The organism is Synechococcus sp. Cu2B8-bc1011 (genome assembly GCF_047302735.1).
GTDB lineage: Bacteria > Cyanobacteriota > Cyanobacteriia > PCC-6307 > Cyanobiaceae > Synechococcus_C.
Window position 1 is genome coordinate 734024 of record NZ_CP138915.1, and the last position, 112061, is coordinate 846084.

The following is a 112061-nucleotide window of genomic DNA, read 5'->3' on the forward strand; positions in this document are numbered from 1 at the left end:
AGTTGATGAGGGTTTTGATCTTCACCTCCAGCGGTGGTACGGCTCATGATGCAGCGGCGTATGCGATCGAGGCCTGGCTAAAACGCTGGGATCCAGATGGGGAGGTTCTGGTTGAGCACGTACTCGAGAACGCGAGCGTCTTCACCCGCGCAGGAGTCGCTCTGTACAACTGGATCCAGCGCCATGGCCCCTTGATGCACCAGATCTATTGGCGTGTTGTGGAGTTTGAGGATGTAACCAAGCCCGGGACTCTGCTCGCCGAGGAATCGTCTCGTATTTGAGGCGTGCGAGCTCTTGGGACGCTTGATCTACCGCCCTTGGTAGCTGCTATGGCTTGTCGCTAAATTGATGAAAGATGTGTGATGCTTGATGCGTACAACCCTGCAGCTCGATGACGATGTGCTCGCCGCAGCGCGTGTATTGGCTCGTCAGCGTCGCCGTTCTGTGGGCGATGTCATTAGCGACCTAGCCCGGCAGGCCCTATCCAGGTCAGCAGATGGAGGGTCGCAGGTCGTTTTGGAGCAACGCTCTGGATTGCCGCAATTGCCCGTGAAAGCTTCTGGTGGCGTCGTTGATCTGGAGCGTGTGAATCAGTTGCGCGATGAAGAGGCTTGATGGCCGAACGGATTGCTTTGCTGGATGTGAATGTGCTGATCGCTTTGATCGATCCCAGGCACGTGCACCACGAGCCATCCCACCGCTGGTTTGAGGCCCATGGCGGCCATGGCTGGGCGACATGCCCCCTCACCCAAAACGCGCTGTTGCGGATTCTCGGTAACCCGCGTTATCCCAACAGCCCTGGCGGGCCTCTGGTTGTGATGCCCTTACTCCAAGAACTGCTTGCCCATCCAACTCATGTTTTTTGGCCTGATGTGTTGTCTTGGGAGGCCGCTGGAGTATTTGAAGCAGAAGCACTGCTTCACCACGGGCAAATCACGGATACCTATCTTCTTGGGTTGGCAGTGCATCACCAAGGAAAGCTTGTCAGCTTTGACAAGCGTCTGAGCCCTCGTGCTGTACGCGGAGGAGAAGAAGCGCTGCATTTGATTGATCCAGGCTGATGACCTTTGGAAGGGCATTGATTCCGTTATCAAGCCTCCCTGCGCTGCTCGCCTCAGCCAGCAGCGCAATGTCCGATGCTGAAGACGTCTTTGTCTTGCCGATCCAAGTGAGGCCGTCTTGAGCGCCCTGGTCACGTTGCTGCTGTTGGCGTTGGCGATCGCCTGTTTCATCGGCGGTTGGCTCGCGCCTGAGCTTGTGGCCTTATTGGCTGCAGGCCTGCTTATGGCCACAGGGGTGCTCACACCCAATGAGGCCTTGGCTGGCTTTGGCAGCCCTGCCCTGATCACCCTGGTGGGCTTGTTTGTGCTCTCCAATGGCTTGCTGCACAGCGGCGCCTTGGATCGCTTGCGTGAATTGCTGGCCTCGCCGCGGATCCGCAACCCCAGCCAGTTGATGGTGGTGTTTGGCTTTGTGGTGGCGCCGATTTCCGGTTTCATCCCCAACACCCCGATCGTGGCGATCTTGTTGCCGGTGGTGCAGGGCTGGTGTCAGCGCCGAGGGATCAGCCCGTCGCGGGTGTTGATGCCGCTGTCGTTTGCCACCCTGATCGGTGGCACGATCACCCTGATTGGCACCTCCACCAGCTTGCTCGCCAGTGATGTGGTGTCCCGGTTGGGTTATGGCTCCTTTGAGCTGTTTTCCTTCACGGCCATCGGCATTCCCGTATGGCTCATTGGTGCCTGCTATCTGGTTCTTGCTGGCCGTTGTTTGCCCGATCGCGGTGATCAAAGCGACGACAACCTTCAGGCCTTGAGCCGTGATGGCTACCTCACGGAGGTGGTGATTCCGCAGCGCTCTCCGCTCTGTGAGGTCACCTTGCATGAGAGCCGCTTGCAGCGCCGCTTTGATGTGGATGTGCTCGATGTGCACCGCGACGGTCAACGTTTGCAGCCCCCCCTCGCCCAGTTGCGTTTGCAGGCTTCCGATCGCTTGCTGTTGCGCTGCAGCCGCCAGGAGCTGTTGCGCTTGCAGCAAGACCGGATGGTGGATCTAGCCGGCACCCTGCTCGCCGAAGAGTTGCCCCACATCCGCCATGCCGAAGTGTTGGTGCCGGCCGGCTCTTTGCTGGCCGGTGCCACGCTGCGCGAGCTGCGCTTTCGCCAGCGTTTTAATGCCACGGTGCTCGCGGTGAACAGGGCCAACAGCACCCTGCGCGATCGCCTGGGACGGGTGGTGCTTCGAGAGGGAGACATGCTGCTGCTGCAAGCTCCGCTTGATGCTCTGCGCGGTCTTCAGCAATCCAGCGATCTGGTGGTGCTCGATCAGCTCGACGACGATCTGCCCTCCACCCACCGCAAGGGTTTGGCGGTCAGCGTGATGCTCGCCGTGTTGCTGCTTGCCGGCTTCAAGGTGATGCCCCTCGTCGCCGCTGTGCTCGTGGGTGTGGGGGTGTTGGTGCTCGGCAATTGCCTCGATGCAGGAACGGCCTTGCGTTCGATTCGCTGGGATCTCTATCTGCTGCTAGGTGGCCTGTACAGCTTCAGTGTGGCCCTGCAGAAAACGGGGCTGGCCGATCAGGTGGCCTCCAGCCTGCTCACGTTGCTGCAACACAGCTCCGCCTATGGGGCCTTGCTGGTGATGTATGCAATCACCCTGGTGGCCACCGAACTGCTCAGCAATGCGGCTGCCGTGGCCCTGGTCTTACCGATTGCCGCTGCCGTGGCTACAGGCTTGGGGCAGCCGCCGATGTTGTTTGCCACCGCCGTGGTGTTTGCGGCTAGCCAGAGTTTTCTCTCTCCGATTGGCTACCAAACCAACCTGATGGTGTATGCCCCTGGCCGCTATCGCTTCCTGGATTTTTTCCGCTTTGGTTGGCCGCTGTCTCTGGCCTACACCCTGATGGTGCCGCTGCTGCTGCTTTGGCTGGCTTAAAGCTCCAACAACCCCGGTGGTGGGGTGAGCAGCAACCAGCCCTCCTCCAGCTGCACCTCCGGCACGATCGCCTCAACAAATGGCACTAACACCGTTTTGCCGCTGTGGAGCTGAATCTCCAGCAGATCATTGCCGCCGCTGATCAGGTTGTTCACCGTGCCAATCGCTTCATCACTGCCGGCCAAACGCGCTTCTAATCCCACCAGATCAAGCAGGTGAAACTCACCCTCGGCGAGTTCAGGGCGGTCTGCGGCAGGAACCAGCACCGTGTTGCCGACGAGCGCTTCGGCGTTGGCGCGGTTGGTTACGCCTTTGAAACGCACCACATAGAGGCTTTTGCCTGGCAGTTGCCGGCCCTCGAGCAGCTCCACCTCTGTCAAAGGTGATCTCTTGGCCTTGGCTTGCAGCCAGCGTGGTCCAGGGTCGGTAAAGCGTTCGGGAAAATCACTGGCCGGGTTGAGGCGTAGTTCGCCCCGTAACCCCTGCGCACCAACGAGCGTTCCCACCGGTAGCCAATCGTCGGTGTTGGTCGGATCAGCTGGACTGGGTGACGGAGTGGAAGTCATCATTCGATAATGGCCTTACGACTGCCCGTTCTTTGATGGCTTCCGCTGCCCCGATCCTGCCCGGTGCCACGGTCACCGTGGTGGATACCCGTTCGATCTATGCCGGCTACACGGGATTTGTGCAGCGCATCAGCGGCGATCGCGCAGCCGTGTTGTTTGAAGGCGGCAATTGGGACAAGCTCGTGACGATGCGTCTCAGCGATCTCAGCGCCGCTTAAGGCGATGACGCTGCGTCTGCGCTTGCGGCGGATTGTTCTTGAGGCAGACACCCGGGCTGGCCGCATCTACAACCTGATCGTTTTTGGCACGATTCTCGCCAGTGTGGCTGGGCTGTTAGTTGAGCCCACGCCCACCTGGATCTCTGCTTCTGACCAAGCACCCGATTGGACGAATGCTCTTGAGCAGATTTGTCTAGGGATTTTCATCGCTGATTTTCTCTTGCATCTGTGGGTGACCCCCAAACCGTCCAATTATTTGTTCAGTTTTTACGGCTTAATTGATTTCTCAGCCGTTCTGTTTTTCTTTATTCCACAAATTAGCAGCGGCCTCATCCTCTGGATTTTCAAATTTGGACGCGTTCTGCGTGTGTTCAAACTGCTGCGCTTTCTCGATGAAGCCCAGTTGCTCGGCAATGCCTTAAAAGCCAGTGCCCGCCGCATCGGCGTGTTTTTGTTTTTTGTGGTGATGGCCCAAGTGGTGCTCGGTTACTTGATGGTGTTGGTGGAAAGCGGCCATCCCGAAACCCAGTTCCGAACCGTTGGGCAAGGGGTGTACTGGGCGATCGTCACGATGACCACGGTGGGCTATGGCGACATCGTTCCCCAAACGGTGCTCGGGCAATTGCTGGCTGCCGTGGTGATGCTGCTGGGCTTTGGGATCATCGCCATTCCCACGGGGATTATCACCGTGGAAACGATGGAGCAGGTGCGTCGTGGAGGCAGGGTGTGTGCGAGTTGTGGGGCGCAGACCCACCGTGCGAAAGCCCGGCACTGCGATCAGTGCGGCGCAACGCTTCCGCCAGTTGCCGTTTGAGGCTCACGCAGGGCGGCTTTGGCCGCTTCCTGTTCCGCTTGCCGGCGCGAACCACCCCAGGCCTCTGCCGCTTGCTTGTCATGGATGAACACCTTGCAATGGAAGCGGCGGGGGTCGCCATGGCGCTTGTTCACTTCATCGCATTCGTAGGTTGGTAGCCCCAGCCCCTGCGCTTGGGTCCATTCCTGCAATGCCGATTTGCTATTGCCGCGATGGGGATCCGCGAGCACCTCAAGCGTGGTTCGCTGCCAATAGGGCGTGAGCCAAGCTTGGACGGGCCTGATCTCGCCGGTGATGCGATAGATCGCACCGATCAGAGCTTCGCAATGCTCGGCTCGCAGGGTTCTGCGTGCCGCCTGATCACCGCTGGCTTTGGAGCCAACCTGGAGCAGCATTTCAATGCCGATGGTCGTGCCGAGCTCCGCTAACCAGCGGTCGCTGACCAGCTGAGCGCGTAGGGCAGAGCGTTCCCCAACAGGCATCTGGGGGTGTTCGGATTCGATGAAATCCGATGCCGCTAGCCGCAACACAGCATCACCGAGAAACTCCAGTTGTTCGTGATGGCGGGCGAGCCCTGTGGAGGTGTGGGTGAGGGCTTCGTTCAGGTGCTCCAGCTGCTCCCGGTTCAAGTCTTTGTGGTTGCCAGTGTTCGAATCGGGAACCAGCTGGCGCCAGAGCTCTTGCAGTTGCTGTTCACGGTGGGGAGTAATCACAGCAACTCGGCCTGACGGAACATCAACAAAGAGGGTTGAAAGCAGGACATAAGCCGGGTTCTGTTCACCCTTCCAAGGAAGGGGGGTGATCATCTATCTGGGATCGCCGTTACCGACGACCTCGAGCGGCGCACAAAGGCGGAACGGGGAAGATGGCCACCCGTCGTTCCTAGGCCTTGCTCCCAGCCGGGGTTTACCGAGCCAGCACCTCTCGATGCTGCTGGTGCGCTCTTACCGCACCTTTGCACCCTTGCCTGTGCCAGCGAGCCGGCCATCGGCGGTGTGTTTCTGTGGCACTCTCCTCACGGTCACCCGCACTGGGCGTTACCCAGCAAGCCTGGCCATCGGGGAGCCCGGACTTTCCTCAACGAATAACAGCCGCTCTAGAGCGACAGTCATCAATTGCGATCACCTCGCCTGCTTTCAAATAATATTATAGATCAGACAAAGCTAGTTAGTTGGTTTTTTAGTTATTCAGTCAATTAATGGAGCAAAATATTCTTTGGATATGCTTTTAACTTAACTCACGCCTTGGTTTTGATTAAAAATTTCACAAATTCTAAAGCATTGGATTTTTGTTGGCAAGTGGCTTGTGCAATGAGAATCTTGACTTGATGCGTGTTAGCAAGTTTAAGTAATAAAAAGTATTATTCAAGCTATTTGTTGCCGTTCAAGTAGGTAAATGAACGCCTTGCTGCCATAGTTTAAGATTTAGATATCATTCATTTGATCGGTAGTTAGAATTGACTTTTTGCCAAATGTTGTATGTTCCCCCTTTAGAAATTATATGATATTTGGTTTTATCAGAAAGACCTTCGACAACCTTTTCAATTTTTTTGGAGATTATAAATGAATTGTATTGATTTGTTGATTGGAGCGCATCATGATCAATAAGGTTAGGGCCATGGGCGTAAAATTTCCCACCCCAAATATTCAAATATTTAATATCCGAGAAGGCTTTTCCGGTTGCAATTTGAGGGTTGTAGGACAAAGCAAACGCAATTGAGCACCTCTTGCTGGCAACTCTATAAGTACAGTAATTCTGAGTATCTTCTAGAAGCTGCTGGTCATTCACATAGGCATAAGTAGACTTTTGGCGCTCAGAATAAACATATTTTGGCAATGTAGAAAGGCTGATGCATATTAGGATTGAGGCAAAAATAAGGTTTATGAGCATAGCAGGGCGAGGTGATTCTAAGATGAATTTAGTGCAATAATTATTCGTCTGAACTGATAGAGTTTCCCTGGAGTAATGCGATTGATACTCTGCCAAGCCAACTAGCATTGATATTAAGTAACTAATGATGATAGCGGTTGGAATAAAGTAGTGTAGGTGCGGGCTTTTAAAGAGTAGAAAGAGCCCAATTAAAATTGAAGATATTAAAAGCGTCCAGCTTACCCCTGGACATCTGACTCTTTTGTTAGGTGTGTGATCTAAATTTTTCGAGTGGCCTGAACGGATGGAAGTAACTAGTTCACCACTAGTTGTTTTCCTCGACAGATACTTGTCATTAAGCCTGGCTGAGCTCTCGTAATGCAATAGATATAGAAGTGAAATAGCAGCAACTAGTAATTGCAATAGGATATAGGAATTATCAAGGGATAAAGCTTTCAGGAAAGCCGCCATATTGCCGGTATCGATAATGCCAATATCACCTGTTCCATATTTATCTTTATAGATTGCATTCCTAACTAGCCATTTTATTAAATGTATGATTCGAGGATGAATTATCGCTAAAAATAGTGAGCAACAGCATGCAAAATATATCAAAGAGCTTTTTAGTTTTGTCCATTTTATAGTTAATAAAAGTGGTAAAAAGGGTGCAAATGTTATCTTTGTGAATATCCCCAAGGAAGCAATAATACCTAAGGCTCGGGAGCTATATTTTGCCTCTTTGCATGTACTTACGGATAAGCCATACAGAGATTCAATATAGAATGGGCTCAAGTAAAACAGGCCTAATAAAACAAGTATGATTAGTAATGCTTCAGGGCTAGGATATAAGGATCTCATTGCTATCAAGCCTGACCGACTAGAGCTGGAGCCCCACATAAATAGAAACATTTGCGAAATGATGGCTGCGGCCAAGCTCCCTGTCAGTTTCCAGATTCTGTTTGCCAATAAATAAGTACAAATTGCGACCAGACAGGACATTATGACTCCTGTGGCGAGCATCAATGCTTCAGAATTTTCAACTACAAACGAGTCAATCTGGCTGATACTGATCCAATCTGTTCCAGGCCTGGTAAAGGTCGCGACCTTTGAAGCCAAGAACCCCAAAATGATTAAACCTGCAAAGAATATTTGGAATGTTGTCCCAGGATGATCTACATGTATAGGAATTTCCCGATGCAATAAAGTAAGCCCAGAATATAGATATACATAGGCAGGGTCCTGATCATAAAAAAAGTTATTTGTGGCTATAGGATAAAAACCAGATCGGATAACTAATCCACAGAGCAGCAGGAAAGATGTAGGTATAATCATTAGCAATAGATTGCTTAATGATGGTTTTATCCCTTTTTGGTGATGCCAAATTTTGCGCATACTCATTGCTTAGAATTGTCCTTAATATTTGAACAAGGTGGGTGGCCAAGTATGCTTTTCCATTAATGTGCCTTAAGATTTAATTTAATCTTACAAGATTCTCTGGGTCACAAGACATTGTTTTGCATAAGTGAAGCTTATGGAATTTGAGGGGCTTGATGATTTGATTGCGCTTTAGGCGTGTATGGCTTAAGATGATTCAATTATTTTTTGGTGCTTTGAAGTAATTTTTATGGAAGAATATTTTATATCAAAAGCCACCTTAAATTCTTCGAATATTGACCTTGCAATTCAATCCGCTCTATCCAAGTCATCAGGCGCTAACGGAGTATTTACTTTTCAAATAACAGGAAATATATGGGAGCCATTGTGTAGATGGCTTCGAATGGATTCTAGAGCTTTAAGTACAACTACTATTTCTAACAGGCTATCAACATGGGATATTGAGTCTTTGGCAGAAATTCATTCTCTAGTTCCTGTCAAATGGGTGGCATCAAAACTCACACCCTTTCATACTTCTTGGGTTCCGCAAAAAATTAAGAATGCTCTACGGAGAATTCCTGGTATCCGTGATTTTGCTTACTCTATAGAATATACATTCAGACAAACAGGTCAACCAAATATTGATCCTGTTGCTTCTATTGCTGACACATATTCGATTGTTCTCCCTGCTAGGAATGAATCAGGTAATGAACAATTAATACGAGACGCACTCGATCACATTATTTGTCATTTGCCCAATTCTGAAGTAATCTTTGTTGAAGGAAATAGCTCTGATAATACTTGGATTATGCTGAATTCTGTAGTCTCAGATTATCAGGAGAAGCTGAGAATTCTTTTGATCAAGCAGGAGGGTAGAGGCAAGAAAAATGCAGTTATATCTGGTTTTTCGAAAGCTACTGGTAGCACGTTGGCCATTATCGATACTGATTTTACTGTTGACATTTTAGACAGTATTAGGGCTATTGAATATTCTTCACGCCTTAATGGTTGCTTTATCAACTGTACAAGAACTGTTTACCCGATGGAAGAGGGAGCTATGCGTTGGGCCAACTATATAGGAAATAGAGTTTTTGCCACATTAGTATCTTGTCTTCTCTGTCAGAATGTGTCTGACTCTTTATGCGGAACGAAGATATTTACAAAGCATTTATATGCCTCTATGCTTGCTGATGGATCTTGGCTATCTAAAACTGATCCCTTTGGGGACTTCACAGTTTTATTCGGAGCCTCTAAATATAAATATAAAATAATTAATTATCCAGTTAAGTATAAATCTAGATTCAGTGGTTCGCCGAACATTTCTAGGTGGACTGATGGTCTTAAGCTCATTCGAGTTTGTTGGCATTATTTTTTATCTGCATGAATTCTGCTGAATTAACTTCTCAAAGAGCTAATATGCTCAAGAGGCGTCCAGCCTTGTCTTTTCTCTACAGTGAATGGTACAGTCTGATCAAGCAATCTCTCGCGCCAATTGATGGAAAGATATTAGAGTTAGGTTCAGGGGGTGGCTTTCTGAAAAAAGAATTGCCTCAAGTAATTACTAGCGATATACTTTCGGGCCTTGATGTTGATTTAGTGCTTGATGCAAAAAGCATTGGTGATATTTTCCCCAATGAGTTGTCTAACCTTATTCTTCTAAATGTTTTTCATCATATAAATGACAGTTTTGTCTTTTTAGAATCTGCTATGAGATGTCTAAAGCCAGGTGGAAGAATATTGATGATCGAGCCGGCTAATAATATATGGAGTGTTTTTATATACTCTGTTTTTCGTCATGAGCCGTTTTGTCCTGATCAAAACAGTTGGAATTTTTCATCGCATGATCCTCTTAGAGATAGTAATCAAGCGCAGAGCTGGATTGTATTTAAGCGGGATGCCTTTAAGTTTCAAAAGTTATATCCAGATTTGTACGTAACTGCATGGCACTCTTTAATGCCGTTTAGTTACATGATGACTGGTGGATTTTCTTTTAGTTTTAATGTGCCTAGGAGCATTGTTCGCTTCGTTCGGCGCATCGAGAGGAAATATTTTGATAAAAAATTTGGACTTTTTACATTTATAGTGATTGAGCGAAAATGATGCCGCCTATTAAGCGTAACGTATTTTTCTATGTATTACTTTATTTCTTTCTTGCTTATGTATTTGGGCTGATTTTGAGGAGTTTCAGTCCTGTATCTATTCTTCTGAGCAAGCTTTCCCCGCCTTTTCTTTTGCTTGCAAACATTATCTCGCTAATTTTGGGATTGCCGTTTTCGCTTTTTTTTGACTTTTCGCTTTTTTACTTATATGGTTTGCAATACTTAATTTTTTGGCCATGTCTTGTCTCTTTAATCTCTACTTTCCAGGTTTTTTTGTTTAGGGCTGTTGGAGAAGGTAGGTTCTTTAAAGGAATATGGTTAAAAGATAATTTGATGCTACGCGGAAAAATATCCAAGATTCCTTGGATTAATGCCCAACATGTTAATTCTTCTCTTGTCATTTTGTTCGTTCGCTCAGTTCCGATTTTGCCCTTTGCTGTCGCTAGTTTGTTCATAGCCGGATTGCCCAACAGGCTTGGGGGTGTTTTTTGCTTGTCATTCATTGGTAGTTTGGTGTACTACATTTTTATTTTCTGGGGTTTTAAGTTGGGCTTTCAGTAAAAACCATTTCTTTCGCTCTGAACATGACCTTTCTGGGTTTTGTTGAATTTATTTGCTGAATGAAAGTTGGCTTCATTTTTGGTATGTGAGGAAGTAAATCAGTTGCATTGCATGCCTTGCTTAATACGAAAGTCTATTTAAGTATTGATTAAAAATTTATCTGATTGACGGCTAGTATTTGCGTCGTTATTAAATGGTAAATTTGGCCTTTTCTTGCTGTAGCGCTCGCTTTCGTTTGGCCACCTTTTAGTCATTAATCTTTTCAATTTTAATTATTAAAATAAGCACTCTGCATTGTTCATTTTGTTCCTCAGCCGCTTTAGTTCTTTGTTCGTCTTAGTGCAGGCACTGTTGTCGGGATCGCTCAATGGCCACCAGTAGTTCGTAGTTCCTAGGCCTTGCTCCCAGCCGGGGTTTACCGAGCCAGCACCTCTCGATGCTGCTGGTGCGCTCTTACCGCACCTTTGCACCCTTGCCTGTGCCAGCGGAACCGGCCATCGGCGGTGTGTTTCTGTGGCACTCTCCTCACGGTCACCCGCACTGGGCGTTACCCAGCAAGCCTGGCCATCGGGGAGCCCGGACTTTCCTCAACCGATGGCTGCAGCCCGAAGGCAACAACCATCCATTGCGATCACCTCGCCTACTTTCAACCCCCATAATGGCCTCTGAGGGGCTGTAGCTCAGCCGGATAGAGCGACGGTTTCCTAAACCGTAGGTCGTGGGTTCGAGTCCCGCCAGCCCCGTGTACTACTGCTATCGCCTTCAGCCTGGCTTCCTCAGAAACCCTTGCGCTCTAGTGCGTCTGTGAGGCGAGTTATGGCAGAAGCCAGTTGAGCTTGGGGATCAGGTTTGGTTTCGGCAATGACCTCTTGCTTGCGTTTGGAGGCCTCGATGGACTTCACAATCAAGAAGCACACAAAGGCGATCACGAGGAAGTTGATGATCGCCACAATCACGGTTCCTGCTGGCCAGGAATTGATGGAATCAACATTGGCTGCCTTCAATGCCGGCTCAAGGGCATTGGTCATCACCAAGGTCACAACTGAGGCAACGACCTTGCCGAAGGCACCTGCAATCACAACGGCAATGGCGAGATCAACAACGTTGCCTTTGTTGATGAAAGCTTGGAAGTCTGCAAATAAACCAGGCTTACGAGTCATTGAGTGAGTGAACTGTCTCCTATTGGATAGTCATTCAGGGTGAGCTTTTCCAGCTCATGGATACAAACTGATGGATTGTCTTGGATTGATGGGGTAGCCAGATGCCTCACCCCCGCTATTTTTGAGAGTGTGAACCGGTTCCATGACCCAGCTTCACGAGCTTCGGCTACGGCTTTTGGTTCAGCAAGAAAGCGAGCGCATCGCTGCGAGCCATCCAACCGACCTTGATTTGTCTGTGGTGCAAGCGCGATGCCTGTGCTGGCTCGCCCTTTTGGCGGAAGCCCATGAAGATCAAGCCAGTGACGCTGAGAGTCGTGGAGATACCGAACAAGCGATGGGTTGGTTTGCCGATTCCATGCGTTTGCGCGATGCCCTCAATGTGGTGAGCTCGATCGAGATTCCCCTGCCAGGTGTTGTGGAGAGGAATGGAGATCAGTTCGGCGAACAGTTTGGTGATGGCTCTGGGGTCGATCAGGAACCGCCCTTGGCCGCCTGATCAGGTGCCATGATGGTTGGCAACTGAGGGTCTGCTGCTTTGCCTGAAGAGCCCTGTCAATGTCCAGACTGTCAACGCTTCTACCGTGAGCATGACCGTCTGATCAGAGAGTCACCAACATTGCGTCAGCAGCAAGAGCTGAGTTGGGCGGCCCTTCAAGCGTTTAGAACCCTGTCTGGCAGGGTCTTGGAGGATCTGCAAAAAGAACACGGCACTCCCGCTGCTGATGTCCAAACCCATGCCACCCCAATCGGTGGTGGGGAGGAGCCTGCTGATGCCATCCATCAAGCGATGGCTGATCTGGAAAACATCAACGCCCATCTCTTTTCTATTGAAGCGTTGATGGAGCGCATCTTTGATGTGCGTGTGCCCGACGATATTGAACAGAAATTTAGGGAGTTGGCCGGGGAGCTTGCCCCAGACCCCCTCAACGCTGATCGCTTGCGTTTAAATCGCTTGTTGCATCAAACCCCTGATCTTCCCGATCGCGGCTGAACCCTAGAAAAGCCCTCGAAATGATCTCGAGGGCTTTGTTGTGTCAACGCACAATGTCAGGCACATCGCAGGTGATCTCAACGGGCATGGCCTCCACCTTCCAGATGTCGCGGCAGTAGTCACGGATCGAACGATCGGATGAGAAGAAGCCGCTTCTGGCGCTGTTCAACACCGACATTCGGTTCCAGTGATGGCGATCGGTCCAAGCCAGACTCACGGCATCTTGAGCGCGCAAGTAGTCGGCGAAATCAGCCATCACGAAGAAGGGATCATTCCCCGTGAGGTTGTCGATCAGAGGACGGAAGAGCTCCCCATCGCCATTGCTGAAGTGACCCATTTCCACCAGGCGGATGGCTTCAGCGAGTTCAGGAACCGATTCAACAACCTCCCAAGGCCTGTAACCGCGTTGCTTGAGGTCGGCAATTTCTTCCACGGTCTTGCCGAATAAGAAGAAGTTGTCCGCACCCACGTGCTCACGAATTTCAACGTTGGCGCCATCGAGGGTGCCAATCGTGAGCGCACCATTCATGGCGAACTTCATGTTGCCGGTGCCAGAAGCCTCCTTGCCGGCCGTCGAGATCTGTTCGGAAAGATCCGAGGCTGGATACACCTGTTCGCCCAGCTTCACGTTGTAGTCAGCGAGGAACACCACCCGCAGCCGTCCATCCATGTCGGGATCCGCGTTGATCGTTTCGGCGATGCCGTTGATGAAGCGGATGATCAACTTGGCCATGTAATAGCCAGGTGCTGCCTTGCCACCAAAGATCACCGTGCGAGGTGCCATGCCGTCGGCTTGGCCGTTTTTGATCCTGAGGTACTGGGTGATCACCTGCAAAGCGTTGAGGTGCTGGCGTTTGTACTCGTGGATTCGCTTCACCTGCACATCAAACAGGCTGGATGGATCCACCAATACGCCCGTATTGCGGTGGATGTAGGTCGACAACTTGCGCTTCACGGAGAGCTTGGTGTCTTCCCAGTGAGTCAGGAAGCCCGTGTCGTTCTGTCGATCCTCAAGCTTGCGCAGGATCTCCATATTGGTGACCCAGTCGGGTCCCACATGCTCATCGAGGAGGGTGGAGAGTTCGGGATTGGAGAGAGCAACCCAACGTCTTGGGGTGACGCCATTGGTCACATTGGTGAATTTTTCGGGCCAGAGCTCGGCGAATTCAGGCATGAGCTGCTCACGCACCAAGTCGGAGTGGAGCGCTGCCACACCATTCACGTGATGGGCGCCAATGGTGGCGAGGTGGGCCATGCGGATCGACTTACCGCCATCCTCATCAATGATCGAGAGTTTGCGTTGAATCGCCTCGTTGCCCGGGTAGCGCAAGCGCACCTGCTGCAAGAAGCGGCGGTTGATTTCGTAAATCAGCTCGAGGTGTCTCGGCAACAGGCTTCCAAAGAGGTTGAGATCCCATTTCTCGAGTGCCTCGGGAAGCAAGGTGTGGTTGGTGTAGGCCACGGAACGACGGGTGATGTCCCAAGCCTTGTCCCATTCCATGTGGCGATCATCGATGAGCAGACGCATCAGTTCTGCGACTGCGATGGCGGGATGGGTGTCGTTGAGCTGAACGGTCCAGTACTCAGGGAAGTCGTCAATGGACAGCCCACGGTTGTCGAGGCTGCGCAACATGTCCTGGAGTGAGCAGCTCACAAAGAAATGCTGCTGTTTCAGGCGAAGGCGGCGTCCCTCATCGGTGCCGTCGTTCGGATACAGCACTTTGGAGAGGGTTTCACTGCCCACTTTCTCTTCCACAGCGCCGTAGTAGTCGCCGATGTTGAAGGCATAGAAATCGAAGCTTTCCGTGGCATCGGCGCGCCAGAGGCGCAGGCGATCGCAGGTGTTCACGCGGTAGCCGAGCACGGGCACATCGTGGGGGACGCCAATGGCGTGATCCGATGGGATCCAGCGAGAGCGGTAGTTGCCCTTGTCATCGAGATAGCTCTCCGTTCGGCCACCAAAGCCCACAAAGCAGGCCTGATCGGGTTGCGGCAGTTCCCATGGCCAGCCGCCCTTGAGCCACTTGTCGGTGACCTCAACCTGCCAACCGTCGCGGATCAGCTGGTTGAAAATTCCGAATTCGTAGCGAATGCCGTAGCCGGTGGCAGGAATTTGCAAACTGGCGAGCGATTCCATGTAGCAAGCGGCTAATCGCCCCAGGCCGCCATTGCCAAGGCCGGGCTCTTCTTCCACTTCGATGATCTGCTGCAGGGATTCAATCCCGAAGCGTTTCACGGCTTCTTCCGCTTCATTCTGGATTCCCAAATTCAGCAGGTTGTTGGCCAGCTGCGGGCCAATCAGGAACTCCGCAGATAGATAAGCCACCGTTTTTTGCGGTCGGGCCCGAATCGCCTCCAAGCTGGCCAAGTAGCGGGTCATCAGCCGATCGCGCACGGCATAGCTCAGGGCCATGTAAAGGTCGTGGCGACTGGCGGATGGCGCAAGCTTGCCCAGCGTGAAGAACAGATGTTCTGTCATGCCGTCGAACACGGCATCACCATCCAATCCGGCCCGTTCTGGGTCGGCGTAACAACCAGGAGTTGGAAGGCGAAGATCGAGGGGTTCGGAGCTGCTCATGGAGGGGGGAATATGCCGATTGCTTTTTGTATTGCGTTAAGTGTGCTGGTATTGGACCGAGAAAGCTTGAAACGGTGGCCGAACTGTGACCGAGGCTTCTGGTTCAACCGTCGGCCAAAAGCTTGCTTGTGCGGCCTCTCCTTTTGTGGCCATCAGCTAGCAGGTCGTCGCAATGCACGGTCAGGGATCCCGTTTGCCTTTATGGTCCCGCTGAGAAAACATGCCGATTCCGATGCTCGCCGCTGCGATGCCGCCCCTTCTCACGCCGCTTTTGGCTGAACTGTCTGCGCACGATTTCGAGATGGCGGAAACCCTCATTGGGGTTGGCCGATTCATGCTGATCTTTGTGGCGGCGAGGGCGCTGGCCGAAGTTCTGGTTCGCCTTCAGCTCCCCACGATTTTGGGAGAGCTGCTGGCCGGTGTGTTGATTGGAGCGTCTGGTCTCCACCTCTTGGTGCCGCCCGAAACCCAGGTGGAGTTGAGCAATGGCTTGATCACCCTTCTCAGTTCCTTAGGCAATGTGCCTCCTGAATCGGTGACGGATCTCTACAACGAGAGTTTCCCGGCCCTGGAGGCAGTAGCCCAACTGGGATTGTTTGCTCTCCTGTTCCTCACCGGTTTGGAGAGTGAGCTCGATGAGTTGATCGCCGTGGGCACCCAGGCCTTCACCGTGGCTGTTGCGGGTGTGGTGTTGCCATTTGCCCTGGGGACCTGGGGCCTGATGGCCATTTTCCACGTGGACGCCATTCCAGCGATTTTTGCCGGTGCGTCGATGACCGCCACCAGCATTGGCATTACCGCCAGTGTGTTCGGAGAACTCGGATATTTGAAAACGCGCGAGGGACAGATCGTGATTGGTGCGGCCGTTCTTGATGACATCCTCGGCATTGTGATCTTGGCTGTTGTGGTGGCCTTGGCGTCCGGCGGCAGCCTGGAAATTGGTCCGATCGTCAAGCTGGTGGCTGCCGCCGCTGTGTTTGTTGTGGCGGCGATTGGTTTGAGCCGCACGGCAGCGCCTGCCTTCGATTGGTTGATCGACAAGCTCAAGGCACCGGGTGAGGTGCTGGTGGCGTCCTTCGTCATCCTTGCGCTGAGCTGCTTTACCGCCACCGCGATTGGCTTGGAGGCTGCCCTTGGCGCCTTCGCGGCTGGTCTGATCCTGAGCGGCTCAAAGCACAATCACGCCATGCAACAGGCGGTTCTGCCGATCGTGACCTTGTTCGCCACGATCTTCTTTGTGCTCGTGGGCGCCGGCATGGATCTGTCCGTGATCAATCCTTCGGATCCTGGGAGCCGCACCGCTCTGATCATCGCCGCCTTCCTGTTTGTGGTTGCCGTGATCGGCAAGATTGCCGCTGGTTGGGCTTTTGTGAGCAAGCAACCCACCCGTCGCCTTGTGGTTGGGCTTGGAATGATGCCCCGCGGAGAAGTGGGTTTGATTTTCTTGGGCCTTGGCACCAGCGCGAAGCTTCTGTCGCCTTCGCTCGAGGCGGCCATTCTCTTAATGGTCATCGGCACCACCTTCCTGGCACCGGTGCTGCTCAGATTGGTGATTGGTGGCGACAAGCCTGATGACGATGACAAGGTCGATAGCGAGGTTGCGGCTGATCCGGTTGGTTTGATCTAGTCCCCTTGCCCGCGGGCAACCACCAGAAACAAACTCCAGCCAATGGTGATGAAGGCCAGGCTGGAGGCCCAGCCTGGTCCGAGGGCCCAGGCCAGGATGAGTTGGGTGATCACACCCACCACAAGGGCGAGTAACAGACTGCTGATCACCAAAGCGGCCTGACGCCAGGCCCCACTCAGGGGACCGTCTTCCAAACTGGCCTCCAGCCGTTGAAGGGGACCACTGAGCGGCAGGTAGAGGGCGAGCGCCCAGAACAGGCCTCCGCTCAGGGTGCTTCTTTGCAGCAGGGGCCCCATCTCGTATGTGTCCATCGTTGGCAAGTGCCCGGCGCTGCGGAGGAATGAACTGGATGCCTAGCATCGCTGCCCGATGGAACAAGCGTGGTGAGTGAGCCCTGGTGGCAGTTTGAGAACCATGCGGTGCATGGTCTTTGTCAGAGGCCTGAACAGCCTGAGGCCGCGGCCCAGGCCCAAGCGCGGCCCGCTGTGTTGCTGGTCCATGGCTTTGGGGCTTCTACCGACCACTGGCGCTACAACATTCCAGTGCTGGCAAGCCAGTACGAAGTGCACGCCCTGGATCTTCTGGGCTTCGGCCGTAGTGCCAAACCAGCGGGGCTCACCTACGGCGGTGCCCTGTGGCGCGACCAATTGGTGGCCTATGTCCAGCAGCGGATCGGTCGCCCCACCGTGATCGCTGGAAATTCGCTCGGGGGGTTTGCTGCCCTAGCGGCTGGTGCTGCTTTAAAGGACCAGTCAGCGGGTGTGGTGCTCCTGAATGCGGCAGGGCCTTTCAGTGATGAACAGCGCTCAACGCCGAGTGGCTGGGGCGCCATCGCCCGTCGCACGATTGCTTCGGCTTTGCTCAAAAGCCCAGTGCTGCAAAGGGTGTTGTTTGAGAATTTGCGCCGGCCGGCCACGATTCGACGCACCCTCAATCAGGTGTATATCGATCGCACCAACGTGGACGACGCCCTGGTGGAATCGATTCGCCTTCCGTCGCTGGATCCGGGTGCCTTTGGTGTGTTTCGCACCGTGTTCGACATTCCCAGCGGCCAACCCCTGGATGAATTGTTTGATCAGTTGCAATCCCCCCTGTTCCTGCTCTGGGGGATTCGCGATCCCTGGATCAACGCCGCTGGACGTCGCGCCAGTTTTCAACGTCATGCCCCGGAGAACACCCACGAAGTGGTGTTAGAAGCCGGGCATTGCCCCCATGACGAGGTTCCCGATCAGGTGAACAAGGCCCTGCTCGATTGGCTTGGTTCCCTTGCAATCGATGGCTGCGCGGATGGCTGAGCTGTGGTCACACTGAAGAAGCTCCGGGTTTGATGGCCATGACCCTTCGTCAACTGTCGACGCCGTATGCCCACTGGGAATACGTGCATCCCCAAAGTGGTGATCGCCTACGGGTGGTGCCTGAACGCGGCGGCATTGTCACGGAATGGCGTTGCAATGGGCGGGAGATTCTTTATTTCGATCAGTCGCGTTACGCCGACCCAACGCAAAGCATCCGCGGTGGGATTCCTGTGCTGTTCCCCATTTGCGGCAACCTTCCCGGTGACCGGCTTCCCTTGAAAAGCGGTGAGGCCACCCTGAAGCAGCATGGCTTTGCGCGCGGCTTGCCCTGGCAGCTGGAGCTCCTCGACGACCAAAGCGGCGTGCGCTTGTGGTTGACGGACACGGATGAGACCCTTGCGCACTATCCGTTCCGCTTTCGCCTGGAGATGGCGGTGCGTCCTGTGAATGATGCGTTGGAGATCACCACCACGATTGCGAATGCCAATGAGGGCGGCGAGTTGATGCCGTTCAGTTTTGGTCTCCATCCCTATTTCAATGTGACGGACCTCAGTCGCACGAGCCTTGAAGGCTTGGCACCCCAATGCCTCAACCACCTCGTGATGGCAGAGGCTGAAACCGGGGATCAGTTGAGCCGATTGCCAGAGGGCGTGGACTTTCTCACCCGCCCTTCTGGACCGGTCACCCTGGTGGATGAGGCTGCGGGCACACGTTTACAGCTTCAGCATCAAGCGCCCATGGATCTCACAGTGGTGTGGACCGAACCTCCTCGCCCGATGGTGTGTCTCGAGCCCTGGACAGGACCGCGCCAGTCCCTGATTACTGGAGACGGCAAGCTGGAGCTCGCCGCTGGAGAGAGCCTTCAGCTCAGTTGCCGCTATGCGCTGAGTTGAGAGGTGCTGCCACTCCAGGCAGGCGTCCTCTGCAGAGCTGTTGTTTCGGATCAAACTGATGCTTCACGGATTCAATCAGGGGGCGGGATGGGGCATCCAGCCAGGCCGGTAGTGCTCCTGGCTGGGCACCTGGTTGTATCAGCACGCTGAGCTGCCCCCCTAATGCGATCACCCGTCGCCTCAGTGCTTCGACTCGATATTCCGGTGTGGGAGAACCGCTGGCTTGCCAGGCCTCTCCACTGCCGGCTCCAGCGGCGAGCCGCCAATGCCACCCAGAAAGCCCAGTGCATTCGCGCGAGCTGAACAAGTGCTGGAGCTCTGCGGGGGGGAGACAAACGCGCAGCAGCCAGAGTGGATCTTCGCTAGTGGCAGAGCCTTCAGGGATCGGGCTCTCCCACGGCATGCGTTCGCTGCTGACCCCCTGCTCGGCCGCGAGCGTCTCGAGCCTGTTGAGCTGGTCGACGACCGCACCATCACTGATGCTGGCCACGCCCATCAGGATCCTTGGTCCCTGGTCCGGGCGGAGCTCCCAATCGATCCACTCGGGTGTGAAGCTGCTGCCCACCACCTCGGCTCGGAAGGCTTCGAGCTGGTTGAGCTCACCCTCCAGAACAAGCTGTCCGCGCGGTTCACGAATCGGTTGCACGCGCAAGGTGAGCCCGGTAATCAGAGCGAGGCTGCCCCAGCTGCCGCAGAGCAGGCGCATCAGGTCATAGCCCGCCACGTTTTTCACCACCCGGCCACCGGCACGGGCGCTCACTCCATCGCTGCGCATCAAGCTGATGCCAATGATCTGGTCGCGCACGCCTAAGTGACGTTGGCGGAGCCCACCCGATAGACCCCGTGCCACGAGCCCGCCGATTGAACCCGCTGATTGAGGCGAGGCCATGTTGCTACCCCACGGCCAGTTGAGCGGTAGCCATTGCTGATGCTGTGCAAGGGCCGTCTGCAGGTCGGCCAGGGGCATGCCCGCATCCACGGTGATCGTGAGGTCATCCACCGCATGGTCCTCGATCCGAGACAGGTGGCGCATGCTCACCACCGGCCCCGAATCAGCTGCCAGAGGAGGGCCCCAGTGCAAACGGCTGCCCATGCCGGCAGGCACGCAGGGCTTCCCGTCCGCATGCAGGTCGGCAATGAGTTGGCCAAGCTCCTCAACAGAATTGGGTGCTAGTACCGCTGTGGAGGACAACCCTTGTTCAGGCACGTGAGTGAACAGGCCAGATCAATACACCAACCGATCGTGCCATGAAGATTGTCGTAATCGACGATGACCCCACCGGTTCTCAGACGGTGCACAGCTGCCCACTGCTGCTGCGTTGGGATGAAGCGGCCTTACGTCGGGGGTTGAGGCACCCTTCCCCCTTGGTGTTTGTGTTGGCCAACACGCGGGCGCTCACGCCTGAGGCCGCGGCATCCCGCAATCGCGAGATTGTGGAGGCCCTGGTGCTGGCCATGGCGGCTGAAGGCCTTCAGGAGCATGAACTGTTGCTCGTCAGCCGCGGTGATTCCACCCTGCGCGGGCACGGCGTGCTCGAACCCCAGGTGCTGGCGCACGCCTGGGAGGGGCACTTCGGTGCGGTGGATGCCACCTTGCATGTGCCTGCATTCTTTGAGGGGGGGCGCACCACCGTGAATGGTGTGCATCGTCTTCACGGAGAGCCGGTGCACACCACGGCGTTTGCCCGTGATCGCCTCTTTGGTTACGGCACCAGTGATTTGGCGGAGTGGCTTGAGGAGAAGAGCGCTGGCCAGATCGCTGCCAACTCAGTGCTGCGGATCCCGCTGGAGTTGCTGGAGTCAGAGCGATCTGCAGACCTCTTGACTTGCCTTGAGACCTTAGAAGCCAATCGATCGGTTGTCGTCGATGCGACCCGTCCCGAGCAGCTGCGGGCCTTGGGAGTCGCGATCCGGAGGCTTCAGGGGCGAAAGCGTTTCCTATTCCGTTCAGCCGCAAGCCTTCTGAATGGCCTGGTGGATTCAGGATCATCTCCCTTGGGACCTCAGCCCCTTGATGCCCATGGCCTGGTGAGTTTGCGCCGCCGTGATCTTCACGGACAGCCGCTGCCTGGTTTGGTGGTGGTGGGATCCCATGTTTCTTTGGCGGATCAACAGTTGAAATCTCTGCTAGCCAACGAGCGATGCCGCGGGATTGAGCTGCCGGTGGCTCGCATCGCCCGGGTGCTGGAGGGGGGATCTCCGGATCTGCTTCTGCCGGACCTGGAGGCTGAATGGCGATCGCAGCTGGAGCAGGCGCTGGAGGAAGGGCTCACGCCTGTGCTGTTTTCCAGTCGTGGTGAGTTGCTGTTCGGAGTTGGTGCGGCGGCATTGGTGCGGCGGTTGCGCTTTGGGATGGAGTTGGCATCCCTGATGGCCCGTTTGCTGGCCGGCTTGGCTCCGCGGCTTGGCTATTTGATCAGCAAAGGAGGCATCACCACGGGAACCCTATTGGCGGAGGGGCTTGGCCTCGAGGCTGTTCAACTGGAGGGGCAACTCTCGCCAGGGTTGTCGCTGGTGCGTGCGATCGAAACAGCAACTGATATGACGGAGCCAATGCGTGCGTTGCCTGTGATTACATTTCCTGGAAATCTAGGAACGGAACACAGCTTGAAAGAGACGTGGCAGATGTTTGCTGGAGAGGCTTAATCGGCCATGGTTTTGCTAAATCGCTCTCGCCATTCCTGCCAGCTTTCAGATTCGGGGAACTGGTGAACGAGAGCATCTGTTTCCGCCATTAATGTTTGGAATGGTTGTTCCATGTCCATCGGAATCGTGGCAATCGGTGGTGCATAAGTTTGGGTATAGGCGAAAAATTCAATGGGATTGCTTTCTGGATCGGAGAAATAAACTGACCAGCTTCCACCATGGTTCATGGCTACAACTTCGCCTGGAGCGATGTCCTGAATGGCTGAGAAGTTCTCATGCAAATCTTGCAGGCTGGAGACTTCGAACGAGATTTGATTGAACTGACTCGGCGTTTCCATTTGCCGCCCTGTGGCCAAAACAATTTGATGATGTTCCTTGGGATCTTTGCTTAAAAAAAGCATTCTTGATCCTTGGAACTCCCAGGAGTCTGTGATGCAAAATCCCAGCTTTTTGACGTAGAAATCTTCCATGAGCTCTAGATCATGCACGTAGAGCCCGAAATGGGAAGGGCGCGACGAGGCCAGAAAGGAATTCATGGATGGTGCTGCGAGGGGGGGACGGAGCTGTCTTGGCCGCCAGTCGTTGGAGCGGGCGCCGGGCTGAGCCTGGCAGAGCGGGCGAGTAGCTCCATGGGATGGCAGACGTCCGGACCTTCTGAGTGGAGATGGCTCCTCAGTTGAAGGCTGCAACCGATGTTCGCGCTAGCGATGACCTCTGCCCCAGTGCTTGTGAGGTCGTTCGCTTTCAGTTGGCCGAGTGCGGCGGCTTCGTCCGGTTGCACCAGGTTGTAGATGCCGGCACTCCCGCAACACACGCCGGCTTCTGTGGCTTCTTTCAGCTGAAGTTCGGGAATGGCACGCAGCAAGTCCCTGGGCTGGGCCGCAATCCCCTGGCCATGGATCATGTGGCAGGCATCGTGATAGGCCACCGTGCAGGGCAGCGGTGTGAGAGCTTGCCGAAACGATTCGGACAGCCCCCGGTTCGCCAGGAATTCGTGCACGTCCAGCACCGGCGCACTGAAGTTGTCCTCGCCATCGAGAAGCTCCCCATAGGCCTTCATGGTGTGCCCGCAACCGGAGGCGGCCACCAGCACGGCATCCAGGGTTTCATCGCGGAAACTCCGCACCAACGCGCTTGCAAGCTCCTGGGTTTGTTGGAGTTGGCCTTGGTGATGGCTCACCGCTCCGCAGCAGCCTTGATCAGCTGGAATCACCACTTCAAAGCCATTCGCTTGCAGGACGGCCACGGTGGCGTCGTTGACCCCTGGATCAAAGCAACGTTGCACGCAACCCAGCACCAAGCCCACCCGGCCGCGTTGTTCGCCTTGTGCCGGATTCACCCGCGGTAAGCGATCAGAAAACCCCTCGGGCGGGAGGGGAGGCAAGAGCGCTTCCATCGCTTCCAGCTGTGGGCCCAGCAGCTGTAACAGCCCCGTTCTCCGTATGAATCTCTGTAATCCAGTGCCGGCATAGGTGCGTAAGGGCTGCAGCAGAGCGCGCAGGCGTTTGGGGTAGGGCAGTACCAGAAGCAACAGCTGCCGGAAACTGGTTTGCCAGCTGCTGCGGAACTCAGGTTGGTTGAGTTTTGGGCGGGTCGCTTCAATCAGCTGGTCGTAGCGCACGCCCGATGGACAGGCGCTCACGCAAGCGAAGCAGCCCAGGCAGCTATCGAAATGGCTGGCCACCGTGGCATCCAGCTCCAGCTCTCCAGCTTCGATCGCTTTGAGGGTGTGGATGCGCCCGCGGGGGGAATCCATCTCCGTGCCCAGCACTCGATAACTGGCGCAGGTGGGTAAACAAAATCCGCAGTGAACGCAGGGATCTGTGATTTCTGTCGATAGGCGGGCAAGCTCGTTTTGAGAAGTCATTGCCTGATTTTGATCGACATTGCTCTATCAATAGCTATAGCCGAATTTATCGATTTCGAAGCGGTAAACCTGCGCAATCCTTTCGGCTTGCAAGTCGGTTAAGACATCTCGATAGTGCCGACGGTCAATGCGGGTACCGGTTTTGCTTTTGGGCAGGGAAGGGTTGCCAGGGAGGTTCAGATCTTGGAAGAGCCGATGAACTTCATCCTGAAGGTGTTCGTAGCGACAGAAGCGACTGACAGCAATATGGCCATCAAGCATGTATAAATTTCTTTCCATCCGAGCCGCTTTTTCCAGTTTGGGGTGGAACAAGTAATCGTTGAGATTGTGTTCCGAACTGCTCCGTTTTCGGTTGATCCAGTAAAAGCGTGAGAGGCACAGATCCCAAGGATTACGAACAAAGCAAAAGCTAAAATAACTGCTAATTTTGTTTGCATCTAAATAATGTTTGTCTCGTGCTTCCTGCAGGCTGATGTGAGTGTGGAGTCCGATTTTCTTCAGTTCAGAGCTATAGCTCTGTTGAAGAAGATTGAGCTTTCTTTTCGTGCGTACAATGCCATATTTTCCTAGGTTCCACCATGGGATAAAAAAACGTGGGCCAGGATAATTAAGGCCTTTTCGAATTGTTTCGTCGCTGCCAAGAGGTGTGATCACGTCTGTGAGAGAGCATGCGCTTGATAGAGCAATGCCTACAGACGTTGAAGCTGTCTTTCTGCTGGCAATAAAGATAAATCTGTTGCTATGACTGATAATCAAGGGACGTGATTAGAAGCGCTCAATGATGGCGTCTGCAAAGCCACTGCAGCTCACTGGATCCACTTTGGGTTCCATCAATCGGGCGAGGTCATAGGTGACCTGCTTGTCTTTGATGGCGGCGCTGAGCCCCTTGGTGATGAGGTCGGCTGCCTCCTGCCATCCAAGGAATTCCAGCATCATGACGCCACTCAAGATGACGGAGCCGGGATTGATTCGATCCAATCCAGCGTGCTTGGGGGCGGTGCCGTGGGTGGCCTCGAAGATGGCGGCCGTTTCACCGATGTTGGCTCCAGGAGCCATACCAAGACCGCCCACCATCGCCGCAGCAGCATCGGAGATGTAGTCGCCGTTGAGGTTGAGGGTGGCCAGGATCGAATATTCCTGAGGCCGGGTCTGGATTTGCTGGAAGATGCTGTCGGCGATGCGGTCATCAACCAGCACCATGCTTTTCCATTTGCCGTAGCCGTGGCTTTCGCCAATCGCTGCGAGAACCTCCCTTACTTCTGAATCGATCGCCTCTTTTTTCTCTGGTGTCAGGCTGTCGTAGCCAGGTTCAATCATGCGCGCATTGTCCTGGGCGCTGAGGGAGTGATCTCGATCGAGATTGTCAAGAATCCAACTTTCTCGTTCCGTGATGCAAACATCGCGGAATTCAGTCGTGGCTAGCTCATAGCCCCAGTCGCGGAAAGCGCCTTCCGTGAATTTCATGATGTTGCCTTTGTGCACCAGCGTGACGTGACGCTTGTTCCCTTCGAGGCGTAAGGCGTGTTGGATGGCTTTGCGAATGTGGCGTTGGCTGCCGTGTTTGCTCACCGGCTTGATGCCAATGCCGGATCCTTCTGGAATCTGCCGCGTGCCGAGTTTGCCATTGGCCGGAATGACCACCTCATTGAGATGCTTTCGCAGCTCTTGGCCGATTGGATCGTCAGCCTCCCACTCAATACCCATGTAAATGTCTTCCGTGTTTTCCCGGTAGACGATCACGTCAAGGTCTTGGGGGCGCTTGTGAGGGCTGGGGGTGCCTTCGTAATAGCGGCAGGGCCGAACACAGCAGTAGAGATCAAAAATTTGTCGCAGGGCGACGTTGAGGGAACGGATGCCGCCACCGATCGGTGTGGTGAGCGGACCTTTAATCGCTACACCGAAGCTGCGGATGGCTTCGAGGGTGTCTTCAGGAAGGTATTGGTAAGTGCCATAGAGGTCGCAAGCTTCATCACCGGCATAAATCTTGAACCACTTGATGGTTTTTTCGCCTTTGTAGGCCTGAGCCACAGCAGCATCGAGCACCTTCTGGGTGGCGGGCCAAATATCAACTCCGGTGCCGTCGCCGCGAATGAAAGGGATGATCGGATCGTTGGCCACCACGGGTTGGCCGTTTTCGAAGCGGATTGGCGTGCCCTCGGTGGGGGCGGTGAGCTTCTCAAACTGAGCCATGGAGGGGGCGCCGTCAGGCGGCATTTTGATTTGGCGAGCTTATGACTTGGTGGTGTTTCTTTGAGTTCGTTTCGATGATCCCTGGCGCATTCCCTAGCGAAGCGAAAGGATCGCTAGCTGCTGATGGGTTGAAGAGGTTCTGAATGATGAGTCAGCGTCTTAACGGCGCTCTTTCTCCGCAGAGACCACGAAAGCCAGAGGCAGGAGCCTGTCAGCGAGCTTGAAAGTGATCGTATGGATGGGTGTTTCGCTGGGGTTTTTCTTCTTGAATAAACCGTAACGGCTGCTGGCGCATGCCCTTATGAAGCTTCACCCTTAGTTCAGCAGCGATAAACCCTGTGAATGCGGCGGCAGCTGTCCACAGCGTGGCCTTAGCTCAGGCCTTGGCCTCAAGCATCACGCTGGTGCGCAGGCAATTCCCTGCTGCTCAGCCGAATTTGAGCCCATGGCGCGATGACCCTCACACGCGCCATTGGGACGAGGCCGCCACGTTGGATTTGGCCTTTCATTTTCCAGGCTGGAGCCCTCGGCTGCAATGTCGCAGTTTGTTGCTGCAATTGAGGTTCATGTCGGAGGTGTGCGACATGGACTTGTCTTGCCCAACCCTCCTTGGAATTGTCATGCGTGGCATGACGTTTGATGGTGAACGCTGGCGATTGGCAACATTGGGTGACTGGTTGCCGGCTGGTCCCCACTTACCCCAACGCGATCAGGTGGAGCAGCTGCAATTGATCTGTCGCGAGATGTTTGAAGTGTTCGAACATGGTGTGCCCAATCACACCGGTTCTTAACCCTTCGCAACCGATCTGGGATATCTGCGGAAACTGAATTTAAGGTCTTTCAATCGCTTCGTATTGCATTCTTATGTCAGTCGCTCTGGCTACCCAGCTCCGGGAAGGAACGAAAAAGTCACACACCATGGCCGAGAACACCGGCTTCGTGAGCTGCTTCCTGAAGGGTGTGGTGGACAAGCTGAGCTATCGCAAGTTGGTGGCAGACCTCTTCTTTGTTTATGAAGCCATGGAAGAGGAGATGCATCGACTCAAGGAGCACCCCGTGTTGGCCCCGATTGCCTTTGAGCAGCTCGATCGCGTCACCGCCCTCGAGGAAGACCTGGCTTTCTATTTCGGCCCTGAATGGCGGCAACAGATCGAAGCCTCTCCTGCAGCGACGGAGTACGTCGCTCGGATTCGCGAAGTGGCTCAGACAGCTCCTGAGTTGTTGGTGGGTCATCACTACACTCGCTACTTAGGTGATCTTTCAGGTGGGCAGATCCTGAAGAACATTGCTCAGAAGGCGATGAACAACCCCACCGATGATGGCTTGCACTTTTATGTGTTCCCAGAAATCGCGGACGAAAAAGCTTTCAAGACCACCTATCGCTCTGCGATGGATACCTTGCCGATCGACCAGCCCACAGCCGATCGCATCGTCGAAGAGGCCAATCAGGCGTTTCACCTGAACATGAAAATGTTCCAGGAGCTTGAGGGCAATCTTGTTGCTGCCATCGGCAAGGTTCTGTTTGGTTTCCTCACGCGCCGTCAGCGCACGGGTAGCACTGAGACCGCTGCGGCCTAGGTGTTCAGCGAGGAAGGCATTCAACACTCCTCAAGATCGTTCACATCGATACGGGTTCTGGTGCCAGGCACCGGGCCCCGTTTTCGTTGTGGCGGATTAAGCGTTGCGCTGCAGACGGCCCGTTTGCTGTCGCAGTTGCGTCCCACGGAGGTCGTGACCTATCGGGCTCGGGAGCAATCGCATCCCTTTCTTGACGACCTTCTTGATCAAGAGGATGCACCAGGGGAGGTCATGTGGCTCGTGAGCTGGGGGTTTGATGTTCCCGGCCTCTTGAAGCGTTTGCGTGGTCGACTTGCGGTGTATCAGGCCCATAGCAGTGGGTATGGATTTGATTTGCCGCCTGGTGTCCCGGTGATAGCAGTCAGCCGTAACACCCTTGGTTATTGGGGTGATCGAGCTCCGCGGAATCCGCTGGCATGGGTGCCGAATGCCCTCGAACCTCAGTGGATTGATCGCGGCGCCAGACAGAAGACCCAGATCAGGGGATCGGACCCACGACCGATTCAAGTGCTGGTGCAGAAGAGGAAGAGCAGTCCTTATGTCCTCAAGCAGCTCGTTCCAGAGCTCAGAGCTCGAGGGTTGCGCGTTGAAGTGCAAGACGGCTGGGTGGACGATCTTGTGGCGCTGTTTAACAGCGCCACCGTTTACCTCTACGACTCCGCTGAGTATTGGCGTGGCCGGGGAGTGAGTGAGGGCTTCGGGCTTCCGCCTTTGGAAGCACTGGCCTGTGGCTGCATTGTGTTCAGTAGCTTCAACCACGCCTTGGCTGATTTACTCACTCCCGGTGACACCGCCTATCAGATTGGTCAGGGGACGTTGAACAACGATCTCAATCGCATCCAGGCAGCTGTTCAGGATCCGTTGGCCTGGCTTCCTCCTCCAGATCAATTAGAGGCTCTTCTTGAGCAGGTCTCCGAAGTCCATTGGCTAGAGCGATGGGAGAAAACATTGTTCTGGATCGACTCGATTGGTCTGGCTGCTGGCCTAACTCCTGGCTTGGCTAAGACCTCTGACCTAGTTCTTCGCTCTCCCTCAACGCGCCGTTTGAGATGGCACCAGAGGATCCAGACACTGCAAACGAAGGTGGTCAATCGGTTGCCCGGCTGGCTGCAGCAAAGCCGATCGAAGCAGTGAACAGTCTTTAATCAATTAAATTCATGTTGGGCATTCGCCTAAACGGCAGCCGTTTGCAGCGTTGTTCATGCACCTGAAAAGTCAGACTTGGAATGAACTGAAGCTGCTGCTCCAAGAACTTCCTTCGAAGCGTCTTCGTTATCTCATTCTTGTTCTGCTGGCATCTCTGGTTCAGGGGCTAATTGATATTTTGCTGATTGGATTGCTTGCACGCTTAGTAGGTTTGCTTGCAGGTGCAAAGCTCGGTGATCAAATACCTGGTATTCGTTTTTTCGGTGGAGGCCTGCTCGATCAGTCGGGCTGGATTGTTGCTCTTCTCATCGCTGCATATTGGTTGGCTTCAGGTATGCGCTTTGGAGTGGCCTTATTGGAATCATTGCTGACTGCAGAGATTTGGTCAGATCTTGTTAATAAGGTCTACAAAAATCTGATGTTGCAGCAATATGAGTTTTTCATGAATAAGCGCACAGCGGTTTTGTCTGAACGCTTTAATCGTATTCTTTCGCGGGTCACAGGTACTGTTATTACTCCAATCATTACGATTTCAGGCAATCTTGTTTCAGTATTGGCCTTATTGATTGGAGTATTCTTTGTTTTAGGGGCCTCCTCCCTTCTTGTCTTTGCTCTGTTGTTAGCCTCCTATGCGTTGTCTTCACGCATAATCACTCCTTACTTAAGGCTTGCATTGCGACAAAAAAATCGATACACAAGAAGGTTGAAAATTATTTTTTCAGAGTCGATTCGGTCAATTAGAGATGTTCAGCTTTATTCTTCCCACAATTACTTTGTTGATCGTTTCGCTCAAGAAGGAGCTCTGGCTAAGCGTAATGAGCGAATTTCAAGTCTGCTCCCAAACGTCCCGCGATTCGTCATTGAACCTGCTGGGATCACGATTATTTTTGTTGTAGGCCTAGCTCCTGCTATAGCGTCGGGCGATGGCAGTAGTTTGCGTGATGCGTTGCCAGATTTGGCCACGGTGTTGGTTGTTCTGCTCCGAATTACAGGACCTTTGCAGACTGTTTTTCGTAGCGTTAACAAGTTGAGGGGTGGACTTCCTGACGTCAAAGATGCTCTGGAGTTGCTAAAGATGCGACCGGGAAGGCTGTCGCTCGGTGATGCGGGCGTTCCATCGCCGTATGGGGTGATGCCTAGTCGTTTAATTGAGTTAAACAACGTTAGCTTTTCCTATCGAGGGAGTGATCATTTAGTCCTCGAAAAAATTAATTTATCAATACCTGTTGGTTCGCGTATTGCGCTTGTTGGTAGTACGGGAAGTGGGAAAACAACAATAGCTCATCTTCTTTTGGGATTGTATAATCCTAGCGATGGATGCCTTCTCCTGGATGGTATAAGCGTATCCAAGAGAGATATGCCTGCATGGCAAGCAAACTGTGCTTTTGTTCCGCAAAATATTCGTTTGCTTGATGCAAGTGTCAGGGAGAATGTGGCTTTCTGCGAAGATCCTGAAAGTATCAATGACGATAAAGTTTGGTCGGCGTTGGATGCAGCTCAATTCACTGAGTTTGTTGCGCAAATGCCCTATGGCCTTTACACCATGTGTGGAGAAGACGGCATAAAGCTATCTGGCGGTCAGCGTCAGCGTTTGTCTTTGGCAAGGGCTTTTTATCGCCAAGCTGAATTATTAGTTTTAGATGAAGCGACGAGTGCATTGGATAACAAAACCGAACATGACGTGATGCAGGCTTTGGATTTGGTTGGACGTAGATGTACGATTGTCGTTATTGCACATCGCCTTTCTACGGTTAAAAAATGCGATCGAATTTATGAAATCGAGAAAGGTCGTATAATCGCTTCTGGTGATTTCGAAACGCTCCGTAATTTGTCTCCTAGTTTTAGGGAGATGACAATGCTTGACGTTGTTTGACAATTAATGGCAGATTTTATCTTACTTTCTACGGCCGATTGGGATCATCCTCTTTGGACAAATAAGCAGCATGTGGCTTGTTGCTTGTCGGATTTAGGCCATCGTGTCCTTTACGTTGATTCTCTTGGGGTTCGTGCTCCTCGGGGAGATCGTTCAGATTTTGGTCGCATTCTCCGTCGCTTAAGGCGCGGATTCCGTCTTCCAAGGCAGGTGCGTCCTGGTCTTTGGGTGGTGTCTCCACTGGTGATGCCTGGTCAAACTCGTGGGATTACGGGTCGCCTCAATCGGATGAGCCTGGATTTCAGCCTGTTTGTGGCTGATCTGGTGCTGGATCTACGCCGTCCACTGCTGTGGACCTTTAATCCCCAGGCCCGTGCTCATCTCCGGCTGAGCAGGTTTCACGCTGTTGTTTATTTGTGCGTGGATCGCATCCAAGCGCAGCCGGGCATGCCTGTGCAGGTTTTGCAAGCTGCTGAAAAGGATCTGTGCACGGTCGCGAATGCATTGTTCACCACCTCGCCCCGGCTTCATGCGGAGCTAGGGCCACTGAATGCAGGCAGCCATGTTTTCGGCAATGTGGCTGATGCTGACCATTTCGGTCGCGCCCTCAACAAAGACCAAGACCGCCCCTCCGACTGGCCTCACTGTGACGGTCCTGTGCTGATCTTCATCGGTGCAATCGATGCCTACAAGCTCGATCTCAACATGTTGGAGTCGTTGATGGAGCGAACACCGCAGTGGACGTATCTCTTCATCGGCCCTGTGGGTGAAGCCGATCCGAGCACGGATGTCAGCGATTGGGGTCGCTTCCCCAACGTTCATCTCCTTGGCCCAAGGCCCTACAGCGCCCTCCCGGCCTATTTGGCCCATGCCGATGTCGCGTTGTTGCCCTTGCAACTCAACGATTACACGCGCCGCATGTATCCGATGAAATTCTTTGAGTATCTAGCCGCTGGTTGTCCTGTCGTCGCGACAGCCATTCCAGCCCTGGAGGATCAACGTGATGTCGCGATTCTCTGTTCTCCTGAGCAGTCGACCTTTGAAGCGGCCATTGGCCAAGCCCTGGCTGGAGAGGGACCCACTCTTCAGCAGCGCCTCGATCGCGCGCGACAGCACACGTACTTCACCCGTACGACGGCGATGCTGAATCGCTTGGCTCATCACGGTTTGATGCCGGATGAACCTCTGGCTCCGCAGTCCCCTCCGTACCACCAAGTTCGCAAACAGTGGAGTCGTCCTCAGCTGTCAGCACGGCTGAGGACGACAGGTCTGCGCCTTCTGGATTCTTTGGGGCATCCATCGATGGCAGAGGGGATTTTGCGGCATTGGTTGGAGCGGGAGCCCACCAACATCACCCTCCTCAGTGAACTGGCTCGTCGACGCCTGTCAGTTGGAGACAACAGTGGTGCCTGCAGATTGATCGAGCGGATCTGGCAAGAAGATGGAGTCGCAGACATCTTGCATCAGCTGCTCTTCCGTCGTAGTTCCCGTCCTGGCAGCCGTCTCGATCAACTGGAACTGTTCGATGTGTTGGCGTCGAGTACCTCTTTGCCCTTGCATTACGCGGGATATTGCAGGGTTGTGAGGACGTATCGCGCGATCGACTCTAAGGATGTGGCTGCACTCCGCCGGGGCGTGATTGGCTTGGAAGAGATCATCGCTGCATTGGAAGGCGATCCCGACACCTATCGCTGCTTGAAGCCCAACCGTGAGAACCGAGCCAAGCTACTGATTTCTGCACAACTCACCCTGTTGCGGGCTTTGATGGCTCTCAAGGACAGTTCAGGGCTAGATAGAGCCTCGATTGAGCTGTTGGCGAGTGCATGCCGTTATGACCCGTTCGCCATTGACCGCACCACTGCAACGCGAATGACGCGCAACATCATGCGCAGTCTCACGATCGCTGCAGTGATGGCTTGGCATGCTGATGATGCCTCGCGTTTTGATGCTGTCGTCACTGAGATGGAGCGGCTCCGCCAGGCATGTCACGCCAAGCGATTCGACTTGATTGCCAGCAAAACCCATGAAGATCACCGAGCTTTCTCGGATGCTGTTGTGGCCATGCTTCAGGAGTGTCGCTGGTCGTCTGCAGACCCTGGGACTCGCCCGGCCCAGGAGCGTTTAGTCGATCCGGTTCTTCTGGTCTATTTCCCGAATCTTCGCCGTGACCGCGCTGAAAAAGCCCTGAAGTTTCTTCAATCTCTAAACACCCCGTAATGGCAGTGATACGGGTTGCTTTCACGATCGACTCTCTCAAGCTTGGTGGAGCCGAACGCGTGCTTTTGCAGTGGGCCCGCTGGTGCAGAGACGAGGGCTGGCAGGTGCTTGTGATCACCCGCCAGGGATCCGAGAAGGATGCTTATCAAGTCCCGGAGGGCGTGAAGCGCCTGGTTGAGCCAACGTTGGTACCTCCTTTGGAGCGGTTGGGCTGGTTTGCTTTTCCCTTTCGCGTGATGGCGTTGCGTCATCTGTTGCGATGCCACCGCAGTGATCTGTGTGTGGGTGTGACCACCTTGCCAGCGGTGAAGTTGTTGTTGGCCACTGCCGGCATGTCACTTCGAACCGTGGTGTCTGAGCGGAACTATCCACCGGCTAAGCCACCATCTCTGCTGTGGCGCTGGTTACGTCGGTTCACTTATCCATGGGCTGATCTGCATCTGGTGCAGACCCGGCAAATTGGGACTTGGCTGCGTCTGCACTGTGGTGTGAGCAGGCAGCAGCTGTTGCCCAATTCCGTCACCTGGCCACTGCCGGACAGGGAACCCTTGCTTGACCCCGATGACTGGCTTCCTCCTCAATCCCCTCTTCTCCTCGCAGCGGGTACCAAGGCGAATCAGAAAGGTTTCGACCTGTTGATGCCGGTGTTCGCCGAGCTGGGCCGACGTGATTCCAGTCTCCATCTGGCGCTGTTAGGTCTTACGCCGGGGCGCTATCGGGGCCTCGATCAGCAGGCCTGGTTGCGGCAGCTCCTTGGCAATGAACCCGACCTGCAGGAGCGATTGTTGCTCCCAGGCGTCTCGGGCAGCATGGCAAGTTGGTACAAGCGTGCCAATATTTTTCTCCTTCCGTCGCGGTACGAAGGCTTTCCCAATGTGCTTCTTGAAGCAATGGCTGCAGGGTGTGCCTGCATTGCCAGCGACTGTTTGACGGGTCCGGCGGATCTGATCCGTCACGGTGAAAACGGCCTGTTGTTGTCGCCGCAGGCGACAACAACAGATTGGGTTGAGGCGATTGCTGGCCTGCTGGCGGATCCGAAGCGATGCCTTCAGTTTGGAGAGAAGGCCATGGAGGTGCGGGAGCGTTATGACGCAGTGCGTCTGCGGCGTGATTTCCTAGAGGCCTTGCGCACGTTGCACCATGGATGATCTCTGGGTTGTGCTTCCCCATCTCGGTGCGGGTGGCGCGCAGAAGGTCGGTCTCTTGGCAGCGGAGCACTTTTCTGCGCAGGGCTATCGCGTAAAGGTGCTAACCCTCATTCATGGTCATCCCGTCTTGCACAACATTCCAGAGGGGGTGAGGCATCAGGAGCTTGGACCTGATGCCAACGTGTTGCATCACTGGTTGAGTGATGGATGGAATCGATCGTGGTTGGCCAGAGGTCGTCGTTTTTGCATTGCTCAGATGATCAAGGCTTATCGAGCCTTGATTCGCTTCCAGCTGTTGCTTTTGAGTCCCTGGTTGGAGTCAACAATCCAACCAGGGTGCGATGGTTTGGCCTACTCATTGTTCAAGCGTGGAGCGACCAGCCTTGGCGGTGAACGTCTACGGCATTTGCGCGATCTGATCGACCAGGAGCGCCCCCAGCGGGTGCTGGCCTTACTCACTCGGACCAATATTCTTTGCTGTCTGGCCACCTGGGATCTACCCATTCACCTCGTGGTGTCAGAGCGCAACGACCCTGCTTTGCAACGGTTGCAAGCAGTTTGGTCATTATTACGTCGACTTTGTTATCGCCGGGCTGACGTCGTGACGGCTAACACCCAAGGTGTGCTCCAAGCCCTCCAAGCGATGGGGAGCTGGCAGCGACTGGAGCTGCTGCCCAATCCCTTGCCGTCCAGTTTTGAAGCATCAGTTCAGCTTGGTGGATTGGGTCTACGCCAACATGAGATTCTCGCTTTGGCTCGTTTGCAGCCTCAGAAAGGTCTTGATCTTTTGCTTCGTGCTTTTGCTTCTTTGGCTCCTTCCCTTCGCCAGGGCTGGAGGCTCACCTTGGTGGGTGAGGGTCCCGAGAGCGCTGCCTTGAAAGATCTTTCCAGTGCACTGGGACTTGATGATGTGGTGGGTTTTGAGGGGTTTCGTTCTGACCCTCAAACGTTTTTCCGTCGGGCCAGCATCTTTGCTCTGCCATCAAGGTTTGAGGGGATGCCAAATGCCCTGCTGGAAGCCATGGCTTCGGGCCTGCCATCCGTGGTCAGCGATGCTTCTCCTGGGCCTCTTGAGATGGTGCGTGATGGCGTAGAAGGTTTGGTGGTGCCGTCTGAGAATGTGGAAGCGCTGGCCCTAGCTTTGGAGCGATTTATCGTCGATCCTGCCTTGCGTGAGCGCTGTGGCAGCGCAGCTCGCACCACACTGGAGGCTCTCGATTGGAGTGTGCTCGAACCTCGTTGGCGTTCTGTTTTGGCTTTGCAGACAGATGAATGAGCGAATCACAACGGCTCAACCTGCTTGTGTTCGCTCCAACTCGAAGGGCGACGAGTGAAACGTTTATTCGGGCCAATCTCGCCGGATTGCCCATGCTTTGCATTCCCTATTTCGGCGATGAGTGGCCTCTTCGACGACCTCTTCAGGCGCTGTATGCGACTGCGATCGTCCTGAGCAAGGTGCTCACACGGATGAGGTTGCTACGCGCTGCGTCCTGGCCTGCATCGTTCGTTGCCTGGTTCATTATTCGTCGTTACCGCCCGGACGCAGTGCTGGCGGAATTTGGGTTCGAGGCGGTCAGAGTGATGGAGGCTTGCGTCTGGAGTGACGTCCCGATGGTGGCGCATTTCCGCGGCTCGGACGCTTCAGCTCGGAGTCGGCTTGGGCTTTTGGAGGGGAGGTATCGGCGCTTAATGGCAATCGCGGCTGGAGTGATCGTGAAATCGCGGCCGATGGCCGATACGTTGCTGTCTCTGGGAGCTCCACCGACGCGTGTGTTGGTCAGTCCCTCGGGAGCCAACACCGCGATGTTCGATGGCAGTGATCCGGCAGCGGCTCCACCGGTGTTGCTGGCTGTCGGGCGTTTTGTGGCCAAGAAAGGTCCGCTTCAGACGCTCAGGGCGTTTGCTCTGGTCTGTCGTGATCCAGTTGCGGCCGCTCTGAAGCCCAAGCTCTGGATGGTGGGAGATGGCCCGCTCTTGCCATCAGCACGGTCGCTGGTGTTGGAGCTTGGTCTTGAGGGGCAAGTTTGTTTCTTGGGCGTGTGTTCCCAGGATCGGGTGGCGCAGCTCATGCGCGAGGTGCGGTGTTTTGTACAGCATTCCTTGGTGGCTCCAGATGGCGACAGTGAGGGCAATCCCGTGGCAGTGATGGAGGCCCAGCTCAGTGGTTTGCCCGTGGTGGCCACGCGCCATGCCGGGATACCTGAAGTTGTTCTGGAGGGACAAAGCGGCCTTCTTGTTGATGAAGGCGATGAGGAATCAATGGCACAGGCGATGGCCCAGTTCGTGCTGGATCCTGACCTGGCAGCGCGTTTTGGAGAGTGTGGGCGGCAGCGTATTCAGGAGGGTTTCACGATCGAGCATCATCTCCATCAGGTGACGCAGCTGTTGCTTCAGGTCATCGAGGATCGTCTGGAGCGTTGCCCATCACCGACTTGTCAGTCCTAGGCGAAAACTGATGATGATCTCAGGTCTCGTTGATAACGAGATCGTTTTTTTTTAGTTCGCGAGGTTTGACTTCGTTGCAAACAAGCCTGTTTGAGTTTGAAGCATGATCTTCTTCACTCAAGCGCGATGGAGATCTCCTAAGGAATATCTATGTGTCAACCTGAGATGGTTGAGCTGTAAATGTTGTCTGCGATTTGTCTCGCTTTGATCAATGAATATCCAATATCGGTAACGATTTCACGACGTCATCAATAGCTTTTACTTGACTGAGGAAACCCTTCAGTTGCGCTAAGGGAAGCGCGCTGGGGCCATCGCAGCGGGCCTGATCCGGATCGGGATGGGATTCGAGGAACAGTCCTGCTAGGCCAACGGCGATGCCGGCTCGGGCTAGCTCCACCACCTGGTTACGGCGGCCGCTCGAGGCGGCACCACCAGGGTCGCGGCACTGCAGGGCATGGGTCACGTCAAAGATCAGGGGGCGGTGATTGCAGCACTGTTTCATCACACCAAAGCCGAGCATGTCGACCACGAGATTGTCGTACCCAAAGTTGCTGCCTCGTTCACAAATCAGCAGCTGCTCATTGCCGCATTCCTGGAATTTTTCCACCAGGTTCCCCATCTGCGAGGGGCTGAGGAACTGTGGTTTCTTGATATTGATCACCGACCCAGTTCGGGCCATCGCTTGCACTAAATCGGTCTGCCGCGCCAAGAAGGCTGGAAGTTGGATGATGTCGCACACTTCAGCTGCAGGTGCTGCCTCGTCCGGGCTGTGCACATCCGTAATCACTGGAATGGAGTGAGTGTCCTTCACCGCCTGCAGAATCGCTAGGCCTTTCTCAAGGCCTGGGCCTCGGTAGGAGTGAATCGAGGAGCGATTGGCTTTGTCGTAGGAGGCTTTGAACACCAGGGGGATGCCCAGTTCAGCGCACACCGTTTTGTAGTGACCAGCCACTTCGAGGGCGAACTCGCGCGATTCGAGCACATTCACACCACCGATCAGCACGAAGGGCGCGTCGTTTGCGAAACGGATAGTGCCCAACGCGACGCTGCTTGCGGCCATGGGTTGAAGCTCCGTTGAATCGAGGCCTAGAGCCGGCCCTCCGGCCACTTTAATCTGGCTCCTTAAGCAAGGTGGTTGGGGATGGCGATCGCACCGATCCCGATTTTTATCGGTTATGACGCGCGCGAGCGTGCTGCCACCAATGTGCTGATCGACAGCCTCTATCAGCACAGCTCGATGCCGCTAGCGATCACTCCCCTGGTGACGCCACAGCTAGAAGCTCAAGGTTTGTACAACCGCAAGCGAGATCCCAAACAGAGCACTGATTTCTCATTCACGCGATTTCTGGTGCCTCACTTGATGGGTTACCAAGGCTGGGCCCTGTTTATGGACTGCGACATGCTTTGCCGAGCTGACATCAAAGCGCTTTGGGATCAGCGCGATGATCGTTATGGCGCCATGTGCGTTCAGCATGAGCATGTGCCAGGCGAAACGGTGAAATTTCTGGGAGAGGTGCAAAGCGCGTATCCCAAAAAAAATTGGAGCTCGTTAATGCTCCTGAATTGCGGTCGATGTAGTCAGCTCAGCGTTGATTATGTGAACACCGCCTCTGGCTTGGAGCTGCATCGCTTCCATTGGCTAGCCGGTGATCATGAGATCGGAGCGTTGGACGCCGGTTGGAATCACCTGGTGGATGTGGAGGCGGCACCCACCAGCTCTGCTGATGACGGAGGTCCTCGTCTGCTGCATTGGACGCTTGGCGGTCCTTGGTTCCGGGATCAACGCACGATGGGTGGACGTTTGGCGGCTGAATGGTTTGGGGCCCGTGATGACGCCATGAAGCTGTGGAATTGATCTGATGAAACACGGTTCTTTGATTCAGCGGTCTGTGGTGGCGGTGCCGGCGCGCCTGGCGTCCTCCCGCCTTCCCGACAAGGTATTGGCTGACATCGGCGGCAAGCCCATGATCCAGAGGGTGCTTGAACGGTGTGCTCAAGCGGAGGGGCCAGCCGCTGTGGTGCTTTGCACGGATAGTGGGCGGTTGCAGCGTTTGGCGGCGGGTTGGGGGTATTCCGTGTTGATGACTGCGGAGACCTGCAGTTCCGGCAGTGACCGGATTGCCTCTGTGGCGGATCAGCTGGTGGCGTTGGCTTGGGGAGAGCAGACGGAGTCCTGGGATGCTGCACAGCGGCAGCAGCGGTTGGTGAGCACCGCCGTGATCAATGTGCAGGGAGATCAACCCTTTCTGGATTCTGCTGTGGTGTCACAGATGGTGGTGGAGTTTGGCAAGCGTGATCCGGTGCCGGCGGTGGTGACGCCCGTGTATCGCCTCTCCGCCGCCACCATCCACAACCCAGCGGTGGTGAAGACATTGCTGGCCCATGACGGCCGGGCTCTTTATTTTTCGCGCTCAGCGGTGCCCCATGTGCGAGATGTGGATCCTGCTGATTGGCATCAGCACGCCCCTTACTGGGGGCATGTGGGGATGTATGGCTTCCGTGGAGATGTGCTTGCGGGGTGGGATCAGTTGCCCTCCTCGCCGCTTGAAGATTTGGAACGGTTGGAGCAGCTGCGCTTGATTGAGGCGGGCCATACGATCACCACCTTCACAGTGGAAGGCACATCGTTGTCTGTAGATACGCCGGAGCAGCTGGATGAGGCACGTCGCCTTGCGGATTCATCCGATTGACCCCTGATGTCAAGAACACTCATCCGTCGTCTGACGTATCTCTCAGCCTCAGCTGTTGTTTTGCTGATCGTCTGGATGTTGATCCAGGATCTTCAGGGCATCAATTCCAAGCCTTTTGGTTCCGATGCACTTCAAAATGTTCGCTCCAGTGTCAATCTTTTCAAGCATGGGGTTTACAGCAGTCAGCCCATCTCTGCAGATGTCACTCCAGGCTATCGACGAGAGCCATTTCCTAACCTTTTTCTGGGCCTTTGTCTGAGGATTAAAGATATTTTGTCTCCAGGCTTTTTGGATCAAGTTGGTCGTCCCTTCGCTGAATCTTTCATCGCTTTTGTTAAGCAGGTGAATTTAATTTGGGCGGCTGTCCTCTTTGTGGGTATGTGGTTTACAACAGCATTGGTCGTTTCTCCGTTGTTGGCTGCACACTGGCTAGCTTCTGTTGAGATTTTTTTAGTCAATAAATATTTTGTCGTCAACGAAGTCAATCGTGTAAAAACAGAATTGGTTGTTGCAACTATTCTTGTTTGGCTTGGTTTTTTCTTGTTGAAGGCGGTGCGTTCGAAATCTTGGCGCTGGTTCTTCGTTGCTGGTTCAGTCTTTGGACTCGTGGCCTTGACGAAAGCGTCAGCCGCATACGTGGGCTTGGTCGTGATCCCATTGGCAGCGGTTGCTTTGTCCGGAGTCCGCAAGCGTTTCTGGCCGTTGCTGCTTGCGATTTCGTTCGGATTCATTCTCACAGTAGCGCCATGGTTGGTTCGGAATCAAGTGCATTTCTCGAAGCCTGTGATCGCTGGGGGTGGTGACGATGTGTTGCTGATTCGATCAGTTTTTAATCAGATGAATGCTCGGCAGTTTGGTGACGCTTTTTATGCTTATGCTCCAGAAAAAGTGCGTCTTGATTTGCTGGAATCTTGGACTGGGCTTTCGGAGGCAGACTTCTCCTGTGATGGAAGGCTTGCGGTTTTTACCCGGGATCTTGAGTGCGATCGTCAAGCCTTAAAGGAGCAGCGTTACGGGGATGTTCTTTCATTTTATCAGCGTGGAAAAAGGGCTATACCGCTTGAGCTATCTCTTGATAAGTCGCAAAAGATGTCATTGGCATTGAGTCGATTTCGAGAGAAGCCTCTCACTGCATTGTTGACAGTTTTTCCGATTGGCTGGAGGGGGTTTTGGGGGTTCCGTGGCGAAACATGGCCCGGCATTGTGTTGAATTTCACAGCTTATTTATCTCTTCTTCTGGCTCCAGTTCTGGCATTGGTTGAACGGCGACGTTCTTGGCTGATGGTTTCGATTGTGCCGGTTTCTTTGTTTGTTTTCTACAGCTTATTTAGTCATTTCTTGCCGCGCTATTCATCTCCTTTCGTTCCTGTTGCATTGATCTGCCTTTCGATGGTGGCTGTGGATCTTGTGGAAAGGCTTTCAAAGCGTCTGAGTCCAGGGTCAAAACCCATCGTGCGATTGTCTTGATGTTGTGATCAAGGTGAATTCAATCAGATCGCTTGTCGATCATGTCGGCGAGGAGAGCAAATAAGAAGACATTTAGGCTTGCAAATCCCAGCAGTACTGTCTTGTCAGTAAGGTTGTTGAGAGCGGTTAAATCGTAAATCCCACTGATTGTAAAAAGAACTGCTAATACTGCAATCAATGGCGCGAGAAGGCGCATTGGTGCAAAGTACATTCCTGTTCGCAAGATTAATTGAGTGAAGCGCAATGTGTCTCTAATTGGTTTGATATGGCTCTTGCCAATTCGTTTGGTGTAGCTGATCGGTATGAACTCGACGGCGTAACGATTGCGCAGCAGGCAAATGGTAATGGTGGTGGTGAAGCTGAAACCGTCAGGCAGGAGCTTGAGGAAATGAAGTGATCGATCTCGTCTGAAAATTCTCAGGCCTGAATTCATATCAGGGACTTCTGTGCCGCAGAGGAATGACACCCATGGAACCAGGATCATTTTCGGAATTGAGCGGATCTTGGAGTAATCAACGTTCTCTCCAATTCTCGCGCCAACCACCATGTCGAGATCATTGCTGGTGATCTTTCGAATCAGTTCCGGTATGCGCTCATTGGGATAGGTGCCGTCAGCATCAGTGATGCAAATGTAATCGCTCTGGCTTCGCCGGATTCCGGTTTTCAGGGCGGCTCCATATCCCTGATTTCGGTTGTGATGTATGACGAGTAATTCGCCAGCTTGGCTTTCGGCTGCTAAGGAATTCAGGACATGTTCGGATCCATCCGTGGATCCATCATTGACAGCAATGATCTCTACATTCTTGATGTTGGACTTTCGAACGACTGTCCAAATGCACTCGATCGTCTCGCGAATCGCGTGTTTTTCGTTGTAACAAGGAATGATTATTGAGGTCTTCATAGTTTGAATTTTCTTAGTTGAGTTTAATTCATGACCTTTGCATCACTGGCTGCTTCACTTGGCATGCATTTCCCTTCATCATTCGCATTTGCCATACCTGGCTTCACTGTTTGATTGGCTCTTGGGCGGTTGTGTGGTGTGGTGTCTTTGTGGCCTCCCTCAACCCAGTCCCCATCAGTCGTTGCGATCCCTCCACCCCTGTTCCTTCAGTTGCTTCCAGGCGCCACGAGCCTGAAGAATTCGCTCCGCCAGTTCGCGCACGGCCCCATGGCCTCCCTGGCCATGCAGCACTGCATCTGCTTGCTGGCGGAGTGGCCGGCAGGCGTCACTGGGGGCGAGGAGCAGTCCCACGCTGCGGCGCACGGCCAGATCATTGAGGTCATCGCCGAGGTATCCGGTGCGTTCGGGTGTCACCCCCAAGCGTTGTTGCAGATCTGCCAGCGCCACCGGTTTGTCCTTGATACCCACCAAGCAATCACGGATGCCGAGCTGTTTGGCTCTGGCTTCCGTCGCGCCACCTTGGCCACCACTCAGGAAGGCCAGGTTCACGCCAACGCCTTGAAGCAGGCGTAATCCGAGTCCATCGCGGACGTCAAAACGTTTCAGAAGTTGCCCCTGGGCATCGATCCAAAGGCCTCCATCGGTCAGCACTCCATCCACGTCCAGCACTAGCAATTCAAGGTCTTGGAGGGCTTGGCGTTGCCGTTGCCATTGCCATTCACGCAGGAGCTTCTTCATGCAAGCCCCGCTTGCACCAAGTCGTGCAGGCGCAGCAACCCTTGAAATTCGCCGTTGGCATTCACCACCGGCATCACCGAAATGGGTTTGCGCCGGTTGTGTTCCATGGTCTGAATGGCTTCAACGGCCAGCATCTCTGCCGTCACGGTGATCGGGTCTGTCGTCATCAAATCCTGTGCTGTGAGCAAGGCCCATTGGTCGGCGCCGTGAGCACGCAGACCTCGTCGCAGATCTCCATCGGTGATCAACCCCAGGAGATGCTTTGGGGCGGTCGGGTCTTCGACCCAACCGCTGCCGATTGCACCTTGCGTGAGCTTGCCGATCACGTCAGACAGTTTTGTCTTGGCTTCCAGAGGGGGCAGGTTTGCGGCTGGCACCATCAGATCGGCCACCGTCATGGTGAGTTGCTTGCCCAGGGAGCCAGCAGGGTGGTTAAGAGCGAAATCCGCTGGTGAAATTCCACGTCGTTCCATCCAGACGGCGGCGAGGGCATCGCCGATCGCCATGGCGACGGCTGTGCTTGCGGTCGGCGCAAGATTGAGCGGACAGATTTCTCGATTCACAAAGGCTGCAAGCGTCACATCACTGCCTCGGGCTAAGGAGGAGTCCGCTTGACCAACGAGCGCAATTCGTGCGGTGCCTCGACGTTTTAAATGGGGAAGAAGGTCCAGTAACTCGCTGGTTTCGCCACTGTTAGACAGTAAAAAGCAAACATCATCCGAGGCCACCACCCCGAGATCGCCATGGAGGGCGTCAAGGGGGTTGAGGTAGAGGGCCATCAAGCCGATCGAGGAAAACGTAGCTGCGATTTTGCGAGCCACAATTCCGCTTTTGCCGACTCCAGTAATGACCAGCTTGGCTTTGCGGTCAGCACAACGCTCTAACAATCCCAGCGCTCCCTCCACGTCCTCACTGCTGAGGTGCGCAGCAGCATCGGCGATCGCTGCCGACTCTTCCTGCAAGCAGCGTGTGAGTGCGGACAAGCCTTTCATACTCAGAAGTCGCCATTCTCTTGCATGCAGGGTTCTGTCAATTTCGGTTTGACTGGATCATGTTGGTTTTGATCTGGTTGTTGATGCAGGCGGCGGACTTGGATAGATCACATCGCTGAAGACGGTTTTGCAGCATGTGATGTCCGGATATCTCTTGACGATTCCTAGGTGGTTGGTCTCTTCTCCCAGTCCGTCAGTTAGCTCGCATACGATCAGTGAATGAGCTTTCTCGCCGGTCTCAATGACGCCCAGAAGCGGGCGGTCGATCACCATGAAGGCCCTCTTCTGGTGGTTGCTGGAGCGGGGAGCGGTAAGACTCGGGCCCTAACCCATCGGATTGCCCACTTAATTGGTGAGCATGGAGCCGATCCGGCCCAGATCTTGGCGGTGACCTTCACCAATAAGGCCGCCCGTGAGATGAAAGAGCGGTTGGAACTGCTTCTGGCCCAACGCTTGGCTCAAAGTCAATACGGTCAACCCTGGAGCACCCTCCCTCCGGTGGAACAGCGTCAGTTACGCACGCGGATTTATCGCGAGATCACGAAAGAACTATGGATCGGCACGTTTCACGCCTTGTTTGCACGAATGTTGCGCTTCGATATCGATAAGTTTAAGGATTCTGAAGGCCTTACTTGGACGAAGCAATTCTCTATTTATGACGAGGCGGATGCCCAGAGTTTGGTGAAGGAGATTGTGACCCAAGAGTTGCAGCTTGATCCAAAACGATTTGAGCCCAAAAAAGTGCGCTGGGCGATTAGCAACGCGAAAAATCAAGGCTGGTCTCCTGACGATTTGGAAGCCAATGCCGAGGGGCAAAGAGGCAAGCTCAGCGCTGATGTGTACAGGCGTTATCGCAAGGCCCTGGCGGCTAACAATGCCTTGGATTTCGATGATCTACTGCTCCTGCCTGTGCAGTTGCTGCAGCAGAATGAACAAGTGCGTGGGTATTGGTTTCGCCGCTTTCGGCACGTGCTTGTTGATGAATATCAAGACACTAATCGCACCCAGTATGAGTTGATCAAATTGTTGGTAACGGACGGGAAAGAGCCGCAACAAGTGGACGATTGGTCAGGCCGATCGGTATTTGTTGTGGGTGATGCTGATCAAAGTATTTACAGCTTTCGTGCTGCAGATTTTACGATTTTGATGGGGTTTCAGGACGACTTTGGTGACAAAGCCCCTGACGATGTGACGCGCACAATGGTGAAGTTAGAGGAGAATTATCGCTCTACCGCCACGATTTTAGAGGCTGCAAATGCCTTGATCTCCAACAACAGCGAGCGGATCGATAAGGTTCTTCGCCCGACGCGTGGTGAGGGTGAGTTGATCTCACTCACGCGCTGCGATGACGAAATTGCCGAAGCGGAAGCTGTGGTGCATCGGATGCGGATGATGGAAGCGGCGAATCCAGATCTCAGCTGGAAAGATATGGCCGTGCTGTATCGCACTAACGCCCAGTCTCGAGCGATCGAAGAATCCCTGGTGCGCTGGCGGATTCCCTATGTGGTGGTCGGGGGGTTGCGTTTCTACGACCGTCGTGAAATTAAAGACTTGTTGGGCTATCTGCGTCTTTTGATCAACCCAGCTGACACCGTCAGCTTGCTGCGAGTGATCAACGTGCCCAAGCGTGGGATCGGTAAAACCACCATTCAGCGCCTCACCGATGCCGCTAACCAGCTAGGGATTCCGCTGTGGGATGTGGTGAGCGATCCCGAGGCTGTGCGTTCCTTGGGCGGCCGTTCCGCCAGGGGGCTGCTGCAGTTTTGTGAGTTGATCAACGGCATGAAGGAGCGCATTCATGTTGCAACCCCATCCGAACTCATCCAAGAGGTGATGGAGAAGAGCGGCTATGTCAGCGAGTTGATCGCTGACGGTTCCGATGAGGCAGAAGAACGTCGCCGCAACCTGCAGGAGCTGGTGAATGCGGGACTCCAATACCAGGAAGAAAATGAAGAGGGTGATTTAGAGGGATTTCTAGCTTCAGCTGCGCTCGCGAGTGATGCGGATAGCAAGGACACGGCGGCCGATAGGGTCACCTTGATGACCTTGCACAGCAGTAAGGGACTCGAATTTCCAGTGGTCTGCCTGGTGGGATTGGAGCAGGGGTTGTTCCCGAGCTATCGCTCCCTGGATGACCCGGCCTCGCTGGAGGAGGAGCGCCGACTTTGCTACGTCGGTATCACCCGCGCCAAAGAACGTTTATTCATCTCCCATGCGAGTGAGCGGCGCTTGTGGGGCGGAATGCGTGAGCCAGCCATGCCCAGCGTCTTTCTGTCCGAATTGCCGGAAGGTCTCGTTCAGGGTGATGTCCCTCAAAGCGGAGGCGCAGCCCTGCGGCGTGAGCAGCGTCTGGAGCGACTCACCCGCGTTGACCGCGATGATTCCCGACGGGTGGCCTCCGGCGGAGCATCGGGAGCGCCAGCCAATGCCGTGCGTCGCCGCCAGGCTGGACCTGCCCCTGGAAAAAGTTGGAGTGTGGGCGATCAGGTGGTCCATGCCAGTTTTGGTGTCGGGGAGATCACCCACACCTTTGGCAGCGGTGAAAAGGTGTCGATTGCCGTGAAGTTTGCGGGTATGGGGCCCAAAATTCTCGACCCGCGCTTGGCACCCATCGAGCCCGCTGGAGGCTGAGCGGGTGGAGCGTCCAGGTCTTCCACCCCAGCTGTTGCCTGCACTTCAGGCCCTCGCCTCAGAAGCTGGGGTGTCCCGGTTAGCCCTAGTGGGAGGTGCTGTGCGTGATGCCTTGCTGCACGATCAGCACCGTGATCCCTGGCGAGACCTGCCGGATCTGGATTTAGTCCTGGAGGGGTCGGCTTCGGAGTTGGCGGCGGCTCTTCAGCGGCACTACGGAGATCAGCGGGTGAAGGACGTGCGTGTTCATACTGCCTATGGCACAGCTGAGCTGTCCTTCGATGGCGTGTTGCTCGATTTAGCGGGCGCGAGGCAAGAGCAGTACCCGGCACCGGGCGAAAACCCTGTGGTGAAGAGCGGCTCCTTGGAGCGAGATTTGGAGCGTCGGGATTTCACGGTGAATGCGATGGCCTTGGAGTTGTCGCTTTCTGGCGATCGAGAGCCCTGGCTCTTAGACCCGCACGGTGGCCAGTCCCATCTTGCTCGCCGTGAACTTGTCTTTTTGCATGCGTCCAGCGTGGCTGATGACCCCACGCGTGTCATTCGTGCTGCTCGCTATGGGGCTCGCCTGGGGTTTGTTTTGGCCCCCTGTGCGCTTGATCAACTCCGCACAACCTTGAAACGTTGGCCTTGGGCTTGGCGGCATGGCCAATCCACTGAACATGTTCCCCCTGCATTAGGCACACGCTTGCGCATGGAATTGGAGTTGCTGTTTGAGAATGAACCGTGGCTAAAAGCTTTTGGGTTATTGCAGGAATGGGGAGCATTAGTCCTTCTCGATCCGCTTTTAGCGTCTAACGCGCAACTGATCCGTCGTTTGCGTTGGGCTGCAAGGTTGAGGATTCCACTCTTGTTGGCTTTGGTGGCTGCATCGGCGGACCCTGTTTCGCTTGCGCTGCGTCTACAGATTCCGCTGGGTCAGCAGCGCTGGTTGGAGGAATCGATCTCCTTGAAACACTGGGTGCACTCAGAAGTGTTGCTACAAGCCTGGGTTGGCTGGAGCGCAGCTCAGTGGACTGAAGCGTTGGAGACTCGGGCTTGGTCAGCTGAGGCTGTTGTCTTAACTGTGGCAATGGGCGTGCCATGTTGGCGCCCGATGTTGCGTTGGTGGGGGCGCTGGCGGAATGTCGCATCACCTCTCAGTGCAAAAGATTTGATCGCAAGCGGGATCTTGCCTGGGCCAGAGCTTGGCTTGGTTCTCCGTCAAGAAAGGCTAAAGGTGTTGGAGACCATGAAATGACATTGATTCTCAGATTTGATAGTCGCTTTCCTGTTATTTGCTGTTTTGATTTAATGCTCAGGGGACATACTCTGCCCTCGGAAGAGTTCTGAGTGTTTCTAGTTAGTTCTTGATTTGGTTCTTTTAAATGCATGAGGTGGGGTTTTCTGCGATTGCTTGGTTTGATCAGCCTTGCTCCTTCTTTATGGCAAGCTGAAGCATAGGTTTTGCTGGAGTGGTCTTTGCCTGTCATGAATCGAATCAGCCTGAGCTCTCCATGGCTGGATGTGTTGCTGCCTCTTTCGATCCTTGGTCTTGCCTTTGAGCGCAATGAAGATCCACTTTGGATGATATTAATATTCACGCTTTGGTGTGTTCTGAAGTTTGTTAATAAATTGTCTGAGCAGCCAATTTATGGAGTGTTGATTGGGATTCTCATGGTTAGTCTCGGGGCTATCGTGCACCCCTTAAGCACTTCCTCTCCTTCAGACTTGATCCTAGTGCTGATGGCATTTGCTGCCGGACTCAAGCAAACAAACAAGTCTTGGCAGGTCGCACTATTTATTCTGTTGGCAGGAGTCATTGTTGCGATTCCTTTTGTGGAATTTGGCAAGTCGCTTAACGGAAATCTTAACTTTATTCCGTTCTCTTTTGTTCGGGAGATGTTGCCTCAATATGTTGTGCGTATTCAGAGAATCACCATTAATCGTTCTGGTTATCTCTTTGGCCTAATGGCGTTGGCTGGGTGCGGATTGTGGAGGTTTTCGCGTCATGGAACCATGTCCTGGCTGGCTGGGATTGGTGGGGTTGTCAGTTTCGCTTTGGCCTTTGCTACGGGATCGCGTGCAGCATTTGCTGTTCCGGTCTTTGCAGTGATCTTTGCTGAATGTTGTTGGCGCTGGAGGGCGAGAGCGTCAAGGAGCTCAGGGCAATTGGCTGGTGCGGTGCTTGCAATTGTTGTGGCCTTAAATTTGTTGCTTTATCTGCCGATGAGTCCTCTGGCTTATCGAAATACCAGCGATGCTGCCCGCGCTGATGTAGCTCAATGTTTTGTAAGGCAGAGTTTGGGTCGATGGCCAGAAATCGTGGTAGGGGCGGGGTTTGATAGGCGTTCTGACAATTGCTTTGAGATTACAGAAAAAAATCCAAAATCTCTCTATGGGAGAGGAATACCTCATGCGCATAATGCGTTTCTGCAAGTATTAGGAGATCAAGGGCTCATCGCTTTCCTGCTGATGATTGTTTCGTTTTGGCTTGTCCTTCGGCGATTATTTGATGCTCTTCGATGGGATAATTTGGGCATTGCTTGGACCGGCTTGGCCTGTGTGTTTTTTATTTTGTTTGCCGGAATTGTGGAGTCTACTTTGATTAAGACATCGTTCCAGCAGGTGGTGACTGGATATCTTCTTTCTATGGCTTGGATGAGTCCTTCTGGTGATGAGAAGCAGGGTTCGATTGAGGGCAAGACATGAGATCGCTAGCTCTTGAATAATCTGGCATTGAGAGTCTTCGCTCTTTTTCTATGGCTTAAATGCCAAGGCTTCAAGATGGATTAGCTATAGGCAATCAATGCCTTGTTGGTGAAAGTCTTGCTTTTCTGATCAGCTCTATGAGTGCCTGATTTAAGTCAATATGCTTCCAATTCTCCACCAATTCTCTGATCCGTTTCTTGAGAGAATTTCATTGGCTAATTCTGGAGTAACGGCGATCAGTAATGGTCCGCAGGTTTGTGGGTCTACGAGTAGTTCCAGGGCTGCCTTATGCCTGGGGCTCCCCTTGGTGATTGCACCGAGATGCAGGGTTATGGGCTTAGGCAGGTTTGCCTCTGGCTGAGGTTGAAGTAACGACCAGGCGCGGCGGTTGGCTGGCGCCATGCTGCTGGTATGGCCCTTTTCGAGCAGCTCAATGGCCCCCTTTAGAGCAGGAAGTGCTTCTACTTCGAGCTGCACTCTTAATGGTGGATTGTTGATAGAAGGAGTTTCGAGCATTTCGCCTAAGTGGCCTAACAGTCCAAATCCAGTGATGTCGGTAGCGGCATGGAGTTGGCCAGGGTGCTCTTTCTCAAGATTCCTCAGTAGTTCCACGCGCTGATGTTGACTTTGATTCATTTGTGCTAGTGCCCGGTCGAGGTCACCTGGCCGCACGGCCCCTTTCATCGCCGCAGCGAAGAGCACGCCCATACCCAGTGCACCGCTGAGCAACAACTGGTCGCCGGCTTGCATTCCGCGCTTGCTCCAAATCGGACCTTGCGCTGAGCCCTGCACGTTCAAGGCCACCTGCACCCCCAGGCTCAAGGTTCCCTCGCTCTGGCTGCGTGTTTCCAGGGTATGGCCGCCGATAAGCTCCGCGCCCTGGTCTTCAAGCGCCGATCTCAGGCCGGCAAGAGTTTGGCTGAGCAGCAGTCGTTGCAACGATGGAGCCGCCAGCGGCAGAGTGACCACGGCCTGGGCTGAGCGCACTTTTGCGCCACATGCCCAGAGGTCGGAACAGGCGTGCAGAGCCGTGAGCCGAGCATTAAGCCATGGATCGCTGATCAGGGCTGGAAAGCCATCCACGCTTTGCAAAACGGAATCGCCATCTGTGCTTTGGGTCTCTGGTATGGATGCAGCATCCTCTGGTGCATTGCCAAACTTGGCGAATCCGGCGTCCTCGAGAGCCGCTTCTAGATCGTCTGCGGGTAATTTTGCGGCACAGCCCCGGCAAAGCATGGTGCCTTGGGCATCGTGGTTTACTTCAGCCATCTTTGCCCCTCGCAATCGAGACATAAACCGGCGGTCAATATGCTCTTTCCATGTCCATAACAAGGCGTGGGGGCCTAGGCAGATCGGGCCCCAGAGGACCCACGCCGTGGGCTTCCCGTTGCGGCTAAAGCCGCCAACCAACTGCATGGCTTGCCTTTGGGAGCGCCAGGGACGTAATGGCCTGTTGTTGCAGCTGGCCTTGAGGTTGCGTGACAAGGGATCAGCGGCTCGTACGGCCCAGACGCCGGAAGCGGGCCGTGGATCGGCGTCGATCACAGCGCAGTCTCCTGCCGCGAAATGGCCTGAATGGCCAAGCACTTCCAGAGTGGCTTCTGTTCGCACTCTGCCTCGCTCATCGACTGGTAACCCGCTGTCTTTCAGCCAGGTGGGTGCACAGCTACCAGTGCAGTTCAGATCAAGGCTTTCCTGCCCTTGGAAGGAGGGTTTGGTCCTCCCCTCAGGGGTAGAGGCTGGTTGCACCGATACCCCTGCAAGCGCTAACCCTTTTTGAAATCGTCGGTGAATGGCGTTCGTTCGTGCTTGGAGGCTCACTGTTCGGCTAGGCCAGCGATGGCGTAAGGCAAGGCTTAGTTCGATGGCCGCTAGGCCTGAACCCACAATCCGTACGGGGGCGGTCAGTGGATTCGCGTCGGCCTCATCGATTGCGGTGAGGGCCTGTTCCAGCGGTTTAATCGCGATTGTGTCTCGTTGGATTGGGCCAAGGTTGTTGGTGATGCAGCCCACGTTGAGGCTGAGCTGGTCGTACCGAATTGGTGGGCGGTCAGCCAACCAGAGTTGGTGTTTGAGCGGATCAAGCCCCTTGATCTCCGCGACGATGAGGGCAACTTCGGCCTGATCCGTCAGCTGTCGCAGATCGATCTCCAGTTCTTCGCGCTGGTAATGGCCTGCCACGAGTCCTGGAACCATTCCCGAATAAAGGGCGGTGCTATGGCGACTGATCAGGGTGATGAAACGGTTTGGTCTGCTGCCAGGGTTCATGACCCATTTCCTCAGCAGCAGTGCATGGCTGTGCCCTCCTCCGGCTAGCACCAGATGCCCTGTCATGTTTGGCGGATGTAGCCCTGGGGATTGGCCTGTTGCCAAGACCAGCCATCGCGGCAGATGTCGGTCAGCGAGCGCTGCGTGCGCCAATAGAGGTGTTCGGCCGCCAGAGTTGGATTGGCCAAGGTGATGGCTACATCGCCGGGACGCCTGGGAGCGATTCGATAGGGAATCGGACGCTGGCTCGCTGCTTCCATGGCCTTCACCACATCGAGCACGCTCGCTCCCTGCCCGCTCCCCAGATTGAGGGTGAGCAATTGGGGATCAGCATTGAGCAGCGAATGGAGTGCTTCTCGGTGACCTTCGGCTAGATCCATCACATGGATGTAATCGCGAATGCAGGTTCCGTCTGGCGTTGGCCAGTCGTCACCAAACACAGTGAGTTGAGGCCGGCGGCCTACGGCCACTTGAGTGATGAAGGGGAACAGATTGTTGGGGATGCCGTTGGGGTCTTCCCCAATCCGTCCACTGGGGTGGGCGCCTACGGGATTGAAGTAGCGCAACCGAGCGATGCGCCAGCCACCTTCGCTGGCTTGGATTGGTTCAGTGTTACCGCTGCACCCCGCCAGATTTGCGAGCAGTGACTCTGCGGCGTGTTTGCTGGCTCCATAGGGATTGATCGGTTGGATCGGGGCCGTTTCCGGAATCGGCACTTGATCCGGGTAGCCGTAAAGGGTGGTGCTACTGCTGAACACCAGGGTGCGGCAGCTGTGGCGGTCCATCGCACTCAGCAGTCGCTGAGTGCCAACAACGTTGACATCCCAATACCGCAAAGGCTGTTGAACCGATTCACCTACAGCCTTCAGTCCAGCGAAATGAATCACCGCCTCAATCGGCTGGCCGAACGTTGTCGCGCTTGCGAACAGGGCATCCAGGCATTGGGCATCCCTGATATCTCCCTCTACCAGGGTGAACGTTTCCGGTGCCGCTCTCAGGGTTGGTTGATCTCGCTGTAAGCGAACGCCTGCGAGTTCAGCGACCCGTTCCAACGCGACCGCTGAGCTATTGCTGAAATCGTCCAGCACCAACAGTTGATGGCCAGCCTCCAGCAGCACAAGGCAGGTATGGCTGCCGATGAAGCCGGCTCCGCCCGTAATCAGCAGTTGGGCCATCGAATCGTTGTTATCCCATAGCATTCTGGGGCGGAGGGGGCCTAATTACACGATTCGTCGGCAGACTGCGCTGGTGATGGTGATGGTGTGCTGTGAGTCAGCTGCAGACATTGCGCGGCATGGTGGATCTGCTGCCGGAGCAGACCAGACGTTGGCAGGCTGTGGAGTCGGTGGCGCGCGAACACTTTCGTTGTGCGGGTTTAGACGAGATTCGAACGCCGTTGCTCGAATTCACGGACCTGTTTGCCCGGGGCATTGGTGAGGCCACGGATGTGGTGGGCAAGGAGATGTACACCTTTTTGGATCGGGGCGACCGCTCTTGCACCCTGCGTCCAGAAGGCACCGCCTCTGTGGTGAGAGCAGCGCTCCAGCATGGCCTGCTGAGCCAAGGGCCTCAGCGGCTGTGGTACGGCGGTCCGATGTTCCGTTATGAACGTCCTCAGGCTGGCCGTCAGCGCCAGTTTCACCAGATCGGTGTCGAATATCTCGGGGCCAGCAGCCCTCGAAGCGATGCTGAGGTGATCGCCCTGGCCTGGGATCTGTTGTCTGACTTGGGGATTCAGGGCCTCAAGCTTGAAATCAACAGCCTCGGTACTCCTGACGATCGCCAGCGCTTTCGCTCTGAGCTGGTGGAGTGGCTTGAGGAGCGCGTTGAGCAGTTGGATGCAGAGTCCCAAGCGCGTCTCAGCACGAACCCCCTGCGCATTCTCGACAGCAAAGACAAGGGCACCCAGCTGCTGTTGAACGATGCGCCAACGCTGTTAAAAGCCCTTGATAAGGAGAGTGTGGATCGGTTTGAGCAGGTGTGTGCCCTGCTGACCGCGCTGCAGATTCCCTATCAACTCAATCCCCGCTTGGTGCGTGGTCTCGATTACTACGGCCATACCGCGTTTGAAATCACGAGTGATCAACTCGGTGCCCAGGCCACAGTCTGTGGCGGTGGTCGTTACGACGGGCTGATCCAGCAATTGGGTGGCCCAGCCACGCCCGCGATCGGCTGGGCCCTGGGGATGGAGCGTCTGTTGCTGGTGATCGCAGCTGCTGCGCAAGCCGATCCCGATGGAGCTGCGGCCCGGCTCACAGCCACGCCATCACCGCTGGTGTATGTGATCAATCGCGGCGAGCAGGCTGAACCACAAGCATTGACTTTGGCCCGGACATTACGGGGCGCAGGCCTTGCCGTTGAGCTGGATGGCTCGAGCGCGGCGTTCGGCAAGCAGTTCAAGCGTGCCGATCGTTCCGGTGCGCCATGGGCTGTGGTGCTTGGTGATGAAGAGGCTTCGGCAGGGACCTTGCGGCTGAAGCCCTTGCGTGGAGAGGGCGAGGAACAGCAACTCACCTGGGAGGACGCCGTGTCTTTCCTAGCCAAACAGCGATAACCTGCCGAGTCAAAGACGGCGCCAGCGTTTTTCTGATGAGCAGCAATCCCAAGATTCGATCGATTTGCTGTATTGGCGCTGGCTATGTGGGTGGTCCCACCATGGCCGTAATCGCCGATCGCTGCCCGGAGGTGAAGGTCACGGTTGTGGATATCAATCAGGATCGGATTGCTGCCTGGAACAACAGCGATCTCTCCAAGTTGCCTGTGTATGAACCAGGGCTGGATGCGGTGGTCGAGCGGGCGCGCGGGCGGAATTTATTTTTTTCCACGGCGGTTGAGGACACGATTGCTGCTGCAGACATGGTGTTCATCTCCGTGAACACACCCACCAAGACCAGGGGCCTGGGAGCCGGCCAGGCCAGTGATCTTCGCTGGGTGGAAGCCTGCGCGCGCACGGTGGCGAAGGCCGCTACGGGCCACACGATTGTGGTGGAGAAAAGCACCCTTCCGGTGCGAACGGCGGAAGCCGTCAAGGCGATTTTGGGCTCCGTTGATTCATCAGCGGACTTGAAAACCTTTTCGGTGCTCTCCAATCCAGAGTTTTTGGCTGAGGGGACGGCGATTCGTGATCTAGCAAGCCCTGATCGCGTCTTGATCGGTGGGGAAAACGCTGAAGCAATCGATGCTCTGGCGGAGATCTACAGCCAGTGGGTGCCTGAAGAGAAGATTCTGCGCACCAATCTGTGGAGCAGCGAGCTCTCCAAGCTCACCGCTAACGCCTTTCTTGCGCAGAGAATTAGCTCGATCAACTCGGTTGCGGCCCTGTGTGAGGCCACCGGTGCGGATGTGCGCGAGGTGGCGAAAGCGATCGGCACTGATAGCCGGATTGGACCCAAATTTCTCAACGCAGGTCCAGGATTTGGGGGCAGCTGTTTCCAGAAAGACATCCTGAATTTGGTGTATCTCTGCCGTCACTTCGGTTTGCCAGATGTGGCCGACTATTGGGAGAGCGTGGTGTTGCTGAACACCTGGCAACAGCACCGCATTGCGCGCTTGGTGGTTCAGAAATTGTTTGGCACGGTCACAGGCAAGCGCTTGGCGATTTTGGGCTTTGCGTTTAAGGCGGACACCAACGACACGCGCGAGGCTCCAGCGATTCGAATCTGCAGAGATCTTCTTGAAGAAGGGGCCCAGCTAGCCATTCATGACCCGAAGGTGGATCCGGAACAGATCAGCCGCGATTTAAAACTGATCGCGAGCCACGCACCGGAGGCTGATGCCGGGCCAACGCGGGGTGCCTTGAGTGGAGAAGCCACCTGGTGGCCGAGCTCCGATGTGGCCTCAGCGCTGCGGGGTGCCGATGCCGTATTGATCCTCACGGAGTGGCAGCAGTACCGGGAGCTCGATTGGGCCGGACTTGCGCCTTTGATGCGCAAACCAGCCTGGGTGTTTGATGCCCGTGGCGTCGCTGATCCGAAACAAGTCGCCTCTGCTGGTTTGAATGTTTGGTGTGTTGGGGAGGGCGACGCGTGAGCCAGTCTTTACGTCCGATTTTGGTGACTGGTGCGGCTGGCTTCATCGGAGCCGCGTTGTGCGAGCGACTACTCCAACGGGGCGATCATGTGATCGGCATTGACAATCTCAATGACTATTACGACCCAGCCCTGAAGCAGGCACGCCTTGCTCGCATCGAGACATTGGCCGCGCCAAGGCCTGGATCTTGGAGTTTCCAACGCCTGGCCTTGGAGGACGGCGAGGCCTTGCTCAAGCTGTTTGCGGCGGAGAGACCGCGGGTGGTGGTGAATCTCGCAGCCCAAGCGGGTGTTCGTTACTCACTGGAAAATCCAGCTGCCTATATCCAGAGCAATTTGGTGGGCTTTGGCCACATCCTTGAAGGTTGTCGTCATCACGGCGTTGACAATTTGGTGTACGCCTCCAGTAGCTCGGTGTATGGCGGCAACCGCAATTTGCCGTTTCACGAACAACAAGCGGTGAATCATCCCGTGAGCCTCTATGCCGCCAGCAAGAAAGCGAATGAGTTGATGGCGCATACCTACAGCCACCTCTATGGGTTGCCAGCCACTGGCCTGCGCTTTTTTACGGTCTATGGCCCATGGGGCAGACCGGATATGGCTCCAATGTTGTTTGCAAAGGCGATCCTGGCCGGAGATCCAATCAAGGTGTTCAATCACGGCAAAATGCAGCGTGATTTCACCTACATCGACGACATCGTGGAGGGTGTGTTGCGCTGTTGCGACAAGCCCGCCACTCCGAATCTCGAGTTTGATCCGATGCAGCCTGACCCGGCGACGGCCGCGGCACCTCATCGGGTGTTCAATATCGGCAACAGTCAGCCCACCGAACTTCTGCGTTTCATTGAGGTGATGGAACAGGCGTTAGGGAGGGAAGCAATCAAGGATTTTCAGCCGATGCAGCCTGGTGATGTGGTGGCCACGGCTGCAAACACAGAGGCTTTAGAAGCTTGGGTGGGATTTAAGCCTTCGACCTCGATCGAAGAGGGCATTCAACGGTTTGCTGATTGGTACCAGACTTTTTATCAACCGTAGAAGCTTTTCCCGTCCACACGTTTTTGTTGGTGTCTGCGCGCTTGCTTGCGGGTGTATTCACTAACGGTTGGATTGGCCACACTCGGGTCGACATGGGCCACCTGCTCCCACAGATGTTGGGGCGCCCAGCGCACGGTGTATTGATCAGGGGAATGTTTGATGATGTGGCACCAATGGCTGCTGCCGCATTGTTCGCAATACAGCTCTTCAAGCCACTCGTTGCTCAACACAAACACTGGATAAGCATTAATCACGAGTCGTGCAGTTTTGGAAGACATCCCGCGTTGCTTAAGGGCTTCTGCGCTCAATAAATGCAAAAAATATTTTTTTCCGTTTCCTCGAAGGATTTGACCCTGGTGAACCGGGCAAACAAGTTGCCTGCCCTTTGGTCGTCTTTTGCGGGGTTTCTGCTGTGACTGATGCTGATTCACTGAACAGGACACGTTGCAACAGCCTTGTCTGTGATCACTTCAATCGTAAGGGTTCAACCGTCATGAAAACGTCCAAAACGACCAAAAATTCGATCCAGATTGCATCAATGCACAATTGGGATCACGCTTCGTGCTTCGCGATGATTGTGTTATGCCTTCCTAAATAGATTGCAATAAAAAATCCCATCGATAGAAAACTATCCATGGGAAGAGATTTGATTAAGGCTTGAGAAAATAACTAGGCAGAACCAACGCCCACATAGGAGCCATAAAAGAAGAGGCCAACAACAAAAATGACTGCCATCCCACCTGCTGTAGCAACAAGCCAAAGAGGAAGAGTGCCTTCAGTCCAGCGAGACCTCCAGGCAACTGCTGGTCGGCCATCGGGTAGGCGATCTGGTATGCGACCGTCTGGCAGATTGGATTTCTTACCGCTCATGATTCAGTCCTTCAGTTGAAGAAGTAGCTGGAAAAAAGGATTCCAGTCGTAAAAACAATCAACAGCCCTAGATAAAGGCTCGTGCGGTTTAGCTCAACCGGCAGATTGTTGGGGTTGGGATTGCGCTCCATGGAAATTTCGTTGGGTGATTAGCGGCGAATAAACTGCATCGCAGCTAGGGCACCCAAGAAGAAAACTGTGGGAACACCCAAGGTGTGCAAAGCGAGCCAACGCACCGTGAAGATTGGGTAGTTGCGAGGCGTTGAAGTGGCTGGAGACTGTGTCATGGCTTATTTCAAGCGCAGGTCGAGTTCAGATTTGCCCTCATAACGCTGGCTCACAACAGGAGCCTTGCTTTCAGAGGCCTGAAAATAAGCATCTGGACGAGGTGTGCCGAAGGCGTCGTAAGCGAGACCTGTGGACACGAACAGGAACCCTGCCAAGAAAATGGATGGCAAGGTGATGGCATGAATCACCCAGTAACGAATACTGGTGATGATTTCGAAAAACGGGCGTTCCCCGGTGGAGCCGGCAGCCATGGCGTCGGGCGTATCAGCTGATTGATCTTAGGGCAGCTGCCCCAAACTCGCGCCGCTCTCACTCCACTGGTTACAGAGCGTTGTCAGAGCCGCGGGAGTTCGGATGGGATCAGCTCGTGGCGGACCAGCGCAAGAGGTTGCCGCGCTCGCCAAGAAGGAAGGCATGCAATCGATTGCCGCTGTGATCGAACACGAAACGGTTGAAATTCGTGGGGGTCTGATTCGCTTCGGGATCCCGTTCCCAGCTGTCGCCGTTGTCACGACTCACCAGCAGCGTCCCATTGCCGCCACCGGCCCAAATGGCACCGTCATCGGACCAGGCCATGTCCATGTAGCCGTAGCCATTGGTGATCGGGATGATCGCCTTACCCCAGTTCTCATTGTCAACGTCATCTTCATTGAAACGAATCTGAGCTCCTCGAGCCACCATCCACAACTTTCCATCAGGTTGATAGCCGATGCTTTGAAGCCGCTGACTGCTGACGCGCTGGTGCACTTGCCAGACGTCTTGCCCAGGGGCCCATCCGGCATAGAAGTTGCCGAGGCTGCTCACGCTCACATATCCACCTTCAGGTCCCCGTCGCAAATCGCGAATCGCACCCGCGGCATCACTCACCTCCGCTTCCCAGCTTCCGCCTCCGTCACTGGTGCGATAGACCGCACCAACATTGGTAGCGAGTTCGGCTGTGTTGGGTCCTAGAGCTGTAATCAGGTAGGGCTCGCCTGGAAGTTTGGTGTCAAGGAAGAGTCGGGTCCAGTTCTTGCCACCATCGGTGGTGTGCATCAGCAAACCAGGCTGGCCTGCGATCCAGCCATCGTCACCGTCGAAGGCGATGCTGATTAATCGAAAATTCTCTTCGACAGGGAGATCAAGGCTGCGTTCATTCCAATTGGCACCGCCATCATTCGTTTCAAGGATGAGTCTGTTACTTCCCACAAGGAAGCCATGGTCGGCGCTCGTGAAGGCCACATCCAGAGGATTGGCTTGGGTGTTGAGGTCAAGGGCTTGCCAGGGGCTGGACTGTGCCATCGGCAAACGCGTGGTGACACACCCACCAAGACCGAGGCCAATGCAGGCCACTAACAAAAGATTGAAGAAAGGGGTAAGCAGTTGCTTCATTGGGATCAGAGGTGGTCTCAGCGCAGTGAATAAAGAGAGAGGAAGAAAGCAAAGCCAAGGGCGAGGCCGCCAAAAATCAGCACATTTTTTTGCCCTGGAGTGAGGCGGTTAACGCCGAGACCGAAATTAAGGTTCTCCTCAAACCCACTCGCTTTGGAGCGAGGCCCAATGTCGGTAAAGGCTCCCACCCTGCTGCGGCAGACCGGACAACGGAATCTGATCGGGTCGAGATCTTCAAAAGCAGTGCCCACAACGATGCCCAGCTTTGTGACACCTTCATTGGGGTCGTAAACGTATCCACAGCTTCGGCATTCGAACCGATGCGTGCGTGGATCGGATGTCTCCTCGACCGTGCTTGTGTTCGCCTCGTCTTGATGGGGTTCGGCTTCGATTAACTCCTCTGCGAGGGGGTCAACGTCGGCGGGAACGTCCGCTGCTTGGCTGATCTCTTCGCTCACCACTCCTCCACAAGGTGCCAAGACTCTATCGGCGCTGGGCCTTGCAACGACAGAGGTGGTCTACGAATGCCAGACTGGGGTTCAAATCGAGGCTGCCTTGATGTTTGTGCTGCCGGGTTATGACGCATTCCTGGGATTTCTGCTGATTGCTGCAGCAGTACCCGTTTTGGCGTTGGTGACCAACAAGTTTTTGGCTCCTCGCAGCCAGACCGGAGAGCGTGAGCTCACCTATGAATCCGGGATGGAGCCGATCGGTGGCGCTTGGATTCAATTCAATATTCGCTATTACATGTTTGCGCTTGTTTTCGTCATTTTTGATGTCGAGACGGTCTTTCTTTATCCCTGGGCTGTTGCCTTCCATCGCTTGGGCTTATTGGCGTTCATTGAAGCCCTTGTTTTTATTACCATCCTCCTTGTGGCATTGGCCTATGCATGGCGTAAAGGCGCCCTCGAGTGGAGCTGATTGATGACCGACCCCATCACCATGACCTCAACCGGCGACAGCCCTTCGATCCAATCCCTTCGCGATCTTCGTGAAGCGAGTTGCGGGCCCGTAGGTGGAGCTGCAGAGGGTTCGCCCACTGTCACGAATGATCTGAGTGAGAACGTCATCTTGACGAGCTTGGATGACTTACATAATTGGGCGCGTCTCAGCAGCCTTTGGCCGTTGTTGTACGGGACGGCCTGTTGTTTTATCGAGTTTGCTGCTCTTCTTGGCTCGCGCTTCGATTTTGATCGCTTTGGACTTGTGCCTCGTAGTTCGCCTAGGCAAGCCGATCTTTTAATCGTCGCTGGCACGGTCACGATGAAGATGGGTCCGGCATTGGTTCGGCTTTATGAGCAAATGCCTGAACCGAAGTACGTCATCGCAATGGGAGCCTGCACGATTACGGGCGGTATGTTCAGCGCTGATTCCACGACCGCTGTTCGTGGCGTGGACAAACTGATCCCTGTGGATCTGTATCTTCCCGGATGTCCGCCTCGTCCTGAAGCTATTTTTGATGCGGTGATCAAGCTTCGGAAAAAGGTGGGAAATGAGTCGGTGAGTGATCGCCGTCAGCTCAAGCAAACGCACCGTTACTGCACCGTCGATCACGCCATGGTTCCCGTTGAACCAATCGTGACGGGCTCCTACCTGCGTGCTGAGACCCAGGTCGCTGCTCTCGCTCCTGGTGCAGGTGTCCCGATGCCTGAACCAGAGCAAACTGAGTCCGCTGAGCCCGTCTCCTCAGGTGCGTCGTCATGAGTCCTAATTCCGAGAAGCAGTCGTCTGCTGATGTACCTGTTTCGGCCTCTCCTCAACCAGGTCCTGTGAGCCAATGGCTGAACAAGCAAGGCTTCGATCACGATCCCTTGGATGCCGACCATCTCGGTGTTGAGCAAATCGGGGTTGAAGCTCTGTTCTTGCAAGTGATTGCTGCTGCCTTGAAAAGCAATGGTTTCGACTACTTGCAATGTCAGGGCGGATATGACGAGGGGCCCGGCGAGCGGCTCGTTTGCTTCTATCACTTTGTGGCGATGGCTGAGCTCATCGACGGCAAGAGAGACACCCTCCGTGAAGTGCGCCTCAAGGTGTTCTTGTCCCGGGAGGGTGAGCCCAGTCTTCCCAGCCTGTATGGACTCTTCCGTGGCGCGGATTGGCAGGAGCGTGAAACCTTCGACATGTTTGGCATTCACTTCGACGGTCATCCCCATCCGAAGCGTTTACTGATGCCTGAAGACTGGACGGGCTGGCCGCTTCGTAAGGATTACGTGCAACCCGACTTCTATGAAATGCAAGACGCTTACTAAATTCAAGCGTTTTGACTGTCACGCTTATGCCGCCGGTAAAAGCGCATCACAGCTAAGGCAAGACTGCGAGGATCGTGGCGGAGAGTCGCAGTGGGCCGGCTCCCCTGAAGTGGGGCCTGCATGACTTCAAAGCCCTCTTGTTGCAGTTGCCTGCTGTTGCAGATCACTGGTTCTGCGCCCAACTTGCGGTAGTGCGCCAGAAGAGCAGATTCCCTGATGGGTTCCTGGGCAAGCACGCAGTCGAACAAGCGCTTGCTCACCCCGAGAGAAGCCAATTGGGCTTCGATGGCGCGCAGGTGACCACTCACATCCAATCCATCCGTTTCGCCTGGTTGGGTCATCAGGTTGCAGATGTAAAGCCTGGGCGCGCGGCTGCGTTGAATCGCCGTGACCAATTCAGGCACTAGCAGGTTCGGAAGAAGTGAGGTGTACAAACTGCCTGGTCCCAGCAAAATCAAATCGGCGTGGGCAATGGCCTCGAGTGCTCTGGGTAATGCCGGTGGCTTTTCCGGCAGGCATCCCATCCGCACAATCGGGCTGCGTGCATTGCCAATCGCCGATTCCCCTTCAATCGTTGTGCCGTCTTCGAGTTCAGCCCAGAGACGCACATCGGCGTTGGTAGCGGGCACCACCTGGCCCTGAACGGCGAGGACGCGACTTGACGCTGTGATCGCTGTTTCCAGGCTCCCCGTAATCGCGCTGAGGGCGGACAGAAAGAGATTGCCAAAGCTGTGGCCTTCTAGACCGCTGCCCGCTGAGAAGCGGTATTGGAACAGACGGGTGAGTAACGGTTCTTCTGTGGAGAGAGCGGCAAGACAGTTGCGGATGTCTCCTGGAGGCAACACGCCAAGTTCGCGACGCAGCACGCCGCTACTGCCTCCGTCATCGGCAACGGTCACGATCGCTGTGATGTGGCTGCTATAGCGCTTCAGACCACTCAGCAAGGTTGATAAGCCTGTTCCACCACCAATCGCCACAATGCTGGGGCCTCGATTGAGGCGACTTTTTGCACGAAGCGCATCTATTAAGACCGTGTCTTTTTCCGGGGCCAGGGCCTGTTGGATCGAGCCAAAACTCTGGCTTTGCCCCCAGAGCAGCAGTCCGATCCCCAGCAGCAGCACGAGCGGACCGGTGAAAGCACCCGGCAACACTCTCGTGATCCAACCAAGAGATTCTTGAATGGCCCAGAGCATCCAATAGATGGGTTGTAGGTCTGCCCAGACCGCAGCCCCTAAGAGGGCCAAGACCAATCCAATTCCCGAGGTGAGTAGCCATCGCTTCACCACCAGTCCGGGTTGCAACCAGCTCATGGCCCTGCGGGAGCGCAGCATTAGATCGCGCTGCCGTTCCGCCTGCATGGCTCGGAGTCGTTGTCGATTTCCGCGGCGTGGAGGGCTGGTCAAAAGGGATCGGGTGCGATGGCGTCAAATCCACCGAAGTAGTTGAACTGTACGGAAGTTGAACCTGATCACCAACCTTTTACGGCAATCCAGGCAGGATGAGTCAACTTTCAGCCATCAGCCCTTTGGTTAACGCGCGGGATTCCTCGTTCAAACCCGTTGTTGAGATGAGAGATCTCACGATGCAGTGGGGGTCTCATCCGGTGCTGGACGGGGTGAATCTGCTGATGAATCCCGGGGAGCGCATCGCGGTGGTCGGTCCTTCAGGAGCGGGAAAATCAACCGTTTTGCGTTTGCTGGCTGGTTTACAACTGCCCACCGCTGGCGAATTGAGGTTGTTTGGTGAACCTCAGACCTACCTCCGCCTGGATCAACGCCGTCCGCCCGATGTCCGTCTTGTCTTCCAAAACCCAGCACTGTTGGCGTCCTTAACGGTGGAGGAAAACGTTGGCTTCCTATTGAACCGGCTCGGAAGGATGCGTCCCGCCCAAATTCGCGACCGTGTCATGGCCTGCTTGGAAGCTGTGGGTCTTTATGAAGTCGCCCATCAATATCCCGGCGAAATCAGTGGAGGGATGCAGAAGCGAGTGAGCTTTGCTCGCGCCTTGATTGATGATCCAGATCGAGATGAAGCTGCCATGCCCCTCTTGTTATATGACGAGCCCACAGCAGGTCTAGACCCAGTGGCAGCCACGAGGATTGAAGATTTAATCGTCAAAACCACCACAGTGGCTCAGGGGTGTTCGCTGGTGGTCAGCCATGTCCACAGCACCATCGAACGCACGGCGGAGCGAATTGTGATGCTGTATGGCGGCCGGTTCCAATGGGACGGAACTGTGGACGATTACCGAACAACAGAGAATCCCTACGTTGTTCAGTTCAGGACGGGTAACCTGCGCGGACCTATGCAGCCTGCTGAGCACTGAATTATGCGTCGGAGCGTACGTGAGGGGATTGTCGGATTTTCCGTGATTGCCGCGGTTGTCGGCTTTGCAGGCACCATGCTCTGGCTCAGAGGCGAGCGTGTTTTGTCAAAGTCTTGGACCGTGACGGCCGATTTCCAGGATGCAGGGGGATTGGCGGTTCGCTCACCTGTGACCTATCGGGGAATCATGGTGGGGAATGTCACGGATATCAAGGTGACGCCTAAGGCTGTCAGGGTGTCGATCGAGATTTCTCAGGATGATCTCCAGTTATCGCTGCCTGTTCAAGCCGCAGTGGCGTCTGAATCGCTGTTGGGTGGAGACTCTCAGGTGGCCCTAACCAGTCTTGGCCCGCCTCCTCAAAAGAATGCTCCGTTGCCCAAATCTCAACGCTGCAAAGGGCAGGGTGTTTTGTGTGATGGAGCAACGATTCAAGGCAGCGAATCCGCGAGCCTCGCATCGATCACAAACTCTTTTCAGGAGCTTTTGAATCAGGCAAAGACAGAACAGTTGGTCCCCAAGTTGGTTGGATCGACAGAACAGTTCGACGAAACGTTGAGGGATATTGAGCTGCTTGCCACGCAACTCAGAGAGGATTTGGCTAAGGCTGCACCCACGATTGCGAACCTCAATGAAGCCACGGCTCAGGCCGCTAGTGCAAGTCGTCACATCAACAGCATTGTGAGCGCTTTTGACACGCCAACAACCATGACCGACCTCAAGCAAACGGTGAGCAATGCCCGATCGTTGACAGCAACCTTTGATGAGGTGGGTGGTGACGTTGAAAAACTCACGGCAGACCCCCAATTCATGGCGGCTGTGCGGAGCGTCACGATCGGTTTAGGCCAGTTTTTTCACGAGTTGTACCCAGCAAGCACCCCGGATGTCGCCAAGCCTTAAACCGTGTTGAGTTAAACCGTGTTCAGAGCATCCATGGCGACTGCGGCAATCGCCTGATCGCTTGCTTTGGGGAGCTGCACATATTTTCCTCCAGCGGCTTCGGCAAGATCTTTGCCCATGCCGCTACCGATGAATTTGCGTTCGGTGTCGATCACCAGCAGCTTGAGGCCGAGCATCCGATAGCGGGTGGCCACATCCAACACTTCTTGCTTTAAGTCGGGCTTTTCCTCTCCCTCCAGCACGGGTTGCCCAAGAGAGGTGCTCAAGGGGACATTGCCTCGACCATCCGTGATTGCAACTACTACCACTTGGCCGAGATCGCCTGTGGCCAGGGCGTTGGCACCCACCCGGGCGGCTTGGGTCAGGCCATGGGCCAGCGGTGAGCCACCGCCGCAGGGCATGGACTCCAGGCGTCGCCGTGCGGCCGTAATCGAGCGGGTGGGGGGCAGCAGCACTTCAGCTTGATCACCGCGGAAAGGAATGAGGGCCACCTCGTCGCGGTTTTCGTAGGCCTCGGTGAGGAGTCGGATCACGGCCCCTTTGGCGCTCTGCATGCGGTTCAGAGCCATCGAACCACTGGCATCCACCAGAAAGATCACCAGGGCACCAGCCTGGCGTTGCAGCAGCTTGGCTCGGAGGTCGGACTCTTCAACAATGACGACGCGGTCTGGCTGCCGTGCGCGGCGAGCCTTTTGATACGGGGCCGCAGCGCGCAGGGTGGCGTCAACGGCGATGCGGCGCACGGTGCCACGGGGCAACATCGGTTTCACATAGCGACCACGGCTGTCACTGAGGACAACGGAGCGGCTGCCGCTGTTGCCGCTTTTGCTCTTGGCAGCGTTGAACAGCAGCAGATCGGGATCAATCGCTACGGACTCTGGATCGAGCATGAACTCTTCCGGGACCGACGGTGGTGGCTGATCTTCGGGGGTGTCGTCATCATCGCTGTTGTCTTCACTCTCCTGTTCTTCGCTGTCCTGTTCTTCCTCTTCCCCTGTTCCTTCAGGTGGTGGCGGTGGCTGTTGATCTTGGGGTGGTGGTGGCTCCATCTGTTGTTCAGGTGGGGGCAGTTGAGAGGCCCGTGGGGCGATCACCAGCGCAACCGCGACTTGTAAGTCCTCTGCTTCCACCTGATCGCGCCCGCTGAGGGCGGCATGGGCTTTGGCGGCACGCACGGCATAGAGCTCGGAGCGATGCCCTTCCACCCCACCGCGAATGGCCTCGATCACCAGATATTCGATCTGTTCGCTGCTGATTTGTACATCAGGTAGCCATTGCCGCGCCAGGAGCAATTGGGTGGCGAGCGCGTCGGTTTCTTCGCTCCACTTGTCGGAGAAGCTTCTGCTGCACTGACCGTGGGCCAGGACCGCGTTGGTGATCTCCACTCGTTGCTCAGTGCTAACGATTTGATTGGCGGATAAGACGATCGCAAAGCGATCCAATAGGTGATCGCGGATGGCCCCTTCCTCGGGGTTGTACGTGGCAATCAGCAGTGGCCGGCAGGGGTGGCTCAGGCTGAGCCCTTCCCGTTCCACCTGGTTTTCACCGCTGCCAACGGCGGCAAGCAACAGATTGATGATCCCGTCGTCGAGGAGGTTCAGCTCATCGACGTAGAGCACACCGCGGTGTGCTTCTGCCAGTAATCCCGGCTGGAAAACGGGGGAACCACTGGCCAAGGAGGCGGTGACATCCACGGAGCCCACCAGGCGATCTTCCGTAACGCCAAGGGGAATCTGGACGAACGGGGCTGGAATAACTGTGGTGGGTGGATCTTGCTGCCGTTCGCCCCAATCCTGGGCATTCTGCGGATCGAGGTTGCGTCCCGGCAGCTTGGTCTCTCCAGCGGCTTCAAGGTCAACAACGTCGATGGGAGGGATCAGCGCATGCAAGCCACGAGCCAGCACCGACTTGCCTGTTCCACGCCCGCCAGCAATGATCACGCCGCCTAAGCCTGGATCGACTGCTGCCAACAGCAGGGCCAGCTTCAGGGTGCCGTGGCCGGTAATAGCCGCCAGCGGAAAAGCCCGGCTGGCTTGATCCAGCGCCACTGTGTTGATGACTCCCTTTGATGTCACCCCGCTTGCAACCATGGATGCGCCTTGACTCCACCTGTGAGAAACAGTCTCGCTGATCAGACCCACAGCCTTGCTGTGGCCCTGGGCTCCAATCAGGTCGGCCCTTATGGCTCGCCGCTGCGGACTCTCATGGCCGTGAGGCCCTTGCTGGAGGGTCTGATCGGTCGTTGGGCCCAGTCCGTGGAAGAGAGCAGGCCAGTGACCACTGCTCCGAACGATGTGTCTTCGGCACTGACGTTCTCTTGGTCCCCGTTGCAGCAGACCGCACCTGTGGGTGGACCCTCCGATCAGCCGTCTTATCTCAATGCCGTTCTGCTGGTGAAGGGCCTAGAGGTCAAACCTGCGTCGAGCGCTGCACTGGATTTGCTGGATGCACTCCAACAGGTGGAGCGATCATTTGGGCGCGACCGCTCTCAGGAGGAACGATGGGGACCGCGACCTTTGGATCTCGATTGGTTGTTTTGGGGCGATTGGCGTTTGGATCACCCGCGCTTGACGTTGCCGCACCCTCGCTTGCATTTGCGCTGTTTTGTGATGGAGCCATTGCTGGCGGCCATGCAGGCTTCAACGCCCTGGCTGAGCTGAAAGCTGGGCTGAGGCACGGCTGTGGAACTGAACCCGCCATGCTGGATTCAAAGCTTGTTCCACCTGAATGGCCCCGCTTCCCGCGCCTGAGCCCTCCAAGTTGTTGGAGACCCTCGAGATCATGGATGCGCGCAAGATTCGTTTCGAGCGCAATCGCATCCTGTTGCCAATGGGGGTGGAGGGAACGTTTGGGATCATTCGCCACCCAGGCGCCTCACTGGCTGTTCCCATCACGTCTGACGGCCAGGTTGTGATTTTGCGTCAATACCGTTTTGCGGTGCAGGCACGTCTCCTTGAGTTCCCTGCGGGCACCCTCGAAGAGGGTGAAGATCCCCTGGAATCAATGCAACGAGAGCTTGGGGAAGAAGCTGGATACAGCGCTGCCCGTTGGGATTCGCTTGGCCCGATGTTGCCTTGTCCTGGATATTCCGACGAGGTGATTCATTGCTTTTTGGCGCGGGACCTCAGCCGTTTGGAGCATCCACCCACTGGCGATGACGATGAGGATCTTGAGGTGATCCTGATGAATCCGTCGGAATTGGATGCCCATCTGGCATCCGGTGATGAATGGCTGGATGGCAAGAGCGTCACCGCCTGGTTCCGCGCCAAGCAACTGTTGGGTCTCTGATGACGGCGTCTCGCGTTTTGTTTTGGCATCGCCGCGACCTGCGCTTGGCCGACAATCTCGGTTTGCAGGCGGCAGCGGAGATCAGCCCTGCGGTGACGGGCGTGTATGTGCTTGATCCAGCGCTGATTCACCCGCCTGAGTCGTTGCCACCGATGGCTCCGGCCCGGCTTTGGTTCCTGGTGGAAAGCCTGCGCGAGCTTCAGCAGCGCTGGCGTGATGTGGGGAGTCGTTTGCTGGTGTTGGCCGGCGATCCGGTGCAGCTGCTGCCGCGTTTGGCGTCGTTACTGGAGGCGCCTGCGGTGGTCTGGAGCCGGGATGTGGAGCCCTATGCAAGGGAACGCGACCGTCAGGTGGCCAAAGCACTGCAAGCGGATGGTCGCAAGGTGTTGGTGGATTGGGATCAGCTGCTGCTGGCACCGGATTTGATCAAAACCGGTGGTGGTGATCCGTATCGCGTGTTTGGTCCTTTCCTGCGCAATTGGCGCGGGCAGGTGGAGCGCCGTGCGCCAAGCACGGTGGATGCTCCCAGGGCCTTGATCGATCTGGAGGCCGACATGCTGGAAGCCATTCGTGGTGGTGAGAGTGCGCTAGGCCGTTTGTGCACTGAGGGGCAGCGGCAGCTGCAGCAGTTGCAGGTTGAGCACGGTTTTCGTGGCACGGATCTGTGCCCCAGTCGTCCAGGAGAGGCCGCGGCGGCTGAGCAGTTAGCCACGTTTGCCGACGGGGCTTTGTTGGCCTATGAACCCGATCGCAATTTTCCGGGGATGCCAGGAACGTCGTATCTCAGTGCGGGATTAAGTGTGGGTACGGTCAGTCCTCGTCAGGCCTGGTGCGCTGCCCAAGGAGTCAAGGAGATCGCCCGTAGTGAAGAGCAACGGCAGGCGATCACGGTGTGGGAACAGGAACTCTGCTGGCGTGAGTTTTACCAGCAGGCCTTGTTCCATTTCCCTGAACTGGCGGATGGTCCTTATCGCGAGCAGTGGCGGCGTTTCCCTTGGGAAAACAACAGCAACTGGTTTGACGCTTGGAGGGAAGGACAAACGGGGATGCCGATCATCGATGCGGCGATGCGACAGCTCAACCAAAGCGGCTGGATGCATAACCGTTGCCGCATGATCGTGGCCTCATTCCTTGTGAAGGATTTGATCTGTGATTGGCGTTGGGGCGAGCGCGCCTTCATGGAGTTGGAGGTGGATGGAGATTTGGCTGCCAACAATGGTGGCTGGCAATGGAGCGCCAGCAGTGGCATGGATCCAAAGCCTTTGCGGATTTTTAACCCGGCCACTCAGGCGTCGAAATTTGATGCCGAGGGTGAGTACATCCGTGAATGGGTTCCTGAATTGCGGCACGTCAACACCAAGGATTTGATCAGTGGTGAGATCGCTGCTTTAGAGCGCAGGGGCTATCCGGAGCAGCTGGTGAATCACAAAGTGCAGCAGGCCAAGTTCAAAGCGCTTTACGCCACCATTCGCTCTTGAATCTGAGCCACGAGTTGCTCGCGCAACACCGCGATCACGCGTTCCTGTTGTTCAGGTGTTAATTCCGGAAAGATCGGCAGACTCAGCACTTCGCTGCACAGTTGATCGGTGATCGGCAGGTTGCCCTCAGCGTGAGCTTGGCCTTCGTATGCCGGCTGCCGATGGATTGGGATGGGGTAATAAATGATCGTGTTAACACCTTGCTCTTGGAGGCTTTGCTTGAGCCAGTCCCGGCAACGACTGGAGGGCAAGCCCAAGGTGCTGTCTGATTCGGAGCAGGTTCTGTCACAGGACGGCTGGTTGTTTGGGCAGAGGCCTACGCGCACCACAAATTGATTCCAGCCATGGCCCACGTTCGCATCAGTGGCGGACTCGGGGAGCTCAAGGCCCGGGATGTCTTTGAGAGCTTCCAGATAGCGCTTGGCGATTGCTGCTCGCTTCTCGACCCATCCGCTGAGGTATGGCAGCTTCACGTTGAGAACTGCGGCCTGAATGGAATCCAGGCGGCTGTTGTAGCCCAATGCGGTGTGCAGGTAGCGGCGGGGCATGCCATGCACCGCCAGCTCACGCATGCGTTGGGCAAGATCATCATCTTGGCAGGTGATCGCGCCGCCATCGCCTGCAGCTCCGAGATTTTTCGTGGGGAAAAAGCTGAAACAGCCCACATCCCCCCAACTGCCTACGGGTTTGGAATCCCAGCTGGCCCCAGTCGCCTGCGCGCAGTCCTCCACCACTTTGAGCCCATGGGAATGGGCGATGTCCATGATGCGTGCCATGTTCACCGGACGGCCGAACAGGTGAACGGGTAGCAGTGCCCTCGTGGCGGGTGTGATTGCGGCTTCAATCAGATTGAGGTCGATCAGATAGGTGACAGGGTCCACGTCCACGAACACGGGCGTCGCTCCCACAGCACTGATCGCTTCGGCCGTTGCAAAGAAGCTGAAGGATGCCGTGATCACCTCATCGCCAGAGCCGATGCCAAGGCCTCGTAAGGCCAGGATCAAGGCATCAGTACCACTGTTGCAACCCACGGCATGGCGACTGTTCACGCTTGCTGCAAACGCGTCCTCAAATTGTTTGATCTCGGCGCCACCGATGTATTGCCCACTGCGCAACACCCGCAAGACGGCGTCATCGAGCTCTGATCCGAGATCGGCGAGCTGATCTGTGAGGCTGAACGGAGGCACCTGCATGGCGGGCACCTTAAGTCGACTGGCCAAACCATGGGGGTTCCTGGCCAGGGTTCCACTTGATGTTGCAGCCCATGGACGGCAGCTGCGTCTCGCTCACAGGGGTTCCAGCCAAGAGATTTGTGAGTGCAGCGCGTAGATCAGATCCGTCGAGAGGCTGCTCATTCCCAGGCCGACTTGCATCGAGTTGGCCTCGGTAGCGAAGCGTTTGCGTGCCATCGGCATCGGGTGCAAAGGCATAGAACTCAGGGGTGCAGGCGCCACGCAGATCTTTGGCCAGTGTTTGCTGTTCATCTAGCAAGTAGGGGAAGCGCCAGCCCTGCTGATCGGCCTGTTGCCGCAGCCCATCACGTCCGTCTTGAGGGTGGGTGGTGAGGCTGTTACTGGAGATGGCGAGCATGGTGATCTGGTCTCCGAAATCCAACTCCAACCGGGTGATCTCTGGCTCCACGTGTTTCACGAATGGGCAGTGAGCACAGATCAGCATCATTAACAGAGGACGCCCTGGCAGATTCCTGCTACTCACCAGCTCATCTGGCGAGGACCAGGGCGGGTGACCCGACACCAGGGGCAGTGAAAATTGAGGCAGAGGATGCTGAAGAGGCAGCATCGTGGATGGCGTCAGGACCATGGCATCGAGCAATGGTGGATTCCGCCATCCTGAGTCGGTAGAGAATTACCTGTCAAAGCAGGATCGAGTTGATGGTGCGGGTGCTGACATTGGTGGTCATGGCAGGACTAGTGAGCGCCTGTGTCCAGAAGAAAGAAACCACCTGGAAAGTCTTTCCCCTGCAGCGCAATACGCCCCACGATGGACTTGCTGTCGTCAGTCAACCCGATGGCTATGGGATTCATCTCTATTTGGAAACCGATACCAGCGATCCAGCTGTCTGTTCACCGCGCTGGCTTCCTGACCCGGCGCGATTGTTTAACGGCAACGGAAGTGCTCCGTTTAGTTCTGGATTGGCGCCCCGTGCAGAGTTTCTTGCAGCGGTGAAGCGCAGAGACGTTCGAAAGACTCTGAAGCAAGAGCTCGAGGCGCTGTGCAAACTCCGAGCTCCTCAGGCGCGCTGGCAATGGCTGGAACCACCGTTGAAGGCATCAGATCTGATGCCCGTGAGTCTTCCGGCCTTGGAATACCCAGACCTTCTGACTGATCCTGTTGAGGAAAAACAGCGCGAGGACAAGCTTTTAAAGGAGGACTAAAACCTTTCCCAGACCACAGGTTCCGCGTCTCGCCAGTAGCGACTAAAGCGACCCAGCCGGGGTGGTTTGGGTAACTCCACAAAGGGATCCGGGTCGAGCATCCAGAGAGGAAGCTCCCGATCAATGGCTGCAGCAATGCGTTGGAGGCGGGGATCCACCATGGTGCTGGTGATCACAGCGTCGGCTCCGTGGCGTTGGGCGAAACGCAGCACCTCATGTGCCACGTCACCTCGGCGCAGGGTGAGCGGCAGGCTCAAAGCGGATTCGTACAAAAAACCGATGCGTTTACGGCTGATGGACTGGTCTTGAATCCAGGCGTCGTCGAACACGAACAGTCCTGGTGTGTTGGGGTAGTCCTGAAGAGCGGGGTTGGCTGGTCCCAGGGCTTCCTCATGCACCCAGAGGATTGGTTTGCGGGGGTCCATCAAAATCGCTGGGTCCTGGGCCGTGAGCTGGAGCGGGATGAGCGACGAGCGCTTCCCTCACGGATGGCTGGCTGAAGCTTGAACAGCTGTTGCTCCAACTGCTCGTAACTGCGATCAAAGGGGCAGGATTCGTTGCTCGGACAGTCCTGGCAATACCGCCCGTTGCTGTAACGCTCCAGGTTTTGGCGATTGAAGACATAGGGCTTGTGGCTGAAGCTGCTGGCCACCCACTGCCAGCTCAGGTGGTTGCTGGCGGGGTCGCCATCCAGCAGGTGCTCGAGGAACCAGTCAGCCCCTGCACGCCAGTGCACCCGTCTCCAGTGCACGAGGTAGGCCGCCATCCACATCCGCGCGTGGTTATGCAGCCATCCCTGAGTCACCAATTCCTTTCTGAAACCGTCCATGCAGGCCAGGTTTGTTCGTCCCTCCCGGATGTCATTGGGGAGACACTGCTGATACTCACCGGCGGCATGGCCTGTTTTGTGATCTTCCTGATCGTCATGAATGCGATCGCCGAGATCAAGCCACATCCGCTGCCAGAAATCACGCCATCCCAGTTCGTTGATCAGTTTTCCGCCGTCATCCCTTCTTTGGTTGTTCTGTTTTAGCTGTGAGAAGACGGCATCTCGCACCTCCGCAAGCGTGAGAATTCCGTGGCGGATGTAGGGCGAGAGGCGTGTGACAGAACCGTTGAGGTGGTTGCGACTGCGGCCATAGCGCTTGGCATCCATCGCCCTGAGCTGCCGTTCAGCAGCGGCTCGACCGCCTTCGATTGGGCTCAGCTCTCCCAATGCGGTTGGAAACTCTTGCGATAGCAGAGAATTCAGCGCTGTGCGCTCGGGAAGATCTCGGGGCAGATCTGTGGACTCGCTCGGCCAACTGAGCGGCGCAGCGTGCGGCAGCCTGGACACTGGTGCAGGTCAAAAAAAGCCACTCCATGCTGTCGATGTGTCGTTGTGAGCGTGAGTGCCCCGGCATGGGAGAGAATCGCTCGCATCAACCACTCCGGGGTGCGGCCTGATGCTTCTTGATCTCACTGGTAAGAAGATCCTTGTTACTGGCATCGCCAACAATCGCTCGATCGCCTGGGGCATCGCGCAACAGCTCAAAGCGGCTGGAGCCGAGCTCGGAATCACCTATCTGCCTGATGAGAAGGGCCGGTTTGAAACCAAGGTTCGTGAGCTCACGACTCCCTTAGAGCCTTCGTTGTTTTTGCCTTTGAATGTTCAGGATGCCGCTCAGATGGAGACGGTGTTCGCTGAAATTAAGGACAAGTGGGGGCAGCTTGATGGCCTTGTGCATTGTTTGGCGTTTGCGGGAAAAGAGGAACTGGTGGGCGACTTCAGTGCCACCACGGCAGAGGGATTTGCCCGTGCTTTAGAAATCAGCGCTTATTCCCTTGCTCCTCTGTGCCGTCACGCCAAACCGTTGTTCAGTGAGAAAGCGGGTGTGGTGACCTTGACCTACCTCGGCGCTGAGCGGGCGATTCCCAACTACAACGTGATGGGTGTGGCGAAGGCGGCTTTGGAAGCCTCCGTTCGCTATCTCTCCGCTGAACTTGGACCCGAAAAGCAGGTGCGCGTGAATGCAATCAGTGCTGGCCCGATTCGCACGCTGGCGAGTTCTGCGATTGGAGGGATCCTCGACATGATTCACAACGTGGAGGAGAAGGCGCCACTGCGCCGTACGGTCACTCAAAACGAAGTTGGGAACACAGCTGCGTTCCTGCTCAGTGATTTGTCGAGCGGCATTTCTGGTCAAACCATTTATGTGGATGCTGGTTACTGCATCAATGGCATGTGATTCGGCCGCGCGGATGTCTTGAGTACTTGCAGCTCTCCTGGTGGTTGATGAGACGCCAGGGGAGGAGTTTGCTGCTCGCAACCTTGCTATGCGTGCTCAGCCTCCCTGTGAACGCAACGATTGCGAGGACGTTGCTTCCGGAAACGTTGGTGCAGGTTCTTGGCTTGCTTCTCAGCCTTTTTCTTGGCTTTCGTTACAGCCAGGCCTACAACCGCTGGTGGGAAGCGCGGGTGCTCTGGGGGGCGATGGTGAATCAAAGTCGCAATTGGCGTGATTTGCTCACGCGTGTTTTGCCTAGACAGCTGCCGCTTTCTTTACGGCGTCGTCTTCTGCAGCAGGTAGTGCTGTTGATGTGGTGCCTGAATGCTGAGTTGCGCGGCTCTAATCGTGAAGAGGCAGTGCTCGCTGCACCAGCCCATGTGCTTGCTCTCGAGCTTGGATTTCAAAACCCATGCGTGCAACTCCTGCTTCAGCAGATGGCAAAGGAGCAATTCAAGCTGCATCGGGATGGTTGGTTGGACAGTGTCGAAAGCCGTGAGTTTGGACGCGTGCAGCAGGAGATCACCAATGCCCTTGGAGGTTTAGAACGGATCCGCCACCAGCCTCTCCCCACGTCCTCGACCTTTTTCATCCGGGCGTTGACATGGGTGTACGGCTATTTGGTGTTCCTCAAGCTGGATGCGATTGGCCCCATCACTGCAGCGCTCGTGGGGTGGATGGTGTTTCTCATTTTTCTTATGGCTGAGCGGATCGGCACCTTCCTTGAGAATCCGTTCATTGATGCCCGGTTCGCCTTACCCATGGATCGGTTTTGTGCCCTGATCAGCCACGATCTTCTTGGGGCCTCCGACCCACTGGCGCAACCTTCTTCCACAAAGGGGCCCTGGCTGCGTTGAACGTTATTCGCGATGATCAAGTCAGTCACGAGGCGTCGAGGGGCGCCTGAATGCATGCGTATTGGGGAGATTCACCGCGTTACAGGCGAGACCGATGTGAGGGTTCGACTGGGGCTGGACGGCAGCGGCAGCTGTAAGGCCAGCACAGGGGTGCACTTTCTCGATCACATGATTCATCAGATCAGCAGCCATGGCCTGATCGATTTGGAGATCACGGCAAGTGGCGATACGCACATCGATGACCATCACACCAATGAGGATGTTGGGATTGCCGTCGGTCAGGCGCTCTCGAAGGCTCTGGGTGATCGTCGCGGGATCTACCGCTTTGGCCACTTTGTGGCACCGCTGGATGAAGCGTTAGTGCAGGTGGTTCTTGATTGCTCCGGACGCCCCCATCTCAGTTGGGGGCTCACGATCCCAACGCAGAAGATCGGGACCTATGACACCGAATTGGTGAAAGAGTTTTTTGTGGCTGTCGTCAATAACTCAGGCCTCACCTTGCACATTCGTCAGTTGGATGGAGTGAACTCCCATCACATTGTTGAGGCCTGTTTCAAGGCTTTCGCGAGGGCGCTTCGGATGGCGACTGAGATTGACCCTCGCCGGGCTGGATCGGTGCCCAGCAGCAAGGGGGTGTTGGAGCAAGCGGGTGGCTCTTAGCCAACGGATCTTCGCGTAGGGCCACGCTTCATGGTCTGTTACGAGAGGATGGAACCCACATCTGGTAGCCCAGTGACCGTTGCACCCACCTCTGCTCGTTTCAACCGCTCGGAATGGTCTAGTGCCTTCCGCAACGTGGACGAAGAACTCACTGATGTGCCCCTGAAGCCAGTGCGGGGCGCGGTGCCGGATGCTTTGCGCGGTTCGCTCTATCGCAATGGACCTGGCCGCTTGGAACGGGATGGTCAGCGTGTGCATCATCCGTTTGATGGTGATGGGATGATCACAGTTCTGCACTTCGACGCGGAAGGCGTGCGCTGCAGCAACCGCTTTGTTCGCACCAGTGGTTGGAAAGCTGAGGAGGCGGCAGGGAAGGTGCTGTTCCGCGGCGTTTTTGGGAGCCAAAAGCCAGGCGGCCCGCTTGCGAATGCATTTGATCTACGCCTCAAAAATATTGCCAACACCGGTGTGGTTCGGCTTGGAGATGACCTCTTGGCTTTATGGGAAGCCGCTGAACCCCACGCTTTAGACCCCCAAACCCTGGAAACGAGGGGCCTCTCCCTCCTCGGTGGTGTTCTCAAGAAAGGTGAGGCTTTTAGCGCGCACCCCCGTTTCGACCCTGGCCATCACGGTGACCCGCGGATGGTGACCTTCGGGGTGAAAACCGGGCCTCGCAGCACCGTTCGCTTGATGGAATTTGCGACAAAAGATAATGCTGCGGATGGGATTCGAGCCGGTGATTTGCTCAGTGATCGCCGGGATACGTTTGCCGGATTCGCCTTCCTGCATGACTTCGCCATCACTCCGAATTGGGCAGTGTTTCTACAGAATGCGATCTCGTTCAATCCTCTCCCCTTTGTGCTTGGGCAAAAGGGAGCGGCTCAATGCCTCACGTCCAATCCCAATGCAAAGGCCAAATTCTGGTTGATCCCCAGAGATAGTGGTGCTTTCGCTGGGCAGGAACCACGCGTCATCGATGCTCCCGACGGCTTCGTCTTTCATCACCTCAATGCCTGGGAAGAGGATGGAGATGTTGTCGTGGAGAGCATCTATTACAGCGACTTTCCCTCGATCGGTCCTGATCAAGATTTTGCTGATGTGAATTTCGACCTCATCCCCGAGGGCTTACTCGAGCAGTGCCGCATCAATCTCGATTCTGCAAAGGTTGAGACCACTCGTTTGAGCGAACGTTGTTGTGAATTCGCGATGGTTAACCCCAATCAAGAAGGTCTTCCCTGCCGCTTCGCCTGGATGGCTGCTGCAGCTCGTGAACAAGGGAATGATCCACTGCAAGTTGTTAAAAAGCTGGATCTTAAAACCGGTGAAAAGCGTATTTGGAGTGCGGCGCCCAGTGGATTTGTGAGCGAACCACTCATGGTGCCCAGACCCAATGCCAGTTCTGAAGATGATGGCTGGGTGTTGGATTTAGTGTGGAATGGAGCTAGAGATGCCTCTGATCTCTATATTCTTGATGCGCGAGACCTTAGCGAAGTTGCTTTGTTGGAATTACCCTTAGCCATTCCCCATGGCTTACATGGAAGCTGGAGCGAATCCTCAGTACAAATTGAATGATCTAATCATGAGAGCTTCCCAAGCCAGCGTGGATCGATTCAGCAAGTATTTCTGGAAAGCTTGCTAAATGCATTTTTTTTGGTAAATTAAAAAATTTAAAATAAATGTTGTTCTGATTGCGCAGTAATGTTCTGTTTGCGCAATATTTCTCTTGCCTAGTTGCGAGCTCTTTTGTTTGCCTGTAGGGTGCAATTATCAAGCTCATATTTAATTTGCATCCTTGATCAGTGCTTTTCTCAAGTTTTTTCAGGAGCAATCGAAAGTATAGATATGCCTCGCCCCTTTATTCCTTCTGGGGTAAGAAATTAAAAGAAAATTCTTATGAGCATGTTTATTATTTGAGGGCAAGCCGGGGAGGGTATGGTTTTGGTATTAATTCAAGTATTGATGAAAAGCCAAAGTTTATTTCATCGGTCTTTAGTGATGACATTCAGGTAGAGACTTCTAGCTTGGAGTTAAATAGTGATCTTCAGATAGAGCCTTCTGGCTTGGAACTAATTAGTGACAGTCAGATAGAGACTTCTAGCTTAGAGTTAAATAGTGATATTCAGGTAGGGCTTTCTGCCTTGGAATTAAATAGTGATATTCAGCAGAAATCAGTTGATTTTTTGCCTGAATCCCAGATCGTCTCTGCCGGGAATGAGATCAATGTCACTTTAGAGTCGTCCTCGCAAATCTCAGATATCAATGCTCTGCCGACATCTTTCAATATTCAACCCGAGACTGACATTCAGAGTGCTAGCTCGTCTCTTATTCCTGTTGTTGATTCTTCCTCACAGAATTTTAGTGCAAAGAGACTATTTGCTCCTTTGTTAGATGTAATAGATGAGCCTGGCGTCAACAGTGCTTCTTTTCAGGATGTATTTCCTTCTGCGGGCTACAGTGGCGGCATTAAGATAGAGCCTTCTATCTTGGAATTAAATAGTGATATTCAGCAGAAATCAGTTGATTTTTTGCCTGAATCCCAGATCGTCTCTGCCGGGAATGAGATCAATGTCACTTTAGAGTCGTCCTCGCAAATCTCAGATATCAATGCTCTGCCGACATCTTTCAATATTCAACCCGAGACTGACATTCAGAGTGCTAGCTCGTCTCTTATTCCTGTTGTTGATTCTTCCTCACAGAATTTTAGTGCAAAGAGACTATTTGCTCCTTTGTTAGATGTAATAGATGAGCCTGGCGTCAACAGTGCTTCTTTTCAGGATGTATTTCCTTCTGCGGATCGCTTTAATTCGCCAATTGAAAATATAGCTAGTTGGTCTGATGACTCATTATTGAAAATACAGCCTTTAGAGAATCTAGCTGGTGTATTTGATAAATCTGATCATCTTTTAGCATGGAATACCCTTGCTTTAGATTTTGCGACTGCTTCATCCAGCGGCCCCACTCCAGTCACCCGCTGGATTGCTTATCTCAATACAAGCCAATGGGATTCTTGGTCAGTCTTTGAGGATAAGGCTGTAGGCTCTATTTATAATCACGATAAGCAAGACAACTTTATTGATCTACTTAAGAGTTTTGAGATTTCGTGCAGTGATTTGGCTAAATTCAAATGTCTATATCAATCTTCTGCGAAAAATGTTAAGGACTTCCTGGAAAAAGCTGTGCGTCAAGTGGCAATGGATACTTCCGCATTTAATGTGTTCTCTGAAATTCAGTCCTCATTGTTTATAGACCAAATACCTGGTGATTTAGTTGGTACTGCTGAAGATCTATTGGCAGAAAGTCTTGCTAGTACGGCTGAGTTGTTATCAGTAAAGAAAACTGCTGATTTAGTTGTCTCTATTGGAACCAGTATAGGAGAGACTGTTTCGTCAAGTATTAATCAGTATGCATTGAGCGATAACTCTAATCAGCTTGGGTTTTATAAAGATACTACTGGATATATTCCTCCTGTAAGTGTGTATCAGCCTGATAATCCTAATTCGCAAATAGATTCATTCTGGATACCTCTAAATGGGCAAAATGCGCTGACTCCTCAGTGGCGAGAGGTGACAACATTTGCGATTGACACTAATGATATGATCCCAGCTGAGATTGTTACACCATACACAGATCAAGGTGATTTGGATCTGGAGTTCATACGCCAATTGATTGAAGTCAGGGATATTGGTATTAGTCTCACACCAAAAGAAAAAGCAATTGCTGAGCTTTATGAAGGTGGAGAAGGTACTGCATTCCCTCCAGGTTATTGGCATGAAATAGCCATTAATCTATCTAATAGTCGCAATCTTAACCTTGATGAGTCTCTGAAGGTCCTTTTTGGTGTATCTCAATCTATGTTCGATGCGGGAATAGCTACCTGGGCAACAAAATATAAATATCAATCAGTTCGACCTGGTACATCAATCCCCCAATATGAACCTGATACAGTCTTAAGCGACGGAACGCTGGCAAGTGAATGGAAACCTTATTTAGAAACACCGCCTTTTCCGGATACTCCATCAGGTCATTCGGCTTTTAGTAGTGCCGCTAATTATTTTCTGATTGATTATTTTGGAAGCAATTATTTTGATTTTGAAGTAATTATAAAGGACGATGATTCCATATATTCTATTAATGGCTTTGATGGCATGCCAGGCTCTGGTGAAGATATTGTTATTTCAGCTGTTTTCTTTTCAGAAGCCTCTGCCCAAGCTGGAATTTCAAGATTATATGGTGGTATTCATGCTGCAGATGGAGATCTTCAAGGTCAAATAATTGGGAATAGGGCTGGACCAAAAGTGAGTCAAAAGATAGATAGTCTTGAGCAAGGCCTTTCTCTTGAAGAAGTAAGCTCGCTTCCATTTCAATCATTTGGAACGATGGTAGATGATATTTTGACGGGACTACCTTCAGAAGATTTTGATGCAAATTCTGTTCAGCAATTGTATGCTTTTGGTGGTGATGATACTCTCATGGCAAAAGGAGAATCACTATGGGAGCTTTATGGTGGTTTCGGAACGGACACTTTTCAAATCTATGAAACAGGTTTGGTGAGTGTGCGTGATTACGAAAGCATGGAAAAGATTGAGTTGGTTGAGACCATTTTTCAGCCAGGTGAGTCTATCGATGATATTCAATTCATCATATCTGCCACAGAGCCATTTACGGATGTTTCTCTTAATGATCGTTTGTTGTTTAAACTGGACGGATATTGGAATTCAGAGAATGTAAATCTATCGATGTTGGTATGATCCTTGCTGTTCGAAATCTTTGAATACACCAGATAGGCTCTTTTGGCTTTCTCTCCAGCGAGTTGTGAGTCATCCGAAGCCATGGGGTTGTTTCGTCTGCAGGTCAGCGCTAAAAAGGCATTGATTGACGGTACCGTATGACTAAAAGCAATATTTCAATCCGCAGACGTCTCGGATATTCATTGGTAGGCCTCTTTACGATTAGTTTTGGGATCTTATTAATTGCTACTGACCAAATCATAAAACGTGATCGCTTGCAACGACATGAGCGATTAGTGATGGCAACTGCCATGGCAATCAAAAATGAATTTGATGACGTAAAGCAGACACCGGGTAGTCAAGATGAGACTCTCGACAATCAACGTTATAGACAGATTTTGAATAATTTTTCAGCTACTCGTGTATTGGTATGGTTGAGTCGACCGACGAAGGACCCTCTATTCCCTAATACGGCTCCTGTTCAACAGTTTTTTGGTAGCCCAAAACTCTTAGAAGCAGCAGGTGTCAATGCTTCTGGAATGCAAAAACCTAGAAGCTTTGTGTTTGATGGGCAAACCTATTTCACGTGCTCTATGCCTTTACCAGGTAACCAGGGAGTACTACGATTCCTCGAAGATGTAGGCGTGAGCCCTGCGGGACGTCAAGAGAATTTGATCTTCTTACTTGTCGTTTGGATCTTTGCTGTTGCCATTGCCACTGTCCTAATCCGGAGATTGTTAACCAGCTCTTTGCTGCCTTTAACCAAGCTTGAATCCGTTATGGACGACATGAGTCTTCGGGCGTCTGGGCTTGTTTCAGACAAACGGGTGCCCATTGAGTCTCAACCATCTGAACTTCAAGGAATTGTGAAATCCTACAATGGGCTTGCGGATCGTTTGCAAAAATCTTGGAGCAATCAATTGTTATTTATACGTGCGGTTAGCCATGAATTAATCACTCCGCTCACCTTGATTAATAGTTCTGCAAGACGCCTTGATCGACATTTGACAGATCTTTCAGAGTCTGATCGTAAACTTCTTGCTTCTATTCGAAAGGAAGTTTGGGATGCTGATCATTTGGTTCGAGATTTAGTTGATTTAGCGCGAAGTGAATCAGGTAGTCTCAAACTTAAACTGAGTTCAGTAAAGGCAATAGATGTCATTGCGGACCTATCTTCAGAACTTGAACCATTGGCTTGGGGAGATCGAGTTCTAACGCCTTCTCAAGAGGATTTGAGTATGGTTGATACTGTACTGATTTCTGTTAATTCAGCCCGCTTGCGTCAATGCATTATCAATGTTTTGGAAAATGCTTCAAAATATTCTCCTGGCGATACACCTATAGAGTTGTCGATCACCTCTGATGATTGTAATATTTGTTTTGATGTAAAGGATCATGGGCCTGGCATCTCTCAGGAGGATCAAAGGACAATATTTAAGCCTTTTCAACGTGGTAAAAGTGATTTAGCCGATGTTCCAGGAAGCGGAATTGGACTGGCCTTGGTTCATCAAATTGTAAGGCTTATGAATGGCAGCATCTTTATCTTGTCTTCTGGCAAAAGCGGGACGATCATGCGCTTTGAATTTCCTATTGAGTGACCAATAGAGTTGTAATTTGTGTGTTGGCCCCAGTCACTTCTCTGATTGATGATATTGAGCCTATTGAATTGTGACTAATATCAACTTTGTTCGCTTGGGGCTTCATGAATATTGAAGAAATATTTGTGCGTTTATTCTTTTGCTTTTAATGCTCCGTTGACAATCTTTGCTTACTTATGGTTTCGATGAGTTCGCTAATTTTAGATAATATACGGCCAAGAGGGCTCCTGTCTTGCTTTTTTGATCAATGCGTTTTGTGCATATCTTTTTTATAGAGGGGCCATTCAAGCGACATCTCTACCCCTGCTTGATGAAAAAGGGGTATTATAATTTAGAAAGAAAGCGTCTGGAGGTATCGTGAAACTTGAAGTTGATCAATGCCTTTCTGCATGGGTTGCTAGCATTGATCCCCGTTTTCAGTCTGAAGTTGATGATACAACGCTTGAAGTTACAGGGTCTGAGTATCTAGGAACTAATTTATCGATTGTCAAAGTTAGCTCTAAAGGGTCTGTAAAAAGTATTCTTGCTCGAAATCCCCAAGATCTTTTTTCTTTTGGCATTTCCGATGTTGGCCTTTTTAGGGGTATGGCGGGCAATCGTGAGATTTTCTCAAATCCTCAGCGTCTTGCTTTTATTCTTCTTCCTGGAGAGTCAATAAAACTTGCTCCAGCAGCGGAGTTTTTTTTCTGGTTATATTTTTCATATAAAGTCAGAATATTTGTTATCTGAGTCTATCAAGCATGGCACGCAGCTGCCTAGTCTTCTTACTCTTCATGACGCTATCCCTGGGCATGAGCAACTTGTATTGGCTTGCGCTAATCAGTTGTTGAAGTTCTTCGCCCTTGGGGATGAGGTCGGTAGCCTTCGAGTTCTTCAGCCACTTGAAGAATCAATTGTATCGCTATTGGCCACATTGATTAGTGTTGAGCCAGATGTGCTTGTTGGCGGAAAGCAGGCTCAATCGCAGCCTAGTTATGTGCAGATTGCACTTTCTTACATGGAGAACAATATTAGTGAAAATATTACTCTTTCTGATCTCTGCATCGCCTGTAGTGTCTCTGGTCGCACTTTGCAGGTTGCTTTTCAGGCCGTTATGAGTCGTACACCTTTGCAAGTACTGCAGGAATTAAGACTTAATAGGTTGAGAGATAAGATTATTAATGGAATGGATATATCCTCTGCCTGCGAAGAGGTTGGACTCCAGCATAGCGGCCGTATTTCGGCTAAATATAAGCAATTGTTTGGTGAGTTGCCTAGAAACACTCGTTCTCGACGCACTCGCTCTTGAAACTTGATTGACTATTCGAAGCATTGACAATCCTCTCGCTTGTCTGAATGATATGTGTTTTGTGCTAATTGATATGTCGACTGAATATCAGCTTGTGGTCCTTTTGTGTTAGTGTTGGAAAATGCATTAGATGCATTTTTATTTTTGAACATAATTGACTTGTGTTAATGAGTAGTTAGGATAAAATTATTGAAGAATCAGCTGCCTTTTGCCAAGTTGGTAGTGTGACCTACGCCCCGGGTTGCTTCTCTGTGATTCAATTCATTTAACGAAAGCTGCGCTAATGTCTACGATTCCCCTTCTTGTTGTTGATGATGATCCTCGTATCCGATCAGCCCTGCAGGTTGAATTGGATGAGTTAGGCATCACTTCTTGTTTTTTTGACAATGCCTTTGATCTGATCGATTATGCCTCTGCTAATCCATCGGCTGGTATTTTCGTGGATTTGCTTTTGCCTCAGATGAATGGCATTGATTGTGTTAAACGCTTAAGGTTGCTTGGGTTTAAAGGTTGTGTATTTGTCTGTACAAGTCTTTGTGACACTGACATCAAGAAGCAGGCTCTCGATGCTGGCGCAACCGATTACTTTGTGAAATCTGATCTGTTTAATGATCTCGAGAAGATTGTTTCAAGTTGTTTTGCAAAGGCATAAGTTGTTTTTGGGAGTGATCGTGGTAGCGCGAATTTTTTGTTGTTGATAATGTTTTTTATGAGCATTTTTGCTTGCTTTTTATTGGCTGTTTGGCCTCAAGTCGTATTGCATTATTGGTAAATATTTGTCATTGCTCCATCGCTCTATGCCGATCTTTGCTTCTTTTGGATTGCCCGGAAAATGGGTCAGTTTGTGTTTGTCTCCTCAGGGTTTTCTTTTTGTCAAGTCTTGATGTATGGGGCTTAAGTTGGTGATGAGTGCTTGCTGCTGAGGCTTTATGGCTCGACCTCTGGATGAGAGTTCGCGGTTGGACTCTCTTGGTTTCGTGTTTTGTTTGGATGTGGCGCCGAGTCTTGCGATGAGTTGTCCTTGAAGGTTAGAAGCTTTGAGGATGCCAATGATTGTGTGATCTTTCCCATTCATTGTAATTGTATTGTCCGAGCTTGTAACAAGTTGGCTCTAAGTACAAATGCAATGGTGAAGTCTTATTCATGCATTGCCTCTGGTTTTTGTTAGGAGTGTTTGATTGCTGTGTTTCATATGTTTCAACAATCGATGTGGCGTTCTTTCCGGAAAATTGCTTTCACCATGCCTGCAGTGATTACACCGCTTGGGTTTCAGGTCGCCTTTTGGTCGGCTTCACCAGCTCTTGCATCAGTAAGGGTCTGTAATGGCACATTATTGGAAATTCAGGTTCTGGAAAGCGTCACCACATCCAGCGATCGCTTTCGCTTCTCGCTTGGATTGCTAGCGGAAGCTCCTTCCAAAGCGGCCGCGATTGCGCTTCTCAATCAGCGACTTGATCGGGCGCGGCAAGAGCTGGGACCCTTCGTTCTTGATGCCTTGAGCATTCCCGCTCCACGCAGCTATTCCTATGGAAGTGGCAGTTCCTCCAGTCCCAAGCTGGAGAGAGCCACGACGCGTATTGGTGGTGAAGTGAGTCGCGACAATTACGATGCGCTGATTCAATTGGCGGGTCGCCTGCCTGGAGTGCGCCTCCAAGGCATGACATCACTGGCCTCCAGCAGCGGCGGTGCGGCCTTGGATGATCAGTTGCTGAAACGGGCCTTGAAGAAAGGGCGTCGCCGCGCGAACGACGCTGCGAGCGCCTTGGGGTTGGGCCGCGTGGACCTCCTGCGAATCAACCAACGCAGTGGTGTTGTGCGGCCAGTCGCCTATGCAGAGGCAAGGATGTCTAAGCCAGCGTTTCGCTCAGACGAGGCCCCCAAACCCCAGCGATCCCTCACGCTTGGTTTGGATTATTGCCTGCGCTGATGGTGGTGGACACACTCAAGTGGTGTTGTTTGTGCCCGCATGCCCAATCGCCGCCTCTGGTTGGTCAGCTTGCTGTTTGTGGCCTGGCTGATCTGGGCAGAGACCAGTTTTCAGTTTTATGACCATGCGCTTGGCCGTGATCTGCAGCTCTCGGCGAGTCAGGTCTCCTTGATCGCTGGAAGCTTCCTGGTTCCCTATGGTTTGCTGCAGATTCCCGTCGGGCGGCTGCTCGACCAGGGTCGAGTTGATCGCTGGATCTGGATTGCCGCTTTGATGGCCTCCGGGTTCAGTCTGACCTTTGCGTTCAGTACCGATCTTGTTGGGCTGATGCTCAGCCGTATGGGAACAGGGGTTGCCTGTGCTGTGGCCTTTCCTGCATCGGCCTTGTTGGCACGTCGCGCCTTGCCGCAGAACAGATTTGCCTTGGCGATGGGGCTCACCGATAGCTTGCTTGGTTGGGGTGCTGTCTTTGCTGCTCTGATTCCGCTGGTGTTTCCCTGGACGGTTTGGCGCCAGTTGGTGGTCTTTCAAGCTCTTTTTCTGGCCGTGATGGTGGTGGTGCCTGTGATGGTCCTTGGCCGCGGTTTGCCATCTCCTGAGCCCCACAACGATGGACGCTTGGTCAGCACTGTGCACTGGGACCGGGCTGGTGTTGGCACGGTGATCAAGGCTTGTTTGATGTACGCCTGGGGTGGTGGTTTTGTGTTTGGTTTGGCCCAGTACGGGCTGATTTCAGGATTGCGTGTTTGGGGCGCTGAGCGCACGCAGTGGATGTCCCTGACGATGTCGTTTGGGATCGGAATTGGGATGGTGTTGGCTGGTTGGATTGGTAGTCGCTCAAGCCGCCGCGGGCTGGTGTTGCTCATGGGGACCGGCATGAGTGTGTTGGCATTGATCGCTTTGCTCCAGCTTCCCAATCAAGCCGGAGGCCTGTTGTTGCTGGCAGCGCTTGGCCTCGGTCTTGGGCTTGGGTCCTCGGTCCTAGCGTTCCCCATTGCCGAAGCCGCAGCACCTCCAGGTCAAACCGCCCTCACCGTGGCCATCGTGAATACCACTGGCACCGTGACGGGCGGGGTGATGTCGATCGTGTCGGGGTTGATCCTTGAGGCCTCAGGACCGGGTGACCTCAGTCCGGTCCTTATGGTTTATGGCCTCTTTGGCCTCTTTGGCGTCGCGGTCGCGGCTTGGATTCAGTTCAGCAGCGTGCCTGCTCATTCAGCAGCTTGACCGCTGCGTTGCCATTCCTTGAAAGCGAGTCTTGGAGCGCTCCACAGCGTGAACAACACCAGTGGTGTGACAGGCACTGCTGTGATCACGATGAAGGCTTGGAGGGCATCAATGGAGGTGCTGTCCCCTAAGCCCGTTCCGATTCTCAACAACACCAAGGTGAGGCTGCCGATCATCAAGGCCCAGAACAACCTCAACCTCTGCGATGGCTCATTGCGTCCGCTCACCACCATGGCGGCGGCATAACTCATCGAATCGGCACTTGTGCACATGAACAGCACCACCAACAGAAGCCCGATTGGGATAAGCAAGCCTGAGAGGGGAAGCGCACTCAGGATCGCAAGCAAGGCGGCAGCAGCCCCGTTTTGCGCCAGTGCATCACTGATGCCTGACCCTGCGAGTTCCAGGTTCATTCCAGTTCCACCAAGCAAGGTGAACCAGAGATTGGTCACGATCGGGCAGAGGATGGCTACCGCGAGAACAAGTTCACGGATGCTGCGGCCGCGACTCACTCCCGCCGTGAACAGCCCCATGAGTGGCGCATAGCCCAAAAACCAGCCCCAGTAGAAAACAGTCCAGCTGTTCAACCAGGGTTCAGTGACGTCAGATCGCGGCATCAAGGCCATTTGAGGCAGATGCAGCAAGTAGGTCCAAAAACCGCTGAAAAAATGCTGGATCAGCCAGAGGCCAGGACCGAGGATCAGCAACCCGGCCCCTAATACGAGCGTGAGCCACACATTGAGCTCCGACAGCCACTTAATCCCTTTTTGGATTCCACTCACGGTGGATGTGGCAAAGACTGCAGTCAGCAGAACCACCACCAGGGACTGAAGTCCGGCACTATCGCTCAGCCATGGGAGTTGTCCTGCCGCATTACTGAGTTGAAGCGACAGGAAACCCAGAGGGCCAACCGTGCCTGCGATGGCCGCAACAACCGACAGGCCATCGGCAAGATCTCCAATCGGACCATTCACCCAACCCTTTGGAAGGATGTTGACGAGGAGAGTGCGAGGCCGCAGCGGTTCGCCGCGTTGTTCCAAAATGGAAAAGGTAATCGTGGTGGTGGTGGCCACGAGCGCCCAGGCGAGAAAGCCCCAGTGCAGAAAGCTCACGGCTAGAGCCGGATCAACAGCTGCCGCTGTGCTTCCCACCACTCCCTCAAAGACAGGGGAGGGGGTTTGGAAGTGGTAGAGAGGCTCCGCTGCAGACCAGAACACACCGCCGCCCGCGAGCAGGGTGCAAATCAAGACGGCACACCAATCGAAAAATTTCAGACTGGGCTTTGCTGTTGCTCCCCCAAGCCGAAGTTTCCCGACCGGACTGATGGCAATGGCAAGGGCGATCAGGAACAGCAGCATCACCATCCATTGCCAGAGCCCCCCGAGCGAGTGGCTGACGATGGTTTTGCCGGTTTCCGTGAAGTGCTTCGCTAACGCCAGATCGATGGCGGAGACAAGCAGAAAAACCAGCAGCGGAATGGCACCAACCCAAAGGGGTGGTTGGCTCAAAGACGAGCGGACGGGGGTGGGGGATTCAGACAAAGGTCGCATCAGTAAAGATTCAGGCGCGGACGGCGTCGCGTTGATGGCTCCAGCAGGAGATGTCTGCAGCGGGTTGTTCGCCGCTGGCAAGACGGGCCAGTGAATCACCAATCAGCGGCGCAAATTTGAACGATTGGCCGGATCCACCGGCAAACAGGCTCAGTTTGGGGGTGAGCCGGTCCAACACGAAATTCACATCGCTGGTCATGGAGTAAGGGCTCATCACCGTTTCCACCCGCTCTTGCACGCCGTCCAGTTCGTTGAACAGGAAGGTATCCAGGAGCTCCAGGAGGCGTGCCGGCGCTTCGGTGCACATGGCATTGGGTTCGGCGACGCGGAGCTCCTGGGGAGACCAGTCGATCCCGGCTTTGATGCGAGGACGCCCGTCAGCGGTGGTGCTGAGGGAGGGGAAGCCGTAATAGAGGCCTCCGTCATCGCCGCGCTCTTGTTGGAAACAAAACCACTGGGGGTAACGGCTGGCGAGAGCTGGATCCACGGTGTAATGGGCCCAGAGCATCGGCCAGATTTCAAGCTTTGGCGCAAGTCCTAATGGGGCCAGTAGGAGTTGACTCCAGATGCCGCAGGCCACAACAACATGCCCTGCATTGATGTGATGACCGTCTTCGAGTGTGACGCCGCCGCCATCAGCATCAATGCTGCTAACAGGACTGTGTTCAATGACCTGATGGCCTGCATGACGGGCGGTACGAACCCAATGGGCAATAACTTTGTCGCTGCGGACGGCACCAGCGGTGGGTTCGAATAATCCGGTGAAATGGGCCTTGGGTTTCAGCGGGAAGCGCTCTGCGATCTGAGCGGCACTCAGGGCTTCGTAGGGAATGCCCTGATCATCCATTACCTTGCGAGCTCCAGGGATCGATCCTTCGATCGTCTCCTCATCCCAGCTTTCTCCGTAAAAAAGAAGCCCATGGGTGTCACGCAAAATTTCTCCGGCATGGGTCTCCTCTTCCCGCCAAAGGCGATTGGCTTCTTGGGCAAGACGGCAGAGCACCGGGTCGGAATACATCTCCCGGAACATTCGGGTCTCGCCGAAGCTGCTGGCTCGTGCGTGGGCCAGCGTTTTGCCTTCAAGAAGAATCACGTCGCTGATTCCTCGGCGCGCGAGTGATGCGGCACAGCTGAGGCCGGCCATGCCGCCTCCGATGATCACCACTGCTGCGCTGGCGGGGAGAGAGGTGGATGTCATGCGGCTAGTCCGAAGCTGAGTCCTATGGGATCTTTACCGGTGTGGGCGGCAACTTCAACCAGAGCGTCACTGACCGTGAGGCCATCTCCTCGTTGTTTTAAGAAATCAGTAGCGCGCTGACGCACTTCATGGCGCACAAAGTCGTACACCTTCTGAGGTGTGGCTTGCTCCCAAGCCTCAGGCGAGAAGCGCTCGATCGAGTCGGCAATCACGGCCCCGGCATTCACGAGTGGATCGGGCAGGACGCGGATGCTGCGGCGTCGCAGATCATCGGCAATTTCGGGCTGCTGGAAAGGAGCATTGGCGGCTGGAACAATCGCTTTGACCTGCAAAGCGCTGGCCATTTCCGGGTCGATCAGGCCTGAGATGGAGCAGGGCAACAGGAGGTCGAGTTCCTGTTCCCACCACGGACTGCTGGGGGGTAGGGGTGTCGCTCCTGGAAGCCCCGCCCGCTCTGAATTCATATCGACGGTGCAGACCTGCCAGCCATGCTGGATCAAGGTTTTCGCCACCGTTCCACCCACAGCTCCGCATCCATGCACCAGGGCCTTGCCTGGCTTGGCTTCTGTCAGAGATTGTGCGAGCACCGCCTCAACGGCACCCACTGTCCCAAAGGCAGTAGCAGCGCTTGCATCCACAGGGCTTCCGACGGCAGCCAACACATGGGGGGTGAGCGACATCAGTCGCTCCATGTCTTCCAGGCTTGTGTTGAGATCACAGCCGGTGATCATGGCTCCATCCAAGGATTGGAGCAGCCCAGCGGTGATGCTGATCAACTCATCTTTGACAGAGGCAGGCTCCGCAGCCCTGGCGACAATCTTGCCGCCAGCGAAGCCCGTTCCATAGAGATCGTGCTTATGGGTCATCAGACTGGCCAACCGATGCCCATCAGCGATGCAGGCTTCATCGCTGGAGTAATTCAGCAGCCGCAATCCACCGTTAGCGGGTTTGCCGGTATCGCTGCTTTCGGCTACGACAAACACCGATAGATGATCGGAGACATGTTGAGCCAACACCGACACCGCAGGGGTGCCGGCGGATTGCAGAGAGGCCATGGTCATCAGGCCACACGCTCCATGATTTGGTGATGCTCTACGTAATCCAGACTCCACTCCTCTGGAGACTCTGCAATGCGCTGCTTGAGACGCTCGTAGACGAGATCCGCTGTCTCATCACCAGCCACTGAGGCGAAACTGTGGCGGCTCCAGCTACGGATCGTCGCCATCAGTCCCTCGGCGAAGGCTGCGGTGTCAGCGTCTTCGTCCCAACGCTTGCGATAGGGGCAGGGGACGTGAACGGTGCGCTCATCAACGAGCCTTAGACCATTGAGGTAGGCCGCTGACGTCTTGTCCTTCAGGGGAGCCATGAACTCCTCTGGAGACTTGTAGAAGTTCAGGATCGTGCCTTTGCGGTAGATCTCTTCGCTGATCACACCTTCATCAGCGAGGCCACGCCAGATCTGATGCAGCTGGTCGTGGACATTGCGCGTCACGCCGCCGTTGTGACCGAGGTAACGGCCCTCGTCATCACGGGACAAATTCACGGTCAGGAGGCGACCGCCCACGGCGAGCTCCACGCTGCGCAGTTCGAGGATGCTGGCCCAGTCCTTCATGGCTTGAGCGGTGAATCGCTCAAGGGCCTCTTTGTCGTCTGAGGCGAGCACGTGGGTGTGCGTGTTGAGGGGGCCAGGGGATTCACTCAACCAATGCATCGCTGTGGCTGAGAATCCGAAACTCACGGTTTCAGGGGCCACAAGGGGCTCATAAAAGCTGCGAGCACTCACCAGCACGGTGGGATTGGGGGGCCTCCCCAGCTGCTTGGCAATATTTTCGGCTAAAGCAACGTTGTCGTTACTGGGCAGATCGTTGCCGATCAAAGTGAGATGGGCTTTGGGCTGTCGTTTGTGCAGCTGATCTAAGACCTGAGACCACAGCCCAACAGCGGTGCCGCCGTCGGCAGCGCCGTAATCCATCAGCACATGGCTGCAATCGTTCGTTAATTGATCAACACAAGTCAGGGCCCAGTCCGAGGCGGCATCGATGCAGAGGCGTGCGCCTTCGGTTTGCGCGCTGTAACCCGTGGTCATGGCGATGGCCATAGACCTCGTCAGTAGCAAGGGGCACCGTACAGGGTTGTTCTGTTTAGGGGTTGTTCTGTTAAGGAATTGGCGTCGTGCCCGGGTCTTGGCTTGGGTTGTTCGCGAGAAGCTTCTCCAGCTCTGGCTTTAGCAGTGCAAAGGCGCGACCTCGATGCCCGTGTTGTTTTTTGTGATCCAGAGTCATTTCAGCAAAGGTAAGCCCACTGTTTTTGACCTCAAACACGGGGTCGTACCCGAACCCTTGAGTCCCCCGGGCGCTGAAGGTGATCGATCCTTCGCAGTGACCTTCCACTGCTGCAAGCATGCTGCCGTCAGGAGCCGCGATGCAAAGCGCCGCACTAAAGCGCGCCTGGCGGTCGGTGCGGTCTCCCAGCTCTCTGAGGAGACGCTCGATGCGTTCGGGGTCTGAGTTTGCGTAGCGCGCGGAGTAGACCCCTGGAGCACCACCCAGCGCATCCACGCTTAGGCCGGAATCATCGGCGAGCGCCCAATGGCCCGTGGCTTCCGCCACGGCCCTAGCCTTGAGGAGTGCATTGTCGCGGAAGGTGATTCCGGTTTCTTCCACCTGGATTCCATCGGGTTGAGGATCCACTTGCAGAGGAAATTGTTGAAGCAGGTTCGAAAACTCTCTGATTTTGCCTGCGTTGCCGCTGGCAATGACCAGGACGCGATTGCTCATATAGCGTCTGCAAAGGTGCGGGCCCAGTTCAGAACCTCCTCGACCCGCGACGGGCTGGGGGCTTCGCAATAGAGGCGAAGCAAGGGTTCTGTCCCAGAGAAGCGCAGCATCAGCCAATGGCTTGGGCCGAGCCTGAGTTTGACGCCGTCTGTGGTGACCACCTCGACCACAGGACATCCAGCGACCTCCTGGGGAGGAGTGTCAGCCAGCAGGGCTTCCAGCCGGCGGCGCGAATCCATGTCAGCGAGGCGGAGATCAAGGCGGTCGTAATGGGCCTCGCCACCACAGCGCTCTTGGATGGCTGTCATGCGCTCGCCAAGGGGTTGCTTCCCTTCCACCAACGCTTCGAGCACGAGCATGGCGGCAAACAGGGCGTCGCGTTCTGGTAGGTGCATGCCAAATCCCACGCCGCCGGACTCCTCTCCGCCGATCAGCACCTCTCCGGCCAACATTTCAGCGGCGATGTACTTGAAGCCCACAGGCAGTTCAAGGACTTCCCGTCCCAGATCTTCCGCAACAAGACGCATGAGGTCGGAGCCGCTCACCGTTTTCACCACTAATCCAGGAAGAGATTTGGCGCGAGCCAAGTGATCGATCAGAAGTGGCATCAACTGCTGGGTGCTGCAGAACCGGCCGTTTTCATCCACGGCGGCAATGCGGTCGCCATCGCCATCAAAGACCAGTCCAACGGCATTACGGCCCGCTGCTTTGGAGGCTTTCACCGCCGCTATTAGTTCCCCTAGGTGAGGGGCCAGGGGTTCCGGCGCGCATCCACCAAAGAGCGGATCTCGATTGGTGCGGATCTCGGTAATGAGGTCCTTGGCATCCTCTCCCAAGAGGTCTGCGACGCAACCGGCTGCAGACCCATGCATGGGATCGACGAACACGTGGAGGCCCATGGCCTGCAGTCCAATGGTCAGAGCCTGGAGGTCGAATTTGGTTCGCAATCCTGCGAGATGCTCTTCGCGACCATCAAAGCGCTCGAAACTGCCAGCTACCGGCACCGTGATGCCTCCAGCGGCCAGACGTCGCTCCACCGCTGCAGTGAAGGTGCCCTCGACTGATCCACCAAAGGGACCTTTGATTTTGAGGCCAAGCCATTCCGGAGGGTTATGGCTGGCGGTGATCACTAGGGCTCCAAGCACTTGGCGCTCCACCACCGCCCAGCTGCAGGCCGGGGTGGGAACGGCTGTCTCGGTGAGAAGCGGCTCTAGGTCGCAGCCGCGGACGGCTGCCGCCACCACTTCGGCGAGCTCAGGTGCGAGGAAGCGGCGGTCATAGCCGATCACCACGGTGCGGCTGTTTAAACCTTCTGGTGCTTGGTGGAGGAGCTCCTGGGCTGCAGCGACGGCAACAGGGAGCAATCGCTCCACGGTGATGTCCACCCCCAAAATGCCTCGCCAACCATCGGTACCAAAACGGATCGGGGAGGCATCCAGCGGGAGCGGGGAAGACACTATGAGTCGGAAGCGCTGCACAGGATCTAGCAGCTGGCCGCCTTACCGTCGGTGAATGGGTGCCACCCCTCTTGCTGACAAGCCACTCACGGACAGGTTGCTACGCAGCTGGGTGCGCTGCCGAAGGAGGGCATGGCTCGATCGCCATGCCAATCCAGATGATCGGCTTTACACCGCGCATCGCACCCTGCAGCTCGATGACCAACAGCGCAGTTTTGTGGCCTTGCTGCCGGGGAAGCCAGGGCATGGCCTTGCTGCTTGCGAGCGCGGTGATACCGGTGTGGTGGGGGTGAGATTGCGCGGGGTCCTGCTGGATGATTCAGCGCTAAAGGGTTCGGCTTTAGAGGCCCATCCGCCACTGCTTGAAAGGGTGAAAGGGTCGAGTCGCTGGGGTGACTTTGCCTATAGGCCCGTGATTGCTCGGCAGGGTCGCCGTTTAACCAGAGAACATCGTTTGCAGCTCGCCCTGGCTGGACGCCTGTTAGTGGAATTCCAGGGTGGGCCTGTGCCTGATGGCCTTGCGGTGGCTGGCTCGGGGCGACGCTTGGAGCGTGAGCGTCTTCCTCTTGGCAACAGCTTGAATCGCCAGCTTGATGACTCTCTGCTGAGATTGTCGGCCGACCTCAACAGACCCGATCCGCCAGCTTTGGTGGCAGATCGCCGCAAATGCACGCTCTGTAGTTGGCGGGGGCTCTGCAACGACGTTGCGTCTCAAGAAGGGCATCTCAGTGAGGTGAGTGGGATTGGCGCCAAAAGGCGCGAAATGCTTCAAGACATTGGGATCAATAGCCTCCAGGCCCTAGCTGCAGCAAACCCCAAGGAACTTGGCGGGCAGCTCAAGCGCTTCGGCGATCAGCATGCAGCGATGGCGGCCCCTTTGGTGGCCCAAGCCCGTGTCCAAAGAGATGGGGTGGTTGAACGTCTTGATGCGCTCCCCGCATTACCTGAATTGCGGAATGCTCCAGGGGTGTTGCTCTATGACATCGAATCAGATCCTGATGCCCGCGATGACTTTTTGCACGGATTTGTGCGCTTGCCCAATGACGGCGTTCACAGCTGGGATCTCACCCGTGCCACGTATCACCCGCTGCTGGTGCTTCAAGAGCATGGGGAGAAGCGTTGTTGGCAAAGGATCCAGCGATTTCTTGCCACCTATCCCGATTGGCCGGTCCTTCACTACGGCGAAACCGAATCGCTGGCTCTCTTGAACATGGCCAAACGCCAGGGGGTTTCAGATCAAGAGCTGCAAGCCCTGCGCGAGCGGTTGGTTGATGTGCATGCCCGCTTGCGTGCCCATTGGCAGCTCCCCCTCAGCAGCTATGGCCTGAAGGCCGTAGCGGGGTGGAGAGGATTTAAGTGGGGCCAGTCAGGGGTCGATGGAGCGAGGGCTCTGTTGTGGTGGCGTCAGTGGCGAGGTGAGGGGGTGCTGGCCCGGGGCTCCAGCCATACCTTGCGTTGGATCCTCGCTTACAACCGCGACGATGGATTGGCCACATGGGCGGTTGCCCAATGGTTGTTGAGTGGTGATCAACGCCTGGACTAAATGCGTGTAGGTGGCTCGGAAAAGGCCTGCGGTTTGAACATCTGAATCGATCCTTGATTGTTGTCGAGGGTGAGTTGGGGATCTGCCAAAGCTTGTCGGCGCACCAAGGCGAGGCCAATCCATTCCTGGGACGCCCCCTCCGCAGAAGGAATCTCGAGTGCGGAGGTGATCACACCAGCCCGTTCACCCTCGCGGCGGAGCACGGTGCCCCGCTGAGGAACAGTCCCTTGAAGCTCACTGGAGAGGGCCCGCCAACTCCGCAGTTGTTGCTTGACTTCACCTTTAGAAGCAAGCTTTGCCACCGTTTCCTGCCCCAGATAACACCCTTTGTTGAGGTGCACCCAGGGAGACAGGCCCAGTTCAAAGGGATTGGTGGTTCCATCTAATTCACCAGCACTGAGAGGCCACCCCTGTGCCAGGCGCCAACAATCGAGTTGGTTGGCGTTGGCGGCCTCACTGGCTGGGAAGCGATCGCTTGCGCTGGGCTCATCCTCTGTCCAGAACACATTGACTGGCTCCATCGGCTGGGCTTGGACCAGCAGCTCTTGTCGTCGTTGTTGTCGGATTCCTTTGAGGCGAACGCGGTCGGCGGGAAAAATCACCCGATCGAACCCTTGGTGAACGGCATCCACCGCTCCAGCCAGAACGAGCACATCAGCGCCTGTGGCGTCCATTCGGATTTCAAGCAGGGCCTGCACCCGTCCGGTGGCATCGAGCCAGCAGGCCGGCAGAAGATCGCCCTCTTCAGCCTGCTGGATGTCGGCGCTGGTCTGACCTTGAAGGAACGTGCGGCTGCCACTCCCTTCGAGGCGCAGCACTGGGAAGTTTTGATCCCAAAGGAGCTTGCTCATGCTTTGAACTCTTGTGACTGGGCGGCCACCTCTTCCAGGCGATACAGGCTGTGTAACTCGAGGCCAGCGGCTTGCATCGCAGCAGCCCCTCCCTCTTCACGGTCAACAATCGTCACCACCCGATTCACGGTGAAGCCAGCGGCTCGGAGTTGTTCAACAGCTTTGATGGATGATCCACCGGTGGTGACCACATCCTCAAGAACGGTGACGAGCGCGCCCTGCTCAGGAAGGGGACCCTCCAGCCAGGCTCCTGTGCCGTGGCCCTTGGCCTGCTTGCGCACGATCAGAGCATTCAGAGAGCGTCCTGCCTGGGCGGCAGCAAGGGCGACACCACTCACGAGTGGATCGGCTCCCAGGGTGAGGCCGCCAACGGCTGCCGCATCGGCTTCGACCAGAGCGAGCATCGCCGGGCAGAGCAGGGCTAGGCCTGAGCCGCTCAAGCTGACCGGCTTGCAATTCACGTAGTGATCGCTGCAGCGACCGGACGCGAGGGTGAAGTTGCCATGGCGGTAAGCCTCTTTCGCTAGGCGTTCCAGCAGGGGGTCGTGTTCAAAACGTTGAGACATCGGGGCTGGTGCGCAGCGAATCCTCTGCCTAGTTTGCGCGCAGTCGTGACGGTTTTTGTGCGCAGGCTCCCGTTTGGTGTTCTGGTGATCATGGGTTCACTCGCTCTGTGGCAGGCCGACCCTGGTCAGGCCAATCCTGTGGTTTGCGTCACGAGCCTTGAAGCTCCTTCGCATTCAAGGAGTGGCGGCGAGATCCTTGCTCCCGTTGAGGTCAGCCGTTGTGGCCCTGTCCAAACCACAGACTCACTGGTCACTGAGCGGTTTTATACGTGGACGGCACCCTTTGCTCGCGGTGTGGATGTGATGCACCAGTTCACCGACCTTCTTGGTATTGCTGTTGCGGGACCTGAGGGCAACAAGGTGATGGGATTTGGCTTCCCTGATCAGACGATTGTTTGGGATGGATCCGCTGTGCAATCCACCTATCAGGTGTTACTGGAGGAGCAAAGTCCGGCGATCCCGTGGCGCACTGTGGACATTTCCAACGGATTCACGAGAAGCTTGGCGGAGGAAGGTCTGGTCAGAATGCCAATCGAGCGGGATGATCCACCCTCAGCACCCATACGTGCCTTGTGGTAAATCCGTGATAACGCGGGGGTCTAGCAATCTGGTGAATGCAGCGAACTCATAATTCGCCTTAGCCGAGTTCGATCCTCGGGACCCCCATCCATTTCTGACCCATGCGCAACCTGCTGCTGATCGCGCTTTTGGTTTTACCGGCGTTTTTTGCAGCGGCTGAAGTGGCATTGCTGCGACTGCGTCCAAGTCGAGTTCATGAACTTCGTGAGGAGGGCCTGCCGGGTGCTCCAGCGGTCGAGCGCCTCCAGCGCCGGTTGCGAACAGTTCTGCTGATGACCCAGTTCGGCACCACCTTGTCGTTGGTGGCACTCGGTTGGATCGCAAGGGGCTTTGGTCAGCGTTGGTGGCCGATGGAAACACCAGCTGGTCGATGGTGGGATCTGGCCTGGTTCCTTGTGTTGGTGGTCTTGGCCACGCTGCTATCAGGGTTGCTCCCAAGAGCTCTGGTGCTCAGCCGTCCGGAACCTGCTGTGTTGCAACTATCTCCTGTCTTGGAAACCACCATGCAGGTGTTGCGTCCCCTGCTGTCTGTCCTGGAGGTCATCGCCTCACTCCTGCTTCGTCTTGTGGGCTTAAAGCCTCGCTGGGATGCACTCGTGCCGGCACTGACAGCTGGTGAGTTGGAGACCCTGGTGGAGAGTGGAGGAGTCACGGGCCTTCGGCCCGATGAACGCAACATTCTCGAAGGGGTGTTTGCGTTACGGGACATGCAGGTACGGGAGGTGATGGTCCCTCGATCTGGGATGGTCACCCTGCCGGTGGAGGTGCGCTTCGCAGAGTTGATGGAGGCCGTTCATCGCACCCGACATGCACGGTTCCCTGTGATCGGGCAGTCGCTGGATGATGTCCGTGGTGTGCTGGATTTACGCCGGTTGGCTGAGCCCATCGCCCGTGGCGAACTTCACAAAGATTCCGCTTTAGAGCCTTATTTGAGTCCTGCTGAGCGGGTGCTGGAGACCAGCAATCTCGCGGAATTGTTGGCGATTATTCGATCTGGACATCCTTTGCTGTTGGTGGTGGATGAACACGGGGGCACGGAGGGATTGGTGACTGCAGCCGATCTCACCGGTGAAATTGTTGGGGATGAGCCAGAACATGAAAGGGCAGAGCCAGACCTGCAGGCGATCGATGGGGAGGAGGGTGCCTGGCTGGTTGCTGGTGATTTGGAGATCTTTGAGCTCAACCGTCAACTGAATCTTGACCTGCCTGAGGCCTCGGACCATCACACGCTTGCTGGCTTCTTGTTGGAACGGTTACAGCACATCCCTGCCGCTGGAGAAGCGCTGCGGCACAACGGAGTTCAGTTTGAGATCATCACGATGAAAGGCCCGCGCATCGTGCAGGTGAGACTGGTTATCCCTGGTGTGACGAGCCGCTGAAGCGGTCTTAGCTGTTGATCACCGATAATCAGCTCTGACCTGCATTCCATCCGATGACCGACCCTATGGTTCCGGTAAAGGTCGGAGTGATCGGAATCGGCAACATGGGTTGGCATCACGCCCGTGTGCTTAGTCTTTTGAAGGATGCGGATCTGGTTGGTGTGTCCGATCCGGATGCCAAGCGCGGAGCGCTTGCAAAAGACCAGTTTGATTGCCGCTGGTTTGCGGATTACCGCGAGATGCTGTCTGAGGTCGAAGCGGTTTGTATTGCTGTTCCGACCCTGCTCCACCATGCCGTTGGTTTGGCCTGTTTAGAGGCTGGACTCCACGTTTTGATCGAAAAGCCAATTGCGGCCAGTCAGGAGGAAGCTGCTTCGCTCAGCGAGTCGGCAAGCCGGGTTGATCGTCTGTTGCAGGTGGGACATATCGAACGCTTCAATCCCGCGTTTCGTGAGTTGACCAAGGTGGTTGCGAATGAGGAAGTTGTCGTGCTGGAAGCTCGACGTCATAGCCCCCATTCCGATCGAGCCAATGATGTTTCGGTGGTTCTTGATTTGATGATCCACGATTTGGATCTGGTCTTAGAGCTTGCAGGAGCGTCTGTTGTGCATTTATCGGCGGCCGGCGGAAGGAGCTCCGCAGGCCCCATCGATTACGTCAACGCCACATTGGGCTTCGACAATGGTGTGGTGGCCAGCCTGACTGCCAGCAAAATGAGCCATCGCAAGATCAGGAGTTTGAGTGCTCACTGCCGAGGGAGCCTGGTGGAAACAGATTTCTTGAATCACACCCTGCACATCCACAGGCGTGCTCATGAGTGGTATTCCGCTGACCACGGTGAGCTGTTGTATCGCAACGACGGTTTCATCGAAGAGGTGAGCACCACGTCAATCGAGCCCCTTTACGCCGAGCTGGAGCACTTCCTGCAATGCGTTCGAGGTCGTGAAACCCCCGCCGTCGATGGCCAGCAGGCGTCTCGGGCTCTCCGTCTTGCCGACATGATTGAGCAGGCCGTGGAGCGGCCAGGAGTTGGGATTGCTTTGGACGCTCCGATTTGATTTAAAGCAGGCCTTCTTGTTCGGCTAGCTCCTTGAGCGCTTTGATTTGCCACCGGCGGCATTGCGCTGGTGACGCTAGGTAAAATTGTTTCCAAGCCGCTGCTTTGTGCTGGCTGTACTCCCCTGTGTCTTGTTCGGGATAGGTGCTTTGCCAGCCCACCCGGACGGCATGACCAATGACCACATCGAGTGCGATGTCGTCTTCAAAGCGCATGTCTGGGTTGGTCATCGTGAAGGCCATCAGCGAGAGCAGGCTTTCTGTGCAGAGTTGGCGGTATTCAGCGGCTTCAATCCGACTGAGGAGATGCTCAACCTGAATGGCGAAGTTGCGCTCTCCTGGTGTTTTTTCCAGCACCAAAGCGCTGGTTAGCCGGTTGCGTCGTTCCAGCTTGTCTCCGATCACCAATCCACGGCAGTGATGCAATAACGACCAAATGCCGGCATAGAACTCCTTCGGGACTTGTTGCAGGGAGCCCAGTCGCATGCGGTGTTGCAGCCAGTCGGATCCGCTCGGTCGTTCTTCAAGGGGCTCAGGTACGGACCACTGCACATGGCCGCGAAGGTGAAGCAGTTCTCCTCGCTGTAGAGCGGCACGGGCGTGGTCGACGTCATTAAGCAGTGCTTGAAGGCGCAAGCTGATCGCATGGGGAGCTTCGCTGCAAAGGGCTTCAAAGGCTTCGTCCTGGCTCAGTTGTCTTTCCGCTGCAAGCTCTGAGGTGAGCAAAAGCAGGAGTTGACCAAGCTGCAGGGTGAGCGTGCCCTTGAGTTTTTCTGGTTCACGACGGGCAAGGCCATCAAGAGCCACCAGTAATTCCTGTTGCAGCATGCGTTCTCGGCCGTCGTTGCCGCAGGTGCTTTCAATCAAGGCGGCGATCGCTTGGCTTGAGGCCGGGGCGCTGAGACGAGAATCGCTGGTGTAGTTCCTTCCCACGACGACCTGCTTTTGGCGGCTGAGCAGGTCGATGACGGCATCCTCGAGTTGGGGATGGACGAGTCCCATCGCACCAGCGCAGCGGCGGGCCACATTCCAATCCTCCTGGCTGAGCCCGCGGTGGTAAATCTCCTCCAGCAGGGTGACCAGCTCAATCGGGGTGCCTTGCGGGCCGCTGAGAATCGCTCGATGGCCCAGTTTGCGCTTCAGTAGTTCAAGCACTTCGGCTTGTTCTCGGAGCGAATGGCTGCTCCAAAGACGATCACGGAGCTCACCAAGTGGGATGTCATCGAGCTCTTGTTCCTGTGCTGCGGTGAGGTCGCTGAAGTCGGTGGAGTCTTGTAAATAGAGGGCTGCATCGCTCCGTTGATGGGCGTTGCCTTTGGCTGGTGTGGCTGGAAGGGTCACCCACTGAGCACTGTCGGCGAGGGTTTCAAGATCGCTGAAGCAAACAGGAACATCCTCGATCTGTCCTGAGTTCAGACGTGTGGTGAGATCGATCAGTAGCTCAGGATTGTTCTCTAGCAGGGTGGCTTCAACAGGGATCAGTAAGAGCGGTGAACCCTCTCCACGCCAGTGCCGTTGCAGCAGGTGCAGTTCGTTGATGACCGTTTCCATGAGCTGTCGTGGGTCATGACTCACGAAGAAGGTGTCTTCTTCCAAGACAGCCGGTAAGACGGCAAGCTGCTCGTTGCCCTGTTGGTAGAGGCGTGCTGTGTCCGAGGTGTCGGCTCGGAGCATTGGCTGACCGCTCAAGTGGAGCGCTTCATCGCCTCCGACTGCGCTGAGGCGATCGTTGAGGTTGCTGGATGGCACCACCTGGATTGGGCAGGTCTGTGGATCGCTGACCGGTAACCCTCGCGCCTTGAGTTCGGCGGCAAGTGAGCTGCTGGTTGGTGCCAGGGCAACAAGGACCTGCTCGGAACCAATCTCGGCTTGGAACCTGCGACCGCAGGGGTCAAGGTCCGCTGGCTCGATTAGTCCTTCGATCAGCATGTCTCCTAGCCAGGCAAGGCTCTGGGTCCAAAGCAGAGGCACGTTGTCGTTGGCCAAACGTTGTTGGCTTCCTGGTGCCCGACGCTCGAGTTCCACCGCACTGTCTGGGACCAGATAGAGCTCGGGGTAGAGCTGTTGCCCATGGCGTTCGACCTGCAGGATCCTGAGCCTTTCTTGCCAGTAATGCGCGTCTGTCCAACGCTCTTCACAGCAGGCTGTTAGCTGCTCATAGGCCAGGAAGAGAGGCCATTCCGATTCCACTCCTTCGAAGTTCACGAGTTCAGTCCGTTCGTAATGCAGTCGACTGACGTCTTCGACCACGGTTTGATGTCCGTCCCGGCGGAAGCGTTTGTATCCGTAAGGGCCTCCTAGTTCGCGTCGGATCCGCTGGACGGTTCGTTCCACCAGGTCTCGCTCCTCCACCGCCCAGGCTGGGTAGCCGATCACGGAGAGACAAGCGCTGTCGACTTCCTTGCTGGCCGATTCCCGTGGCAGAAGTCCTTGGAGGGCCCGGCGCAATCGGACGACAGCGCCTTGCGGCACGAGCACCTGCACTGATCCATCGCCATGGAAACTAAACAGATCGACGCCATCGAGGGCCTCGAGTGCCGCTTTGGCCATGCCAATGGAGCTGGCGTTGCGCTCGGGCAGGCCTTGATTCCCCTTGTCCCCCCGCTCCCAGATTCCGAAGTCGGGCACGCGGTAGGCCCGCGCCACGTAGTACACCAGGTTTTGGATGAACGCCACTTCGTGGCGGTTACGAACCACGGCGAGCCCGCCCCGGCTCAGTTGAGCTAGCTGCAACAGAAACAGTGATGTGGCATCGAGCTGCAGATGCCCCCATCCGTCATCGGCCACAACCTGATCGCCATTGGCGCTGTTGTATTTGGCATGCAGGGCGTCGAGCGGATCGAGGCTGTACTTAAAGCGCTCCACTTTTGAGGCTTGGCGCATCATGCTGTTGAGCAAGCCGCGCATCAGTCCCAGAACCCTTTGTTCAAGTTCCCAGCTGCGTTGGGTGGTGCCCCTGTAAAGGCGACGATGGGCGATGGCCAGGCCCCAAACGCACTGAATCGAGTAAACGCAGTCGCGAACCCAGGCGTCTCCGTAGTTTCCGTGCACGGTGTTGGCCGTGCTGGCTGGAAGCAATCCGCTCACTGGATGCTGACGTTGTAGAACCACCGCGTCGATGGCCACATCCAGGCTCTTTAGTTTTTCAAGGCGTAGCTCGTGTTGCTCCTTGGGGTTCGGATGCGACAAAACCGTGGCCTTCCAAGCGACCGGATTTAGATTCTCCCTCGCAGTCGAGTTAGGGATGGACATCACCAGCACCGGTCCGCGTGATCAACGTCGCTTCCAAGTCCTTGGGGTGCCTGTGGATGCTTGTCGCGATGTCACTGCCGCAGCCATCGGTGTGCATGCCGATGGGGGAGGTCAGATCGTGACCCTGAATGCAGAGATGACGATGGCAGCACGAGCCAACCATCTCTTAGGTGCCGTGATTGCTGACGCTGATCTGGTGGTTCCCGATGGCGCAGGCGTTGTCTGGGCTCTTCGCTTACAAGGTGTGCGCGTTCGCCGAAGTCCCGGCATTGAGTTGGCATGGGAACTCTTGAGTTATGCGGAGGCCCATGGTTGGTCTGTGGCGCTCGTTGGGGCTGCACCGCAGGTGATGGAACGACTGTGTGATCGCTTGGTGGTTGAGCGCCCTGAATTGCGTCTGGTACTGGCGCAACATGGATATCTCAGCGAAGAGGATTGGCCTCATCTTGAAGCCAACTTGTGCGAGCTCAACCCAGATTTGGTCCTTGTTGCTCTGGGTGTTCCCCGACAAGAACTCTGGGTTCAGAGCTTGAAAGCCTCACAAACCGGGGTGTGGATGGGTGTGGGTGGCAGCTTTGATGTCTGGGCTGGTCTCAAGGAACGGGCGCCAAAATGGGCCAGCCGTTTCCAGGTGGAATGGCTGTACAGGCTTTGTCAGGAACCAAGCCGCTGGAGGCGTTATCTCGCGCTACCGCAGTTCGTTTGGGCTGTTTTGCTCAGCGGAAGCCGACAGAAGCCTGCCAAACAAAAGCAAGCAACAGGAAGAACAACGGAATGATCGGCAGGATATCGATCAGCGGACTGAAGGCTTGATAGGCCTCAGGTAGCTGGGCCAGCAAATCGAGGGTGTAAGCAGCCATCCCGGCGAATTCATGGTCGGAGCTCGGACGCTACCACGTGTGATGGGCTCTTGAGCTCGGCTCCCACGGAGCGAAATCCTCTGAAAAGCAACCATCACGAATGGCTTGCCCCATGGCGGTGGTGAATCGGATCAAATGCGTGAGGTTATGGATGCTCAAGAGCGTGAGGCCGAGCAGTTCCTCACTACGGATCAGATGATGCAGGTAGGCACGGGTGTGATGGCGGCAGGCCACACAAGAGCAGCTTGCGTCCAAAGGAGTGTGGTCGTGCCGGAAACGAGCGTTGCGCAGGTTCCAGCGTTCGCCTCCAACCAGTGCTGTGCCATGCCTGCCAAGACGGGTGGGCAGGACGCAATCAAACATGTCAATCCCGTTGGCCACGGCAACTGCCATCTCGCGCAAGGTGCCAATGCCCATGAGGTAGCGGGGACGATCAGCGGGTAACAGCGGTGTGACCTGGCGCACGATCTGATGCATCTCCTCCACCGGTTCGCCGACGCTGACGCCTCCGATGGCGATGCCCGGCAGGTTGAAGTCCGCCACTGCTCGCGCGCTCAGATCACGGAGGTGGGGGAAACAACCGCCCTGCACAATCCCGAAGAGGGCTTGGTCGTCGCGTTGATGGGCGTCTGCACAGCGGCCCAGCCAGGCATGGGTGCGTCGGCAAGCTTCCGCAACATCGTTCTCGGTAGCCGGATAGGGCGGACATTGATCGAAGGCCATAGCCACATCTGCACCAAGGCGCATTTGGATCTGCATCGACCGCTCGGGGGTCAGCAAAATGCGGCTGCCGTTTCGAGGGTTGCGGAAGTCCACCCCTTCATCGTCAATGCGATTGAGGTCGCCGAGGCTGAACACCTGAAAGCCACCGGAATCGGTGAGCATCGGACCGTCCCAGCCCATGAACCGATGCAGCCCTCCGGCGGCGGCAACGATCTCCTCCCCAGGCTGGAGATGCAGGTGATAGGTGTTGGACAGCACCATTTGGGCGCCGGTCTCCGCCAACTGGGAGGTGGTCACCCCTTTCACGGTGCCCAGGGTGCCCACGGGCATGAACCGCGGTGTCGTGACTGGACCATGAGGTGTGTGGAAGCATCCACAGCGAGCACCCGTGTTGCGGCAAGTGGCCTGAATCTCGAACTGGAACACAGGCCCTCTGTGCAACGCATCAATTTACGGTGAGCCATGTCGGTCCATGGGTCGAGGTCATGGCTTCAGCCCCCTCCTGGCTACGCGATTTAGTGGGTGCCTGGATTTTTTATTCGGTGCTGCCTGCCTGGCCCTGGCCTCAGCCTCGCTTCGAACGCATCGCCCGCTTTGCTCCTTGGATCGGCCTGGTCATAGGAGGCCTGCAGGCGGGATTGTGGTGGCTTTTGTCCGGTTTGGGATGGCCTCCTGTCGCACTGGTTCCAGCTGTTTTGGCCTTGGGGTTGTACCTCACTGGTGGGCTCCATTTCGATGGACTGATCGACACGGCTGATGGTCTTGCCGCAGGCCCTGAGCGTTGCCTGGAGGCCATGGAGGACAGCCGTGTGGGTGCGAGTGGTGTCCAGCTGTCAGTGGTGGTGCTGTTGTTGCAGTTCGCCGCTTTGGTGCGTTTGGACTCCCTGGCGCCGATCGCTTTGTTGGTCACGAGCGCTTTGTCCAGGGTGTCGCCTCTTTGGGCGATGGCGCGTTTCGCTTATTTGCGGGTGAATGGAACGGCTGGTTTTCATCGCCGTCACCACAAGGGCCTTGGAGACGCTGTTCCCACCCTGATTTTGTTGCTGGTGGTGAGCCCATTGCTTCAGTGGCTTCCGCTGCTGACGGTTCCTCTTTGTTTGCTGAGTGCACTGGTTGCGGCTGAGTGGCTCGGCCGACGCCTGGGAGGAATGACGGGAGACGGCTATGGAGCTGTTGTGATGCTCAGTGAGACGTCTAGTTTGCTTTTAATCGCCCTGTTGGCGCCTTCGCTGGGGGCGGGGGGAGGCTGAGGAGAAAGGCGTTGCCGCGGCTTGGGAGGCTCGGGTCGAGCTGGTTCGGATGGGTGTGCAACACCAATCCCCCTCCCCGTTCTTCGGCGAGAAGGCGAGCGAGTGCCAGCCCGAGCCCTGATCCTGATTGATCTTTGCTGCTGCTTCCCCGCTTGCCTTTGTGGAAGATGAGCTCTTGTTCTTGCTCTGGGATTGGAGGCCCACCGTCCCAGATCAAGATGCTGTGGTCGAACAGGCTGAGACCCAGTGGACAGCCTGTAGGGCTGTAGCGGAAGGCATTTTCCAGCAGATTGGCCACGATCTCTGAAATAACGGCATCGTCATCGGGCCGAATCTCTTGAGTCCAGGCAGGCCAATGCGCTGGTGTTTGCCAAGCTCGGTTCTGGAGTGCTGCGGTTGCGGCAGCCCGCTCAATCAAAGGTTGGAGGATGTGTTCAATCGTGAGCCCTGGGCCTTTTGATTGCACCTGTGGAAGCAGCAGTGGGGCGGGCGCCTCGGGGCGATGCGGCAGGTTCTCTTGACCAATGAGGTCCAGGGATGTGATGTAGCGGTCGAGCTGGGCCTGCTCTTGAAGGAGTCCGGTCACAAGTGGGCGTTGGAGGTGCTCGGGCCCCAAGCGACGGAGCAGAAGCTGGGCATAGGTGCGCAAGGCTGCCAGTGGATTGCGCAACTGATGCACCACAAGATTCATCTGTTGGCGTTGCTGATGGAGTTCTTCCAATAGGCGACTGCGTTCGAGTTCAAGGCCAAGGCTGTAAGCCAAGGCTGAGGCGCTGGCTTGCAGACGGCGATCCAGTTGGTCGGACCATTCCTCCTCCAGGTGCTGTTCTGCCCTCAGAACCCCTAGTAAGAGATCGTCATGACGAAGGGGAAACCAGTGTCGCTCTGGCGCTGGAATGCGCAGGCTGGGGTCGTCTGCAATCTCTGGGAGTCGCCCACTATCTGGAGGCCACTGATCCAGCATCGTGAAGCTGGGCGCCTCTCCCTCACTGCTTTGTGCGATGTAGACAACCAATTTGTCTAGAGCCACATCCCCTGAAAAACTCTTCAGCTGTTGCTTGACCAGGGTTAGGAACCGGTTGGACAGCTGCATTCGTGAAATTGTGAGCCTGGATACAGCCGGGGTGGCAACCCAAAAACCGACTTTCTTGCCAATTCAGGAAAAAGTCTTAAGATCTTGCGATCGATCAACGGCGCTCTTCGTTGCGGTGCCGGTTTCCTGTCGATTCTGCTCGGGTTGCACTTTCGTTGCTACCAAGGTTACAGCAGAGGTTGATGTGTCTCCTGTTGTCATCGGCTCTATGCCGTTGAAAGCGATGGTGTTTGTCCATCGATTGTGCAGCTCTGGCTGCACAATCGATCCACCGTTCGCTGACGTCACGATGCTCCTTTGAGCGTCTCACTTGATCGTTTGCCGTTGCAAAACGGTGCCGATCTTTCTTGACAGCCCCCTCTCACTCCCTCAACAGGGATTTTGCCCAATGTCCAAAAAACGTAAGAGGATTAGTCGTCGTCGCCTCGCTGGTCAGCGTGTGCTGGCGCATGTGCCGACTCACCATCTCGAAACGGGTGAACACAAGCCTGTAACAGCGGCTCGTCGCTACATAGCCGAAGGCGTCCTCATGCCCCCGGCCTTGGTCAACGTTCGCCGCAACGAACACACCACAGATCGCTTCTTCTGGGGTGAAAAGGGACTCTTTAGTGCCCAGTACGCCGAGGAAAATCATTTTCTATTCCCTTCCCTCCGCTCCATCGTTGACAACGTTGGTGAAGAGGTGATTTTTGAAGGCCTAGACCTGGCCTCTGACGATTGGGAGGAAATGGAAGAGTACGAATACGCCTTCGTTTGATTTCCCTCTCCTTCCAGCTCTGGATTGGAAAACCCTTAAGCGCTCTGGGCTGGTTGATCCAGCCAGCGCTTGAGGGCTTTTTTTATTTCAGCCTGCGCCTCAACGGGGATGGCATGTCCATTGTCGAAACTGAAGAGGTCACACGCTTGATTGCTCTGCACTAACTCGTTTTTAAGCGCCAAGGCCGCTGAATGCGGCACAACGTCGTCTTTCTGCCCATGCAGAAGAAGTACAGGGGGGCGAATGACAGGAGCTTGCCAGTTGGGATGGGGATAGGCACTGCATGCGATTAATCCTGCGAGAGGCAAGTCACAGCCGGCAGCCATGGTCATGGCTCCTCCTTGAGAAAAGCCCAAGAGCACCGTTGCTTCCAGTGGGATCTCCTCTGAGCTCAGGCTTTTGATGCGTTCTTTTAATCCTTTAACAGCTGCTGGAACAGCGGCCCAGTCGGCTGGAAACAGGCCATACCACTGGCGTCCTGATCCTTGAGTTTGGCGTTGGGGGGCTTGCAGGGCAACCAGCTCAAGTGGTGTCGCGATCGCATCGGAAAGCGCTTGTCCCAGCGGCATCAGGTCGCCGGCATCGGCTCCCCAGCCGTGAAGAAGCACCAGCCGTGCCCGAGCTTTGCGTGAGGGTTGGCAGAGCAGATCGGCGGCCATGGCATCAAGTGCGCGGTTGCTGCGTAGGTTGGCTCAAGCCCTGTCTTTCGTCCTGCTGCCATGGCTCCAACTGCCTTGCTGAGCGTGTCTGATAAGCGGGGGGTGGTGTCCCTTGCTGAGGCTCTCCATCGGCTCCATGGCTATCAGCTGCTATCCAGTGGTGGAACCGCCAAAGTGCTTGAAGAGGCTGGATTGCCCGTCACACGAGTGGCAGACCACACCGGTGCGCCAGAGATTCTTGGCGGTCGCGTGAAGACCCTCCACCCTCGAATTCATGGTGGAATTTTGGCGCGACGCGGAGATTCGGCCCACGAGGCGGATCTCCTCGAACAGAAGATCGACCCCATCGATGTGGTGGTTGTGAATCTCTATCCGTTCAGGGAAACCGTCGCAGACCCCGATGTGAGTTGGGATACGGCCATTGAGAACATCGATATCGGCGGACCCACCATGGTTCGCTCTGCGGCAAAAAATCATGCCCATGTTGCGGTGCTCACCAGTCCTGAGCAGTACGACAGGTTTTTGGAAGCGCTGTCTGGATCGGCTGGAGGTGTGGACGCCAATGTGCGCAGGCAGTTGGCCTTGGAGGCTTTTGCCCATACGGCTGCGTATGACGTTGCCATAAGTCGCTGGATGCAATCTCGTCCTGAGTTGCAACCTGATGTTGAGGCCGCGGCTCCAGCAGAAGCTTTGCCTTGGTTGGAAGCTCTTCCGCTTCGGCAGACGTTGCGTTACGGGGAGAATCCGCACCAGAAAGCGGCTTGGTTTAGTAGCCCCATGGGATGGGGGGGGGGCAAGCAGCTCCAAGGGAAGGAGCTCAGTACCAATAATCTGCTCGATTTGGAAGCGGCCCTGGCCACCGTTCGTGAGTTTGGTTATGGATCATCTGGTCTCCATCCCGCTGAACAAGCGGCGGCTGTGGTGGTCAAGCACACCAATCCCTGTGGAGTGGCGGTGGGTGATGGCGTAGCCATCGCCCTCACTCGAGCTCTTGATGGTGATCGAATCAGCGCCTTCGGTGGCATTGTTGCCATGAACTCTGTGGTTGATGGCCTAGCGGCCAAGGAGCTCACAAGCCTGTTTTTGGAGTGTGTGGTGGCGCCTGGGTACAGCCCAGAAGCGCGTGAAATTTTGGCGGCTAAAGGCAATCTCCGCCTGATCGAGTTGGCGCCTGAGGCCATTGATGCGGCACCGAAAGACCATGTCCGCAGCATTCTTGGTGGTGTGTTGGTGCAGGATCTCGACGATCAACCGATCGATCCCTCCACGTGGACGGTGGCGAGCCAGCGCCAACCCACTGCGTCTGAACACGCCGATCTCAGATTTGCTTGGCAGCTTGTGCGTCACGTGCGCTCGAATGCGATTTTGGTCGCACGCGATGGGCAGAGCCTGGGTGTTGGCGCAGGTCAAATGAATCGAGTTGGCTCTGCTCGACTTGCCTTAGAGGCTGCTGGTGAACAAGCCGTGGGGGCAGTGCTCGCCAGTGATGGCTTCTTCCCGTTCGATGACACCGTTCGCCTTGCCGCAAGCCATGGCATTAAGGCCGTTATCCATCCAGGCGGCAGCCTTCGGGATGCTGACTCGATCAAAGTTTGCGATGAACTTGGTTTGGCGATGGTGTTGACCGGACGCCGTCACTTTCTTCACTAAGAACACGGGCACCTAATCTCGTTTTGACTGTCCACCCAACGAACTGACCCATGAACCTGCCAGCTCTGCCTTTTGCCGCCAGCTTTATGCACCCCCTGATGATGTGGGGGCTTTTGGCCGCAGGTGGTTATTCGATGTTTCTTGGCATCAAAGCCAAGAAGGTTCGGACAGGGACCCCAGAGCAGCGCAAGGCCCTGTTGCCGGGCAAGTTTGCTCAGCGTCATTACCGCTGGGGAAGCCTGATCCTCGCGGTGATGGTGACCGGAATGATCGGAGGTATGGCCGTGACTTACCTCAACAACGGCAAGTTGTTCGTGGGTCCGCATCTGCTCGTGGGCTTAGCAATGACCGGAATGATTGCTCTAGCGGCAGCCTTGGCTCCGTTCATGCAGCAGGGCAATGTGATTGCGCGCAAAGTTCACGTCGGGCTCAACATGGGCATGCTCACCTTGTTCCTTTGGCAGGCGGTGAGCGGAATGCAGATCGTGAACAAAATCTGGGAGAACCGCTGATCTTGATCAGAAGGCAGCCCGCCTTCTCGGCGGGCAGGTCAGCCCGTGACTGGCATGGAAATCTTCTTGGACTTTCCAGGTGAGTCGCCTTGAAATTTGTCGCACAATTTGGCGCAAGAGGTGATCACCGCTGGACTGAACCAGCCCATCAGGAAGCAGCGTGATCATCTTGGGAAGGTGAATCCAAACCGAAAGGTCCAGGTCCCAGCTCACAGCGGTGAGTTCTTCAGGTGAGTCGCTTGAGCTGTTGTCTTCAAGACTGAGGTTGGCCTGGAAGTCAACGTCATAGAGATCGGCTAAGGCTGGATCTTGATGTCTGAGAGGCACCGTACAGATCGCGTAATTGCCAGCCTTCTGCGGTAAGAGGCGCAATCCGATCGTTGGTTCCAACTCAAACCCGAAATTGCCAAATCGCCCGAGAGTGAGGGCATAGGCCTGCTCGTCAATGACCGTGACCTCCATGGGTGCAGCACAACGTCGAAACCAGCCTTCGTGACGATCGAGGTAGGTGCCAACGGTTTGAAAGTCGGCACGCATCTCCATGCGATCGCGAAATTGACTGCGATAGCAGCGAACTTGACGGCTATCGCTACCGCGCAATGTGTCGGTTGAGGGTCTCGTCAAGAGCAGCACGTGTGCAGGTCCCCGGTTGGAGAAGTCGCCATCATGAACCAATGTAAAGGGAGCTGGTGATCAGTTTTCGCTCAGGGTGATCAGTCTCTGGATGACATGCTCCACAACTCGATCTGGGGTGGAGGCCCCCGAGGTGATCCCTACGGTTACGGGCCCACTGGGCAGGAATAACTCTTCGACTGTGAGCTCTTCGCCAAGGGGCTTGTGCTCGATCGAGTTGTCGGTGTGGATGCGTTCTGGAGTGTCGATGTGGAAGGAACGAATGCCACGGCTGACGGCAATTTCTTGCAGATGGGTGGTGTTGGAGGAGTTGTAGCCCCCAATGACCACCATCAGATCCACTGTTTCGTCAACGAGCGAGAACATGGCGTCCTGCCGCTCCTGGGTGGCGTCGCAGATGGTATTGAACGCTAAAAAATGCTCATTCAGCTGCGTAGGCCCGTATTTGCTGAGCATGGTTCGCTCAAATAAGCGTCCAATTTCTTCAGTTTCACTTTTGAGCATGGTGGTTTGGTTGGCCACACCCAAATGTTTGAGATCGCGATCGGGGTCAAATCCTGGAGAACAGGCCTTGGAGAACCGTTCCATAAATGATTCACGATTGCCTTTGCCGAGAATGTAATCAGCGACAAGCCGGGCTTCCTCAAGATCGAGAACGACGAGATACGTTCCGGCAAAGGAGCTGGTTGCAAGCGTCTCTTCATGTTTCACCTTGCCGTGAATGATCGACGTGAAGGATTGCTTCTTGTGCTTCTCAACCGTCGTCCACACCTTTGAAACCCATGGACAGGTGGTGTCAACAATGTGACAGCCACGCTCATTGAGCAGTTGCATCTCTTGAACGGTGGCGCCAAAAGCGGGAAGGATCACCACATCGCCCGTTGCCACGCCCGAAAAGTCCTTCACTCCACCCTCCACGGAGATGAACAACACGTCCATTTCTCTTAGGTGGTCATTCACTGAGGGGTTATGGATGATTTCGTTGGTGATCCAGATGCGTTCTTGCGGGTAGTGACGTCGCGTCTCGTAAGCCATGGCGACAGCCCTTTCCACTCCCCAGCAAAATCCAAACGCTTCGGCGAGGCGCACCTTGAGTCGGCCATGGGTCAGGCTGTACCCGTTGTCTCGGATGGAACCAATCAGGCTGCTTTGGTACGCCTGTTCCAGACTGCCAGCCACCTCGTCAGCTCGACCGAAGCCTCGCCGGTTGTAGCGATCGGAGTGATGAAGGGAGCGTTTGAAGGCGTGAGTATCCATATCTGTAACGGCAATGGTTCGACTCTATGGGCTGTCTGGCACTAGCGACTGATCGTGGATGCCAATAAAAAACCCTGGCCCAGGATGGGTCAGGGTGAAGAGCAGATCAAATGCTGCGAATGGAAGGGGTTATCGGCCTGATGACACGAAATCTGGATAGGCCTCCATTCCGTGCTCACCAATATCAAGGCCTTCCACTTCTTCCTTCTCGGTGACTCGGATGCCTCCGAACAAGCCACCGATCACGGACCAAGCAATCCAGCAGGTCACGATCGTCCAAATGGCATAGGCCGCACAACCGAGAGCTTGGATGCCGAGCTGGCTGATGCCACCTCCGACGAGCAAGCCGAGGGGAGAGCCATCACCCTGGATATCAAAGCCCCAAAGACCAACCACCAAAGTTCCCCAGACGCCACACACGCCATGGACTGAGAAGGCTCCAACCGGATCGTCGATGCCTGATGCGTCAAGCGCTGATACGGCAAAGACAACGATGATTCCGCCGATCAGACCAGCAACCCAGGAGCCAACAAAAGTGAGGTTGCCGCAACCTGCCGTGATGCTCACCAGGCCGGCAAGGATGCCGTTGATGATCATTGTCAGGTCAGGTTTGCCGGAGGTCAGGGTTGAGATCACGGTGGCACCGATCGCTCCACCAGCCGCCGCCAAGGTTGTTGTTACAGCAACGTAAGGGACCCACTGATCCATGGCGAGCTGGGAACCAGGGTTGAATCCATACCAGCCAATCCAAAGAATCAGTGCACCAAGAGTGGCAATGGCCATGTTGTGGCCAGGGATCGCCTGAGGCTTGCCATCAATGAATTTGCCGATACGAGGGCCAAGAAGCATGGCTCCAATCAGTCCAGCCCAGGCTCCAACGGAGTGAACAATGGATGAACCAGCAAAATCGATAAATTCTTTGTCACCAACGGAGTTCAGCCAGCCTCCATTCCATTCCCAACTACCTGCAATGGGATAGATGAATGCAGTGAGAATGAGCGAAAACACCACGAATTCGCCAAATTTCACGCGCTCAGCGACGAGGCCTGAAACGATGGTTGCTGCTGTTCCAGCGAAAGCAGCCTGAAACAAGAAGTCAACACTTGGAACAAGGCCAGCTTCTGAAATTAGTTCGGGCGTAACAGCTGGATCAAAAAACAACCCGTTGAAATAGAGCCAGCCAGCGGCAATGGCATTGCCATACATCAACGAATA

Annotated in this window: 107 protein-coding genes, 2 tRNA genes and 2 other RNA genes (1 of these 111 cut by a window edge); 62 read left to right on the forward strand and 49 right to left on the reverse strand. The window is 55.1% G+C overall.

Annotation, left to right across the window (positions count from 1 at the left end):
- The first annotated feature begins 5 nt into the window (after positions 1-5).
- The 4 genes from SIC18_RS03740 to SIC18_RS03755 all read left to right on the forward strand — a co-directional run bounded on the left by SIC18_RS03740 (position 6) and on the right by SIC18_RS03755 (position 2934).
- The gene (locus SIC18_RS03740) at positions 6-281 is read left to right on the forward strand and encodes a hypothetical protein (protein ID WP_413430196.1); all 276 of its coding nucleotides are present in this window, start codon (positions 6-8) and stop codon (positions 279-281) included.
- 88 nt (positions 282-369) lie between these two features.
- Positions 370-615 carry a CopG family transcriptional regulator gene (locus SIC18_RS03745; protein ID WP_413430197.1) on the forward strand — a complete coding sequence of 82 codons (246 nt, stop codon included), beginning with the start codon at positions 370-372 and terminating at the stop codon, positions 613-615.
- On the forward strand, positions 615-1061 hold the full coding sequence (locus tag SIC18_RS03750) for a TA system VapC family ribonuclease toxin (protein WP_413430198.1): 447 nt from the start codon (positions 615-617) through the stop codon (positions 1059-1061). Before SIC18_RS03745 ends, SIC18_RS03750 begins: the two co-directional genes overlap by 1 nt.
- 118 nt (positions 1062-1179) lie before the next feature.
- On the forward strand, positions 1180-2934 hold the full coding sequence (locus SIC18_RS03755; RefSeq protein ID WP_413430199.1) for an SLC13 family permease: 1755 nt from the start codon (positions 1180-1182) through the stop codon (positions 2932-2934).
- Here the strand turns inward: SIC18_RS03755 and rimM are convergent.
- The gene (gene rimM / locus SIC18_RS03760) at positions 2931-3500 is read right to left on the reverse strand and encodes a ribosome maturation factor RimM (RefSeq protein ID WP_413430200.1); all 570 of its coding nucleotides are present in this window, start codon (positions 3498-3500) and stop codon (positions 2931-2933) included. The genes SIC18_RS03755 and rimM overlap by 4 nt on opposite strands.
- Before the next feature lie 35 nt (positions 3501-3535).
- On the opposite strand from rimM, the gene SIC18_RS03765 reads away from it, so the two are divergent.
- Together SIC18_RS03765 and SIC18_RS03770 are read left to right on the forward strand one after the other, a co-directional pair.
- The gene (locus SIC18_RS03765) at positions 3536-3718 is read left to right on the forward strand and encodes an NAD(P)H dehydrogenase subunit NdhS (protein ID WP_011618181.1); all 183 of its coding nucleotides are present in this window, start codon (positions 3536-3538) and stop codon (positions 3716-3718) included.
- Positions 3719-3722: 4 nt separating this feature from the next.
- Complete coding sequence (locus tag SIC18_RS03770; RefSeq protein WP_048347731.1) at positions 3723-4532, forward strand: ion transporter; 810 nt, start codon at positions 3723-3725, stop codon at positions 4530-4532.
- On the opposite strand, the gene rnc is transcribed toward SIC18_RS03770, so the two are convergent.
- From rnc to SIC18_RS03785, 3 genes are all read right to left on the reverse strand, one after another.
- The gene (rnc, locus tag SIC18_RS03775) at positions 4496-5245 is read right to left on the reverse strand and encodes a ribonuclease III (RefSeq protein ID WP_413430201.1); all 750 of its coding nucleotides are present in this window, start codon (positions 5243-5245) and stop codon (positions 4496-4498) included. The genes SIC18_RS03770 and rnc overlap by 37 nt on opposite strands.
- A gap of 33 nt (positions 5246-5278) precedes the next feature.
- An RNA gene (gene rnpB / locus SIC18_RS03780) (RNase P RNA component class A) lies at positions 5279-5670 on the reverse strand.
- Between the two features lie 293 nt (positions 5671-5963).
- On the reverse strand, positions 5964-7799 hold the full coding sequence (locus SIC18_RS03785; RefSeq protein WP_413430202.1) for a hypothetical protein: 1836 nt from the start codon (positions 7797-7799) through the stop codon (positions 5964-5966).
- Positions 7800-8025: 226 nt separating this feature from the next.
- On the opposite strand from SIC18_RS03785, the gene SIC18_RS03790 reads away from it, so the two are divergent.
- Both SIC18_RS03790 and SIC18_RS03795 read left to right on the forward strand, forming a co-directional pair.
- Positions 8026-9159, forward strand: a complete 1134-nt coding sequence (locus tag SIC18_RS03790) for a glycosyltransferase family 2 protein (RefSeq protein WP_413430203.1) — start codon at positions 8026-8028, stop codon at positions 9157-9159.
- Positions 9156-9875 carry a class I SAM-dependent methyltransferase gene (locus SIC18_RS03795; protein ID WP_413430204.1) on the forward strand — a complete coding sequence of 240 codons (720 nt, stop codon included), beginning with the start codon at positions 9156-9158 and terminating at the stop codon, positions 9873-9875. Before SIC18_RS03790 ends, SIC18_RS03795 begins: the two co-directional genes overlap by 4 nt.
- 199 nt (positions 9876-10074) lie before the next feature.
- On the opposite strand, the gene SIC18_RS03800 is transcribed toward SIC18_RS03795, so the two are convergent.
- Positions 10075-10377, reverse strand: coding sequence for a hypothetical protein (locus SIC18_RS03800; protein ID WP_413430205.1), 303 nt, complete (start codon positions 10375-10377; stop codon positions 10075-10077).
- Positions 10378-10708: 331 nt separating this feature from the next.
- Positions 10709-11082, reverse strand: an RNA gene (rnpB, locus tag SIC18_RS03805) — RNase P RNA component class A.
- A gap of 22 nt (positions 11083-11104) precedes the next feature.
- Here rnpB (SIC18_RS03805) and SIC18_RS03810 point away from each other — a divergent pair.
- Positions 11105-11178: transfer RNA gene (locus tag SIC18_RS03810), tRNA-Arg, on the forward strand.
- Positions 11179-11211: 33 nt separating this feature from the next.
- Here the strand turns inward: SIC18_RS03810 and mscL are convergent.
- A complete protein-coding gene (mscL, locus tag SIC18_RS03815; protein WP_048347737.1) occupies positions 11212-11595 on the reverse strand; it encodes a large conductance mechanosensitive channel protein MscL in 384 nt (127 codons plus the stop codon).
- 142 nt (positions 11596-11737) lie between these two features.
- Between mscL and SIC18_RS03820 the strand changes: the two genes are divergently transcribed.
- Positions 11738-12091 carry a hypothetical protein gene (locus SIC18_RS03820; protein ID WP_250395020.1) on the forward strand — a complete coding sequence of 118 codons (354 nt, stop codon included), beginning with the start codon at positions 11738-11740 and terminating at the stop codon, positions 12089-12091.
- Between the two features lie 39 nt (positions 12092-12130).
- Positions 12131-12586: a hypothetical protein gene (locus SIC18_RS03825; RefSeq protein ID WP_048347739.1), complete on the forward strand. Its 456-nt coding sequence runs from the start codon at positions 12131-12133 to the stop codon at positions 12584-12586.
- Between the two features lie 43 nt (positions 12587-12629).
- Here SIC18_RS03825 and SIC18_RS03830 read toward each other — a convergent pair whose 3' ends face one another.
- Positions 12630-15164 (reverse strand): glycogen/starch/alpha-glucan phosphorylase, encoded by a 2535-nt coding sequence (locus SIC18_RS03830; protein WP_413430206.1) that lies wholly within the window; start codon positions 15162-15164, stop codon positions 12630-12632.
- Positions 15165-15396: 232 nt separating this feature from the next.
- Between SIC18_RS03830 and SIC18_RS03835 the strand changes: the two genes are divergently transcribed.
- On the forward strand, positions 15397-16791 hold the full coding sequence (locus SIC18_RS03835; protein ID WP_084764275.1) for a cation:proton antiporter: 1395 nt from the start codon (positions 15397-15399) through the stop codon (positions 16789-16791).
- Here the strand turns inward: SIC18_RS03835 and SIC18_RS03840 are convergent.
- Positions 16788-17102, reverse strand: a complete 315-nt coding sequence (locus tag SIC18_RS03840) for a hypothetical protein (RefSeq protein ID WP_048347741.1) — start codon at positions 17100-17102, stop codon at positions 16788-16790. The genes SIC18_RS03835 and SIC18_RS03840 overlap by 4 nt on opposite strands.
- 69 nt (positions 17103-17171) lie before the next feature.
- On the opposite strand from SIC18_RS03840, the gene SIC18_RS03845 reads away from it, so the two are divergent.
- On the forward strand, positions 17172-18086 hold the full coding sequence (locus SIC18_RS03845; protein ID WP_413430207.1) for an alpha/beta fold hydrolase: 915 nt from the start codon (positions 17172-17174) through the stop codon (positions 18084-18086).
- A 32-nt stretch (positions 18087-18118) separates the two neighbouring features.
- A complete protein-coding gene (locus tag SIC18_RS03850) occupies positions 18119-18979 on the forward strand; it encodes a galactose mutarotase (RefSeq protein ID WP_413430506.1) in 861 nt (286 codons plus the stop codon).
- On the opposite strand, the gene SIC18_RS03855 is transcribed toward SIC18_RS03850, so the two are convergent.
- Positions 18954-20186: an FAD-binding oxidoreductase gene (locus SIC18_RS03855; RefSeq protein WP_413430208.1), complete on the reverse strand. Its 1233-nt coding sequence runs from the start codon at positions 20184-20186 to the stop codon at positions 18954-18956. The two genes, SIC18_RS03850 and SIC18_RS03855, sit on opposite strands and share 26 nt — an antisense overlap.
- Before the next feature lie 41 nt (positions 20187-20227).
- On the opposite strand from SIC18_RS03855, the gene SIC18_RS03860 reads away from it, so the two are divergent.
- Positions 20228-21625, forward strand: a complete 1398-nt coding sequence (locus tag SIC18_RS03860) for a four-carbon acid sugar kinase family protein (RefSeq protein ID WP_048347743.1) — start codon at positions 20228-20230, stop codon at positions 21623-21625.
- Here SIC18_RS03860 and SIC18_RS03865 read toward each other — a convergent pair.
- The 4 genes from SIC18_RS03865 to SIC18_RS03880 form a co-directional block, all read right to left on the reverse strand.
- Positions 21622-22095 (reverse strand): VOC family protein, encoded by a 474-nt coding sequence (locus tag SIC18_RS03865; RefSeq protein ID WP_413430209.1) that lies wholly within the window; start codon positions 22093-22095, stop codon positions 21622-21624. The genes SIC18_RS03860 and SIC18_RS03865 overlap by 4 nt on opposite strands.
- A 62-nt stretch (positions 22096-22157) precedes the next feature.
- Complete coding sequence (locus SIC18_RS03870; protein ID WP_413430210.1) at positions 22158-23492, reverse strand: (Fe-S)-binding protein; 1335 nt, start codon at positions 23490-23492, stop codon at positions 22158-22160.
- Between the two features lie 27 nt (positions 23493-23519).
- Positions 23520-24248, reverse strand: coding sequence for a sulfotransferase family 2 domain-containing protein (locus SIC18_RS03875; protein WP_245407191.1), 729 nt, complete (start codon positions 24246-24248; stop codon positions 23520-23522).
- A 9-nt stretch (positions 24249-24257) separates the two neighbouring features.
- On the reverse strand, positions 24258-25682 hold the full coding sequence (locus tag SIC18_RS03880; RefSeq protein WP_413430211.1) for an NADP-dependent isocitrate dehydrogenase: 1425 nt from the start codon (positions 25680-25682) through the stop codon (positions 24258-24260).
- 329 nt (positions 25683-26011) lie between these two features.
- Between SIC18_RS03880 and SIC18_RS03885 the strand changes: the two genes are divergently transcribed.
- The 8 genes from SIC18_RS03885 to SIC18_RS03920 all read left to right on the forward strand — a co-directional run bounded on the left by SIC18_RS03885 (position 26012) and on the right by SIC18_RS03920 (position 36089).
- Positions 26012-26473, forward strand: coding sequence for a hypothetical protein (locus tag SIC18_RS03885; protein ID WP_413430507.1), 462 nt, complete (start codon positions 26012-26014; stop codon positions 26471-26473).
- Positions 26474-26546: 73 nt separating this feature from the next.
- Positions 26547-27260, forward strand: coding sequence for a heme oxygenase (biliverdin-producing) (locus SIC18_RS03890; RefSeq protein ID WP_048347749.1), 714 nt, complete (start codon positions 26547-26549; stop codon positions 27258-27260).
- 60 nt (positions 27261-27320) lie between these two features.
- Positions 27321-28394, forward strand: a complete 1074-nt coding sequence (locus SIC18_RS03895) for a glycosyltransferase (RefSeq protein ID WP_413430212.1) — start codon at positions 27321-27323, stop codon at positions 28392-28394.
- A gap of 67 nt (positions 28395-28461) precedes the next feature.
- Entirely contained in the window at positions 28462-30279 is a 1818-nt protein-coding gene (locus tag SIC18_RS03900; protein WP_413430213.1) for an ABC transporter ATP-binding protein, read from the forward strand.
- Positions 30280-30285: 6 nt separating this feature from the next.
- Positions 30286-32496, forward strand: coding sequence for a glycosyltransferase (locus tag SIC18_RS03905; protein WP_413430214.1), 2211 nt, complete (start codon positions 30286-30288; stop codon positions 32494-32496).
- Positions 32496-33644 (forward strand): glycosyltransferase, encoded by a 1149-nt coding sequence (locus tag SIC18_RS03910; protein ID WP_413430215.1) that lies wholly within the window; start codon positions 32496-32498, stop codon positions 33642-33644. Before SIC18_RS03905 ends, SIC18_RS03910 begins: the two co-directional genes overlap by 1 nt.
- Positions 33637-34920: a glycosyltransferase gene (locus SIC18_RS03915; RefSeq protein ID WP_413430216.1), complete on the forward strand. Its 1284-nt coding sequence runs from the start codon at positions 33637-33639 to the stop codon at positions 34918-34920. Before SIC18_RS03910 ends, SIC18_RS03915 begins: the two co-directional genes overlap by 8 nt.
- The gene (locus SIC18_RS03920) at positions 34917-36089 is read left to right on the forward strand and encodes a glycosyltransferase (protein ID WP_413430217.1); all 1173 of its coding nucleotides are present in this window, start codon (positions 34917-34919) and stop codon (positions 36087-36089) included. The genes SIC18_RS03915 and SIC18_RS03920 overlap by 4 nt, the downstream gene beginning before the upstream one ends.
- A gap of 208 nt (positions 36090-36297) precedes the next feature.
- Here the strand turns inward: SIC18_RS03920 and kdsA are convergent, their stop codons facing one another.
- Entirely contained in the window at positions 36298-37149 is an 852-nt protein-coding gene (gene kdsA / locus SIC18_RS03925) for a 3-deoxy-8-phosphooctulonate synthase (RefSeq protein ID WP_413430218.1), read from the reverse strand.
- 81 nt (positions 37150-37230) lie between these two features.
- Between kdsA and SIC18_RS03930 the strand changes: the two genes are divergently transcribed.
- The 3 genes from SIC18_RS03930 to SIC18_RS03940 are packed head-to-tail and all read left to right on the forward strand — an operon-like array spanning position 37231 to position 40246.
- Positions 37231-37944 (forward strand): hypothetical protein, encoded by a 714-nt coding sequence (locus SIC18_RS03930; protein WP_413430219.1) that lies wholly within the window; start codon positions 37231-37233, stop codon positions 37942-37944.
- Between the two features lie 4 nt (positions 37945-37948).
- On the forward strand, positions 37949-38779 hold the full coding sequence (gene kdsB / locus SIC18_RS03935) for a 3-deoxy-manno-octulosonate cytidylyltransferase (protein WP_413430220.1): 831 nt from the start codon (positions 37949-37951) through the stop codon (positions 38777-38779).
- A 6-nt stretch (positions 38780-38785) separates the two neighbouring features.
- Entirely contained in the window at positions 38786-40246 is a 1461-nt protein-coding gene (locus SIC18_RS03940) for an ArnT family glycosyltransferase (protein WP_413430221.1), read from the forward strand.
- Between the two features lie 19 nt (positions 40247-40265).
- On the opposite strand, the gene SIC18_RS03945 is transcribed toward SIC18_RS03940, so the two are convergent.
- The 3 genes from SIC18_RS03945 to SIC18_RS03955 all read right to left on the reverse strand — a co-directional run bounded on the left by SIC18_RS03945 (position 40266) and on the right by SIC18_RS03955 (position 42877).
- Positions 40266-41147 (reverse strand): glycosyltransferase family 2 protein, encoded by an 882-nt coding sequence (locus tag SIC18_RS03945; protein WP_413430222.1) that lies wholly within the window; start codon positions 41145-41147, stop codon positions 40266-40268.
- A gap of 174 nt (positions 41148-41321) precedes the next feature.
- Positions 41322-41885 carry a KdsC family phosphatase gene (locus tag SIC18_RS03950; protein WP_413430223.1) on the reverse strand — a complete coding sequence of 188 codons (564 nt, stop codon included), beginning with the start codon at positions 41883-41885 and terminating at the stop codon, positions 41322-41324.
- Positions 41882-42877: a KpsF/GutQ family sugar-phosphate isomerase gene (locus SIC18_RS03955; protein WP_413430224.1), complete on the reverse strand. Its 996-nt coding sequence runs from the start codon at positions 42875-42877 to the stop codon at positions 41882-41884. The genes SIC18_RS03950 and SIC18_RS03955 overlap by 4 nt, the downstream gene beginning before the upstream one ends.
- Positions 42878-43096: 219 nt before the next feature.
- On the opposite strand from SIC18_RS03955, the gene SIC18_RS03960 reads away from it, so the two are divergent.
- The 3 genes from SIC18_RS03960 (at position 43097) to SIC18_RS03970 (ending at position 48199) form a co-directional block, all read left to right on the forward strand.
- Complete coding sequence (locus SIC18_RS03960) at positions 43097-45508, forward strand: UvrD-helicase domain-containing protein (protein WP_413430225.1); 2412 nt, start codon at positions 43097-43099, stop codon at positions 45506-45508.
- Between the two features lie 4 nt (positions 45509-45512).
- Positions 45513-46748 (forward strand): CCA tRNA nucleotidyltransferase, encoded by a 1236-nt coding sequence (locus SIC18_RS03965; RefSeq protein WP_413430226.1) that lies wholly within the window; start codon positions 45513-45515, stop codon positions 46746-46748.
- Positions 46749-47014: 266 nt separating this feature from the next.
- A complete protein-coding gene (locus tag SIC18_RS03970; RefSeq protein ID WP_413430227.1) occupies positions 47015-48199 on the forward strand; it encodes an O-antigen ligase family protein in 1185 nt (394 codons plus the stop codon).
- A gap of 150 nt (positions 48200-48349) precedes the next feature.
- On the opposite strand, the gene selD is transcribed toward SIC18_RS03970, so the two are convergent.
- On the reverse strand, positions 48350-50533 hold the full coding sequence (gene selD, locus SIC18_RS03975; protein ID WP_413430228.1) for a selenide, water dikinase SelD: 2184 nt from the start codon (positions 50531-50533) through the stop codon (positions 48350-48352).
- On the reverse strand, positions 50530-51642 hold the full coding sequence (gene galE / locus SIC18_RS03980; protein ID WP_413430229.1) for a UDP-glucose 4-epimerase GalE: 1113 nt from the start codon (positions 51640-51642) through the stop codon (positions 50530-50532). The genes selD and galE overlap by 4 nt, the downstream gene beginning before the upstream one ends.
- Positions 51643-51734: 92 nt before the next feature.
- Here galE and hisS point away from each other — a divergent pair, with 92 nt between their 5' ends.
- From hisS to SIC18_RS03995, 3 genes are read left to right on the forward strand one after another with little or no spacing between them, the layout of a single operon-like run.
- Positions 51735-53021, forward strand: a complete 1287-nt coding sequence (gene hisS / locus SIC18_RS03985) for a histidine--tRNA ligase (RefSeq protein WP_413430230.1) — start codon at positions 51735-51737, stop codon at positions 53019-53021.
- A gap of 35 nt (positions 53022-53056) precedes the next feature.
- A complete protein-coding gene (locus SIC18_RS03990; RefSeq protein WP_413430231.1) occupies positions 53057-54496 on the forward strand; it encodes a nucleotide sugar dehydrogenase in 1440 nt (479 codons plus the stop codon).
- Positions 54493-55530, forward strand: a complete 1038-nt coding sequence (locus tag SIC18_RS03995) for an NAD-dependent epimerase (protein ID WP_413430232.1) — start codon at positions 54493-54495, stop codon at positions 55528-55530. Before SIC18_RS03990 ends, SIC18_RS03995 begins: the two co-directional genes overlap by 4 nt.
- On the opposite strand, the gene SIC18_RS04000 is transcribed toward SIC18_RS03995, so the two are convergent.
- The 7 genes from SIC18_RS04000 to SIC18_RS04030 form a co-directional block, all read right to left on the reverse strand.
- Complete coding sequence (locus SIC18_RS04000) at positions 55521-55808, reverse strand: hypothetical protein (protein ID WP_413430233.1); 288 nt, start codon at positions 55806-55808, stop codon at positions 55521-55523. The two genes, SIC18_RS03995 and SIC18_RS04000, sit on opposite strands and share 10 nt — an antisense overlap.
- A 391-nt stretch (positions 55809-56199) precedes the next feature.
- Positions 56200-56400, reverse strand: coding sequence for a photosystem II reaction center protein J (locus SIC18_RS04005; protein ID WP_048347767.1), 201 nt, complete (start codon positions 56398-56400; stop codon positions 56200-56202).
- An 11-nt stretch (positions 56401-56411) separates the two neighbouring features.
- Positions 56412-56531 (reverse strand): photosystem II reaction center protein L, encoded by a 120-nt coding sequence (locus SIC18_RS04010; protein WP_006853746.1) that lies wholly within the window; start codon positions 56529-56531, stop codon positions 56412-56414.
- Positions 56532-56549: 18 nt separating this feature from the next.
- Positions 56550-56687 carry a cytochrome b559 subunit beta gene (psbF, locus tag SIC18_RS04015; RefSeq protein WP_048347768.1) on the reverse strand — a complete coding sequence of 46 codons (138 nt, stop codon included), beginning with the start codon at positions 56685-56687 and terminating at the stop codon, positions 56550-56552.
- A 3-nt stretch (positions 56688-56690) separates the two neighbouring features.
- A complete protein-coding gene (gene psbE, locus SIC18_RS04020; RefSeq protein WP_006853744.1) occupies positions 56691-56939 on the reverse strand; it encodes a cytochrome b559 subunit alpha in 249 nt (82 codons plus the stop codon).
- A 109-nt stretch (positions 56940-57048) separates the two neighbouring features.
- Positions 57049-58059, reverse strand: coding sequence for a photosynthesis system II assembly factor Ycf48 (locus tag SIC18_RS04025; RefSeq protein WP_048347769.1), 1011 nt, complete (start codon positions 58057-58059; stop codon positions 57049-57051).
- A gap of 17 nt (positions 58060-58076) precedes the next feature.
- On the reverse strand, positions 58077-58517 hold the full coding sequence (locus tag SIC18_RS04030) for a rubredoxin (protein WP_413430234.1): 441 nt from the start codon (positions 58515-58517) through the stop codon (positions 58077-58079).
- Positions 58518-58617: 100 nt separating this feature from the next.
- Between SIC18_RS04030 and SIC18_RS04035 the strand changes: the two genes are divergently transcribed.
- The 3 genes from SIC18_RS04035 to SIC18_RS04045 are packed head-to-tail and all read left to right on the forward strand — an operon-like array spanning position 58618 to position 60308.
- Entirely contained in the window at positions 58618-58980 is a 363-nt protein-coding gene (locus tag SIC18_RS04035; RefSeq protein ID WP_413430235.1) for an NAD(P)H-quinone oxidoreductase subunit 3, read from the forward strand.
- A gap of 3 nt (positions 58981-58983) precedes the next feature.
- A complete protein-coding gene (gene nuoB / locus SIC18_RS04040; protein ID WP_413430236.1) occupies positions 58984-59763 on the forward strand; it encodes an NADH-quinone oxidoreductase subunit NuoB in 780 nt (259 codons plus the stop codon).
- Complete coding sequence (locus SIC18_RS04045; protein ID WP_250395118.1) at positions 59760-60308, forward strand: NAD(P)H-quinone oxidoreductase subunit J; 549 nt, start codon at positions 59760-59762, stop codon at positions 60306-60308. Before nuoB ends, SIC18_RS04045 begins: the two co-directional genes overlap by 4 nt.
- 2 nt (positions 60309-60310) lie before the next feature.
- Here SIC18_RS04045 and SIC18_RS04050 read toward each other — a convergent pair whose 3' ends face one another.
- A complete protein-coding gene (locus tag SIC18_RS04050; RefSeq protein ID WP_250395125.1) occupies positions 60311-61666 on the reverse strand; it encodes a gluconeogenesis factor YvcK family protein in 1356 nt (451 codons plus the stop codon).
- Positions 61667-61806: 140 nt separating this feature from the next.
- Here SIC18_RS04050 and SIC18_RS04055 point away from each other — a divergent pair, with 140 nt between their 5' ends.
- Both SIC18_RS04055 and SIC18_RS04060 read left to right on the forward strand, forming a co-directional pair.
- Positions 61807-62634: an ABC transporter ATP-binding protein gene (locus SIC18_RS04055; RefSeq protein ID WP_048347771.1), complete on the forward strand. Its 828-nt coding sequence runs from the start codon at positions 61807-61809 to the stop codon at positions 62632-62634.
- 3 nt (positions 62635-62637) lie between these two features.
- Positions 62638-63531, forward strand: a complete 894-nt coding sequence (locus SIC18_RS04060) for an MlaD family protein (protein ID WP_413430237.1) — start codon at positions 62638-62640, stop codon at positions 63529-63531.
- Positions 63532-63542: 11 nt separating this feature from the next.
- Here the strand turns inward: SIC18_RS04060 and bchD are convergent, their stop codons facing one another.
- The gene (gene bchD, locus SIC18_RS04065; protein ID WP_413430238.1) at positions 63543-65621 is read right to left on the reverse strand and encodes a magnesium chelatase ATPase subunit D; all 2079 of its coding nucleotides are present in this window, start codon (positions 65619-65621) and stop codon (positions 63543-63545) included.
- A gap of 21 nt (positions 65622-65642) precedes the next feature.
- Between bchD and folK the strand changes: the two genes are divergently transcribed.
- The 3 genes from folK to SIC18_RS04080 all read left to right on the forward strand — a co-directional run bounded on the left by folK (position 65643) and on the right by SIC18_RS04080 (position 68297).
- Positions 65643-66191 (forward strand): 2-amino-4-hydroxy-6-hydroxymethyldihydropteridine diphosphokinase, encoded by a 549-nt coding sequence (folK, locus tag SIC18_RS04070; RefSeq protein WP_413430508.1) that lies wholly within the window; start codon positions 65643-65645, stop codon positions 66189-66191.
- Between the two features lie 67 nt (positions 66192-66258).
- Positions 66259-66819 carry an NUDIX hydrolase gene (locus tag SIC18_RS04075; RefSeq protein WP_413430239.1) on the forward strand — a complete coding sequence of 187 codons (561 nt, stop codon included), beginning with the start codon at positions 66259-66261 and terminating at the stop codon, positions 66817-66819.
- On the forward strand, positions 66819-68297 hold the full coding sequence (locus SIC18_RS04080) for an FAD-binding domain-containing protein (protein WP_413430240.1): 1479 nt from the start codon (positions 66819-66821) through the stop codon (positions 68295-68297). The genes SIC18_RS04075 and SIC18_RS04080 overlap by 1 nt, the downstream gene beginning before the upstream one ends.
- Here SIC18_RS04080 and SIC18_RS04085 read toward each other — a convergent pair.
- The gene (locus SIC18_RS04085) at positions 68276-69490 is read right to left on the reverse strand and encodes a DegT/DnrJ/EryC1/StrS family aminotransferase (protein ID WP_413430241.1); all 1215 of its coding nucleotides are present in this window, start codon (positions 69488-69490) and stop codon (positions 68276-68278) included. The genes SIC18_RS04080 and SIC18_RS04085 overlap by 22 nt on opposite strands.
- 10 nt (positions 69491-69500) lie before the next feature.
- Entirely contained in the window at positions 69501-70118 is a 618-nt protein-coding gene (locus SIC18_RS04090; RefSeq protein WP_413430242.1) for a thioredoxin family protein, read from the reverse strand.
- A 71-nt stretch (positions 70119-70189) separates the two neighbouring features.
- Between SIC18_RS04090 and SIC18_RS04095 the strand changes: the two genes are divergently transcribed.
- Positions 70190-70693 carry a hypothetical protein gene (locus SIC18_RS04095; protein ID WP_413430243.1) on the forward strand — a complete coding sequence of 168 codons (504 nt, stop codon included), beginning with the start codon at positions 70190-70192 and terminating at the stop codon, positions 70691-70693.
- Here the strand turns inward: SIC18_RS04095 and SIC18_RS04100 are convergent.
- Together SIC18_RS04100 and SIC18_RS04105 are read right to left on the reverse strand one after the other, a co-directional pair.
- Complete coding sequence (locus tag SIC18_RS04100) at positions 70690-71118, reverse strand: hypothetical protein (protein ID WP_413430244.1); 429 nt, start codon at positions 71116-71118, stop codon at positions 70690-70692. The genes SIC18_RS04095 and SIC18_RS04100 overlap by 4 nt on opposite strands.
- Complete coding sequence (locus SIC18_RS04105; protein WP_413430245.1) at positions 71118-72029, reverse strand: FAD-binding domain-containing protein; 912 nt, start codon at positions 72027-72029, stop codon at positions 71118-71120. Before SIC18_RS04105 ends, SIC18_RS04100 begins: the two co-directional genes overlap by 1 nt.
- 109 nt (positions 72030-72138) lie before the next feature.
- Here SIC18_RS04105 and fabI point away from each other — a divergent pair, with 109 nt between their 5' ends.
- From fabI to SIC18_RS04160, 11 genes are all read left to right on the forward strand, one after another.
- Positions 72139-72921, forward strand: coding sequence for an enoyl-ACP reductase FabI (gene fabI / locus SIC18_RS04110; RefSeq protein WP_048347778.1), 783 nt, complete (start codon positions 72139-72141; stop codon positions 72919-72921).
- Between the two features lie 26 nt (positions 72922-72947).
- Positions 72948-73817, forward strand: a complete 870-nt coding sequence (locus SIC18_RS04115; protein ID WP_413430246.1) for a bestrophin family ion channel — start codon at positions 72948-72950, stop codon at positions 73815-73817.
- A 54-nt stretch (positions 73818-73871) separates the two neighbouring features.
- A complete protein-coding gene (gene hisB, locus SIC18_RS04120; RefSeq protein ID WP_413430509.1) occupies positions 73872-74477 on the forward strand; it encodes an imidazoleglycerol-phosphate dehydratase HisB in 606 nt (201 codons plus the stop codon).
- Positions 74478-74525: 48 nt separating this feature from the next.
- Positions 74526-76049 carry a carotenoid oxygenase family protein gene (locus SIC18_RS04125; RefSeq protein ID WP_413430247.1) on the forward strand — a complete coding sequence of 508 codons (1524 nt, stop codon included), beginning with the start codon at positions 74526-74528 and terminating at the stop codon, positions 76047-76049.
- 227 nt (positions 76050-76276) lie between these two features.
- Positions 76277-79225 carry a vanadium-dependent haloperoxidase gene (locus SIC18_RS04130; RefSeq protein WP_413430248.1) on the forward strand — a complete coding sequence of 983 codons (2949 nt, stop codon included), beginning with the start codon at positions 76277-76279 and terminating at the stop codon, positions 79223-79225.
- A gap of 137 nt (positions 79226-79362) precedes the next feature.
- The gene (locus SIC18_RS04135) at positions 79363-80802 is read left to right on the forward strand and encodes a sensor histidine kinase (protein WP_413430249.1); all 1440 of its coding nucleotides are present in this window, start codon (positions 79363-79365) and stop codon (positions 80800-80802) included.
- A gap of 357 nt (positions 80803-81159) precedes the next feature.
- The gene (locus SIC18_RS04140) at positions 81160-81531 is read left to right on the forward strand and encodes a hypothetical protein (RefSeq protein ID WP_413430250.1); all 372 of its coding nucleotides are present in this window, start codon (positions 81160-81162) and stop codon (positions 81529-81531) included.
- Complete coding sequence (locus tag SIC18_RS04145) at positions 81464-82090, forward strand: helix-turn-helix domain-containing protein (protein ID WP_413430251.1); 627 nt, start codon at positions 81464-81466, stop codon at positions 82088-82090. Before SIC18_RS04140 ends, SIC18_RS04145 begins: the two co-directional genes overlap by 68 nt.
- A 283-nt stretch (positions 82091-82373) precedes the next feature.
- A complete protein-coding gene (locus SIC18_RS04150; RefSeq protein WP_413430252.1) occupies positions 82374-82742 on the forward strand; it encodes a response regulator in 369 nt (122 codons plus the stop codon).
- Between the two features lie 555 nt (positions 82743-83297).
- A complete protein-coding gene (locus SIC18_RS04155) occupies positions 83298-84017 on the forward strand; it encodes an SIMPL domain-containing protein (protein WP_413430253.1) in 720 nt (239 codons plus the stop codon).
- A 39-nt stretch (positions 84018-84056) separates the two neighbouring features.
- Positions 84057-85244, forward strand: coding sequence for an MFS transporter (locus tag SIC18_RS04160; protein WP_413430254.1), 1188 nt, complete (start codon positions 84057-84059; stop codon positions 85242-85244).
- Here the strand turns inward: SIC18_RS04160 and SIC18_RS04165 are convergent.
- The 6 genes from SIC18_RS04165 to SIC18_RS04190 are packed head-to-tail and all read right to left on the reverse strand — an operon-like array spanning position 85229 to position 92229.
- Positions 85229-86794, reverse strand: coding sequence for a BCCT family transporter (locus SIC18_RS04165; protein WP_413430255.1), 1566 nt, complete (start codon positions 86792-86794; stop codon positions 85229-85231). The two genes, SIC18_RS04160 and SIC18_RS04165, sit on opposite strands and share 16 nt — an antisense overlap.
- Positions 86795-86804: 10 nt before the next feature.
- Positions 86805-87992 carry an FAD-dependent oxidoreductase gene (locus tag SIC18_RS04170; RefSeq protein WP_413430256.1) on the reverse strand — a complete coding sequence of 396 codons (1188 nt, stop codon included), beginning with the start codon at positions 87990-87992 and terminating at the stop codon, positions 86805-86807.
- Positions 87989-89053 (reverse strand): Glu/Leu/Phe/Val dehydrogenase dimerization domain-containing protein, encoded by a 1065-nt coding sequence (locus SIC18_RS04175; RefSeq protein WP_413430257.1) that lies wholly within the window; start codon positions 89051-89053, stop codon positions 87989-87991. The genes SIC18_RS04170 and SIC18_RS04175 overlap by 4 nt, the downstream gene beginning before the upstream one ends.
- The gene (locus SIC18_RS04180; RefSeq protein ID WP_048347785.1) at positions 89053-90090 is read right to left on the reverse strand and encodes an SAM-dependent methyltransferase; all 1038 of its coding nucleotides are present in this window, start codon (positions 90088-90090) and stop codon (positions 89053-89055) included. Before SIC18_RS04180 ends, SIC18_RS04175 begins: the two co-directional genes overlap by 1 nt.
- Before the next feature lie 58 nt (positions 90091-90148).
- Positions 90149-90769: an RdgB/HAM1 family non-canonical purine NTP pyrophosphatase gene (gene rdgB / locus SIC18_RS04185; RefSeq protein WP_250394822.1), complete on the reverse strand. Its 621-nt coding sequence runs from the start codon at positions 90767-90769 to the stop codon at positions 90149-90151.
- Positions 90766-92229, reverse strand: coding sequence for a phosphoglucomutase/phosphomannomutase family protein (locus tag SIC18_RS04190; protein WP_413430510.1), 1464 nt, complete (start codon positions 92227-92229; stop codon positions 90766-90768). Before SIC18_RS04190 ends, rdgB begins: the two co-directional genes overlap by 4 nt.
- Positions 92230-92281: 52 nt before the next feature.
- On the opposite strand from SIC18_RS04190, the gene SIC18_RS04195 reads away from it, so the two are divergent.
- On the forward strand, positions 92282-93769 hold the full coding sequence (locus tag SIC18_RS04195; protein ID WP_413430258.1) for a TM0106 family RecB-like putative nuclease: 1488 nt from the start codon (positions 92282-92284) through the stop codon (positions 93767-93769).
- Here the strand turns inward: SIC18_RS04195 and SIC18_RS04200 are convergent.
- Positions 93766-94620 (reverse strand): YgfZ/GcvT domain-containing protein, encoded by an 855-nt coding sequence (locus SIC18_RS04200; RefSeq protein WP_413430259.1) that lies wholly within the window; start codon positions 94618-94620, stop codon positions 93766-93768. The genes SIC18_RS04195 and SIC18_RS04200 overlap by 4 nt on opposite strands.
- Positions 94617-95186 (reverse strand): orotate phosphoribosyltransferase, encoded by a 570-nt coding sequence (gene pyrE, locus SIC18_RS04205; protein ID WP_413430260.1) that lies wholly within the window; start codon positions 95184-95186, stop codon positions 94617-94619. The genes SIC18_RS04200 and pyrE overlap by 4 nt, the downstream gene beginning before the upstream one ends.
- 90 nt (positions 95187-95276) lie before the next feature.
- Between pyrE and SIC18_RS04210 the strand changes: the two genes are divergently transcribed.
- From SIC18_RS04210 to SIC18_RS04225, 4 genes are all read left to right on the forward strand, one after another.
- Positions 95277-95765, forward strand: coding sequence for an occludin/ELL family protein (locus SIC18_RS04210; protein WP_250395962.1), 489 nt, complete (start codon positions 95277-95279; stop codon positions 95763-95765).
- Between the two features lie 14 nt (positions 95766-95779).
- Positions 95780-95852, forward strand: a tRNA-Ile gene (locus SIC18_RS04215).
- Positions 95853-95866: 14 nt separating this feature from the next.
- Positions 95867-97144, forward strand: a complete 1278-nt coding sequence (locus SIC18_RS04220; RefSeq protein WP_048347791.1) for a hemolysin family protein — start codon at positions 95867-95869, stop codon at positions 97142-97144.
- A 53-nt stretch (positions 97145-97197) separates the two neighbouring features.
- Positions 97198-98202 (forward strand): Gfo/Idh/MocA family protein, encoded by a 1005-nt coding sequence (locus tag SIC18_RS04225; protein ID WP_048347792.1) that lies wholly within the window; start codon positions 97198-97200, stop codon positions 98200-98202.
- Between the two features lies 1 nt (position 98203).
- Here the strand turns inward: SIC18_RS04225 and SIC18_RS04230 are convergent, their stop codons facing one another.
- Positions 98204-101452: a glycoside hydrolase family 15 protein gene (locus tag SIC18_RS04230; protein WP_413430261.1), complete on the reverse strand. Its 3249-nt coding sequence runs from the start codon at positions 101450-101452 to the stop codon at positions 98204-98206.
- Between SIC18_RS04230 and SIC18_RS04235 the strand changes: the two genes are divergently transcribed.
- The gene (locus tag SIC18_RS04235) at positions 101445-102230 is read left to right on the forward strand and encodes a WecB/TagA/CpsF family glycosyltransferase (protein ID WP_413430262.1); all 786 of its coding nucleotides are present in this window, start codon (positions 101445-101447) and stop codon (positions 102228-102230) included. The genes SIC18_RS04230 and SIC18_RS04235 overlap by 8 nt on opposite strands.
- Here the strand turns inward: SIC18_RS04235 and SIC18_RS04240 are convergent.
- Both SIC18_RS04240 and tgt read right to left on the reverse strand, forming a co-directional pair.
- Positions 102169-102312 (reverse strand): photosystem II reaction center protein K, encoded by a 144-nt coding sequence (locus SIC18_RS04240; protein ID WP_071841249.1) that lies wholly within the window; start codon positions 102310-102312, stop codon positions 102169-102171. The genes SIC18_RS04235 and SIC18_RS04240 overlap by 62 nt on opposite strands.
- A gap of 30 nt (positions 102313-102342) precedes the next feature.
- Positions 102343-103461 (reverse strand): tRNA guanosine(34) transglycosylase Tgt, encoded by a 1119-nt coding sequence (gene tgt, locus SIC18_RS04245; protein ID WP_413430263.1) that lies wholly within the window; start codon positions 103459-103461, stop codon positions 102343-102345.
- A gap of 59 nt (positions 103462-103520) precedes the next feature.
- Between tgt and cobS the strand changes: the two genes are divergently transcribed.
- Positions 103521-104285 carry an adenosylcobinamide-GDP ribazoletransferase gene (gene cobS, locus SIC18_RS04250; RefSeq protein WP_413430264.1) on the forward strand — a complete coding sequence of 255 codons (765 nt, stop codon included), beginning with the start codon at positions 103521-103523 and terminating at the stop codon, positions 104283-104285.
- Here cobS and SIC18_RS04255 read toward each other — a convergent pair.
- Complete coding sequence (locus tag SIC18_RS04255; RefSeq protein WP_413430265.1) at positions 104230-105378, reverse strand: ATP-binding protein; 1149 nt, start codon at positions 105376-105378, stop codon at positions 104230-104232. The genes cobS and SIC18_RS04255 overlap by 56 nt on opposite strands.
- 388 nt (positions 105379-105766) lie before the next feature.
- On the opposite strand from SIC18_RS04255, the gene SIC18_RS04260 reads away from it, so the two are divergent.
- Entirely contained in the window at positions 105767-106135 is a 369-nt protein-coding gene (locus SIC18_RS04260; RefSeq protein WP_048348446.1) for a DUF3155 domain-containing protein, read from the forward strand.
- Positions 106136-106170: 35 nt separating this feature from the next.
- Here the strand turns inward: SIC18_RS04260 and SIC18_RS04265 are convergent, their stop codons facing one another.
- The gene (locus SIC18_RS04265; RefSeq protein WP_413430266.1) at positions 106171-106794 is read right to left on the reverse strand and encodes an alpha/beta hydrolase; all 624 of its coding nucleotides are present in this window, start codon (positions 106792-106794) and stop codon (positions 106171-106173) included.
- Positions 106795-106854: 60 nt separating this feature from the next.
- Between SIC18_RS04265 and purH the strand changes: the two genes are divergently transcribed.
- Complete coding sequence (gene purH, locus SIC18_RS04270) at positions 106855-108444, forward strand: bifunctional phosphoribosylaminoimidazolecarboxamide formyltransferase/IMP cyclohydrolase (protein WP_413430267.1); 1590 nt, start codon at positions 106855-106857, stop codon at positions 108442-108444.
- A 50-nt stretch (positions 108445-108494) separates the two neighbouring features.
- A complete protein-coding gene (locus SIC18_RS04275; protein ID WP_048347800.1) occupies positions 108495-108956 on the forward strand; it encodes a DUF4079 domain-containing protein in 462 nt (153 codons plus the stop codon).
- Between the two features lie 6 nt (positions 108957-108962).
- Here the strand turns inward: SIC18_RS04275 and SIC18_RS04280 are convergent, their stop codons facing one another.
- From SIC18_RS04280 to SIC18_RS04290, 3 genes are all read right to left on the reverse strand, one after another.
- Entirely contained in the window at positions 108963-109589 is a 627-nt protein-coding gene (locus tag SIC18_RS04280; protein WP_413430268.1) for a DUF1997 domain-containing protein, read from the reverse strand.
- Between the two features lie 60 nt (positions 109590-109649).
- Complete coding sequence (locus SIC18_RS04285; protein WP_413430269.1) at positions 109650-110846, reverse strand: 4-hydroxy-3-methylbut-2-enyl diphosphate reductase; 1197 nt, start codon at positions 110844-110846, stop codon at positions 109650-109652.
- Positions 110847-110975: 129 nt separating this feature from the next.
- Positions 110976-112061, reverse strand: partial view of an ammonium transporter gene (locus SIC18_RS04290; protein ID WP_011618273.1) — the 3' portion only. 387 nt of this gene lie beyond the right edge of the window; the window shows 1086 of its 1473 coding nt (coding positions 388-1473); its start codon lies beyond the right edge, outside the window — the gene reads right to left on this strand; its stop codon occupies positions 110976-110978.

Excerpts from the sequence above, each read along its gene's own strand:
- SIC18_RS03740 (WP_413430196.1), top strand. The coding sequence starts at position 6 with ATGAGGGTTTTGATCTTCACCTCCAGCGGTGGTACGGCTCATGATGCA.
- SIC18_RS03745 (WP_413430197.1), top strand. The coding sequence starts at position 370 with ATGCGTACAACCCTGCAGCTCGATGACGATGTGCTCGCCGCAGCGCGT.
- SIC18_RS03750 (WP_413430198.1), top strand. The coding sequence starts at position 615 with ATGGCCGAACGGATTGCTTTGCTGGATGTGAATGTGCTGATCGCTTTG.
- rimM (WP_413430200.1), bottom strand. The coding sequence starts at position 3,500 with ATGACTTCCACTCCGTCACCCAGTCCAGCTGATCCGACCAACACCGAC.
- SIC18_RS03765 (WP_011618181.1), top strand. The coding sequence starts at position 3,536 with ATGGCTTCCGCTGCCCCGATCCTGCCCGGTGCCACGGTCACCGTGGTG.
- SIC18_RS03770 (WP_048347731.1), top strand. The coding sequence starts at position 3,723 with ATGACGCTGCGTCTGCGCTTGCGGCGGATTGTTCTTGAGGCAGACACC.
- SIC18_RS03785 (WP_413430202.1), bottom strand. The coding sequence starts at position 7,799 with ATGAGTATGCGCAAAATTTGGCATCACCAAAAAGGGATAAAACCATCA.
- SIC18_RS03790 (WP_413430203.1), top strand. The coding sequence starts at position 8,026 with ATGGAAGAATATTTTATATCAAAAGCCACCTTAAATTCTTCGAATATT.
- SIC18_RS03795 (WP_413430204.1), top strand. The coding sequence starts at position 9,156 with ATGAATTCTGCTGAATTAACTTCTCAAAGAGCTAATATGCTCAAGAGG.
- SIC18_RS03800 (WP_413430205.1), bottom strand. The coding sequence starts at position 10,377 with ATGAATGACAAGCAAAAAACACCCCCAAGCCTGTTGGGCAATCCGGCT.
- mscL (WP_048347737.1), bottom strand. The coding sequence starts at position 11,595 with ATGACTCGTAAGCCTGGTTTATTTGCAGACTTCCAAGCTTTCATCAAC.
- SIC18_RS03820 (WP_250395020.1), top strand. The coding sequence starts at position 11,738 with ATGACCCAGCTTCACGAGCTTCGGCTACGGCTTTTGGTTCAGCAAGAA.
- SIC18_RS03830 (WP_413430206.1), bottom strand. The coding sequence starts at position 15,164 with ATGAGCAGCTCCGAACCCCTCGATCTTCGCCTTCCAACTCCTGGTTGT.
- SIC18_RS03835 (WP_084764275.1), top strand. The coding sequence starts at position 15,397 with ATGCTCGCCGCTGCGATGCCGCCCCTTCTCACGCCGCTTTTGGCTGAA.
- SIC18_RS03840 (WP_048347741.1), bottom strand. The coding sequence starts at position 17,102 with ATGGACACATACGAGATGGGGCCCCTGCTGCAAAGAAGCACCCTGAGC.
- SIC18_RS03850 (WP_413430506.1), top strand. The coding sequence starts at position 18,119 with ATGGCCATGACCCTTCGTCAACTGTCGACGCCGTATGCCCACTGGGAA.
- SIC18_RS03860 (WP_048347743.1), top strand. The coding sequence starts at position 20,228 with ATGAAGATTGTCGTAATCGACGATGACCCCACCGGTTCTCAGACGGTG.
- SIC18_RS03865 (WP_413430209.1), bottom strand. The coding sequence starts at position 22,095 with ATGGAAGATTTCTACGTCAAAAAGCTGGGATTTTGCATCACAGACTCC.
- SIC18_RS03870 (WP_413430210.1), bottom strand. The coding sequence starts at position 23,492 with ATGACTTCTCAAAACGAGCTTGCCCGCCTATCGACAGAAATCACAGAT.
- SIC18_RS03880 (WP_413430211.1), bottom strand. The coding sequence starts at position 25,682 with ATGGCTCAGTTTGAGAAGCTCACCGCCCCCACCGAGGGCACGCCAATC.
- SIC18_RS03890 (WP_048347749.1), top strand. The coding sequence starts at position 26,547 with ATGTCAGTCGCTCTGGCTACCCAGCTCCGGGAAGGAACGAAAAAGTCA.
- SIC18_RS03900 (WP_413430213.1), top strand. The coding sequence starts at position 28,462 with ATGCACCTGAAAAGTCAGACTTGGAATGAACTGAAGCTGCTGCTCCAA.
- SIC18_RS03905 (WP_413430214.1), top strand. The coding sequence starts at position 30,286 with ATGGCAGATTTTATCTTACTTTCTACGGCCGATTGGGATCATCCTCTT.
- SIC18_RS03910 (WP_413430215.1), top strand. The coding sequence starts at position 32,496 with ATGGCAGTGATACGGGTTGCTTTCACGATCGACTCTCTCAAGCTTGGT.
- SIC18_RS03915 (WP_413430216.1), top strand. The coding sequence starts at position 33,637 with ATGGATGATCTCTGGGTTGTGCTTCCCCATCTCGGTGCGGGTGGCGCG.
- SIC18_RS03920 (WP_413430217.1), top strand. The coding sequence starts at position 34,917 with ATGAGCGAATCACAACGGCTCAACCTGCTTGTGTTCGCTCCAACTCGA.
- kdsA (WP_413430218.1), bottom strand. The coding sequence starts at position 37,149 with ATGGCCGCAAGCAGCGTCGCGTTGGGCACTATCCGTTTCGCAAACGAC.
- SIC18_RS03930 (WP_413430219.1), top strand. The coding sequence starts at position 37,231 with ATGGCGATCGCACCGATCCCGATTTTTATCGGTTATGACGCGCGCGAG.
- kdsB (WP_413430220.1), top strand. The coding sequence starts at position 37,949 with ATGAAACACGGTTCTTTGATTCAGCGGTCTGTGGTGGCGGTGCCGGCG.
- SIC18_RS03940 (WP_413430221.1), top strand. The coding sequence starts at position 38,786 with ATGTCAAGAACACTCATCCGTCGTCTGACGTATCTCTCAGCCTCAGCT.
- SIC18_RS03945 (WP_413430222.1), bottom strand. The coding sequence starts at position 41,147 with ATGAAGACCTCAATAATCATTCCTTGTTACAACGAAAAACACGCGATT.
- SIC18_RS03950 (WP_413430223.1), bottom strand. The coding sequence starts at position 41,885 with ATGAAGAAGCTCCTGCGTGAATGGCAATGGCAACGGCAACGCCAAGCC.
- SIC18_RS03955 (WP_413430224.1), bottom strand. The coding sequence starts at position 42,877 with ATGAAAGGCTTGTCCGCACTCACACGCTGCTTGCAGGAAGAGTCGGCA.
- SIC18_RS03960 (WP_413430225.1), top strand. The coding sequence starts at position 43,097 with ATGAGCTTTCTCGCCGGTCTCAATGACGCCCAGAAGCGGGCGGTCGAT.
- selD (WP_413430228.1), bottom strand. The coding sequence starts at position 50,533 with ATGACAGGGCATCTGGTGCTAGCCGGAGGAGGGCACAGCCATGCACTG.
- galE (WP_413430229.1), bottom strand. The coding sequence starts at position 51,642 with ATGGCCCAACTGCTGATTACGGGCGGAGCCGGCTTCATCGGCAGCCAT.
- SIC18_RS03990 (WP_413430231.1), top strand. The coding sequence starts at position 53,057 with ATGAGCAGCAATCCCAAGATTCGATCGATTTGCTGTATTGGCGCTGGC.
- SIC18_RS04000 (WP_413430233.1), bottom strand. The coding sequence starts at position 55,808 with ATGTCTTCCAAAACTGCACGACTCGTGATTAATGCTTATCCAGTGTTT.
- SIC18_RS04005 (WP_048347767.1), bottom strand. The coding sequence starts at position 56,400 with ATGAGCGGTAAGAAATCCAATCTGCCAGACGGTCGCATACCAGATCGC.
- SIC18_RS04010 (WP_006853746.1), bottom strand. The coding sequence starts at position 56,531 with ATGGAGCGCAATCCCAACCCCAACAATCTGCCGGTTGAGCTAAACCGC.
- psbF (WP_048347768.1), bottom strand. The coding sequence starts at position 56,687 with ATGACACAGTCTCCAGCCACTTCAACGCCTCGCAACTACCCAATCTTC.
- psbE (WP_006853744.1), bottom strand. The coding sequence starts at position 56,939 with ATGGCTGCCGGCTCCACCGGGGAACGCCCGTTTTTCGAAATCATCACC.
- SIC18_RS04025 (WP_048347769.1), bottom strand. The coding sequence starts at position 58,059 with ATGAAGCAACTGCTTACCCCTTTCTTCAATCTTTTGTTAGTGGCCTGC.
- SIC18_RS04035 (WP_413430235.1), top strand. The coding sequence starts at position 58,618 with ATGTTTGTGCTGCCGGGTTATGACGCATTCCTGGGATTTCTGCTGATT.
- nuoB (WP_413430236.1), top strand. The coding sequence starts at position 58,984 with ATGACCGACCCCATCACCATGACCTCAACCGGCGACAGCCCTTCGATC.
- SIC18_RS04045 (WP_250395118.1), top strand. The coding sequence starts at position 59,760 with ATGAGTCCTAATTCCGAGAAGCAGTCGTCTGCTGATGTACCTGTTTCG.
- SIC18_RS04050 (WP_250395125.1), bottom strand. The coding sequence starts at position 61,666 with ATGCAGGCGGAACGGCAGCGCGATCTAATGCTGCGCTCCCGCAGGGCC.
- SIC18_RS04055 (WP_048347771.1), top strand. The coding sequence starts at position 61,807 with ATGAGTCAACTTTCAGCCATCAGCCCTTTGGTTAACGCGCGGGATTCC.
- SIC18_RS04060 (WP_413430237.1), top strand. The coding sequence starts at position 62,638 with ATGCGTCGGAGCGTACGTGAGGGGATTGTCGGATTTTCCGTGATTGCC.
- bchD (WP_413430238.1), bottom strand. The coding sequence starts at position 65,621 with ATGGTTGCAAGCGGGGTGACATCAAAGGGAGTCATCAACACAGTGGCG.
- SIC18_RS04075 (WP_413430239.1), top strand. The coding sequence starts at position 66,259 with ATGGCCCCGCTTCCCGCGCCTGAGCCCTCCAAGTTGTTGGAGACCCTC.
- SIC18_RS04080 (WP_413430240.1), top strand. The coding sequence starts at position 66,819 with ATGACGGCGTCTCGCGTTTTGTTTTGGCATCGCCGCGACCTGCGCTTG.
- SIC18_RS04085 (WP_413430241.1), bottom strand. The coding sequence starts at position 69,490 with ATGCAGGTGCCTCCGTTCAGCCTCACAGATCAGCTCGCCGATCTCGGA.
- SIC18_RS04090 (WP_413430242.1), bottom strand. The coding sequence starts at position 70,118 with ATGGTCCTGACGCCATCCACGATGCTGCCTCTTCAGCATCCTCTGCCT.
- SIC18_RS04095 (WP_413430243.1), top strand. The coding sequence starts at position 70,190 with ATGGTGCGGGTGCTGACATTGGTGGTCATGGCAGGACTAGTGAGCGCC.
- SIC18_RS04100 (WP_413430244.1), bottom strand. The coding sequence starts at position 71,118 with ATGGACCCCCGCAAACCAATCCTCTGGGTGCATGAGGAAGCCCTGGGA.
- fabI (WP_048347778.1), top strand. The coding sequence starts at position 72,139 with ATGCTTCTTGATCTCACTGGTAAGAAGATCCTTGTTACTGGCATCGCC.
- hisB (WP_413430509.1), top strand. The coding sequence starts at position 73,872 with ATGCGTATTGGGGAGATTCACCGCGTTACAGGCGAGACCGATGTGAGG.
- SIC18_RS04125 (WP_413430247.1), top strand. The coding sequence starts at position 74,526 with ATGGAACCCACATCTGGTAGCCCAGTGACCGTTGCACCCACCTCTGCT.
- SIC18_RS04135 (WP_413430249.1), top strand. The coding sequence starts at position 79,363 with ATGACTAAAAGCAATATTTCAATCCGCAGACGTCTCGGATATTCATTG.
- SIC18_RS04150 (WP_413430252.1), top strand. The coding sequence starts at position 82,374 with ATGTCTACGATTCCCCTTCTTGTTGTTGATGATGATCCTCGTATCCGA.
- SIC18_RS04155 (WP_413430253.1), top strand. The coding sequence starts at position 83,298 with ATGTGGCGTTCTTTCCGGAAAATTGCTTTCACCATGCCTGCAGTGATT.
- SIC18_RS04160 (WP_413430254.1), top strand. The coding sequence starts at position 84,057 with ATGCCCAATCGCCGCCTCTGGTTGGTCAGCTTGCTGTTTGTGGCCTGG.
- SIC18_RS04165 (WP_413430255.1), bottom strand. The coding sequence starts at position 86,794 with ATGCGACCTTTGTCTGAATCCCCCACCCCCGTCCGCTCGTCTTTGAGC.
- SIC18_RS04170 (WP_413430256.1), bottom strand. The coding sequence starts at position 87,992 with ATGACATCCACCTCTCTCCCCGCCAGCGCAGCAGTGGTGATCATCGGA.
- SIC18_RS04175 (WP_413430257.1), bottom strand. The coding sequence starts at position 89,053 with ATGACCATGGCCTCTCTGCAATCCGCCGGCACCCCTGCGGTGTCGGTG.
- SIC18_RS04180 (WP_048347785.1), bottom strand. The coding sequence starts at position 90,090 with ATGGCCATCGCCATGACCACGGGTTACAGCGCGCAAACCGAAGGCGCA.
- rdgB (WP_250394822.1), bottom strand. The coding sequence starts at position 90,769 with ATGAGCAATCGCGTCCTGGTCATTGCCAGCGGCAACGCAGGCAAAATC.
- SIC18_RS04195 (WP_413430258.1), top strand. The coding sequence starts at position 92,282 with ATGGGTGCCACCCCTCTTGCTGACAAGCCACTCACGGACAGGTTGCTA.
- SIC18_RS04200 (WP_413430259.1), bottom strand. The coding sequence starts at position 94,620 with ATGAGCAAGCTCCTTTGGGATCAAAACTTCCCAGTGCTGCGCCTCGAA.
- pyrE (WP_413430260.1), bottom strand. The coding sequence starts at position 95,186 with ATGTCTCAACGTTTTGAACACGACCCCCTGCTGGAACGCCTAGCGAAA.
- SIC18_RS04210 (WP_250395962.1), top strand. The coding sequence starts at position 95,277 with ATGGGTTCACTCGCTCTGTGGCAGGCCGACCCTGGTCAGGCCAATCCT.
- SIC18_RS04220 (WP_048347791.1), top strand. The coding sequence starts at position 95,867 with ATGCGCAACCTGCTGCTGATCGCGCTTTTGGTTTTACCGGCGTTTTTT.
- SIC18_RS04225 (WP_048347792.1), top strand. The coding sequence starts at position 97,198 with ATGACCGACCCTATGGTTCCGGTAAAGGTCGGAGTGATCGGAATCGGC.
- SIC18_RS04235 (WP_413430262.1), top strand. The coding sequence starts at position 101,445 with ATGGACATCACCAGCACCGGTCCGCGTGATCAACGTCGCTTCCAAGTC.
- SIC18_RS04230 (WP_413430261.1), bottom strand. The coding sequence starts at position 101,452 with ATGTCCATCCCTAACTCGACTGCGAGGGAGAATCTAAATCCGGTCGCT.
- SIC18_RS04240 (WP_071841249.1), bottom strand. The coding sequence starts at position 102,312 with ATGGCTGCTTACACCCTCGATTTGCTGGCCCAGCTACCTGAGGCCTAT.
- cobS (WP_413430264.1), top strand. The coding sequence starts at position 103,521 with ATGGCTTCAGCCCCCTCCTGGCTACGCGATTTAGTGGGTGCCTGGATT.
- SIC18_RS04255 (WP_413430265.1), bottom strand. The coding sequence starts at position 105,378 with ATGCAGCTGTCCAACCGGTTCCTAACCCTGGTCAAGCAACAGCTGAAG.
- SIC18_RS04260 (WP_048348446.1), top strand. The coding sequence starts at position 105,767 with ATGTCCAAAAAACGTAAGAGGATTAGTCGTCGTCGCCTCGCTGGTCAG.
- SIC18_RS04265 (WP_413430266.1), bottom strand. The coding sequence starts at position 106,794 with ATGGCCGCCGATCTGCTCTGCCAACCCTCACGCAAAGCTCGGGCACGG.
- purH (WP_413430267.1), top strand. The coding sequence starts at position 106,855 with ATGGCTCCAACTGCCTTGCTGAGCGTGTCTGATAAGCGGGGGGTGGTG.
- SIC18_RS04275 (WP_048347800.1), top strand. The coding sequence starts at position 108,495 with ATGAACCTGCCAGCTCTGCCTTTTGCCGCCAGCTTTATGCACCCCCTG.
- SIC18_RS04285 (WP_413430269.1), bottom strand. The coding sequence starts at position 110,846 with ATGGATACTCACGCCTTCAAACGCTCCCTTCATCACTCCGATCGCTAC.